This window comes from Psychrobacter sp. GP33 (genome assembly GCF_014119005.1).
Taxonomy (GTDB): Bacteria; Pseudomonadota; Gammaproteobacteria; order Pseudomonadales; family Moraxellaceae; genus Psychrobacter.
Genome location: NZ_JACGYX010000002.1, coordinates 403,699 through 519,041, shown reverse-complemented (window position 1 = coordinate 519,041; position 115,343 = coordinate 403,699). Strand labels below are relative to the sequence as shown.

Sequence of the window (115,343 nt, the reverse complement as noted above, 5' to 3'; positions counted from 1 at the left end):
AGTCAATATTAAGCACCTTTCTTACGACCATGACGCTTACGCTCACTTTCGGTCAAATAACGCTTACGCAAACGGATTGCTTTAGGTGTTACTTCTACCAACTCATCATCTTGAATAAATTCAAGTGCTTGCTCAAGAGTAAACTTGATAGCTGGTGTTAGTGTCAACGCTTCATCCGTACCACTGGCACGAACGTTAGTCAATTGCTTAGCAGTCGTTGGATTCACAGCCATATCATCGTTACGAGAGTTTAGACCAACGATCATACCTTCGTAAACTTCAAGCTGTGGCTCTGCAAACATTTTGCCGCGCTTTTGCAAGTTAAATAAGGCAAAACCTAGGCAAACACCTTTAGCCATAGAAACTAATACGCCGTTAGAGCGACCACCCACTTCACCGATCTTCTGTGGACCGTAATGCGAGAAGCTTGACGTCATAATGCCCGTACCTGAAGTCAACGTTAAGAACTCAGAACGGAAACCGATCAAACCACGTGCAGGTATGGTTGCTTCAATGCGCATACGACCTTTACCATCAAGCTCCATATTGGTCATCTCGCCTTTGCGTAGACCAACTTGCTCCATGATTGGACCCTGATGCGCGTCTTCAATATCAAACACAACATTTTCATATGGCTCTTGAAGTTTACCATCTACTTCTTTCACGATCACTTCTGGACCGGATACACCCATCTCAAAACCTTCGCGGCGCATGTTCTCAATCAATACTGACAGATGCAGCTCACCACGACCTGATACTTTGAATTTATCAGGAGATTCTGTGTCTTCAACACGTAATGCCACGTTGTGAATCAGCTCACGCTCTAAACGTTCACGAATATTACGTGACGTCACAAATTTACCATCACGACCTGCAAATGGTGAATTATTCACTTGGAAGTTCATAGATACAGTAGGTTCATCAACCGTTAGCGCTGGTAATGCTTCTACGTTATTTGGATCACAGATTGTATCTGAGATATTAAGCGCATCAATACCAGTAATACAAACAATATCGCCAGCCTGTGCATCTTCAACATCAATGCGATCAAGACCATGATAGCCCATAATCTTTAAGATACGACCATTACGCGTTTTGCCGTCTTTATCAATGACAGTCACTTGCGTATTAGTAGATACGCGACCACGCTGAATACGACCAATACCGATAACACCTACGAAGCTGTTATAGTCAATGCTTGAAATCTGCATGCGGAACGGAGCATCGGCATCAACTTGTGGCGGTTGTACAACATCAACGATAGTTTTGAAAAGTGGTGTCATGTCATCCGCTAAATTATCAGCTTCTAAACCTGCAATACCATTCAATGCTGATGCATAGACAACTGGAAAATCTAATTGCTCATCAGTAGCACCTAAATTGTCAAACAGATCAAATATTTGATCCATTACCCAATCAGGACGTGAACCAGGACGGTCAATCTTATTAATAACAACAATAGGCTTTAGACCCTGCTCAAACGCTTTTTGAGTCACAAAACGAGTCTGAGGCATTGGACCATCGACACCGTCTACAACTAGAAGTACACAGTCAACCATTGACATCACACGTTCAACTTCGCCACCAAAGTCGGCGTGACCTGGAGTGTCTACGATATTAATACGATATTCAACGCCATCAGTTTCATCTGTCCATCTGATAGCCGTATTTTTAGCCAAGATGGTAATACCACGTTCTTGCTCAATATCACCTGAATCCATTGCGCGCTCGGCAATGTTTGCACGGTCACCAAAAGTACCAGATTGATGTAATAGCTTATCAACCAAAGTCGTTTTACCGTGGTCAACGTGGGCAATAATTGCAATATTACGCAAATGTTTAATATCGTTCGCCATATAGAATGCTCGTTTTGTCTTAAAAAAATGTAGTAGCAGTAGGCGCCGCTGGATAAGCTTTCATCATCAATCAGTCAGATAACCTATTTTACTGTTAAACGTCTGCACGATAGGTGCACTAGAATAAATCAATAAGTAGGAACAACAATCTATACCGATACATCCATCGTACCGTTAGCCATGCTAGTACACACTCTGTCAATTTACAAAGTGTGTGGGCGGATAGTATAGCATTATTACGCCTTAAGTTTATGTAATTCATTATTTATCTCTTCACATAACAAAAAAAAGCTACCCATAAGGTAGCTTTTTTTGTAAGTTTATAAACTATTTACTTTAGAAAAAATTACTATTTATTCAACAACCATGTCTTTGGTTTGTTCAACAGTCATAGTTTTGTCACCAGTGATGATGGCATAAACACGACGGTTCATTGCACGACCTTCTTCAGTGTTGTTGTCAGCGATTGGGCGGTCATAACCGTAACCAACTGTTGATAAACGGTTTGGCTCAATGCCAAATTCATTAGTCAACATAGACTTAACAGCAATAGCACGGGCTTCAGACAGACGTTGGTTATAACGTGCTGATGGACCAGTTTTAGAAGCATGACCTTCAACGCTAGCGATAGAGTTAGGATACTCGCGCATCTTCTCTGCTACTTTAGCAATTTCAGGTTTATATTGGTTTTTGATAGCTGATTTATCGTTATCAAAGAATACACGTAGCTCCATTTTTAGCTCATCAGTAATATCTACTTGTAATGGGCAACCACGTTCATCAACGACCACATTCATTGGAGTGCCTGGGCACGCATCGATGCTATCAGGTACGCCATCACCATCAGAATCAGCGTCGTCAACTACAACAATCGGCGTACCGATAACTGGAGATTGTGGCTCTGCTGAAGGTGGAACAGCAACTACTGGTGCTAAATGGCCGCCAAGTACGACTTCTAGACCAGCTAGAGCCATACCTTCCCACCAGTTTTGATCAAAGTTATGAATCGCACGAGCTTCACCACGTAGGCTTAGCGCATCATTAATGCGGTACATGGTACCTAGACCTAAGTTACCAATAGTATCTTTAGTTTCTGATACTTCATTGCCGGCTGCATTCTCGATTTTGATCTTAGACTGACCAGCACCTACCAATACATAAGGCTTAAGCTTATTATCAGTATAACCAGTAAATTGCTCAGTACCGATTAAGAAGTTACCAGAAATCATGCGTTGTTCAGCATCGTTATCATCTGAGCCAGTGCTACTTACAGCATCAGTGTTTGATACACCATACTCTACTTGGAACTGAGTAGAAGGAGTAAGCTCGATACCAAGGGCTGCACCTGTATATAAACCATTTTCTTTATAGAAGCTTTCACCACTACCATCAGAATTTTTTAATAAGTCAAGTTGATCATCATCAGCGCCTTCGCTGTAATGATAACCTAGTAATAAAGGGCTAATAGTAACGCCAGCATTAGCAGCTAGTGGAGCCGCTGTTACGGCAAATAAAGCTAAAGCAATTTTATTCAATTTCATGGACTTCCTCCAAAGGATTATATAAGTGATGCGTTAAGCAAGACCACTTCCTAAATAATATAACGATATACATTTTTTTGTACACATTGTGGTATAACACAATCAATTAGGGAGTAGCTTATCGACTATCAATTTAGTTTACAACTTTTTTCGTCACTCAGCTACACATTATTACACGATAATGTGATAACTAAAACACAATGCACAGTTCAGTTTACTAAAAAATAACATAGCTTACATTGGATATCTTTAACGCTTTTGAACAGCAGATTAAACATAAGTTATTTTTCATTTTCTGCAATCAGTTTAATACAATTACCTACTTTTCTCTATTCAGAAAACTGGTTATTCACTAATTGTAACATTTTATGACAGTGAATTCATATATAAATTACATTATATTAGTGAACAATATTCTACCAATAAGATATTATACTGTTGTATTAGCTTTTAGTAACCCCCATACGGAAAAATCATAGTGTTGGTTAACACTTCTGTAATACCGAAACAAAGTTTCTAAACTCTTTAAGTTGACCTCACTTACCTGCTATTAATACATTTAATTAATGTTACTTTCAATATAAAAAGCTATCAGATGAAATATATAAATTATAAGAATATACTCCCTTCTTTACTACTTAATTGTACTAAAAGCTATTATGAAAATAAGAATATATAGAAGTTATGGGTTCACCTTAGTTGAGCTGATTGTCACAGTTGCCATTATGGCTATCATTCTGACTATTGCTTATCCCCATATTATGACGCTGTTAGCAAATATGGAGGCAAAGCGCATCAGATATGAAATAGTCAACACGCTGAAATTAGCGAAATCAGAAAGTTATATTCAACGCCAGAATGTAGTGGTATGTTTGTCAGATGATAATAGGCGTTGTGAGAAAGACAGTAACAACGCTCTATTATTATTTTTTGATAAAGATAATAATCAACAGTTCGATAGCGCCGTTGATGTATTAATAGAAGAGCAACGATTAAAGCCAAAATATGGATCGCTGCATTTACGAGCAGGACAGCGACATTACGTAAGATTTGCTGGGGATAGTGGCAATCCGCGCGGATTTTTTGGACATATTAAATATTGTCCACGCTCAATATATAATCAATCAATGTATCAAATATCTTTTAATCAAGCAGGTATTATTAAATATAAACCTGATAGCAAAAGCCAGCCTACGAAATGCTCATCTTAAATATTCATATCAATATTCTATTGATACATTGCCACTTTCATCATCTTAACGGCTTCTACTAGACCTACAAACACTGCATCTGCAATCAATGCATGACCGATATTAAGCTCATAGATACCTTTAATTTGGGCGATAGCATTCACATTGTCACGTGTCAAACCATGTCCTGCATTAATAAGAAGGTTACTATCGGCTTGTTGGGCAATACTAACGGCGTTTTGAATCCGCTGTAGCTCTGCCTGTTGTTTATCCATATCATCCGCTAAACCCATTTCTGCATAAGCACCGGTATGCAATTCAATCGCATCTGCGTGACAGGCAACAGCGGCATTAATTTGAGTTTTATCTGGGTCAATAAATAATGACACCTTAATACCAGCATCATGCAGTTTGTTAATATAATCAGTCAACCAAGCTACCTGTCCTGCAACATCTAAACCACCTTCAGTAGTCAGCTCAGCGCGCTTTTCCGGTACTAAGCAGACCCAAAATGGCTTTACTTCACAGGCGATTGTCAACATCTCTGTTGTGGCTGCCATCTCTAAATTTAAACGTGTGGTTAATTGCGCTGCAATTTCATAGACATCGGCATCTTGGATATGGCGACGGTCTTCACGTAAGTGAATGGTAATGCCATCAGCACCGGCTTGTTCACAAAGTAGTGCAGCTGCTAAAGGGCTTGGATAGTCAACGCCGCGCGCTTGACGCAATGTCGCTACGTGATCAATATTCACCCCTAGTAATGGCTTTTGAGACAAAGGTAAGTCTTGTACTAAAGTCGTCATATAAAAGTCCTTTTAACGATAACACTCAATGAAATGATAGCTTACTAAGCTACCTATTAGGCTTATAAATAAGCTGACCTTTAAACATACAGTGGTCGACATAATAATACTATTCATAACGATGCTATTAATAACGTCACTATCGATAACGTTGCTGTTGTTGCCAAAGTAGCCGACTTTGTAGCGGTTGATAATCAAGTAAATGATCCAGCAATAGACGATACAAGCGCGACCAAGCAGAAAGTGTTATATCCGTAATACCTAAATCTGACATAGCTATTAATTCACTACCTTCAAATAAGATCTGTACAGTATCTGATAGTTGACTATCGGTTTGAGAAACTAACACTAAGCCAACGTCTGGTAAAAATCGATAGATATTATTGGGATCAATAGTCGTTAAACTACTATCATGTGTCAAAGAAACCGAAAACCCTAACTGGTCAAACAATTGCTGCTCGAACTGACGTAAGCACAGGCGCAATTGCTGTGACGTCAACGGCTGCTTTAATATAATTATACTATCTTGATAATATTGCCAAAGGACTGGCATTGGATCTTCGATAGACAATAACTTCCATAATATCTCATTAAGATATAAGGCAGCATATTGTTGCTGACCCGCAATCTGCGCGTAGCTTATGGTTTTTTCGCTTGAATTGTCATATGCCAATGGTGCTAAGTTAAGTTGACTGAAAGTTTTTAACTCTTTCTTACCGGTGGCGAATAATTGTAATGGTTCAAATAACGGTGCGCCTTTTTTACCGACCCCGTGAATTACCCCGTGCTCTTTGGAGAAAAGAGAATAGAGCGCACGCTTTTCTTGATAGGGACGTTGATGTAATAAATAACCGATTAACGCTTCATTACGCATTATGAATGACCTCAGCATTTATTACATTAGCAACTATTATCCCGGCACCTACTATCTCTGCATTTACATAACGGCTTATTAATATCCCAAGCTGGTCAATGCACGCTCATCGTCAGACCAACCACGCTTCACTTTTACCCATAATGTCAGCATTATTTTTTTATCAAACAAGAGTTCCATATCTTTACGTGCATCCATACCCACTTGTTTGATGCGCTGCCCTTTATCACCAATGACAATGGCTTTTTGTCCGCTACGCTCAACATAGATTGTCGCATCAATAAAAGTACAAGCTTTACGAGGACGACCCGTTTTTGGATCAGTATGAGCAGGTTCGTCTTTAAAACCATCAATTTGTACAGTCAAATCATACGGTACTTCATCACCAGAACTACGCATGATTTTTTCACGAATAATTTCACTGGCTAAGAAACGCTCTGAACGATCGGTAATTTGCTCTGTATCATAAATAGGTGCTGCAACGGGTAAATGCGAGGCAATCACTTCTTGTAGACGATTAAGATTCTGATTTTTTAGAGCAGAAACAGGGACGATATCAGCAAAGTCAAAGCTGTCACTAAACGTCTCAATCAACGGTAATAGCGTGCCTTTATCTTTTAATGTATCGGCTTTATTAATCACTAAAACTACGGTTAGATTGGTATCACCAAGCTTTTGTAGTACCAGTAAATCATCATCACGCCATTGGTCAGAATCAACCACGAACAAAACTAAATCAACATCAACCAATGCAGATACTGCCGCTTTGTTCATGCGCTCATTGATAGCGCGCACTTCATTGCGATGAATACCTGGGGTATCTACGAATACCGCCTGCATCTCATTATTAGATAAAATACCATGGATACGGTGACGGGTCGTTTGCGGCTTACGTGACGTAATGGAGAGTTTTTGACCCAGCAAATGGTTCATCAATGTCGATTTACCAACATTTGGACGACCAACAATCGCTACATAACCAGTTTTAAAACCATCATTAAAATGCGTGGGAGCCGTTTGGGCAAAGAAATCTTCAATAGCATCATCATGGTTTAATTCAACAAGACTATCATCTTGCTGAGTTTTTAGTGTGTTATCAATATCTTTTATAAGACTTGCGTCAGTATTTTCGGTCATATGATTCGTATTATCTTCATGGTTAGATGGCAAGTCAGTGTGATTGCTCATAGGTCGTTCCTGTGATGTTCGGTCTTAATATCAACACTCTTAAATAAACTGCTGCTTAATAGAGTGATGCTTTAATAAAGTTGTACTTTAAAAAATTTTAGTATCAGCGTCACTAATTACTACAAGAAATCTTGTTGGATAGTTAAATGCTAATAACCTTACCCTAGCCTTTTTTTAGCGCATTTGGAAGCTTATGGAGCTGATTAATCATTAATTCTGCCGCTTTTTGCTCAGCGATACGGCGGCTTTCACCCGACTCAGTAATAGATGGACAATGATTAATATTAACATCACAGCGTACCACAAATATCTGATAAGGCGCATTACCACGCGTTTCTACCAATTCATAATGAGGTAAATCAAACTGTTTGGATTGCAACCATTCTTGCAGGCGACTTTTAGCGTCTTTTAATACTTTCTGTTCATTAACATTGTTAATCAAATCACCATACCATGCCAATAGGCAATCACGTGTCATCTCCATATCTTTGCAGTCAAGATAAATCGCGCCCAATAATGATTCAACGGCATCAGCTAATATCGACGCACGATTTCGTCCTCCACCTTTACGCTCGCCAATACCTAAAATCAGATGATTGGACAAATCGAGTTGCTGAGCGATGATGACCAGCGTCTCTTGGCGTACTAAAGTCGCGCGCATACGCGTTAAGCGTCCTTCATTTTGACTAGGATAACGATGATATAACGCTTCGCCAATAATCATACCCAGCAGCGCATCCCCTAAAAACTCCAAACGCTCATAGTTTTTTTTACTATCGAACGAGCGATGGGTTAAAGCTAGCTTCGGCAAACTAATATCATTAAACTGATAGCCCAGCCTACGCGATAGAACCGCTAAGCGCTGAATAAAATCAGCCGATATGGGCGTTATGTCCCAAGATTCACTATGTTTGTTACCTTTAGAGACGGGTACAGCTTGTGGTAAAGTTGGTTTCATGCGCGGTGGTTGGCTATCCTATTAATGGTGCTAACTTATTTAGGGTATGGAGTGGAAAATAAAGGTTTAAAATCATAACCTTATTTTTAAATATTCTATGAATCTGTGTTTATGGTAAATAATATTTATACTAAAAAGTAATAACTATTCTTATCAGAAAAATGTCTATTATTCGACTAAGCCAGCTTTGATATCGCCTTCAAACCGACTGACAATATCAACATTACTAAAAAAATTATTGGTTTTCTCATATTTTTTATGAATTGCCAGCTGACCAGTAGTATTATTAGTAAAAGTAAAAATCTCTTTAGCGCTGGTATCATAATCAGCATTAATAGATAGCTGGCGATCAATACGTTCAACGAACTGAGCGGCGCTCTCTTTACGGCTATTGGCTTCCGTTAACTGCTCTGTCAGCAGTTTACTTAACTGATAGTCACCAATTTGCGCTGGAACAATCGCTACCAGCAGCTTACCTGCCACCACGATGACAATCAGCAATAATACAATACTCGTAACGCTAGCACCACGCTGAGACGACAAACTAGAAAGCTGATGCACTGCAAACACTCCTGAAGCACACTATAAAATATATAAAATTCGCAACTATTAAGCTGCTGAGGTCGCACAATAATAGCTGCCACTCTTTATTTTAGTTGCATTATCAGTCGATAGTACCATTACGCGCAAAGCTCGGCAGCTTTAAACCTGGTGGTTTGTGCATCCAGATATAGACCGCTTTACCTGCTAGATTATCATCAGGAACAAAGCCCCAAAACCGTCCGTCAGCGCTGCGATCACGGTTGTCACCCATCACAAAATACTGACCTTCAGGTACTTTAATAGACCACTGCGTTCCGTCAGAGCTGACCACTTCTGGCGACTCTTGCTGCAAGAACGGCGCATATTGTGCGCTATTCATGCCGGGAAGATAACGAACCAGATGCTGATGCTTGCCTTGTGTTTCTTGGAAATACTGTGCATGGTCTTCTTCTTGCTGACTCATTTGTACCGCGTCAGTTGCACTGAGTACTTGTCCTGGGGCAACTTGACCTGCACCATAGAGCTGTGAAGTCAATTCTGCACTATCATCAAAATTAACCGCTTGAGTGGCAACGGGCACATCATTAATCGCAAGCTGACCTTGATTATAACTGACCATGTCGCCCGGCAGCCCAATCACACGCTTGATATAATAAATACTTGGATTTTCAGGATAGCGAAAAACAGCAACATCGCCATGCTCAGGCGCGCCAGTATCGAGCACTTTATTATAAGCTAATGGTAAACGCACACCATAAGCGTATTTATTAACGGCAATGAAGTCGCCTGTATATAAAGTGGGTACCATAGACGATGATGGAATATTGAATGGCTCAATTAAAAAAGAGCGTACAATAAGGACCACCGCTAACACTGGAAAAAAGTCATAAGCCCAGCGTATTAACAAGCTCTCTTTACCGCGACCACGTGTTTTGCGTTGCTTGAACGTTAGCTTATCTAATAGCCAAATAATACCCAAACCAATGGTTAATGGTACTAAAATTAAATTAAAATCAAAATCCATACTCAATTGCCTATTAACGAGCGACTTATCTGGCTATCTACACTATCAAAACTGTCGGTTGTCAGTCATTTAATAATGACCTAATCTACCTGCAATACAGCTAAGAAGGCTTCTTGTGGAATCTCCACATTACCGACTTGCTTCATACGTTTTTTACCGGCTTTCTGCTTCGAGAGTAGCTTTTTCTTACGCGAAACGTCACCACCATAACATTTGGCTAAGACGTCTTTACGCATCGCTTTAACAGTACTACGCCCAATGATTTGGCTGCCAATTGCTGCCTGAATCGCCACGTCAAACATCTGACGTGGAATCAATTCTTTCATTTTACTCACCAGCGCATTACCACGATAGCGTGACTGGGTTTCATGCACAATCATTGCAAGCGCATCGACTTTATCGCCATTAATTAATACATCCACTTTAACCAATTTATCGATTTGATAACGCTCAAAATTGTAATCAAGTGACGCAAATCCACGTGATACCGATTTTAGACGATCAAAGAAATCCATGACCACCTCGCCCATTGGAATGTCAAATATGAGCTGCACTTGACGACCCATAAAGCGCATATCAACTTGCACACCACGGCGCTCAATACAAAGCGTCATGACATTACCCAAGTAATCTTGCGGTACTAAAATCTGACAACGGGCAATCGGCTCACGGAATTCTTCAATATTATTCGGTTCTGGCAATCTTGATGGATTATCAACGTAGATAATACTGCCATCTTTTTTTACAATCTCATAGATAACTGATGGCGCTGTGGTAATCAAATCCAAGTCATATTCACGCTCTAGGCGCTCTTGGATAATCTCCATATGTAGCATACCGAGGAAGCCACAACGGAAACCAAAACCTAGTGCATCTGAGGTATCAGGCTCAAAGAACAACGAAGCATCGTTAATTTGCAGTTTTTGCAACGCCTCACGGAATTTTTCAAAATCCGTAGACTCCACAGGGAACATACCGGCATAGACCTGCGGGGTAATCTGTTTAAACCCAGGAATACGCTCAACATCAGGCGTACTGGCATGAGTAATCGTATCACCAACTGGCGCACCGGCAATATCTTTAATACCAGCAATAATAAAGCCCACTTCACCCGCTTCTAAGATACCCGTATCTAGCGGCTTCGGCGTAAAGACACCAATTGATCCGACTAGATGGGCATCTTTGGTAGATTTAATATAGAGTTTATCGCCTTTTTTAATCGTTCCTTGGCGCACTCGTACTAATGACACCACACCTAGGTAGTTATCAAACCATGAGTCAATAATCAACGCTTGTAGCGGCGCGTCACGATCACCTGTTGGCGCAGGGATAAATTCAACCAACGCCTCAAGTAACTTATCAACGCCCAGACCAGATTTTGCCGACACACGTGGTGCATCAACGGCATCAATACCAATGATGTCTTCAATCTCTTGAATAACACGTTCAGGTTCAACTTGTGGCAAGTCAATTTTATTTAACACCGCCATGACCTCAAGCCCTTGATCAACTGCGGTATAACAGTTGGCAACCGACTGTGCTTCAACGCCTTGCGCCGCATCAACCACCAACAGCGCACCTTCGCAAGCAGCTAGTGAGCGTGAGACTTCATAAGAGAAATCCACGTGACCGGGGGTATCAATAAAGTTCAACTGATAGCGCTCGCCATTTGGATGGTCATAATAAAGCGTTACCGACTGAGCTTTAATAGTGATACCGCGCTCACGCTCAATATCCATGGAATCAAGGACTTGTGCCTGCATCTCGCGATCTTGCAGCGCGCCACACATTTGAATAAAACGATCAGCAAGGGTCGACTTGCCATGATCAATGTGGGCAATAATAGAAAAGTTACGAATATTGGCTAATGCAGTCACAAAGCGCCTACTAAATAAGAGGAATGGGATAGTTATGTTTTAAAAACAGGGTTCAAAAAGCAGTCATCTATAATGCCAAGCGTAACATAGCGATAATACTCGCCATAACGCATAGATATTTGTATGTATTCTAGCAGTTTTCAGCTATAAAGTAAGGCGATTTTGTCAGCAGTCATCTGACCGCTTATTTGTCCATGTCATAGCTAAAAGGTAATGCCGAATAAAAAGCCCTTGTTAACGTCAATAATAATTTAGTCGACCATAATTTAACGAGCAAAAAAAAACCAATCACAAAGGATTGGTTTTTTTAAAATATGGTGGCGATGAAGAGACTTGAACTCTTGACCTCACGATTATGAGTCATGCGCTCTAACCAGCTGAGCTACATCGCCATTTAAGGCTCGGTATTATGCCGATACAGATGACTCTCGTCAACCCCTAACTGGCACTTTTTGCAAAAAGAATTGAATTAATATTAAAATAAATGCAATTCTTAAGCTACCAAGCCTGTAAAACGTAAAACACTAAAAAATGTTGGTAAACCGATAAGCCGGGTTCTGTCGTGGACAATCATTCCTCTAGGCGCACAATCGCTCGTACGCTCAAGCAACCTACCCGCATCGAACGCGGGCCGCGCCATGCCGATGCCTATTTGGTCTTGCTACGCGTGGAGTTTACCATGCCGTGAACTGTTGCCAGCCACGCGGTGCGCTCTTACCGCACCCTTTCACCCTTACCGATAACATCTTGCGATGCCAAAGGCGGTCTACTCTCTGCTGCACTGGTCGTCAAGTTACCCTGCCCAGCCGTTAGCTGGCACGCTGCCCTATGTAGCCCGGACTTTCCTCCCCTGCTCATCTGTTGCCAGTGTGCAGCGGCGATTGCCTAGTCTACCAAGCGCGCTAGTATAGCAAAATAAATCCTGCTTTCGGAAAGTTTTTTAGCTTATTTTTAACGGTGATTTATATAAAGTTTTGAGGGAGGATAAAATCTACATTTCTACAGCCATCATCTCCTTGCACCGGTAAGGATAACCAATGCGTATTCGGATAATACTCAGTCAAGTAGTTTTGCAAAAAATTAATCGTACTAGTGGCTATCTGTTCATCCGTCTGAGCAGCATTGTCGTGAATATGATTGTAAATAACACTATGAACCTCTAAACCACGAGAAGTTATCGCTTCTAAGCTGAGCAAGGTATGATTGATACTGCCTAAACGACCGGAAGTTACTAAAACAATCGGATATCCTCGAGCTGCAATATAATCTAAGGCTAATAATTGCTCAGTGATAGGCACTAATAAGCCACCGGCACCTTCTAATAAAACCACCTCATACTTGGCTTGCAAACACTGGGTGGCGCTGGTAATGACATCAGGATTGAGAATATCATTGGCAAGTCTTGCAGACAAATGCGGTGAGGCAGGTTTCTCATAGCGATACGGACAAGTCGTGTTATCAATATCACACGGTTGTAGCGGAATACCCATCAGCTGACGATGAACAATAATATCGTCAGCAATACTTATTTCTCCACTATCCGGATTTATCGCCACACCCGTTTGCACCAGCTTTTGGGTAATGACCTTAACGCCTTCCTGAATCAGCGCTTTGGCAATCATACCCGTCGCATAGGTTTTGCCGATGTCGGTATCGATACCTGATATAAAAAGAACGCTCATGACTATTCTTACTACCCTATTGCTATCAAAGAAACTTGGGTTAAATAAGCACTAACTACTTTTAATAGCGCTTGGCACAAAGTTATAAGCTCGTCATCAGTAATGATATAAGGCGGCATGATATAGACCAACTTACCAAATGGTCGTACCCAAATACCATTCTCAATAAGTAAGGATTGAAAGACTGGCATATTAACCGCTTCATTTAACTCAACAACGGCAACTGCACCCAAACAACGAACTTCCTTAACACCCTCTAGATTCGCTGCTGGGGCAAGTTGTTGTTCCATTACGAATTGCGTATTTGCGGTACGCGCTTCAATATCATAAGATAATATTAGGTCAATCGACGCACAAGCTACCGCACAAGCCAGCGGATTACCCATAAAAGTCGGACCATGCATCAATGCTGGATAATCACTTTGGCTAATGGTATCTGCAACCTTACGCGTACATAAGGTCGCAGCAAAAGTCATATAGCCGCCAGTCAATGCCTTACCAATGGTCATAATATCAGGGCTAATATTGGCATGATCACACGCAAATAACTTACCACTACGACCAAAGCCTGTAGCGATTTCATCAGCAATCAGCACTACGTCATGCTCATCACATAATTGGCGCAACAGTTGTAAATATTGAGGACTATAAAAGCGCATCCCGCCTGCACCTTGAATAATCGGCTCAATAATAAAGCCTGCTAATTTATCGCTGTTATTAACGAAAAAAGCTGTTAATTCATTACGTTCCTGTTGGGTAGTATCACGTTCAAACCCCATTGGCGGTGCCGGAACAAAATGCTGCATGGGCAACTGATTGCCATATAAGCTGTGCATGCCAGCGACGGGATCACAAACACTCATCGCATGCCACGTATCGCCATAATAACCGGAATGGGTCGAGGCAAACTGCTGCTTGGTTGGGCGATGGGCAGCGATTTGATATTGCAATGCCATTTTTAGGGCGACTTCTACCGCGATGCTGCCACTATCCGCATAAAATATAGCATCAAGTCCAACAGGCACGATTGAGAGCAGTTTTTTTCCCAGGTCTATAGCGGGCTGATGGGTCAATCCACCAAACATAACATGTGCCATTTTGCCCAATTGGGTGGTAATCGCAGCGTTTAACACAGGATGATTATAACCATGCACGCTCGCCCACCATGACGACATACCATCAATCAGGCGCTTGCCATCTTGAGTGACAATATAAATACCATCAGCATGGTCAATCACGATATTAGGATAACTTGGCGGTAGACTGGCATAGGGATGCCAAAGGTGTTGCTGGTCAAAATTGCTTGCAGATAGTGCTGATGTCATTACTGTTGACCTATTATTGACCGGTAATGCGTTTGTATTTTGACAATAAGTCACTTTGGGTTTCGACATGATTAGGGTCATGTGGAATACAGTCAATTGGGCAAATCACCACGCATTGAGGTTCGTCAAAGTGTCCAACGCATTCGGTACAAAGGTCAGGATTAATCTCGTAAATATCTTCACCTTCAAAGATCGCGTCGTTGGGGCACGCAGGCTCGCACACATCACAGTTGATGCATTCATCGGTAATGAGTAATGCCATAAGATGCTCTCTATCTTAGAATAAATGATGAAAAATAACGGTAATGCCCATTATAGTCAGTGCCAGTTATAGTAAGCGCCAATTATTACGCTAACTTTTGCGTAAAGGCAGTGGCAACACAAGGCGGCACAAACTTAGTCACATCACCACCAAGTTTGGCAATTTCACGAATCATGGTTGATGAAATAAAAGAATAATTTTGCGAGGGTGTCAAAAATACCGCTTCAAAATTCTCATCCAGCTCGCGGTTCATATTGGCGAGCTGAAACTCATATTCAAAGTCTGACATGGCGCGCAGACCACGCAACACCGCCGTAGCGTTTTTTTCACGCATAAAATCTACCAGTAATCCTTCAAAACCAATCACCGATACTTGCGGCAAATCAGCAAACACCGTCTCAACCAAAGCCACACGCTCTTCAAAATTAAACAATGGTTTTTTATGATGACCGGATGCCACCGCAATCACCACTTCGTCAAACAATTTGGTCGCACGTGTGACTAAATCGACATGACCGTTGGTAATCGGGTCAAAGGTGCCCGGATATAAAATCTTGGTATGTAGTTTTGAAGAAGTAGCAGCAATGCTCATAGCGATAATCTGATCGGTAATAGTGCTGTTCATCTTAGCAAATTTTGCTCAAATTTAACACTCATCTGCTACATTTGTTATCATAGCCCATCTACATTTTCGCCACATGCTTTGGTACAATAGGCAGTTCGACTCATCCACAATAAAACCTAGCGCTATAAAATCTAGACAGTTAGGATGAGGAATTATAGACAAGGACACGCTGATAATATTAGTAGTTGTCCTCAGAAGTCCTTACGAGGAAACCATGTCAAAAAAATCAAAAAAGCCAGACAATCAGATTTGCGCCAATAAAAAAGCACGACACGAGTATTTTATTGAAGAAACCTTTGAGGCAGGAGTGGTATTACAAGGTTGGGAAGTCAAAGCCATTCGTTCTGGTAAAATGACCATTACGGAAGCCTATGTCATCTTCCGTAATAATGAAGCTTTTCTATTTGGCTCTCATATTCAACCGCTACTAAGCAGCTCAACCCACGTCGATCCTGATAGTATTCGTACTCGAAAGCTATTGCTTAATCGCCGCGAGATTGAAAAATTATTTGGTGCGGTGAATCAAAAGGGTTATTCCTGCGTACCGCTATCTTGTTACTGGAAAAATTCGCTGGTGAAATGCCAAATTGGCTTAGCACTCGGTAAAAAGCAACACGACAAACGCAAAACCTTAAAAGACCGTGATTGGGAACGTGACAAACAACGCGGCTTTAAAAATGCAGACTAAATTTATTGGTTTAATGCTATTGTCTTAAATTAATTATTTTTAGCATAATAAAAAGGACGATTTAGCTATTTTGGCTGAATCGTCCTTTTTTATGGCTTTTTTATTACCTTTACAATTACTAATCTAATTATACAGTTTTATCTATAGTAACAATTTGAGCTTTGCGATTCAGACGCAATTGCTTCACGCCATGCGCAATTAAGAACGCAATGCCTAACCAAATCAAGCCATAGCTATAGATCATCGCGGACTCAAACGGATTACCCAATAACGTCACTGCTAAGATAAACAGCAAAGCTGGTTCTAAATAACTCAGCATACCGTATACATTGACTGGTAGCATTTGACTGGCATCAATATTGGTTTTCATCGCCAGTACACTCAGAATACCAAGACCTGCCAGCATTAGGATAAAGAACCCAGAACCTGCAACCAGCACCAAACTACTCGGTGCAATAAAGAATAGATAGGCGAGCGCAAACGGTATAAACAAAGTTAAATCAACCAACATGCCCGTTATCGAATCAATGCCCTGTAGCCTACGGATAATATAATACAACGGATACGTGCCGCATACCCACAGCGTCGCCCACGACACACTTTGCGTGCGGAAAATCTCACTGCCCACACCCAACGCTGCAAATCCCACCGCCAACCACTGCAAACGGCTTAATTTTTCGCCAAACAGTACGCAACCAAACACCACCATCATCAGTGGAAATAGGAAATAACCCATCGCGGTTTGTACGCCTTGGTTATTGACTGGTGCCCACATAAATAACCATAATTGGCTTAAAAATATCGGCGTTGGCAGTAGCAGCCATGCCCACTGCTTTACTGTATTCAGTGCGCGTAACTTATTAAGATGCACATTCAACCGACCACTAATAAGTAGATAGCCGACTAGCGATACCCACATAGCAATCATGCGCCAGATAAACACTTGCGTACCTGACAATGGCGCAAGAAAACTGCTATAGGCATAAAGAACGCCAAACAGCACATTCGATAAGACGGCGTAAGCTACCCCTAACATTAGGATGCGCTGCTGCACGCTGCCAGTTGTCCAAATGGAAGGTAAGAACCTCCGTGACAAGGTAGACGCGAGCGTATTAGAAGAAGTAGTCAACATGCTAGGCACCATAAGTTAAGGTAAAGGTCAAAAATATAGCAATGAAGTGAAGCAGATAACCTCTATTATAGAAGATAGTAATAAGAAAATTTTTCTATATTACTTAAAATATGATTTTATTTCTCTTAATAAGTACTTTAAACTATATTATTTATTGTCCATTTGGTAATAATGCAAAAAACACACATTTTAGGCTATAATATTAGTTCTATTTAAGCCGTAATAGCTAATATTAGCAATAATAGTTAACCTATAACGCTACCTCCATCACGAGCCATATAATCATGACGCATTTATTAGATGACACCGATAAAGCCATTTTAAATGTGCTCCAAGATGATGCAACGCTACCACTAAAGACAGTGGCAGAATATGTTCATGTTTCAACAGCTACTGCTCAGCGTCGCATTCAAGCGCTGATAGATAGTGGGGTCATTACCAAGCAAGTGGCGATTGTGGATCCGAACAAGGTCGGCTATGGTCTGACAGCAGTGGTCATGATAGAGATGGAGCGCTCGAATAACTCGATGCAGCATCGGTTTGAGCGCTTAATGAATGCACAACCACAAGTCATGAGCTGCTATGAAGTATCCGGTGATGTGGATTTTATGCTAATGGTCAGTGCAAAAAATATGAGCGACTATCATCAATTCACTCGTAGCACGCTCACTTATGAAAATAACGTACGTAATTTTCGTAGTCAGTTTGTGATGAACTTTACCAAGAGTGGAACAAAGATTTTTTTGGATTAAGGTACTAAGGTACTAAGGTATTAAGGTACTAAGGTACTAAGGTACTAAGGTATTAAGGTATTAAGGTATTAAGGTATTTTTGAAGGTGCAGAAAGATACAGAATGTAAGGTATAGCAAAAATTAAAGATAAAAAACCATATACGAATAAAATAGACAAAAATGTACCAACGTGGATACCGCTTTTACTCAGGTTCATCAAATATTCAAAGGTTATCAAAGCCATGCCTGCTATAGGAAACAAGATAGCGATTAACAGATATTTGATAGTAAACGACCTGCTTCGATAGTAGCCTTTTTTTTGAAAATAGAGAATAGCTATTATATGAATGAGTAGGACTAAAGGCATAAAAAATACTAATAAGAGCATAGCAAGCATTTTATTTACTCCAGTTGTGTTTTGAGTATTCGCTAATATCTACACTTTAAAACACATAAATATATCTATTTAGTTTGATAGTTATACTTTTGAATAAACCCACTTGCAGTAGATAAGCACTATCGTAATATTAAAGCAGTTTACCTCGCACTATCAATAACTTATCACTAATCGTTTATCGCATAGTGAGGGTTATTCATGTTAAGATGAGCGCCTTTAAATATCTAGCTTATCTTAATAGCCAAAGGTTGTCCCATGTCTGCCGATACCATCGCCCGCACCGCTTTTAAACAGGGCACTACGCCCCTTTACGATTATGACAAACATTGGGCAAGCTGCTACGAGCCTGCGCCATATTTACCGATGAGCCGTGCTGAGATGGACGCGCTGGGTTGGGATGCGTGTGATGTGATTATCATATCCGGTGACGCTTATGTCGATCATCCTAGCTTTGGGATGGCAATTATTGGGCGTTTGTTAGAGTCACAAGGCTTTCGCGTCGGTATCATTGCGCAGCCCGATTGGAAAAGTAAAGACGCGTTTATGGAACTGGGTAAACCCGTTTATGCCTATGGTGTGACCGCTGGCAATATGGACAGCATGATTAATCGCTATACCGCTGACCGCAAGATTCGTAGTGATGATGCGTACTCACCAGGTAATGTCGCGGACAAACGTCCTGACCGCGCGGCAATCGTGTATAGCCAGCGCTGCCGTGAAGCGTATCCTGATGTGCCGATTATTTTAGGCGGTATTGAAGGCAGTCTGCGCCGTATCGCCCATTATGACTACTGGTCAGATAAAGTGCGCCGTAGTATTTTGCTGGATGCCCGTGCTGATGTTTTATTATATGGTAATGCTGAGCGTGCGATTGTTGATGTGGTACATGGTCTATCGAAAGGCTATACCCTTGAGCAAATGAGTAAATTGCGCGGTACCTGTTACTTATTAACCCCAACACGTCGTCATTGGCAAGCAGATATGACCGAAGTGGCGAGTAATGACGTTGATACTGTCGGTCGCGTTGACCCGATTATCAATCCGTATGTGATGACGGAAGATGTTGATGCTTGCTCAATTGAACAAGATAAAACCACAATATCACCACTACAAAGCTCAATGTCTTCTCAGTATCCAGGCTTTGTATCTGAGCCGGTAACCAATAAAATATTGAATGCTGAGCAAGTGGACGAAGACACCCAAGTGGTGCAGATGCGCGGTTTTGACAGAACAGAGAATGATAAGCCTAGAACTGCCCTCAAATATAAATTGAAAATGCCACCACGCGAAAAGACGGTCATCCGTCTGCCAGATTATGAGCATGTCAAATCTGATCCGGTATTATACGCGCATGCCAGCCGTATCCTGCATCTTGAGACCAATCCGGGCAACGCGCGCGCATTGGTTCAACGTCATAGTAGCGGTGCGGGCAACTCGCACACTTCGATTGACGTTTGGCTCAATCCACCACCGATTCCGCTATCAACGGAAGAGATGGATTATGTCTTTGACTTGCCATATGCGCGCCTGCCACATCCAAGTTATGGCGATGCGCGTATTCCTGCTTATGACATGATTAAATTTTCGGTCAATATCATGCGCGGCTGTTTTGGTGGCTGTACTTTTTGCTCCATTACTGAGCATGAAGGGCGCATTATCCAAAACCGTTCTGAAGAATCTATCTTACGTGAAGTAGAAGCCATTCGTGATACTGCACCGAGCTTTACTGGCGTGATATCCGATCTTGGTGGACCAACAGCGAATATGTATCGTCTGAGCTGTAAAGACAGCACCATTGAGAAGAACTGCCGTAAGCCGTCTTGCGTCTATCCTGACGTCTGTGAAAACCTCATTACTGATCATAGCAATTTAACCAAGCTATATCGTAAAGCGCGTGATATTAAAGGCGTGAAGAAAATCCTTATAGCTTCAGGTCTACGCTATGATTTGGCGATTAAAGACCCTGAATATGTTAAAGAATTGGTGACGCATCATGTCGGAGGCTATCTTAAAATTGCCCCTGAGCATTCAGAAGAAAACGTGTTGTCCAAAATGATGAAGCCGGGCATGGGCAATTATGACAAATTTAAAGCCATGTTTGAGCAGTATAGCCAAGAGGCAGGCAAAGAGCAGTATCTGATTCCTTACTTTATCGCCGCGCATCCGGGCACTAAAGATGAAGACATGATGAACCTTGCGATTTGGCTAAAAAGCCATGGCTACCGCGCTGACCAAGTACAAGCGTTTTATCCAAGTCCGATGGCAACTGCTACTACCATGTATCACACTCATAAAGATCCGCTACATAAAATCAGCCGTCTTGAAGGTGATATGGATATCGTCAAGTCAGGCAAACAACGTAAATTGCACAAAGCATTCTTGCGCTACCATGACCCAAAAAACTGGGTATTACTGCGTAAAGCGTTGCAAGATATGGGACGTAGTGACTTGATTGGTAAAAATCGTGGTTGCCTGATACCGCCCTTTAATGCCAGCTTAGAAGGGCGCGAAGCCGCACAAGACAGCTATCAATCGGCACGTAAAAAGAACAGCCGCCTTGGTAATGACTCCGTGAAGCGTAATAATAACAGTGTGAGTGCTACGAAAAACTCAACGGGGAAAAACACTGTCGGCACACACAGTAAAAAGGTCAGTAAAGGTAATTTCCAAACCCAGCATACTGGTCTACCGCCACGCAAAACCAAGTAATCTCAGCCTTTAAGCTAATCTCTATTCATTAGCACCAATGAGTTAAAAATCAACTCATTGATAAGCGCACAATAGACGTTAAGCTGTTGTGCGCTTTTTATTGCCTACTTATTAGCAGTGATAAACATTTACATTAGTCATTAACTAAGTAACGAGGCTGACAGTTAGTGCACAGGTAAGGAACAATTTCTAACATTGTCGAGGATTGGTTTTCGATATTATGAACGTCATGCGCTTAGCGTATTTATAAGACGATATTTAGCTTATTTTTTATACTTTTGGAGAAGATTATGACTAACATGTTAAAACTTGCTACTGCCCTACCAGCCCTTGCTTTACTTAGTGCCTGTGCTACTACTGCTCCAACCCCATCTACTCCAGCTGAAAGCGTGACCGATGCTGCATACGATCGTATGATGCCAGAGCGTTATACTTGTACTGACGATTCACAAATCATGGCAAAACAGTCTATCAATAAGCAACAAGTGATGGTTAATGCGACTGTGCCTAAAATCAAATGGACACAACAGCCAGTATTATTAAATGGTGGTGTTGAAGGTGATACTGCAAGTTATGTGAATGATGCCAATCCAGACGTGTCTTATGCATGGCACATGAAAGGCGATAAAGGTATCCTTGCTATGAAATGGAAAGACGGTACGGCTTATCAAGTAAACTGTGAAAAGCGCTAATTGATTGCTGTTCTAATTGACTACAGTTATAGATGCGCTATTTAAAAATAATAAGAAAAAATAGCCAACTATAATAGTCATCAACGCCGACGCAATATTGCTAGAAAAAACAGTCATCAAACGATGGCTGTTTTTTTATGCTGATAAGAATAATATACAGCCGTTAGCGTTGCGCTGGTGAATGGGCACAAAAACTGTCAAAATACATTACAGTAGACTGGCGTATCAGCACGTCAATTGTATAAATTAAAAAATAACCGTTATGATGACGAAAAGTCAGGAGATGTATCGATGGCAAAGCGCCTAATCAATATGCTAATTATAAGCGCGGCGGGCGTGTGGATGCTAAGTGGATGCAATAACGCAGACAATGCCAATAGCACTGCTCAACAGGATAGCGCTCAAGCAGAAACTCAGCCAGCAGCCAGTGCAACAGACAGCGCGCCGACAGCAATAGATTGGACGCGTATTGATAGCAGCGAAAAAGCGGCTAACCGAGATAACTATCAATATCCCTTTGCCCTCGATAGTCAAAATGTCCGCGACTATGCGGGATACTTCAAGGTCGATAATGCCACCGCCCAGCACAATCTGACCATAAGCATGGCAAGTAATGAGGCATTATCAAAGGTGCTTGATCAGCTTAGTACCAGTTATGTCTCACATGGGCTGACGGATACTAAAGATATGACGCTCATTATCCATACCACGCCCGATATCGCTGCTAGCAGCTATGATTATGTACTGGCAGGTGACTTCGCTAAAGGTCTGATATTACCTATCGTGATTCAGCCGGATGGTAAGGAAAGTGATGTGAAGGGGCATGGAGAGGTACAGAAGTAGAGGATTTAGAATAGTTAATAATAATTTTATAGCTCAAGTTTCGATTCTATTTATCCAGAATGTACGTTCGGTGAGTTTAAAGAAACCTTCAATCATACTTGTGATATTTTCCAGTAACACATCAAGTTTTTTATCAATATCTTGAGACGATAAACCTTCACTTAAAACTTGTATTGCTTCTTCGCGAGTAAATTTACTAGGTAATCTTTTAAGTTGTTTCTTATCAAGTAAGTAGTGAACATATAAGTTTCTAAGTGAAGACTGTTTTATTAACCATTTTGCTTCGACTTTACCGAGAGTTTCTTTGAAAAACATTCTTTCATTATCAGATGGTGTTCCTTTCATAACTATACTTTGAATCTTATTTAAGCTTTTTAAAGCATGATAAGTATTAAGAAACTTTACTCGTATTAGAGTATCGCTATGCTGTGGTAAAAACTCAGATGTTATTGTCTTCGTATAATTCAACCGTACTAAAATCAATATCAATGCTGATGCAAATTTCTTATTATCGTTTTCAAACTTACTTCGGTTGAATAAGTTCTTACTTTTGATATCTAACATTTGATAGTCTTCTTTTCTGCAAATATACTTTTTCTCAATACATGTTTCATCTACCTTAAAAATTCCAATTATAGTTTGTAAATAATCACCAACAGTTTCTCCAAAACTGAACAAACTCTCCTTTTCTAATATCACTTCTGATCCTAAGTCAAAAATAGTAGAATGAGTCGTTGTTATAAAATGTCCTTTATATTTAGTTAAGCCAAGGTCGGGCTGAATCAATTTCTTTAATTTATATAACTGACCCTTATGATGACTCTGAAATCTATCAATTTGATTAATATTTATGCTGTCTAAATCTAACAAACCATCATTAATATCTTTAACATACTCAAGCAATTTGGCTCGGTGGCGCATATTTCTCAAATGCTCAATATTTTGAGTTTCAAAAGACCGCTTAAAATCTGGATTTATTTTAATTAAAGTATCATAGCTTTCAATCACAAACATTGTCAATTCAGACATCAGCCCATTTATAATCATACCCTTTTCTGGTAGTTCAATTATTTGAACTACCATATCTCTAAAATATATTGCATCTAGTAATAATGCTTTTAAAGCTTGAGACCCATTATCTGAGTAATTACTATTTATTTTAATAACCCATCCCCCCAACCAACGCCAAAAACTCTTCCTCACCCACCACTTTTACGCCAAGTTTTTCTGCCTTCGCCATTTTTGATCCAGCCTTTTCGCCTGCCAATAGCGCAGTGGTCTTTGCGGAGATGCTTCCTGAGACTTTTGCGCCCAATGCTTGCAGTTTGGCTTTGGCTTCATCACGCGCCATGCTATGCAATGCGCCTGTGATAACCCACGTTTGCCCATCGAGCGGTAATCCTTCTGACACTAATTGCTCGACTTTGTTCCAATGGACGCCTGCCTCGCGTAGCGCGGTGATGACTTCGATATTGTGCGGTGCACGGAAGAATTTATAAGCAAGCTCAGCGGTGATAGCGCCAACATCAGGCGTGAGTAGTAATTTTTCGATACTGGCAGACATTAAGGCATCAAGTTCGCCAAATTGCTGCGCGAGGTTTTGTGCCGTTGTTTCACCAACGCCGCGAATACCGAGCGCGTAGATAAAACGTGATAACGTGGTATGTTTGCTAACTTCTATTGCATTTAGGATGTTTTGCACGGACTTCTCGCCCAATTTTTCAAGGGTAATCAACTCTTCTTGATGCTTGTGTAACTGATAAATATCGGCAACCGTTTTGATTAATCCATGTTCAAAAAAGCCAATCAGCCAACTTGCACCCAAGCCATCAATATCCATCGCCCGACGCGAGACGAAGTGAATCAGTGCTTCTTGCTGCTGGGCAGGGCAAAACAGTCCACCGGTGCAGCGCGCCAACGCTTCATTATCCGGCAATATCACAGGCGAGTCACACACCGGACAAGTGGACGGCAGCTGCACAGGTTCAGAATCAGCTGGGCGCTGATCAATCCAAACGCGCGTAACTTTCGGAATGACGTCGCCTGCACGGTGGACGCTGACCATATCACCGGCGCGCACATCGAGACGCTGAATCTCACCAAAATTATGCAAGGTGACATTGCTAACAGTAACGCCACCGACTTTCACGGGTTCTAATTTACCCACAGGAGTAATGGCTCCGGTGCGCCCTACTTGCCAATCAATCGCTTGCAGCCGCGTCATGACGGTTTCGGCAGGGAATTTATAGGCGGTTGCCCAGCGCGGCTCACGTGATAAAAAGCCAAGTTGTTGCTGGAGCGCCAAGCTATTAACTTTAATAACTGTACCATCAATCTCAAACGGTAATTTTGCACGCTTATCAATGACCGACTCATAATACGCTTGCGCTTCGCGTGGATTTTGTATCACTCTGACGGCGCTGACGCTAAAACCAATGTCACCAAGCCAAGCCAATGCTGCGGATTGAGTAGCAATAGTATCTGGCAAGCCTTGGTTTACTGAATAGCCATAAAACGCTAGTGGACGACTGGCAGCGATAGTAGGGTCAAGCTGACGCAAACTACCAGCCGCCGCATTGCGCGGATTGGCAAAGACTTTATCGCCATTTTCTTCCGCCAAACGATTCAGGCGCTCAAAACCTGCCTTGGGCATGACCACTTCACCGCGTACTTCTAATAATGGAATATCAGTAGCTGCCGCAATCCATAACGGTAAATTACGAATGGTCTTGGCATTTTGAGTGATATCCTCGCCGGTTTGCCCATCACCGCGCGTTACTGCTTGCACAAACGTACCATATTCATATTTAAGCGACACTGCCAAGCCATCTAGCTTGAGCTCCATTTCATACTCTGGACTTTGCTGCGCGACACTTAAGCGATCATTAACGCGGCGCATAAAATCACGTAAATCGTCGTATTCAAACACATTGCCCAGCGATAGCATGGGCGTGTCATGAGTAACTTGGGTAAACGCAGATAATGGCATATCGCCGACTTGATTTATCGGGCTATCTGGCTGCACTAAATCTGGATATGCTTTTTCAAACTCAAGTAACGACAGGCGTAATTGATCATATTCAGTATCTTCTAAAACAGGATTGTCGAGGACATAATAAGCATTGTTATGAGTTTTTAGAGCGGCAATAAGCGCACGCATTTGGGCGATAATGGATTCGTCAGTTGTCGCAATGACAGACGTTTCATTATTTTGAGAAGTGGTTGGTTGCGTGTTGGTGTGCGCAAAAGTAGGCGGTACGATAGGAGTGGTCATGGTCGGCATCTGTGCTATTCAAGATGCCGATATGATACCAATTTTCTACGGAAGGAGCACGGATAGCTGGCACAAATCACCCAATCATTATGATTAAGTTAAGGCAGTTAATGTCATTATCGATGCTTTTTTATAAGTTAATTTATGCGGGGATGATTAATCTTTATTTTAATATTAACTGTTTAACACGTTCAGCATTTACGCTTGATAATCGCGTACGTAATTGCGTAGTTGCTGCTTATATTCAGGCGTAATTGGTTCGTTGTTTTCATCAAGCATCATCGCGTCTAAGTCATTTGCCATCATATAAGCAATACTCATCATGCTATCAAAGCTCACGAGCGCGCGTGGATGCGGCAGCGATAAAAACAGCACCACACCATTATAAGTATTGGTCGCCACGCTATGTGGGTCAAAGGGTGCAATACCATTATCCGTAATACCCATCATGCTAAACCACAAGATGCCGGTACCTTCTTTTTGCTCATAACGGTGGAACATATTCATCGCGCCAAAACGCAAACCGTATTTATCCACCAAACCCAATAAATCCTGCCCACGAATGATAGCTGGCGGACGGTCACGATATTGATGCGGCAAAATGGTTATATTGATATTGTCTTGCGCATGAATCAGCGGACTATTTTGTGCCTCATCAACCGGCTCTAACAGATGCTGATCGAGTATTGGGCTATTATCAGTAAAGGCTGGCTCAACGGCAGTATCAATAACCGGCATTAAATTGTCAGTAGCAGACATTAAGCTTGAAAAGGCATCGCCTTCTTGATTGCCATTCATTTGATTATGTTCATCGCTGTACAGAGTTTTGGATAATTGCCCAAATTCTGCATCATCTTGCTGATTCTGTTCTGCTTGCCAGCGCGCAAAGTCTGCACTGGTTTTTTCGTTATGCTCTTGATAATCTGAACCCTGACCACGCGCAGGTACGTCTTCAATCACGGCATGCAAATAATCGCGATTGGGCGTGATAGTGGTTTCGCCAGCAACCGTATCATCAAAGTCAGGTTGATCGACAATATTACGCTCGTGGCGTGGAATAATAGGGATACCGTTTTTGTCATAATTAATCACTGGCGTATCCGCGCTCTGGCGACGCTTGAGACTGCGCATGACCATAAACAGCCCTGCAAACAATATAAATGCAGCAATGACAATCAATATAAACTGAATCACAGTCATGAGAGAGTTATCCTAATATATGACAAAAAGGGAAATAAACGGAGAAATAAGGCGGTTAATAATTGGCAATAGTCTAGCATGGCTGACCTTTATCGTCATCACATTGTGACGCTTTCGTAAATGCTTATAAGTAGCCATGTAAAATATCTCATTCAAGCGATACTAAAGACAGATTCAAAACGTATTTAAGCCATCCTGCTAACTCTCAATATAACGTACGGCATCTTCTAACGATACGCTCACTAATGCTGAAATACCCGCGCTTGGCATGGTGATACCTTTGAGCTCATCGGCAATTTGCATGGCAAGCTTATTATGACTGATAAAAATAAACTGTAAGTCATCCGCCAATTCATGAATCAAGCTGGTAAAGCGCGCAACATTGGCATCATCAAGCGGTGCATCAACTTCATCAAGCACACAAAAAGGCGCAGGATGCTGCTTAAATATCGCAAAAATTAAACTGAGCGCGGTTAATGTTTTTTCACCACCGGACAATACCGCTAAGCGACTATTACGCTTGCCTTTGGGCTGTGCCATTAAAGTGAGACCAGCGCGCCACTGCTCTGACTTTGGCGTATTGCTTGGCATATCATCTGTATTGAGCGTTAAGCTGGCTTGACCGCCACCGAATACTTTGGCGAATAAATCACCAAGGTCGATATTGACGGCATCCAATGTCTGCATAAATAAAGTTTTGGTAGTCTCATCAATTGAGGTAATCGCCGCTTTCAAGGTATCCATACTGGCGGCGATATCTGCGGTCTGTTGGGCAAGCGGCTCTAGGCGCTCATTAAGCTCGTCGAGTTCAGCAACAGCAGCTAAATTAACCGCACCAATTTTAGACAATTGCTGCTGAAGTGTACTCTGCTGGGCGCTCAATTCAGCCATTTTATCGGGACGAACTCGGCGCGCATGACTGATAAAGTCGGCTAGTAAATTTATAATATTAATAGCTGGCGCTTGGGTTTTATGATATTGCGCGACTATTTTATGATAATGCGCCACGGCCGTCTCTGCGTGTTGAATCATATCTTCTAAGCGCGCTGTACTCAGTGCCAATGCCGTTGCATGGTCTGCCAGCTGGCTTTGCTGCGCTTGTAGCTGAGTTTGCCAACTATCTAACGTGGTCTGCTGTTCATTATGTTCTTGCTTAGACTGCGTTAATACGGTTTCGCGCTCAGACACCATCAACTGCTGCTGGTCACGCTGTACTTGCGCCACTTGCAAATCCGTTTGTAGCTTGGGTAATTGCTGCTGGTGCTCGCTCATACGAGTTTCCAACATCTGCATTTTTTGCCCATATGTCTCATATAACTCGGTGACCCGTACAAGGCTGCTGTGACTATGCGCCAGCTGTATCTCGCTTTGCTGAATATTCAGCTGTAGTGACTGCCATGCATTATCGTCCGCTTGCCGAGCCCGGTTGCGCTCATTGCGCGCTTGTTGTAGCTGCTGGCAATGCTGTTGCGCTTGGGTTAATTGTAGACTAAGCTTTTCTTTATCGGCGTCAATTTGCAGCTGCTCACTCTTTAACACTTCAGACTCTTGCTTTAGTTCCTGCTCTTCTTGCTCAAGTACGCTTTTATCTACATATAAGCGTTCGCTATCGGCTTGCAAGCGTTCCTGCATTGCTTGCTCGCGACTCAACTGCTGCTGAATTTGATAACTGTCGCGGGTTAATTCAGTAATTTGTGCCCGCAGCTCCTCAAGATTAACCATAAGCGCATCATAATCGCGCTGAGTATGCTTCATGGTTTGCTGCTGACGCTCTAGTTCTGCATCACCTTCATCGAGCAACGCTTCTAATTCTTCTAGACGTGTACGCTGAGTCAGACGCTGGGACAAAAACTGACTGCTGCCTTGATGGTCTTTAATGCCGGCAAGCTTAGTTATATTAATAGTTCCGCTGCTACTGATTATCCAGCCATCGATGGTTAATATTAACGCTGACGATGGCAATGCTTTTAGGATAGTTGATAGTACTTTAACGCGATCATCACCATTATTAGTATTAGAACAGTCTTTTGGTAGATATAAGTAGCACTGTTGCCAAAATGCAAGCGCTGGTTTAACAATCAGCGCTGATAAGGGTACGATTTGCTCGGCTAAATCATCTGGAAGCTCGTTTCGAAGAGCTGTTGTAAAGGTGTTTTTTTGAGCCGCACCTATTGCTGCAGGTAACCATAAACTGTGATGAATGTCATTTTTCGCCTGACCTGCTTGCTGCTGATAAGTGAGCAACTCTGTGATATACGCGCTGAGTGGCGCGCACGTATTATCCATATTTTGGGCATCACCTCTTGCTATCAGCACATGACTGTCCAGCCATAGCGCCAGTACTTTATCTAAAATAGCGGCATACGTTTGACCGCGCTTACTTAACTCAATGTGCTCACGTAAAGTAGTTACTGATAGCGGTTGTTCATTGCTTGTTATATTATAGCTAACGGTTGATTCGGTATTTGTATTCTCTAATTTTTTATTAGTTTTCGGATGCAATATTTGATGTAAAGTTTCATACTCACCCGATAACAGTGCTTGTCGTTTTTCATGTTCGGCAAGTTCGCGTTGCTGATGAGCTAAGCTTTTCTGCAAATCCAATGCCTGCGGCTGCAAATCTTCTATACGTTCTGATACACCATCCTGTTGGCGAGTGATTTGTTGCAGCTGCTGGCTTAACGCTGTGATTTTGATATTTGATAGCTGCTGTACGACTGGCTCATGATTTATGCTAGATTCATTTACTGCAGTATCAGTACCCGATATAGACGCTTGCAGCTGCGCCCATAATGCTTGCCAACTGTCATGACGACGTGTCCATTTTTCTTGCTGAATGGTTAAACGTTGCTGAGCTTGGCGACTTAATGCCTGCTGCTGCTCAAGAGCACGTGACTTTTCTTGCAATTTAATAAGCTGATGTTGCGCTTCATTCCATGCACGCTGCTCTGACTGCTCATTTTTTTGATAATTAGCGCGTTTAGCAGTTAATGCTGCCAGCTGCGGGCGGCTGTTTTCAAGCAATTGTTGTTGTTCAATTTGCGCGGTTTTTAGCGTAGCAATTTCAGTATCTGCTTGATTGTGCTGCTGCTTCGCTTGACTGTATTGCTGCTCAAGTGTCGCAAGTTGCGTCTTTACGTCGTTAAGCTGATACTCGGCTTGTTGATAATGCAATTGCTGCTCATAATACGTACTTTGGGCATCGTCTTTGAGCCATTGTTCTTGATTAATATGGACGGTGAGCTTGTCTTGTTTGGCTTTTAGCTGTTGATAATCCGCTTGCAACATAATGACTTCGCTAGCGCTGCGTTCATAGGCAAGCTTTTGCTGCTGCTGGGTATGTTTGGCTTGGTATAACTGTTGAATAGCAAGCTGCTGCTGGATGTCCGCTAAGCTTTCGCTTAATTCATGATAGCGCTGGGCACTGGCTGCTTGCTTGGATAAGGTCTTTTGTTGACGCTCCATCTCGCTTTGCATATCGTGTAGTCGCGCCAGATTATCTCTCGTTTTTTCTAGCTTTTTTTGTGTCTCCTCACGCCGCGCTTGGTAGCGCGATACGCCTGCCGCTTCTTCGATAAACTCACGTAGCTGCAATGGGTTTGAGTCGACAATGCGCCCAATCATCCCCTGCTCAATCACCGCGTAACTGCGCGCGCCAAGCCCCGTACCCAAAAATATATCTACCACATCACGGCGGCGGCAGCGCGTCCCATTGATAAAATAATCTGAGCGCCCCTCCAAGTTGACTTGGCGACGCACGGACAGCTCTTGATAGAGATTGAGCGCATGACGAATTCCGGTCTGCTCATCTTGGGTATGCTCAAAGGTCAGCTCGACACTGGCAACACTTTTCGCCGCTTTATCCTGCGTACCCGCAAAGATGACATCGCTCATCGCCCCGCCACGCAGCTGCTTTGCCGAGGTCTCACCCAGCACCCAGCGAATGGCATCAATCACGTTGGATTTGCCACAGCCGTTAGGTCCGACAATGGCGGTAATACCACGGGGAAAAGTAAAGGTAGTCGCATTAGCAAAGGACTTAAAGCCTGCCAATTTTAGAGATTTTAAGCGCATGAACGGTCAGCAAATCGACAAAAAATGAGCGGCTATTTTACCTGAAATTGTGAGGGGTTTTTGGGGTTTATAAGAGTGGGTTTTGATGGATTAAGTATAATCTGATATGTGTTTTTTAATCCTATCGTAAAGCTTGTCAAATTCTTTCTCAAATCTTATCTTTAATAATTCCCGATTGTCTATACTGTTAGAGCTATCGTTAAGACTATGAGCAAAAAGGTACTGGCGTGATACCGCCAAAAACTCTTCGCAACAAGTATTTAATTCAGGAAAATATAAAACAGTAATCACCTCAATTTTTGCACCTTTTTCTGTAAACTCATCAGTATTTATCTCATCTTCATTTACTTCTTGAGATAGTTGTACATTCAAAATATGTAGGATAGAGGTAAACTCAATTAGATGAAACGCTAATTCTTCATACTTTTGTCTTAAAAAAATTTGCTTTTCGTATCTATGTTCAGATTCTTGTTTCACCAGATTGTGAGTATGGTCAGAGTTTTGCTTTAAAATATCCTGTTTATATCTTTGAACATTTGAGAAGTAACTAGTTGCAAATGAAATTAAACCTCCTATAAGAGCACTCAAAACACCAATTGCTACCACACCCATTCGTTACTTCCTCAAATAATAGTTTCTAAGATAATATATCTATTTACAACACCCCAATCCCATTTAACAATAACTGACCACCGACAAATAATAATAAGACCCCAAAGGCACGCTTTAACGTTGCTGCAGGCAATTGATGCGCAAGCTTGGCACCGACTTTTGCCATCATAAAGCTGACCACGGAGATACATAAGAATCCAGAAATATGCACAAAACCTATTGTCCCAGATGGCAAATTCTCAACGTTTTTACCAAACCAAGCAAATCCAAGCGCGCCAGCAATGGCAATCGGTAAGCCACATGCAGCAGACGTACCGACTGACTGCTTCATCGGTAACCCTGCCCAATTAAGAAACGGCACAGTCAAGCTACCACCGCCAATCCCAAAGATAGCAGATGCCAAACCAATCCCCGTTCCTGCACCCATCTGCACGCCCTTTGACGGCATTGGCTTACCCAGCTGTTCTTTATTGGACATAAACAACATATTAATGGCGACCAATAGCGCTCCAACCCCGATAATTGCTTGTAGCGATTTGCCATCAATCATTTCTGCGACGCCAGCCCCAACCAAACTACCAATGACCAAACCAAGCGCCATATTACGCCAGATATCCCAGCGTACACCGCCACGTTTGTTGTGCGCGGTCATCGAGCTTATAGATGTGATGATAATGGTGGCAAGCGATGTACCAATTGCCAAATGGGTGACCACATCAGGCGGGAAATGATAGGCAGTAAAAATCCATACCAGCGCGGGTACAATAATCAACCCTCCGCCCACACCAAATAGACCAGCGCACACACCTGCAACCGCCCCTGCAATCACAAACCACACATATAACATCATCGAGCCTACCTTTTATTGAGCTTATTTTTGTTTTGTTTATCTTCTAATATGCGTACCTTTTACCGCACCTGACTTTTATTGCGCCGAGTTCTATATCATAATGAGCGCCACGGATATTAATGCTTATTTGCCAGACGCTTATTTGTCATCAGCCTTTAACACATGCGCTTTTATCCGTCGCCCTGATTTTAAGCTCACAATCGCTGTAGTATAACAAAGATTGTCCCTGCCACATGACTCACATCGACTAAACTTATGCCGCTATCCGATTCGCTCTCAGCCCCGCTTTCCGACTCAATTTCAAGCCTCAACCATCGCCACGTTATTAGCAGTCCATCGACCAATAGTGAGCTGATTAATGCCATACAAGACGGCTCACTTTGTGCCAATAAGCTGCACCTGTTAACGGCTGAAACTCAAACGGCAGGGCGCGGGCAACGAGGGCGCTCATGGCAGTCACCGCTCGGCAATGTCTACCTGTCGTTATATCATCCGGTACAAGTGCCTGTTAGCGGCTTATTGTCGCTGATTATTGGTGTTGAGTTGGCAAAAATACCGATTATTCAATACTTAAATACCCAATTGCAAGCGCAAGGATTAACGTCTATCGGGGTGAAATGGGCAAATGACTTGGGCTTTTATAAGCAAGATAGTGAAAAAGATAGTGAAAAAGAAATCCAGCCACAGAATGACCATGCTCAAACAGATGAGGAAGCGATTATTTATTTTAATAAGCTGGCTGGCATTTTGATTGAACCCGTTTGGCGCGCTGGTAAATTAGTGGGCGTGGTGATGGGCGTTGGTTTAAATGTACAAGCCACACCTACGTTGACCACGCAAACTTGCGAGGGCATGAGCTATCAAGCGCTCAGCTTACAAGATATTTTTGAGTTACTGAATATTCAAACCAGTCTAGCTGTAAGCTTGAGCTTGCCTACTTTGCAAGAGTTATACGAGCAAATGAGTAAGGCATTAATAGCAGCCATGACTAGCTTTACGCAAATATCAGCCGAACAAGCCAGCACTCAAACGCCTTATAGAAATGAGTTTTTACGCCAATTTGCCACCATGGATGCCCTTGCAGGATTGCGATTGCGCGTCACACAAAACCACCAAGGTGAGCTACAAATCATTGAGGGGCACGCCTGCGGGATTGATACACAGGGATGTTTGCAATTACGTCAAGATAACGGTAAGCTTGCCGCGCTTTTTACTGGACGTATTGATGTTCTTAATAATGCTTAAACGGTAACACTGGTTACTCATGTAAGGATAGTTATGCTTTGGCTTGATCTTGGCAACACCCGTCTTAAATACTGGCTGACTGATGATATTGGTCAGATTATCTCTCATGATGCCACGCAGCATCTACAAGCACCTACCGAACTACTAATGGGTTTGACCGATCGCTTTGAGCGTTACGCGCCTGACTTTATCGGTATCTCCTCGGTACTAGGCGATACTTTGAATGTCAAGGTGTCAGAGACGTTAAGTCGGCTTAATATTCCATTTGAGTTTGTCCATGTAGATGCCACTCACCCTTTGATGAATAGCCATTACGATGCCAATCAATTGGGCTGTGACCGCTGGCTACAAATGCTGGGTACAGTTGATAAAAAAAAGCGCCAATGTGTGATTGGTTGTGGCACAGCAGTAACTATTGATTTGATTGACCATGCAACCCATTTAGGGGGCTATATTTTCCCCAATATATATTTGCAACGCGAGTCATTATTTTCTGGCACCAAGCAAATTACCATATCAAACGGCACGTTTGATAGCATTACTCAAGGCACGACCACACAAGATGCGGTACATCGCGGCATCCTGCTGTCTATCGTGGGCGCGGTCAATGAAATCAGCAACCGCCATCCTAATTTTGAGCTGATTATGACTGGCGGCGATGCCAATATGATTGCTCAACACATCAATCGTCCGGTACATATCCGTAACGACTTATTGTTAAATGGTCTGGCGCGCTATTTTGAACAGAATAATAAGGCGTTATAAGCCACTCATCACCAGCTATTTAAAGTCGTTAAAAATAAAAAAGCAGTAAGTATTACACTTACTGCTTTTTTGTCGTCTATAAAATGTGAGTTATCATCAGTACTAATAATTCATATTGGTAAAAATTAAACTATTAAACTGTTGCTGGTGCTTTAATAGTCACCGTAGCACTTACTGCTTCCTGCTCATCTAACAATTCCATGACCAGCTCATCAGCACTGTCTGTTTTGACTTGCCAATTGCCCTCAGCACGCGGCACGCCCGTTGCCATGACAGAAATGGCTTTGTTTTTTAGACGAATCATGGGCGGCTTATGCTCATAGCCCTCATGATCAATCCCTAAAACATCATCAGCGATTGTCGCTGCCTGTGCCCGTAATGGCGCGACATAACGACAAGCCACCCCATTAATAGACATACAATCGCCAATCGCATAAATATGTGCCGTTTTCGTACGCAGCGTTGGCGCATCAACGACAATTCCGGTTCGGCTATCAAACTCAATCCCAGCAGCGGCAGGAAGTTTGCCATCAACAGTCAGTCCAGTACTGGCAATCACATGATCTACGGTAATGGTAGTGATTTCAGTCACTTCATTCTCAGCACTATTATTACTATCATCGTTCACTGGCTTTAATGGCGCATAACTGACTTGCAAGCTGCTATCGTCATTACGAGTGACGTCTGATACGAGGCAGCCACCCAAAAAGCGGATTCCTTGTGACTCAATCGCTTTAGCAATACGCGCAGTGGCTTGCGCTGGTAACATTTGTGACAATGGCGCGTTATTTAAGTCAATCAGCGTCACCTCATGACCGGCTTTTAGCAAATCTTCGGCGATTTCTGTACCAACCATGCCAGCACCAATAATAGCTACGCGCTGCGCACCCGTTGCCAATTGAGCTTGTAGCTGAGCAAAGCGCTCGATATGGTTAACATGCCATACCAGCTCTTGCGGCAAGCTTTTAGGAAAAATAGGATGCGCTCCGAGCGCCAATACTAACTTATCATAGCGAACGGTAGCGTAATTCGTGTTGGCTGGATCTGAGCGCAGAGCAGAGATTAGCTGCAATTGTTGAGTGGCAGCATCAATATCCGTCACACTGGTATATGCCAGTAAAGTGACCCCTGCTGCTGCTGCTGCGTCCTCACCTGTTGCCCGTACTAAATCTGCTGCTTGTTTATTTTGACTGATTGCCATGGTCAGCATGGGCTTGTGGTAACGATCACCGCTATCAGCTGTGATAAGGGTAATCGGGATATCTTTATCTTTAGCACGAATCGCATCAATGACATGCCAGCCAGCAAGACCTGCACCGATAATCGCAATACCAGACACTGTAGACGATGCCGCTAGATTTTCTATACTCATAAAAGCTCCAGAATAATTGTTATAACCATAAATATAAAGGTATACCGTGAATTTTTTATAGACGGCTATTCTTTAAATAGCGTGAGTCATTGTTTTAAGGATAAATCATCATAGTGCTAAAGAGTATAGCAGTAAATAGATAAGCGCTCATCCGACAACAAAAAGCGCCCGAAAGATAGGCGCTTTTTACAGTCATAAAGGGCAATAATGAATACATTACTGATTTAAAATTTTTGATAAAAACTTCTGTGCCCGTTCACTACGCGCCCCTTCAAAGAATTCATTTTTACTACAGTTTTCAACGATATAACCTTCATCCATAAAGATAACCCGGTTAGCAACTTGGCTGGCAAAGCCCATTTCATGAGTCACACACATCATGGTCATGCCATCGCGGGTCAGCTCTACCATCACATCGAGCACTTCTTGAATCATCTCAGGGTCAAGCGCGGAAGTCGGTTCATCGAATAACATGGCCACCGGATCCATCGCCAACGCCCGTGCAATTGCCACACGCTGCTGCTGTCCGCCGGATAGTTCAGCCGGATACTTCTTCGCCTGTACCGTCAATCCTACTCGATCAAGATACGCCATTGCCTTTTTCTTAGCGTCATCTTCCTTGCGACCCAATACTTTGATTTGTGCGACAGTCAAATTATCCATAATGGTCAGATGTGGAAACAGTTCAAAATGCTGAAACACCATCCCAACTTGGCTACGCAATTTTGGCAAATTAGTCTTTGGCGCACCGACAGAAATCCCACTGACCAGTATTTCACCTTTTTGGAACGGCTCAAGCCCGTTCACGGTTTTAATTAACGTTGATTTACCACTGCCCGATGGACCACAAACTACGACCACATCGCCTTTATGTACGTGCGCGGTACAGTCGGTCAGCACTTGGAAATCGCCATACCACTTACTTACACCAGTCATCTTAATGACAATCTCATCACTAGCATGACCGTTATCCGTGACCAGCCCGCCAAACTCATTAATATACGTATCAGGATTATTCATCGCTGGCTCCTAGCCGTTACTTTTTTGGATAACTTTTATTAATCATTGGCATTACCCAGTCGTACGATATAGCTTAAACACTTTTAGTCAAAAGGTACGTCAGACTTTATTAAAATCTCAGACGTTTTTGGATTTGTTGCACCCCAATAGACGCGCTAAGACTAATAATAAAATAGACCGCGCCCGCGCCTAAAATATAAGGGGTTAATAATCCCATCAACTCACCGCGAACATAGGCGGCACGGAAAAAATCGGTCAAACCGATAGCAAAAACCAAAGTCGTATCTTGGAATAGAATAATACATTGTTGCAAAATCAGCGGTAGCATTTTACGAAAGGCTTGCGGCAAAATAATCAAACGCATGGTTTGCCCATACGTCATCCCTACAGCTTTAGCTGCATTGACCTGACCACTTCCAATAGACTGAATACCAGCGCGCACCACCTCAGAAAAATAGGCTGCCTCAAACATCATAAACGCGACCACACAAGAGGTAAACGCGGTATCAAGTTGCAGATATTTACCTGCTATCCAAAAATATAGCATTGGTACGGCAAAGTAAAACCATAGCAGCACCAATAATAGCGGTACTGAACGAAAGTAATTAACGTAGAGTTTGGCTGGAATTTCAAGCGCTTTGATACCCGATAGGCGCATTAATGCCAGCACCGTACCCAGTCCAATACCACCGATAATGGCTAAAAAAAGCACCTTTAATGTGGTGAGCATGCCGCCCATCAAACCTGGATAAGCCGTGGCAAGTTCAGTCATCATATTCATTTTTGACCTCCTGCGATAAGCCCAGGTACACGCAGTTTGCGCTCAATAAAGCCCATAATGGCAATTAACGATAAGTTAAATACCAAATAAATAACGGTCGCATAAGTATAAATCTCAAGGCTATTTTGGGTATATTCACTAATGGTTTTGGTTTGGCTAATCAATTCCATGACCCCAACGAGCGAGGCAACCGACGCATTTTTAAAACAGTTGGTCAGCTCCGAGCTAAGCGGCGGTAAGATAACGCGAAAAGCTTGGGGCAGCAGGACTTCTTTATAAGCTTGCGGCACTGTCAACCCGAGGGCATAAGCGGCATTGATTTGACCTCTTGGCAAAGAGTCAATACCAGTACGAACCTGTTCGACAATACGTGCAGCAGTGAATAACCCCAGACCAATACTGGCTGAGAGCATGGCGGACGTATTCGGTGACAAGCCTTTATACCACCATTCTTGTAGTGCAGGCGTGAGCCAACCAGGGGCAATATAAAACCAAAAGAACAGCTGCACCAGTAACGGTATATTACGAAAAAATGTCACGTAAGCGGTGCCAATACCACGAGCCGTTTTATTGGGTAATGTGCGCATGATACCGAATACCGTACCAACGACCATAGCAATCGCCCACGCGACACTACCAATTAATAACAGCCAGCCAAGACCGGTAATCATCCAGTGAATATACAGCTCACTGCCAATGCCAGTCCGCTCAAAGAGCACACCCCAGTTCCAGCTATAGTTCATAATTGTCTCTCCGAGTCGCGATTAATAGGCGCATACGTCAGGCAATGTACATGATTAAACATATATACCTGACGCATGAACGAACTATATTCAGGGACAAAAAGTCGTTACTGAGCAGTCGCTTCTTTAGGCTGGTCGCTATCATGTGGATTGGCAATAAGCGCTTTTAAGTTGTCCGACATCTCAAAGTTTAAATTGACATTTTTTGGTGGAATCGGATTTAAGAACCATTTGTCATAGATGCTGTTAATTTCACCTGATTTATAAACATTGGCTAATGCTTCATCGACCACTGCTTTAAATTCAGGGTCGTCTTTACGCATCATACAGCCATAAATCTCAAACGATTGCGGTTTACCCACGATAACCCAATCATTGGGGTTTTTCGCTTTGGCTTTTTCGCCTGCTAGCAACACATCATCCATCATAAAGGCATCCGCACGACCACTTTCAAGCATGAGGAAAGCCTCACCGTGGTCTTTTGCGGAGATAATACTCGCACCCAGTTTCTTCTCATCATTATATTGACGGATATAACGCTCTGATGTCGTGCCTGCAGTAGTGACTACTGCTTTTCCTTTTAAGTCTTCAAAGTCTTTAATACCAGAGTTGGCTTTGGTCAACAGGCGCGTGCCAATCTCAAAGAATCCATTAGAGAAAGCAACTTGTTTTTGGCGTTCTTCGTTATTGGTGGTTGATCCACATTCAAAGTCTATCGTACCGTTTTGTACCAATGGAATTCGCGTTTGCGAAGTAATTAGGTTGTAACGGACTTTTAGATCTGGCATGTTTAGCTTATCTTTTACTGCTTCTACAACTTTCATTTCTAAATCATGCGCATAACCCATTGGCTGATTTGGGTCGGCAGCAATGTATGAAAACGGAATAGAGGAGTCACGATAGCCAACCACGATAGTGCCGGAGTCCTTAATTTTCTGTAAGGTATCGGCAGCATTGGTGCTCGAATCGTTAGCAGTACTATCTGCTGAGCCATCTGTAGAGGTAGATTGATTGCTATTGTTACAACCCGTCAAAGTTAATGCCATAAAAGCGACTAATGTTAAGGGTTTTGATAGTGCATAAGCCATGAGATATATCCTTTTATCACATTGTGACCAATTTGGCAGAGATACTAAAAAGCTATTAAAACCGCATGGTTATCAGCAACATAACCGCTATGCATCCCTGATGTTACTCTAGTTTATAGTAATGAAACTTAATGTTACTTTATATCAACATTCCCAACGTTAGTAAAGTTCTTTAGTGTATAGAGCGATACGCTGGGCAAAAAGCGCGCTGTCTTGACAAATTTAGCTCATCTATAAATATTCAATGTTATCTAAAGGGTTGTTATTAACTATTAACGGTCGTAATACGCTTAAAAAATAGCCGTTAACGGTTAAGTATGGCTAGTGAATATTGATAAATGAGGAATAATCCCCATAAAGTTAGCAACTTCTTAACCATACACCTGACTTATGACCCAAGATTCGCAAGCCCTAAATCCTGAGCACCCTCAGTCTGATACCACTCCTATCGATAACGTCGTACTCGATAACGTCGTACTCGATAACGATGTGCGCCAACGCTTTTTTATTCAAGAGTCACCCGTGCGCGGTGATGTGGTGCGTTTATCACGCAGTTATGCGAGCACCATTGCCCAAAAGCCTTATCCTGAAGCTATCAAACGCTTATTGGGTGAGATGCTGACGGCGGCAAGTTTATTGATTGGTACGGTCAAAATCGATGGTCACTTATCCATTCAATTGCAGTCGTCTGATAAAGACAGCTTGCTGAATTGGGCAATGGCAGAATGTGACCAAGATGGTGTCATCCGCGCCCTTGCCAGCTGGAAAGCAGATAACGATGAGCAAGTACAGGCGTGGGAAAATATGACCAGCGCCAATGATGCTTTTGCTGAGCTGGGCGCATTTGGGCAAGGGGTATTATTTATTAATATTCAGCCTAAAGGTGGCGAGCCGTATCAAGGTATTGTTGAGCGCAGCCATGACAATTTAGCCGACTGCTTAGCTCATTATCAAAAACAATCAGCCCAGATTCCAACGCTAATTAACTTGGCATCGGACGGTTTGCAAGCAGGTGGTATTTTAGTGCAGTTATTGCCGCGTCGTGATGACGAAGAGCAAGAGCACGTCGATAATGATTTATGGCCGCGCTTGTCCGTATTGACCCGTACCATTAAGCCTGAAGAGTTGACCACATTACCAACCACTGAATTGTTATATCGTTTGTACAATGAAGAAGATGTGGTCTTGCCAGAGCCTGTAGCATTAACCTTTGGCTGTACCTGCTCAAAAGAGAAATGCGAGACAGCGATATTACAAATCGGGCAAGATGAGATGCTGGATATTTGTGACGAGCAAGGCGGTCAGTTTGAAATGGATTGCGGATTTTGCGGCGCGATTTATCGATTTGATAAAGAGGATATCGCTGAGATATTTACTGAATAACTTTTGTTTAGCTATTTAGCCGTTTAGTTAAGTTTAATGAATTATCAAAAACCCTTGAGCGTAATGTTTAAGGGTTTTTTTAAATTATAAAAAGGTGATAAAGACTGCTCTAATATCTTGATTTACAACGTTGCTACTGCTACTTTATTTGACATATAAAACCTTCAAATCATCCGACAGATTTTAAATTACCACGCCAAGCTCATCAGGATAAGACTGTATGCAAACATTAGGTATATTATCGCTGCGCCCATTCTGTAATAGCCATGCAATGACTTGCTTATGCACCCTGTCGTTATACAGTAAATCGTAATGACTCACTCCATAAAAAATTGCCTTATGCCCTTCTGGCACAAATAACACATGCTCGTCAGTATGCTCACCTAACGCTGAGTCTATCGTGACCAATCCATCACCTAACAAGCTTGCAGCCATAAAATCGTAATGAGCCTCAGCTAATGTGCCTGCAACTAAGTAGGTATGAACATGCAGTGGCAGTTCAGCAGGATGGCGAAATTCATGGGGAAGAATACTGCGACCTTCTAAATACTGCCAATCTTCATCACGAATACTGCCATGACGCAGGTCGATGATACCTGCACTACGCAAATCCCCAAGTTTGGCTAACGACCCCGCAAAAGGTAGCTTTGCAATCCTATCTTGTACAAAATTACCAATACGCTCAAGGCTCGCGCCATGATGCGGTGAACCAAGGGTAATGAGATTTCCCACGCGTTTTACCCAGTTAAAGCCTTGTTGCTTGCCATAAAATAGCGCACTACGCGCGACCAACCCACCCATACTATGGCCAATCAAATCAATCTGTGTAATGTTTGGATTATTATCTGCTAAGTTCTGGATAACTTTAGAGAGGTTGCGTCCATTACTTGAGATGTGGCGCCCTGTATTGTAATCAAGATATAAAACGGTAAGTGTCGGCTGACTTTGGATGATACGTTCACCTAAACCGTCATTTTCGAAAGGATGCCAGCTTAAATGACTCATGCAAAGACCATGACATAGAATGACAATACGCCCTGCTACTTCACCTTGTTGCAAATATCCGTATCTATCATAGAATACCATCGGAATAGCGAGCGGATTATGATGCGTAACCAGATGATGACCCATGACCCCATTCAGTACATTGACCAATCGTTTTAGCTTTTCAGGGAGCGGTTGAATATTTTTCTTATTCAATATACTGTCGTACAATCTGACTCCTGATGCGACATTATCACCTATCAGCCGCGAGGCATGTCGTACCGTACCATAGATACGCCCGACAAGACCGCGCTGCCACTTACTTTGATTGCGGTCATTAAATCGCCCTAATGGACGCAAAACGATCTCACGGTGGATAGCTTCTGCAATATCGGTGACTTCTACCACACCCATCGTCACCAGCTGCGCCAACCCTTCAAAAAAATCAACCAAATTGACAGGTTCACGATTGATATCATCATCGCTGTTATCCAGGCTTAACGTTGCTTGCTTATCCATGTAAATGTAATCAAGATTAGCCAACTGCTCATATACATTATCCTGAAAACCCTTGCTAGATTCACTGCTAGGTTGATTCTCAGAATCATCGTGAGGATGAGCAAAGAGATCATGGATAGTATCGATTGGCTTAGTATTGGGCATAATTTTGATAGTTTCAACGATAAGGATGGCCTCATATACTAGCCTGTTAATGAGAAAAACAGAAGAGAATGATGACATTAAGCTTATTCAAACGCAAAACCCCAAGTGATGATTTGGGGTTTTTTTCGGTAAAAATGGCATTGATACTTGATAAAGTTATAATCTAGATATCGATACAATACTGCATCTGTTTAGTTAAAGCTGATTAATGACATCCCTTTATCTTGTACGCTTAACTGGCACTTGCAGGCGCAAATGATTCTGCTAAAATCACATCGCCATCTTCTTTAGTAATCATCACTGTGGCTGAACGCGGTATTTTGCCACCTGCAACGGCGCCCCATTGATTGCCCGGATGTTGAATGTTAATAAACAGCGTCTTAAAATCCGGGGTCAAGGTAATACCAGTTACCTCACAGCCTTCTGGTCCAACAAAAAAACGTTTGATATTGTCATTATTGGCCGGCATGCCAACGCGGGTTTGTTGCCCTGCGGTCGTGATGGTTAGCGCGCCATCACTCACCTTACCGGGCAGTGCAGCAAGCAACATACAGCTGCTGGTGTCGGTATATGCGCCATCATCGGTTTGAATCCACAGTACCCCACGCGGGTCAAAATATAAGCCGTCTGGGGATGAAAAATCATTATTGTTCGTGAGTTTTGAGAGATTTTCAGCGGCTAAATCATGGGGCGCAGCAAACAAATAAATATCCCATTCAAAGCTCGTTGCTGCATGGTCGCCGTCCGTTTCTGCCCAGCGTATAATGTGACCATTGTCATTACCACGGGCTTTACCGGGCGTCTCATAACTGCGTGGATTGGTTGCCGATACTGGCTGGTCATCACTGACACCACGATATTTATTATTGGTTAAGGTCACATAAACCTCACCCGTAATTGGGCTGACTGATACCCATTCTGGACGATCCATTTTGGTGGCGCCGAGCACATCTGCCGCTGCGCGTGCAAATATTAATACTTCGTCTTGTCCATTAAAAGGCAATTTACTATTAGAGCTATTCAGTCCATTTTGACCATGGATAAGTGGCTGCCAACGACCGCTGCCATCGTCATTAAACACCGCAACGTATAAGGTGCCGTCATCCATATATTTGCTACCGGCTTTTAGACCGCCACCAATATCATTATTTGACCACGTGGCTTTGGAGACAAATTTATAAATATATTCGCCCCTCGCGTCATCACCCATATAAAAGACAATTGGCTTGCCTTGCTCAACCGGCGCATAGGCGCAGTTTTCATGAGCAAAACGACCCAATGCGGTGCGCTTTTGCGGGACAGACTGCGGGTCAAAAGGATCAATCTCCGTGATATAGCCAAAGGTATTAAAGCCATTGCGATAGTCATCCGCTGCCGTGACACCAACTGCGGTCATGTCCCAACGGGAAAATTCATCCATTATTTTGGCGTCTTTGGCTTCGGGCGTATGCCATAAATACCCAAAACCTGGGAAATCCTTTTTTGCGCCATAACGCTCTCGACCATAATTATGCCCTGGCGTCAGTTGGCTGGCATCTTGACCACGCGCAAAGACACCTAAGAAGTTCTCTTCAGTGGTCAAATACGTGCCCCAAGGTGACAGACCTGCACCGCAGTTATTATTAATGCCGCGTGTTTGCAAGCCAGTCGGGTCAAATTTGGTTTTGACCAAATCAGAGCCTGCTACTGGACCCGTCAATTGCGCCACCGTACTGCTGGTAATACGGCGATGATACTTTGAATTGGGTACGATCTCATAACCGCTGCCATTAGTTCGGCGCTTCATTTCAACTACGGCAACCCCATGACAATTGACCTCACGGCGTACATCACTGGCAAGCCTACGATTCTTAAAGATAGGCGCAGCATTGTTATCTTTGATTAAATGGTAACCAAATGGACTTAGCTCAGCGCTATTCACATATTCATGGTTCATGACTAGTAGCCCATTATCCGAAGCTTTTGGGTCATAAGCGGCACCGTTTTTGCCAAAGAACCACATGCCATCATGGTTATCGCCCATACGCCATTCAAACGACTCAGCCGATTGCTCGCGATTGTCCTTCCAATCATCAATGCCAGAAATAAGAGGCATACCAAGCGGCAATATTATCTCTGCCTTATAGCCTGCTGCCACGCTCATCTCCGCCGCTTTAGAATGGGCAACTGCTTTAAACTTTAAGCTTTCAGGGCGGTTTAATGTACCCGAGGCAGGAATAGCCGCAGTATTATCATTTTTAATAATGGGACGTCCATTAGGCTTACTGTCCTCGCTATTACAGCCTACCAACGGTAAAGTGCCGAAAAATGCAGCGGCGGTCAATCCAGTACCCCCTTTTAACAAACTGCGACGGTTTAAGCGGCGACTAATAATGGTTTGAAAATCAATATTATTACTAGGATTCGAGTCTTCAATTTCTTCGTGAGCAAGATTTTGTTTATGATGTGATAAAGTCATGTTCAGTCACCTTGGCAGTTGGGCGCGAGGGGCAGGCAAATTCAGCAATTAAGCGTAGCGCCGTATAACGGAGATACATTACGCTGTATCCTACTGAGCATTGATGACGGTTTGATGACTTTTTAATAACATAACGGTTTTTGGTTAAAAGCACTCCATTTAAAAACCATCCATTAAGAACAAAAAAAATCCCAAGTCAGCGCTTGGGATTTTTTTAAAAGTGTTTTTTTGACTTATTATGCGACGCGCATTTGCCACTCATGTGTATCCAATACCAAACGCAACTCATCATCCGCTTGCAAGACACCAACACCGCTTGGCGTACCGGTCATAATTACATCGCCTGCTTGTAAACTAAAAGCATGACTAATCTCAGCAAGCAATTTATACACCGGAAACAGCATCAACGCGCTATCGCCATCTTGCTTAAGCACATCATTAATATAGAGCTGATAACGCACTTGCGTAAAATCACCAAAGGCTTGCGGGTCAACCCAATCTGCAAGCACACACGCACCGTCAAAACTCTTGGCACGCTCCCACGGCTGACCTTTGTCCTTCAGCTTGGTTTGCAAATCGCGTAAGGTTAAATCCAGCCCCAAAGTGACGCCACCAATAGCAATTTTTGCCTGTTCAATAGTTGCGTTACTTAAGTCAGCAGATAACTGAATGCAAAGCTCTGCCTCATAATGGGTTTCACCAAAAACAGTAGGATTTGGACGAACCAAGGTATTTTGAGCAGCAACAACACAAGAAGAAGGCTTCATAAATAGTAGCGGTGACGTCGGTACTTCATTACCCAATTCACGCGCATGAGCGGCATAGTTACGCCCCACACAAACGACTTTGCCAATCGTCCGATGCGCCGTGTGACTGATATCTTTATCCACTACATTTTCATCACTAATATTGACGCTATCTACAATCAAGTCGGCAATCGGAGTGTGTGAAGATTGGCTCATAACAGGCTCTCATTAGAACGATTAATTGGACGACTATTTATAATTTTCTATTACTCTTAATAAGCTACTTAAACTTGGCTTCATCTACAAAACGATATTTTGCGGCGATTTCTTTTTTCTCATTGCCTTCATCAGCGGTAAATAGTAGTTTGGCAACCCCATTTACTTTTACTGAATCAATGCCTTCGATATTTTTCAAATCTGATAATTCAGGTAAATTAACAGGAATAGGCGCGTCGTTAGGGTTGCCACTCCATGTCCAAATTTTTGAGAAGTCTTTGCCTTTATCATCAGGAATTTCATTGGCAATCACAAACTTATTCAAAATAGTACTAAAGTGTAAAGAGCGAATACCACCGCCGCCTAGATTAAGGAAAATAGGCTTGCCAAATACAGGCGCTGCATTTTTCTCAAACACTTCTGCTGGGTTTTCAATCGGCACGATAATAGCAGACTCGCCTGCCATCGGGGCGCGCAAACCTAGCAGCAAATCATCGGTTTTATGAGCATAGGTTAAGCCCTCGATATTCAAGGTATCAAAGTCAGGCTCTTGACCCGTTTTTGCTTTAATGGCTTTTACCAATGTTTTTGACTGCGACAATTCATCACGTAACGTTCTCACACTGTTGATGTCTTGTACTGCATCGCCTACAACCCGAAAACGTATCAGCTGCTCACGATTATGGCGACGTTTGCCATTTTTTAGTGAAGAATGAGAGGTGGTCATATAGATAAAACCATTATGATCTGCCGTTAATCCTTCTAAGTCATCAAGCTTATGCTCAAATCCTTGACTCAGCTTTAGGTTATCGTCTGCATTTTCAATCAGACTGCCATTGTCTGAAATCTTTAAAATATTTAACGCACGATGCTCTTCATCTTCAACGATGAGTACGCGACCATCTGGAAGCTGCAAGGTTGCTGATGGCTCGTAAATATCGTTAAATTTGCCCATGCCATCTTTTGTCAAAGCTGGCGATGAGGCAGCATTAACCGAACTGCTGGGATAAAAGAATAAAAATAGACTGACCACAATAGCAGTCAATAGGGATGCAAGTATTGCTAAGCGAAGAACTGAAGGGGACGTTGCTTTGGACTGTGCTTGGCTCATATAGCGTCTCATGGTAAAAATGATGTATAGGACTTATTATAAAACGCCCTAAGGATACTCAGGAAATAAATTATAAGCGTTAAAGTAACTCAATAGTCTGTTTAATGATTCTTTCTGTCTCAAATATTGCTATCGGCTTACTCATAACACGATTTGGGTACTAAAAGAATAATAATTCGCAGGATAAAAAGGCAATTTAATATTAAACGCCTTTCTATTTATACTTATTTTGCAGTTTAGTTAATCGGTAAATTTCTTGTAATCAAGCATGACGTAACGGGCATGAACGGCTTTTTTCGCATCGCCTTCATCTGCCATAAACACCATCTTAATAGTACCGTTGATAGTAATAGAATCAACTGCTTCAATGTTTTGCAAAGGCGCTAACTCTGGGGTGTCTATTTTTACCGGCTTATCTTTAGGATTGCCTGACCACGTCCATATCTGTGCTTGCTTGTTGCCAGCGGTATCGTTGATTTCATTGGCAATGACGAACATACTTAAGACTGGATCAAAATACAGCGAGCGAATACCGCCACCATTTAAATCAAGGAAAATGGGCTGACCGAAGACTGGCGGCGCGTTACTAGTAAACATCGCTTCTGAGTTGACAATCGGTACGATAATAGACGACTTGCCTGCCATTGGTGTACGTAGTCCGAGCAGGATGGAGCGCGTGCTATTGTCATAGGCCAAGCCTTCAATATCCAGCTCATCAAAGTTGACGCTGGCATTCATACGGGCTTTAAATGCGGCATCAAGTATGGGCGATTTAACCATCTCATCACGTAAGGTGGTGACCGCTGCTACGTCGCCTGCGATATTACCATTGACACGGAATCTGAGTAGCTGCTCACGTGTTGGATCTCGTTTGCCACTGGTATCCGATGAATGTGACGTCACTGCGTAGACAAAGCCTTTATCATCAGCCGTTAAACCTTCAACGTCATTAAGCTTGCGTCCAAAGCTGCGTGTTAGCTGCAAGCTTGCGACCGGATTTTCACTTAAGCTGCCATCAGGCGCAACCGTCATAATATTCATCGCCCGCTGTTCTTCATCTTCAGCCACCAACACGCGACCATCAGGCAGTTGCTGTACTGCAGATGGCTCATAAACTGCATTTAGTGTACCCAAACCTGAAGCATCAAGCTGCGGTACAACCTCGGTGCCTGCTGCCGGATAAAAGAACAGTAATGCTTTTAAGAAAATAGACGCTAATACCGAGAACAGCATACCCCAGCGAAATATAGAGTAAGATATATTCAGCATCTTGCCGTTACGCGCGGCAATTTGTCCAAGCCAATACAGCTGATCACTCATTGAATGATACGTCTCATCGCGATCACGCATCAAAATCTGCATACGCTCCCAGTATTCTTCGCGCGTCAATTGCATACGATCTTTATTAATCAGCAGATTGACTTCACCATCTGAGGAGCGATTAGCGCGCGCTAAGTACTCACGAAAATCACGAAAATGCGCTTCACGTTTGATTAAGGCTTTAAACCATTTAGAAAATCCAGTGAAATAATGGGCTTTTTCAGGGGAAGCAGCAAGAATGGCAAAAAAGATAGAGGCGGCAGCAGTAAACATAAACATGCCTGCTGGCACCAAGAATGCGGCTGATGAGACAAAGATAAATGCCCCAGAAATCATCAGGGCAGAGATGATAATGCCGTTTAGCGAAATCATGATGTTGGCTTTCGTCGCAGCCAGCGCGATTAAATCAAGCTCGGTACGTAAAGCATTGCGAAACATGGTTTCGACTGCTTTTGATGTTCCTAGTGGTGCTTTAGCGTCTGCTTCAACGGTGATAGCTTTACTTGGTTTTTCAAAGCTGATATCCGTACTCGGTTCCGGCTGAGCTTTCTTTTTTTTCTTCTTTTTCTTTTTCTCACTTGAATCTTTGGTTAAGTGTTCACTTAAAGTCTCATTCAGATTGTCATCTAAAGTTTCAGTTAAACTCTTATCCAGTTTATCATCTAAACTTTCATTAATATTATCGTTAGATGCGGTATCTAAATTTTTATCTAGATAATCTTGAAGATTTTTGTTTGAAATTTCACTCAACTTTCACCCACTTTTTCAATAAAACAACGTTGGAAATAACTGACAATGACGCAGTGACAAATAAGGAAAATAAATAGCACCTGGACGTCAAAAAAGGAACGTATTGAGACCAATACGCAAAAACATCTCGCTAGAGCATTACCCTAGCAAATTATATGGTTAACATATTCTATACAATTATGGTCAAATCCGCCATTATAAAAAACTCATTAACAGTATCAATGAATAGCGGATAAGAAATATCAGAAAAGAAATAACGGCTAAAGAGTAGCAATCTAAAGGGCGTTTGGCGTACGTACCTCAGGTGGAACATAGGTCATATAGCGGTTCATACGTTTTTCAAACAGTCTAAAACTGAACAAAATCACCCATGATAATAAAAGATAGACGATACCTGCTGCAAAGAACAATTCCATCAAGGTATAAGTACGGGCACTAATAGTACGAGCAACGCCAGTAATATCCATTAAGGCAATCGTCGATGCCAAGGCGCTACCTTTGAGCATAAAAATCACTTCATTGCTGTACGCCGGAATCACGATACCAAAGGCGCGCGGTAAGGTAATACGTGTGAGCTTCTGCCACTTTGACATACCAATTGCGTCTGCCGCTTCAAGCTCGCCCACAGGAATGGTCTGAATCGCACCGCGAATAATCTCTGCTAAATAAGCACTGGTATTTAAAGTAAAGGCAATAATGGCGCACCAATATGCTTGACTCAGCACCGGCTCCCATAAGAAAGAATTACGAACAAACTCAAACTGCCCCAGACCATAATAAATCAGGAAAATTTGTACTAAGAGCGGCGTACCCCGAAAAAAGAAAATATAAGAGAAGGGTAAGAGCTGTACCGCCCAGCTTTTAGACAAACGCAGCTGCGCTAAAATAAGTCCAAAAAATAACCCGACAATACCGGATATCACCACTAATTGTACGGTTAATACCGCACCGCCCAAAAGGTCTGGGATATGATCAAAAATAACCTGCCAATTCCAATCCATAAGACGCTTCCCTTACCCTTTAACTGATTGATGGGTTAGTTTTTTGGCATACCGTGCTGCTGGATTGGCGCGCCATTCAAGCCACATCATAAAACCTGTGATTAACATGGTCAGCCCTAAATAAATAATCGCTGCCGCCATATAAAAGGTAAAAGGCTGCTGGGTCGACTGCGCTGCACGCGAGGATTGATACATAATATCTTTAAGACCAACGACTGAAACCAAGGCAGTATCTTTTAACAGTACTAAAAACAAATTTCCCAAACCCGGTAGCGCAATCTGCCATACTTGCGGCAAAGTAATGCGCCAAAAGGTCTGCAAAGGACGCATACCAATCGCTTGTGCAGCTTCATTTTGACCAATGGGAATCTCTTGAATCGCCATCCGCAATATTTCGGTCGCATATGCACCAAAGGCAATCGATAGCGCCATGACCCCGCCCCAAAAGGCACTAATCTCAATATAATCGTTATAGCCGAATTTTTTGAGAATGGTCATGAGCAGCATAGAGCCGCCATAGTAAATAAAGAGCACCAATAATAGCTCAGGAATACCGCGCATCGTTGCCGTATAAACGGTCGCAATCTTACGCAGTAGCCAGACGTTAGACAACTTTGCTGTGGCACCAAGTAGACCTAAAATCATACCGATAGCAACACTGGTCGCGGCAAGTTTTATGGTGACGGTTGCGCCGCTTAGTAATAGCGCGCCAAATCCTTGTAAATCAAACACAATTGTCCACTCAGTCTCTTTATAATCGTCAGTTAACGAAATAATGATAAAAAAATCGCATCGCTAATAGACTCTATAATGGTTTGCAATAGGCACAAGCACACAAGGCTATTCTCACAAATGAGATCTATATCATGGGATAACCGATTGACTCGGCAAAAATGACTGGTGATTTTATCATATTCATGGGGCAGCATGTTACTGCTTGCAGGCAAAACGAGGGGTGAAATAGGCTGTTATGGGCTAAAAAGTGCTATAAAAATCATAAATTTAACGGTACTGGGCAGTCAATTATTACAGATGACTCATTTTTATCAAATAAATCAGCCTTTTACTGCATGGTATTAGAAAAGATGCCTACAAGTGATGTAGTACCTTTTACCCATACTTAACAGAAAATTTAGGATTAACTAGCAGACTTATGCTGATATTTTTTAATGGTAAATGTTAAAAAATTTTACAGATTTTAATTATTTTCACTAGTGGTAAGTGACTTATTCAGAGTCATGCTGCTAACCATCATTGATTACAAGAACAAATGATGGATGGCTAGTAACAAGGATGACTCAAATAAGATTTTAAATATAGCGGTGACTATATTTATAACTACTGTATCCATAACCACTGTGTTAACGGCTATTTTGCAACGCTATCGACTGGTGCAGCTTGCACACTGGCAGACGGACTTGATTCTACAGGTACGGCAAAGTATTTTTGATTAATTTTATCGTACGTGCCGTTGGCTTTGATATTGGCTAAAGAATCGTTAATCTTAGCCTGTAGCGCGTCACCGGGGCGTACAGCAATGGCAAAATTGTCATTGATATCAATCTCAGCCCCTTTAAGAATAAAACCGTCGCCTGCAGGTGAATTGAGCCATTGAATGGCTGGTAGTTTGTCAGATACCATCGCATCAACGCGCTCTGAACCTAAGTCCAAAAAGGCATTGCTCAGGGTATCATACAGTTTCATATCGGCTTTTGGATACGCTTTTTCAAACCACTGTGAAGAGATGGTGGCGCGCTGAGCGGCGATAGAATTAGCATTAATATGACTGTCTTGAGCAGGGTCAAATTTGCTGTCTGCTTTGGCTAAAAATACCAACGTATTGCTAAAATACGGATCAGTAAAGGCAACTTGCTGCGAGCGCTCAGGCGTGACCGACATCGCGGCTATGATCGCATCATACTTGCCTGCTTTTAGCCCGGGAATAATACCATCCCAGTCTTGCGCAGTAATCTCACAAGTGACTTTCATATCGGCACACAGCGCGTTTGCAATCTCTACATCAAAACCGCCTAAGCTCCCATCAGCATTGGTATAGTTAAAAGGAGCATACGCCCCTTCTGTCCCAATACGCAGTACTTCGCCCGTTGCTGACGTATTATCAGCGATATCTGTAGCTTTTTTATCAGCACCATCTTGCGACTGATTACAGCCTGATAGCGTTAACGTACAGACAGCAATACTTGCTAGAATTGGACTTAAAAATTTACTCATATTCATCCTTGACTGTCTATTACGTTAAAAACTATTAGGCGTGCATGATAACTAATTACTATCGCAGGCTATGATTACCATTGACTGCTATGCGCTACCTTTATTTTGCTACCTCAGCATTTGTACCTTCTTGCGCGACTGCTTCGGCTGCTGCACCATTCACAACTGCTTTTTGAGCAGCAGCGGTAGAGCTGGTGCCAAAATAGCTGCCAGAGATTTGATCATAGGTGCCATTAGCGCGGATTTCAGCAAGGGCTTTATTAAATTTAGCCACTAATGGATCGCCTTTACGGAAGCCAATACCCATAGCATCTTTATCAGTGGTGATTTCTTGCCCTTTGACTTCATAATCTTTGCCAGCAGGGGTTTTTAACCAATCAATACCGGTGACTTTATCCGACATCATGGCGCGTACGCGACCTGAAGTTAAGTCTAAATAGGCATTGTCTTGGGTATCATAAAGTTTGATGTCTGCTTCAGCATGTTCATCTTGTAGATATTGTGAGGCAACCGTGGCACGTTGTGAGGCAACCGGCTGACCTTTTAAAGCGTCAATATTGACATCATCACCTTTTTTACCAATCAAAATAATACTGGTATAAAAGTAAGGGTCTGAGAATTCAATTACTTCTTGGCGCTCAGGAGTAATTGAGATACCTGCCATAATCGCATCAAATTTTTGCGCATTTAAGCCTGGAATGAGACCGTCCCAGTCTTGCGAAATAATATCGCAATCTGCTTTCATTTGCGCGCACATGGCTTCAATCAGCTCAATCTCATAGCCGATAAGTTTGCCATCGGCATCGGTATAGCTAAAGGGCTTGTAGCTTGATTCGGTAGCGATTTTTATCGTAGATTGCTTACCATCAGTGGCATCGACTGCGCCATCTTCGGCTGGTGTGGTGCTATTGCTACAGCCCGCCAGCATGAGCATTGCAGCGCTAAGCGGGGCCAGCCACAAGGCTTTATGAGTGATTGACATTGACATGGTTGTTTTTCCTTTATGAGTAAATTTACAGGTAGATGACTTGCAAATTATTGACCCCTAATATATCTAACCCAAAGATGATGTACAAAAAAGGCAGTTGGTTAATAGCCTATTGACCCACTAAACTATTGACCGAAATTTTGCTGCTCAAGTAACGCCAGCTTACCGTTGCTACGAATGGCACTCATTGCTTTATTAAAGTCTTTTTGCAGCGGATCACCTTTACGAACAGCAATGGCAATATTGTCGTTATTGTCAATCTCATCGCCGACGATACCAAAGCCTGCTGGGTTGTCTTTTAACCACGATTTTGCAGAGACTTTTTCTGCTAAGACGGCATCACTACGACCTGATTTCAGGTCTAAATAGGCATTGTCATAGTTATCATACAGCTGCACGGTATTGCCGTCTTTACCTTCATAATTATCTTGTAAGTACGCGCCTGGCGTGGTTGACCGTTGACCACCAAGGGTAAGATTTTTAATAGTTTTTGGGTCAAAGCTGCCTTTGGTATCGGTCAGCCATACCATGGTATTGGCAAAATACGGCTCAGTGAAATCTACTTTTTCTTGACGCTCAGGGGTGATAGACATACCGGCAATCACCGCATCGTATTTTTGTGCCAACAGTCCGGGAATAATGCCATCCCACTCTTGGGCGACAATTTCACATTTGACTTTCATCTCTTCGCATAACGCATTGGCAACATCGATATCATAGCCAGCAAGACTGCCATCCGCATTGGTATAGTTAAACGGAGGGTACGCGCCTTCGGTGGCGATACGTAAGGTTTTGCTCGCAGCACCATTATTGGCAGCATCAGCATTGGCATCAGAAGCATCTTGGGATGGGCTACAGGCACTAAGCGCGAGGGCGGCAGTGAGGGTCATCGATGACCACAATAGGTTAGAAGTCGACATCGTACATTCCTTAGTTTCTGATATTGGTTTCTGATAGGTATTGCTGATTTTTCAGCCTCTGACATCCATGCCAGCCAACGAAAACAATAACCATTTTGACAGGTGATAAACTCGTCGATAATACCTGACTCAAAAATCAAAAACAAACGTTTTAGGCATTGACTGTCATTATGCGGTAATAAAGGGTCTTATGAAAGACCCCTTATTGCTTCAACAGTTATGACAATGACTATTATGATAGTTAGATTAATAATCAAATGAGCAGCGACGTGAATAACAGATTAACCATAAGTAAAAATACTGCAAACGATACTACGAACGATGGGACGCCATAAAGTCTCTAACGCGTTCAGATTTTGGATTATCAAAGACTTGTTCTGGCGTGCCTATCTCTTCAATCACCCCTTGATGTAAAAACACCACTTGGCTAGATACTTCACGGGCAAAGCGCATCTCATGGGTGACAATCAACATGGTACGCCCCTCTTCTGCCAGCTCACGCATAACCGCCAGCACTTCATTAACCAGTTCAGGATCTAGAGCAGACGTCGGCTCATCAAACAATAACACGCGTGGGTTCATCGCAAGGGCACGGGCAATAGCAACTCGCTGACGTTGACCACCCGACAAATTCGCCGGATACGCGTCTTTTTTATCCAGTAAACCGACTTTGGCAAGCAATTTTTCTGCATCGCTAATGGCTTGGTCTTTTTTAATCTTTAAAACTTGCGTTGGTCCTTCGATAATGTTTTGCAAAATCGTTTTGTGCGGCCATAAGTTAAAATTTTGAAACACAAAACCCACGCGCGCGCGCAAGTTTTCTAACTGCTTGTTATCTACCGCCTGTAGCTCACCGGATTTATTGAGCTTTAATTTCAGCGCCTCATTACCGATAGTGATGCCGCCTTGGGTGGGCTTTTCTAACAGATTAATACAGCGTAGTAAGGTAGATTTCCCAGAGCCAGATGACCCCAAAATGGAGATAACATCGCCATCATAAGCGGTTAATGAGACGCCTTTGAGTACAGCTAATGAGCCATAACTTTTATGCAGGTCTTGTATGTCTAGCGCGATAGGACGCGTCGAATCTTTAGCAATATCAGGCATGGTTTAGCAGACTTCCAATAGTGTTGAATAAATAGTTATCAGCGAATAATGATGAGTAAACAATAATGAAAATAGGCACCATAAAAAACAGCCCAGACTGCCATTGCAACTCTGAGCTTATTTTATCATTTTAATGGATGCTATGCTGTTTTATACGATTGAGCTCATAAATTACCTTACTCGTTCATATTAAGGTGCATTTTAGAATATTTGGGTTAGTAAGTCGAGACGTGCTCTTCTGATTCGCTACCGTCCATTACTTCAGAGTCATCAGCAGTAGCTACAGCAACATCATCGTTTGGCATATCTGTAGTCGCGATTCCCTCATTGGCGCTTGCTACTGCGACCTCGTCATGAGCCGTCGCTGATCCTTGTTGCTCCACTGAAGCTTGAGCATCGACAGCTGATTCGCCTTCTGTCACTGATGCGTCTTTTTTACCACAGGCACTCATGGTTAATACCGCTGCTGCTAAGGTAACAAATATCAATTTTTTATGAATCGTCAGTGCCGTCTTTTTATCCGTTATCGTCTGTGACATCATAGCTTTCTCTCATGCTTGGTTAAAGTTGCTAAAAATTTTAAACGCTATGCAATACTAAAATTGCTTACTGTTTAAGTATACGAATATAAAAATGCAGCCACCTTAGTAGTTACACCATGATTCTGTTGAGAACGCGTAACTGTATAATAGAAGAGAATTGGCGATATTCGGCATAAAATAAGACGGTTTTTAGCGCATTATAAAAGTACGCTCAAAGAGACTATCTTGCCAATACAATAATCATTGATACAGAACTCTATTCACAAATTCATCTTTACTATCGATCTAATCTGCTCTATGTTAAATAGCATGACGCTATAGAGGCATCAAAACTTCCATTTTTATCAATCACTGCCGATATGTGGCATATTCTTCGCCTACTGATGCGCATTTGCTTTATTTAGTAAACCGCTTGATACTTTTTATTAAAATCTAGTTTTCATTAAAATTCAGTAACAAGAATTTCAGATAACATTTTGTTATCTATTTATATATAAGGAAATTAATTGATGAGTCAATCGACTACTTCAGATATCAAAACCTATATGCAAACCGTTGGTCAACAAGCGCGCGCCTCCTCGCGAGCCCTTGCTGCTGCCAATACCGGACTTAAAAATACTGCTTTACTGGCAATTTATGATGAGCTAGCCAGTGCCAAGACAGCAATTCTATCGGCAAATAAAATCGATATGGATAATGGCACGAAAAATAATCTTGATGCGGCACTACTTGACCGTTTAGAGCTCAATGATGCTCGTTTTGACGGCATGCTGCAAGGTTTAAAAGACGTATCCACCTTGCCCGATCCTATTGGTGAAGTGACGGATATGACCTATCAGCCGTCTGGCATTCATTTGGGAAAAATGCGCGTGCCATTAGGCGTCGTTGGGATGATTTATGAGTCACGTCCGAATGTGACGTTAGAGGCAGCATCACTCGCTTTAAAATCAGGCAATGCTATTATTTTGCGCGGTGGCTCTGAAGCGTTTGAATCGAATCAAGCGATTGCAAAATGTATTCATCAAGGTCTCAAAAATGCAGGACTACCTGAGCATAGCGTGCAAGTGTTACAAACTACGGATCGAGCAGCGGTTGGTGAGCTGATTACCATGACTGAATATGTCGATGTGATTGTGCCACGTGGTGGTAAAGGCTTGATTGAACGTATTAGTCGCGATGCCAAAGTACCAGTGATTAAGCATTTAGATGGTAATTGTCATACTTTTATTGACAGTGATGCTGAGGCAAAAATTGCGATTGACGTTAGCGTGAATGCCAAAACGCATCGCTATGGCACTTGTAATACTATGGAAACGTTATTGGTTGATGAAGCCATTGCTGAGACGTTATTACCGCAAATTGCCGAAGCTATCGTGCAAGCGGATGATGCCATGCAGCTGCGTCTTGACGATAAGTCGCAAGCCATTTTAAATAATAATACCAAACTTAGCGGTCATTTATCAGCCGCTACCGATGACGATTGGGATACCGAATATTTAGCGCCGATTTTAGCGATTAAAATTGTCAGCGGTTTGGATGAAGCCATTGAACATATCAATACTCATGGCAGCCATCATACCGATGTGATTATCACTGACAATTATAGCAAGTCGCAGCGCTTTATCCGTGAAGTGGATTCTGCTAGCGTCATGATTAATGCCTCTAGCCGTTTTGCTGATGGTTTTGAGTATGGACTTGGCGCTGAAATTGGTATTTCAACCGATAAAATCCATGCGCGTGGTCCAGTTGGACTGCAAGGTTTGACCTCACAAAAGTGGATTGTTTATGGTCATGGCGAAACTAGAGCGTAATTACCATTCAAAATTGTGTTAATTTGATATAAAATGTATCTTTTATATAAAACGTCAGCGTCACTGCTGGCGTTTTTTTATTTTTTACTTAAACACATAACTTTTCATGCGCTCACTTTTAATTCTGAAACTAGCATGCGAATGAGGTTTACTCGACAACAAAGCGCATCACTACTATTGTTTTAGTTGTTATCTTTACAGTATCTTGCTGGAAAGCTACTTTTTGTATACATAAAATAGAGTTTATGTCTGCCTAACTGATAGTAATATAACTCATTGATAGCTTTAGTTAGCCCATCCTATATATGAAAATTTTAATGTTTTTAAAGACTTAATTGAAGTAGCAATTGATATTTTTGGTAAGTTGCTTGGGCGAATAGTAATGATGAATGCTGGCAAATTTGCTATTTCGGCGACTTATGTTTCAAACCTAAAATCAAGATAATACCAGCCTTATCCCGAATTCAGGTTAATTTATATTTATAAAAGGATGCACTTATGGAAGTTACTTTAAACGGCTATTACACGCTGATATTTGCAACCTTAGTGTTGTTACTTGGGCGTTTTTTGGTCAAGAACATCAAGTTCTTAGAGGACTTTAATATTCCAGAGCCTGTCGCGGGCGGTCTGGTCGCTGCCGCCATGGTGTATGCGCTTAACTTGGTATGGGGTTATACTTTTAACTTCAATCAAGGTCTACAAACAGCGACTATGCTGATGTTTTTTGCCTCAATTGGTCTGAGTGCCGATTTTGGACGCCTTAAAGCTGGTGGCTCACCGTTATTAATTTTTACCATTGTCGTCTCCGTTTTTATTATTTTGCAGGATGTGGTTGGGGTGGCAATGGCAAGCGTGCTTGGGCTTGATCCACTGCTCGGTTTGGTCACAGGCTCTATCGCTTTAACCGGTGGGCATGGTACTGCAGGGGCATGGGGCGTTGTGTTAGAAGAGCAGTACGGTGTGGTTGGTGCAACCACACTTGGTATTGCCGTTGCTACTTATGGTTTGGTGGCAGGTGGCCTGGTTGGTGGTCCTGTTGCGCGCAGATTGATCAATAAAATGGGCATTAAGCCGGCTCCCATAAACCCAAATCAAAGCGACGTTGAAAAGCTTGCTGGTAAGCAGTCGTTATATAGCACCAAGCATGACGAAGACAGTGATGATAGACATGAAGAGATGTTTGAAAAGCCGGATAATATTCGTCTGATTACCGCCTCTTCTACTATTGAAAGTTTGGCTTTATTTGCAGGGGCTTTAGCGTTTGCTGACTTGATGACTATCATTGCGGAAGGTACGGCATTTGAATTGCCTACGTTCGTTTGGGCATTGGCAGGCGGTGTGATTATTCGTAATGCACTGACTATGGTCTTTAACTTTGATATGTTTGACCGCGCTATTGATGTGATTGGTAATGCGTCGTTAAGCCTATTTTTAGCCATGGCACTATTATCATTGAAACTGTGGGAATTGACAGATTTGGCAGGTCCAGTCTTGATTATCTTGCTCGTTCAAACTGCCGTCATGATTGCTTATGCTTACTTTGTCACTTACAAAATCATGGGCAAAGATTATGATGCTGCCGTTTTAGCAGCGGGTCATTGTGGTTTTGGAATGGGTGCAACGCCAACGGCAATTGCCAATATGCAGGCGGTCACCGATCGCTATTTGCCATCACCTAAGGCATTTTTGATTGTACCTATGGTTGGTGCATTCTTTGTCGATATCGTTAACGCTACGGTATTGCAGATATTTACCAAGTTGCCGTTTTAAGCTATTAATATATTTAGATTAAAATAAATAAGGCTGATCTACGATAATGTAGCTCAGCCTTTTTATTTGTTATTAAACCTCTCTATAAAGATTTGAGTGAATTAACCTAGATCATTAACTAGTATTGAGAGAGTGATATTAGTAAAAAAAACTTATCAAGTTATCAAAGGAAGAAGAGCAATTATGAAATTTGTCGATAGCAAGTTATTTGGGAGAATTCACTCACCAGAGTCTATTGAAGAATTATTAACTTTAGTAAAACAACATACTCCTGAGAGACGCAACGTTTATTTCTGGAGAGGTCAAAGCAATATTCAATGGGCTATTCACAGTTCTGCATATAGAAGGTTAAAGAGAACTATGAGTGAAGTAACTGAGTGGCAAATGCAGCATTACGAGAAGCATTTGCTTGAACACGCTACTCATCAAGGTTATAGATACGATAACAGTAGAAATCTTACAGATTTAGAGTTGTTAGCAAAACTTCAACATCATGGTGCTGCTACGAGACTGATTGATTTTTCTAGAAGTATCATGGTTGGTCTTTGGTTTGCTTGCTCATCTGAACCAGAACAGGCTGGGCTATTATTTGGATTTCATTCTCATTTTGTAGGAGGAGGCGAAAATAGAGGTGGAGTGACAGACTATGTTGAAGTATTCAAGGAAATAGAAAATGGTAATAACCCTATTGTATGGCATCCGCCAGTAGTTTCCAAACGCATTGCCTCTCAAAATGCTCAGTTTCTCTATAGTCAAGTTGTCGAAAATAGTATTGGTAGTTTGGCTCTTAGTGATAGTCTCGACCCGTACATCTCTATAAATATAAGTCCTTCCTTTAAGAAATTGGCTTTAAAGGAACTATCAGAAACTTTCGATATACATCATTTAACTTTATTTCCTGATATTGACGGTTTTGGTTATGCTAGCAGCTTTAGGTTTGACGAGTATCAAAATGAACGCTGGTAACAATTATAATTTAAATAGCGCATGCTAAGGTTCTTACGCCAAGAATTTAACATAGAGAACAATCACTTTACCGCAGGTTTTGCTAAAAACAGAAGACCTGCCAACAAAAAACCGCCTAGCACATGCTAAGCGGTTTTTTTATGGCTTAAATACTAAATAGATTAATCATCTTTTTAGTTTTTAGAGATTACTGATTTTTAGCATATACCGGTTTTTTGGCACAAAGCGCTTTGACTTTTTCGCGCGTATTAGCAATCACTTGCTCATCACCACGGCTGTCTAGCACATCACAAATCCAGCCCGCCAACTCTGTTACGTCTGCTTCATCGAAGCCACGAGTGGTTACGGCTGGTGTACCGATACGAATACCAGAAGTGACGAATGGTGATTTTGGATCGTTAGGAACTGCGTTTTTATTAACCGTAATATAAGCATCACCCAACCACTTATCAGCTTCTTTACCGGTCATTTCTTGCTTAACCAAGCTGATAAGCATTAAATGGTTTTCAGTACCACCAGAGATGATTTCATAGCCACGGTCGATGATTACTTTCGCCATTGCTTGGGCGTTTTTCACCACTTGCTGCTGATAGGTTTTAAAGTTGTCTTCTAATGCTTCTTTGAATGATACCGCTTTGGCAGCGATAACGTGCATTAATGGACCACCTTGGTTGCCTGGGAATACGGCAGAATTTAATTTTTTCGCCAGTTTTTCATCACGAGCGAGAATCATACCTGAACGTGGACCACGTAAGGTTTTATGCGTGGTGGTAGTGACTACGTCAGCAAAAGGTACTGGGCTCGGATAAACACCAGCAGCAACCAGACCAGCGACGTGTGCCATATCAACTAAAAGATACGCACCAACTTCGTCCGCGATATCGCGGAAACGCTGCCAATCGACCACTTGTGAATAAGCTGAGAAACCAGCAATAATCATTTTAGGTTTATGTTCACGAGCGAGTGCGTCAACTTGGTCATAATCAATCAGACCAGAGCCTTCAATTAAGCCGTACTGCACCGCATTGTAGTTGATGCCTGAAAAGTTAATGTGTGCGCCGTGGGTCAAGTGACCGCCCGCATCAAGGCTCATGCCAAGGATAGTATCGTTGGCTTTTAACAGCGCTAGGAATACTGCTGAGTTGGCTTGGCTACCTGAATGTGGCTGTACGTTCACATATTCTGCACCAAACAATTCTTTTGCACGATCAATCGCTAATTGCTCAACCACGTCTACGTGCTCACAACCGCCATAATAACGCTTGCCAGGATAACCTTCGGCATATTTATTGGTTAGATCAGTACCTTGTGCTTCCATCACTGCTTGTGAACAGTAGTTTTCTGAAGCAATTAGCTCAACATGATTTTCTTGGCGAACACTTTCAGCGGCTAACGCGTCAGCAAGTACGGGGTCAAATTCCTTAATCGAGATATCTTTAAACATAGTTATACCCTATATGATTTCTTTTATAAAAAGGAAGCTACTAGAAGATAGAAGCCTGCAATCAGCTTATCATGCTTAGCAATAGTATTGCTGTGCTCATGTATACCTTATGCACAACTCGTATCGCTGTAAACCAGTGTAGCATGAAACTTTATATGACAAGCGCGAAAAAAGTTCATCCTAGCGTGATTAAACGACATGTGTCTATTGTATTCATAGTGCTATAAATATAAGTGTCTAACAGACTATAATCTATAAATATAAAGCATGATTCATCACCATAAATTTATCAGTTCTATAGATAAAAAATTTGAGTAGAAAGAAAAAAGCTGTCCAATTGGTCAGCTTTTTTAGCTTAATGATGATGTTCTCAATCTACATTGAGAAATTTAATTTTTTAGTATTTGTTGGCAAAATTGCGGTAAAAAAGTCTCGCTTATCAGCAAGGTGCGCCCGTACCAGTCGTAACACGTCTGGCGACACCAGCCCTCACCCGTAGGATAGATAGAGCGTTGATTCGGTAATGTTCGACGACGCTTGAATAAAACATAACCGATAGGTGTTCCCTTAAGCTGTTGCAACCGTCGCGCCTGCCCTTGCAAACTTGTTAAAGGGAAAATGCTTTGCGCGGTTACCCATGGCAGCTCATCATTGCCATATAATTGTGCTTCGCGCACCCACGCCATGAGCGGACGATTTAAAGAGTGTCCTTGTAACCCAAGCTGCTGCTTTTGAGTTAATGTCAAAACCCGATAGCCTTCAAAACTGCGTACCACCCGTAAAGGCTGACCAGATTTTGCTTCTAACATTGCAGTCAATGAACCATTGGTATCGAGCCATGGCAGTAATGCTGACGGTGGCGAAATTTTTGCTGACGTGTTAAAGCGATTAGGGCGCATAGTTAATGACTAATTATTAAGTTAAATAAGTAAAACACTAAATATCAGAATTAAAGACTGCTATCAAAATCAGGCATATTGTCAGCGTTAAACGGTAAAGCAGCGTGCGCTTGCTGACGATAGTCCGCCATACGTATACGATCTTGAGCACAAAAGTCAGTAATCGCGGGCACAAAACGCGGATCATAAATACGATGTAATGAATGAGTCGTCGTCGGGATAAAACCGCGAATCAGTTTATGTTCACCTTGGGTGCCAGGATCAAAATGAGTAAGACCTTGCTCAATGGCAAACTCAATACCTTGGTAATAGCACAGCTCAAAATGCAGACTGTCATACTCACCCAGTGCGCCCCAATAGCGCCCATATAACGTACGTTTGCGCGTATTTTTTGTATCACATGTATCATGAGCAACATCGTATAAGAACAAGCTGCTGGCGATAATCTCGCCCTCGCTGTCATAAGCTTGCGCCAGCATAATATGCTCTGGCATCGTCTGTGCCAATGCTGTAAAAAAATCGGCAGTTAAATAAGGTTGCTGCCCACGGACGGCATAAGTCATCACATAACAATGATAAAAGGCTTTCCAATCGTCATCGCTGATATCATCACCGCATTTACGTACACAATAAATACCTTGTGCCGTCACTTTGCGGCGTTCAGCGCGGATATTTTTTCGCTTTTTAGCAGTCAGTGTCATTAAGAAGTCATCAAAACTGGCAAAGGGCTGTGCATTATTGATGAGGTCTTTATTTTGCCATAGGAACTGACAGCCTTGACGCTCAAGGATAGGTATAGCAGTAGATAAAGCGACGCTCGTTAACTTTGAATACAGCGTTTCTATGACACTATCTATTTCAATATCTGTTGATGCCGCAAGCGTTGCAAGCTCAGGCGTCACAAACAGTCCATGCCAGCTCGACGCACCTACTTGCTGCGCAAGGTCGTCCACTCCTGCCATCGCCATGTTTATAATCTCAGTGCTCAGACTTTCGCCTTGTGCCAACCACAAACGCTCACCCGTAATCGGTGTATAAGGCACACTGGTCACCAAGCGCGGATAATAATCAATGCCATAACGTCCATAGGCTTCTGCCCATGCATGATCAAAAACATACTCGCCGCGATGGTGACCTTTTACAAATACGGGCATCACTGCTACTGGTTCAGTTATATCTGTAGTTGGTAAATTTTCATCGGTTAAACTTGCTGCATGAGTGATATCTGTATCGCGATATACCAATATAAAAATAGGCAACCAACCCGCATCCTCACCAATCGCGCCAGTATCAATCAGCGCCTGCCAAAAGGCAAACGACATAAATGGCGTATCAGGTGTCTGCCACTGGGTTTGCTGCTGCCAGCTCATATCGCCCACGAGCGCGTACTGTAAACTCATAATGCTCACTAATTATTTTTAGATAAATCTAGCGTAGCAAATTTTTACGCTTATGCTGTCACAATTTGCAAAAATACTGTAGATATTTAAGCTAAAAATAGGCAAATTGGAGTTAATGATATCGCTGTCATATTTAGGAGACCTATATGTCTACTTTACTGACTACGCCATTTAAGACCACTATTAAATCAATAGTCGCAGCAACTTTGATGAGCAGTTGCTTGTTAATCGTAAGCGCCTGTGACTCTCAAAAGATTACCAGTGAATCAACGGTAGGCAGCAATAATATCGCACAGACCACTCCTGAAATCATTGTGCGTAACAGTATGCAAGCTGAGACTCCTAACGCATCCTTTAATACACAGACGCTTAGTCCTTCAGGTTATAAAGGTCTGCACTTTGGACAAGCCATCACGCCCGATGTTATTAGCCGTTTAGGATTGATTAAAGGCGAGCATGGCTATGATGAATGCTACTATCTCGAAGACCCTACTAAAGCCAGCGTAAATAGAGACGGCACTGACTTTGAGCCAATATACTATCAAATAATAGATGGTAAACTGGCGCTTATTGGTTTTAATGCCTCTGATATCGAGTTTTATACCGGTATCCGTAGCGGCGATAAAGTCGATAAAATTATCAGTACTCATCCGAATAACTTACGTTATAGCATGGATAAATACGATGAAACAGGTGACTACTACCATTTCATTTCTGACGTTCCAAGCCAAGCAAATACTTTACCTTTACAGATTAAATACACGATGAAGGGTGGTAAAAAAATTGCAAATGCCAGTAGTATGACTCAGCCCGTAGATAAATGGTCAGCCGAGCAACGAGCCCAACTACAAGGACAGGTTGAAACCATTGAGCTAGGAACACCAGAAGCCAACATGTTGGAGGAAGGGTGTTCATAACACTTTTGACCAAGTTCAGTAGCAGTGCTTGCACAGAAAAGATGAAATTTATGCGGATGACTGGTAGAATAAGGCTACTAATCATTTACTATAATTCAGATAGATGGGATATGAGCCAAAACAGCATCCTAAGTTTATGATACGAGAATGATATCGTATCTGAATTATAGTGAGTTCGCTAAAATATGCCCTCGATAATTCGCTTTCAGACAAGTCAGATATCTAGCTACCTTGCCTTTTTAACTTAGCTAACTTAATTAGCTTGATGACAGTTAACGAAAGACCATTCAGCGAAAGCAGCGAAGCAAACTCAAAACTCTTTAAGAGTCTGTATTTTTCAAGAGCCTACATATAATGTATTTGTTCTCAATATATAACCCATGATTGCGTGGGGGTGTATAGAACTATTGCATTATATTTAAGCGTTATTATTCACAACAACCCAAAGGAATGCCCTACTACAATGACAAAAATTATTTATACAAAAACCGATGAAGCCCCTGCGCTTGCTACCTTATCTTTTTTGCCTATCGTTGAGGCATTTACAAAAACCGCAGGAATTGAAATTGAAACCGCTGATATCTCTTTAGCGGGTCGTATTATTGCGTTATTTTCAGAGTTTTTACCAGAAGAACAACGTATTCCTAGCGCCTTTGTAGCGTTAAGTGAATTGGTAAAACAACCTGGCGCCAATATTATTAAACTGCCAAACATTAGTGCCTCTATCCCGCAGCTAAAAGCGGCAATCAAAGAGTTACAAGATAAAGGCTATGATTTACCTGATTATCCAGACCATCCAGAAACCGATAAAGAAATAGACGCGCGCGAGCGTTATGACAAAATCAAAGGCAGTGCAATGAACCCTGTCTTGCGTGAAGGTAACTCTGACCGCCGTGCACCAAAAGCGGTAAAAGCGTTCGCCAGAAACCATCCGCATTCAATGGGCGCATGGAGTGCTGACTCTAAGTCACACGTAGCCACCATGCAACATGGCGACTTCGCGGATACTGAAAAATCAGTAACGTTAGATAAAGCAACAGATTACCGTATCGTCCATACCGCAACTGATGGCACAGTGACTGAATTAAAAGCACCTGCACCATTGCTAGCTGGTGAATTGATTGATGCAGCTATCTTGAGTCATGAGGCATTAGTAGAGTTTTTAGAAGAGCAAGTAGAAGACGCTAAAGCAGAAGATGTGTTGTTCTCATTGCATCTAAAAGCCACCATGATGAAAGTGTCTGACCCCATTATCTTTGGTGAAGCGGTCAAAATCTTCTTTAAAGAATTGTTCGCAAAACATGGCGATACCTTTAAAGATCTTGACGTGAACGTCAATAATGGTTTCAGTAACTTATTGGCTAAAATCCAAGAATTGCCTGAAGAAAAACGTGCCGAAATCGAAGCCGACATTCAGACCATCTACAAGAACAATCCTGACCTTGCCATGGTTGACTCAAGCAAAGGCATCACCAACTTACACGTACCAAGTGACGTGATTGTTGACGCTTCTATGCCTGCTATGATTCGCAGCTCAGGTAAAATGTGGGGCGCGGACAATGAGTTGCATGACACCAAAGCCGTTATCCCTGATAGCAGCTATGCGTGTATCTATGATGAAACCATCAAATTCCATAAAGAGTTTGGCGCGTTTGACCCAACGACTATGGGCTCAGTACCTAACGTTGGCTTGATGGCACAAAAAGCTGAAGAATACGGCTCGCATGACAAAACTTTCCACATCGAAGCTGACGGTAAAGTTCAAGTATTGGACAGCAATGACAACGTCTTAACCGAGCACGAAGTGAAAGCGCAAGATATCTGGCGCATGAATCAGGTTAAAGATGCACCAATCCAAGATTGGGTAAAATTAGCCGTCACTCGCGCCCGTGCCAGCAACATCCCAACCATTTTCTGGTTGAACCACAAACGTCCACACCATGCTGAATTGATCAAAAAAGTTGAAAAATACCTTAAAGATTATGACACCACTGGTTTAGACATTCGCATCATGCCAGTACGTGAAGCGACTCGTTTCACTCTAGAGCGTCTAAAAAAAGGTAAAGATACCATCTCTGTGACTGGTAACGTATTGCGCGATTACCTAACGGATTTGTTCCCAATCTTAGAATTGGGCACCAGTGCTAAAATGCTATCTATCGTTCCTCTAATGAACGGTGGCGGTTTGTTTGAAACAGGCGCAGGCGGTTCAGCTCCTAAGCATGTACAGCAGTTGGTTGAAGAAAACCATTTACGTTGGGATTCACTCGGTGAGTTCTTAGCGTTGGCGGTATCTTTAGAGCATCTAGCCACGCATGAAGACAATGCTAAAGCACAAATTTTAGCCGATACACTAGATAAAGCGACTGAAAAACTGTTGTTAAACAACAAATCACCATCACGTAAAACTGGTGAATTGGACAACCGTGGCAGTCATTTCTATCTGGCTATGTACTGGGCTCAAGAGCTTGCGGCACAGACTGAAGACACTGAGCTACAAGCACAGTTTGCGCCACTTGCTGAAAAACTTGCCAGCAACGAAGACGCTATTGTTAAAGAATTAAATGACGTTCAAGGTCAGCCTGCTAATATCGATGGCTACTACTTCTTTGATGAAGCTTTAGCAACTAAAGTCATGCGTCCAAGTCAGTTATTGAATGACACGATTGACTCTTTATAATTGAAGTAACGTTGTCACCTAAATAGCTTTATATTTTAAAGCTGTTTAAGTTTATATAACTTAAGCTTATAAAACAAAGCACCCCAACTGTCTTAGATGGTTGGGGTGCTTTTTATTGCAACTATCTATTATTAGAGTGAATAATTATTAACCGTGCCTAGTATTTAAAACATGATATCAACTTAAACAATACTGCTGGTATGGAAAAGATGAAATTTATGCGGATGACTGGTAGAATAAGGCGTTTGATACGCTTAATATCATTCAGATATACGTACATATACAGATACATACGACAAAAGCGACAAAAGATTAGCGTTAAGTTATTTGATGTAACCGCACAGTTTATTATTGCATAAGGGTGTTGAGAACTATTTATTTAGATTCCAGCCTTATTATTAACGATAACTAAAGGAATGTCATACCATCATGTCAAAAATTATTTATACCAAAACTGACGAAGCACCAGCGCTAGCAACCCTATCATTCTTGCCTATTGTTAAAGCATTTACCCAAACCGCAGGCGTTGCTGTTGAAACCAGTGATATTTCTGTTGCCGCGCGCGTGTTGGCTGAATTCCCTGACTACTTAACTGAAGAACAACGTGTTCCTGATAATCTCGCTGAGCTTGGCAAACTGACTCAAGATCCTAGCACTAATATTATTAAACTGCCTAACGTGAGTGCCTCAATTCCTCAGCTAAAAGCCTGTATTAAAGAATTACAAGGTAAAGGCTTTGCGATTCCTGACTTTCCAGATGACCCAAAAACGGATGAAGAAAAATTAATTCGTCAGCGCTATGGTAAAAGTTTAGGCAGTTCCGTGAATCCGGTACTGCGTGAAGGTAACTCAGACCGCCGCGCACCGAAAGCGGTTAAGAACTTTGCCCGTCAACACCCACATTCTATGGGTGAATGGAAGCAATGGTCACAAACGCACGTATCGCACATGCACAGTGGCGATTTTTATGCCGGTGAGCAGTCACTCACGTTAGACAAAGCGCGTACCGTACGTATGGAACGCTTAGAAGACGATGGCACTATCAAGGTGTTAAAGCCCGAGATTGCATTGCTCGATAAAGAAATCATCGACCTGATGTTTATGAGTAAACAGGCGCTGTGTGAATTTTATGAGCGTGAAATGGAAGACTGCCGAGAAGCGGGCATTTTATTTTCCTTACACGTAAAAGCCACCATGATGAAGGTGTCGCACCCAATCGTATTTGGACATGCGGTTAAAATTTACTACAAAGAAGCATTCGAGAAGCATGGTGCATTATTTGACGAGTTAGGCGTTAACGTCAATAACGGCATGGCAAGTTTGTATGAAAAAATTGCTGAGCTACCTGCCAGTAAGCGTGAAGAAATTGAACGTGACTTGCATGCGTGTCAAGAGCATCGTCCACGTCTGGCGATGGTTGATTCTGCAAAAGGTATAACCAATTTCCATTCACCAAGTGACGTAATTGTCGATGCATCTATGCCCGCCATGATTCGTGCAGGTGGTAAAATGTGGGGTGCAGATGGCAAAATGTATGACTGTAAAGCGGTCATGCCTGAGTCTACCTTTGCGCGTATCTACCAAGAAATGATTAATTTCTGCAAATGGCATGGCAATTTTGACCCAACCACGATGGGCACTGTCCCTAACGTGGGCTTAATGGCGCAACAAGCCGAAGAATATGGCTCACACGATAAAACCTTTGAAGCCAGTGATGCAGGTATCGCCCGTATTGTTGACGTTGAGACAAATGAGGTATTGCTTGAGCAGCGTGTTGAAAAAGGCGATATTTGGCGGATGTGTCAAGTCAAAGATGAGCCAATTCAAGACTGGGTGAAACTTGCCGTACGCCGTGCACGCGAGTCTGATACACCTGTCGTATTTTGGTTAGACTCTTACCGTCCGCACGAAAACGAGCTGATCAAAAAGGTAAGAACTTACTTAAAAGACTATAATACCGACGGTCTACATATTGAAATCATGTCACAAGTTCGCGCGATGCGTTATACCTTAGAGCGCGTCGCTCGCGGTCTGGATACCATCTCTGTGACCGGTAATATTCTAAGAGACTATCTCACCGACTTGTTCCCAATCCTAGAATTAGGCACGAGTGCAAAAATGCTATCAGTCGTACCACTTATGAAAGGTGGTGGATTGTTTGAAACTGGCGCTGGCGGTTCAGCACCCAAGCACGTGCAACAGTTATTAGAAGAAAATCATTTGCGTTGGGATTCACTGGGTGAGTTTTTAGCCTTGACGGTATCTTTGGAACATTTGGCAACCAATGACCACAATGCCAAAGCGCAAATCTTGGCGGATACACTGGATAAAGCGACCGAAAAGTTATTATTAAATAACAAAGGTCCATCACGTAAAACGGGCGAATTAGACAACCGTGGCAGTCATTTCTATCTTGCCATGTACTGGGCACAAGAGCTTGCGGCACAAAATAAAGATGCTGAGCTACAAGCACAGTTTGCGCCACTTGCTGAAAAACTAACCAGCAATGAAGACGCGATTGTTAAAGAATTGAATGACGTTCAAGGTCATCCTGTCGATATCAAAGGCTACTACCTTGCTGATGAAAAACTGGCTGAGCAAGCGATGCGTCCAAGTAAGTTATTCAATGAGGCGTTAGCGTCATTGTAGCATCGCAGTAATTGCGCTTAATTAACGTCATATCTTTAAGCGCATATTTTTAAAATTAGATAGAAAAACACCTCAACAGTTTAACACTATTGGGGTGTTTTTTTGTCTTGGAAACGATCATAATTTTGCGTAGATAACCGTTATAATGGTCACCATTTGCTATTCTGCCAATGTTTGATAGTTTCAGTTCATTGCAGTTCATTTATGTTTTAGGAATACCTATTGTATGTCGACCTCTAGCCTGATTCTTTTTAACAAGCCTTATGGAGTACAAAGCCAATTTCGCGATGATGGTGGCAATGCGCACACCACTCTTGCGCCTTACTTTACTGATAAGACTTTGCGCGTTGCAGGACGATTGGACGCCACCTCTGAGGGGTTATTAATTTTAACCAGTGATGGACGAGTGAATAAAGCAATCACCCAACCGCCGCGCTCTACTGATTTTAAAAACAGTAACAAGCAAGGCAAAACGTATTTGGTGCAAGTGGAAGGCACCATCAGTACTGAGCAATTGGCACAACTCACACGCGGCGTGATGCTAAAAGACGGCAAGACCTTACCGGCAATCGCAAAAATCGTTGATGAAGTCGATTTACCCATTGCTTTATGGCAACGCGACCCTCCCATTCGTGAACGCAAAAGTATTCCCACGTCTTGGTTAATGCTGACCATTTATGAAGGAAAAAACCGCCAAGTGCGGCGTATGACCGCTCATGTGGGGCTGCCTTGTTTGCGTCTGATTCGCTGGTCGGTGGCAGGATTTGAGCTTGGAGAATTGGGCGTTGGTGAGTTTGTGCGCGTTCATTTGAATAGCGAGGATTGCCGCCGATTGGGTCTTATCCATTAATTAAAGCAGTTACAAGCTTTTAAGGTTAGCGCCTCGAATGGGTAAGGTTTATCTGTTAATATTGAATTTACTATGCCCTATCTCCTATGCATTTTTTCTTATTATTAGCACTTATAATTAGCGCTCGTTATTATTACTTGCCATGCATAATTTCTCATTCATAACCATATTGAGTGGTTTTTGCTCATTTCCACGCCTGTTTCAATTGAGGACATCTCATGACTGTTTCACATTCATCGTATCGTTGTGCCTATTTAGTCACCAGTATCGCCGCAGTGCTTGCTCTTAGTGCTTGTCAGCCGAAATCAGAAGACACTGAAGCCACACTGACAGAAGAGGTTGCGCCAGAAGCTGAAGCCACACTTGCTGATGCAGACGAAGCAACAGACGCGCATGCTGGACATGATATGTCCGACATGCTAAAAGATTACACCAAGTCGATGACCGATATGCACGCTGAGATGATGGTGGGTATAGGTTATAACGATCCGGATACTGCATTTGCCAAAAGTATGCTTGGGCATCACCGCGGTGCGGTCGATATGGCAAAAATCGAGCTAAAATATGGTACTGATGTTGCTATGCGTGAGCTTGCCCAACAGGTTATCGACTCGCAGCAGCTTGAAATTGATACTATGAAAAAATGGCTTGCTAACCATCCTGATATAGCAAAACCAAAACCTGAAACGCAAGAAATGCAAATGACATATGCCAATGGTATGGATGCCATGCATGGCGAGATGATGGCAGGCATCGCTGACCCTGTGCCGGATATGGCATTTGCTCGTGGTATGCTCGCCCATCATATTGGTGCAGTTGATATGGCAAAGGTTCAGCTTAAGTATGGTAAAGACAAAGAGATGCGCCAGCTTGCCCAGCAAATCATTGACGCCCAGGAGCCTGAAATTAAAATAATGCAAGAATGGATTGCGATGTATGGCAAAAATGATGAATTGCTTGAAGATGAGCAAGAGCTAAAAGAAGAACAGCAAGCCGAGCAGCATGGTAAGAATCACGCTGAAAAAGTTAAAGGGTAAATACTTTTCAAGCCTTATCCCTACATTCTCACCCTTTTAAACCTTAACAAAAAGCCCTTGCGAAACTACTGTTTTAGCAAGGGCTTTTAGTATGTTTTTATCCATTTATACCGCTATATATTTAATTCTGATACTTAATTACTGATACTGAGTCATAAAATCTAGCCATACACTCCATGCTGGTACGCTCGACTGCTTTTGAACCTTATTTTCTGCAATCTTGGTTTCTGAGATTTTATCAGACTTTGCTAAACGTAAATTTACCGTATGCGGATAAGATAGGCTTTGGCTAAATTGTTCCTCATCAGCATAAGAAGGCGGCATAACGGAGACACACATTAGCTCATCACGGCGAAACAAATGACAGTCAATAGCACGCTGAGCACTTCTCACCGTTGCTAATTGCTTAGTATCCGCTTTGATACCATCAAGGGCAACAATCACATCATTTGCTGATATTCCTGCTTTGGCAGTGATGCTATCACGCTGAACCCGATTGACCAGCAGCCCCGCTGGCGTGTCACTACAGCGCATACCCCACGGCACTTGTTTGTGAACATTGTCCTTACTATCGGCATGCATCACAATGCCATTGTTGGACAATAAGGTTTCTAGTGGCAGCTCATCAACTCCATTGACGTAGCGGCGCTCAAATACTTCCCATTCCGCTATCGGCATAAACTGTCCAATCACTGCGCCCATATCAGCACTACTGATACCAATACGACAGTTGTCATTAACTTTGGCTTGCTCATAAAATGCCTTGACCACATCGAATAAGCGATATCGACCAGCACTTTTTTCCAATAAGGTTAAGTCCAGACAGAGCGCCACTAATGCGCCTTTATTATAATAACTGATGCCTGCGTTGCCAGTATTTTCATCATTACGGTACAACTTAATCCACGCATCAAAACTCGATTCAGCAACGCTTTGATGGGCGCGTCCATGGGTTTGATAATAACGGCTGATTTGGTCAGCAAGTAGGGTCAAATAACTGGCTTTATCAATCACCTTTGAGGCTTGCAACATAAAATCATCAATATAAGAAGTAAAACCTTCAAAGACCCAAAGCAGCGGAGTAAAAGCTTCTCGTCGCAAATCAACCGTGAGCATCACATCCGGGCGCACGGTTTTAACCCACCACGCATGAAAATACTCGTGACTACAGAGCCCTAAAAAACGTTGATAACTGGCGCTTGCCAGCTCCGGCTCATCTATACTGGGTAAATCGCGGCGCGGAGTAATCAGGCTGGTCGAATTGATATGCTCCAAACCGCCATAATCATTGCCGCTGGCATAAGTCATAAACGTATAATCACTAAAGGGCGCATCGCCCAGCCAATTAAGATACGTCTGGCAAATCTTAGTCACATCCTGCTGCAAACGCCCCAAGTTGGCGCTATGCTTGCCTGAGAGAAAAAAGCGATGGCTAAGCGTTTGATGCTCACTGTCTCGAATAATAAAATCAAATCGGTCTTGCGCTGCAATCTCAAACGGATGATCAATTAACTGCTCATAACTGTCCGCTTGTAGACAATAGCCATATTGTTCATCGCCATATTCATTGACACTGTGCAAATGAGTTGCGTCAAGTCCGCACGCCAGCATGACATCACTTTCATTTTTATCCGCTAAGAATGCGGCGGGTACAAGCAAGCTCACTTGTATCGACGACTGCTCTTGCCCTGCAACTGCCAATGCCAGCGAGGTAAAATTGCCATACAAACGCTGCTGATCAGCATAAGCAGTGCGCACCGATAAATCATAGCAATACACTTCATAATGTACCGTTATCGCCTGCCCTGCTTTTACCTCTGGTAATTGCCACGTATGCTTATCAATTTTTTGGGCACGGTAAGCGTTACTATCTTTATTATTGCTATCATTACTCTTATCGGTGATTTGATAATGTACCGCGGTAATATGGCGGGCAAATTCACGCATCAAATAGCTGCCCGGAATCCATGCCGGCAACCACAATTGCGGTGCGTCATTACCGGCAGTAAAGGTGAGCGTAATATCTACCAAATGCTCATGATAGCGTTCAAAATTCACGCAATAATGAATAGCAGTTGGTAAGATGGCATCGGTCGTCAGTACTTGAGTCATAGTATTGTCTTATAGTTAGCGGTCTTGTGATTAATGGTATTGTCGTTATAGTCATAATCTTAAGGTTATAATCATGGTAAGAGTCCACACGTTAAAACGCAACTGTCAAATAGTTACTTACGCTCCCTACTTTTTAACATTTTTTTAACATCATCGAGTCTTATTTAATAAAAAGAACTCAATAATTTGAAAATTTAGTGAATAATTTAAACTTTTTAGTACTTTTGCCTTGAAAGTTATTCAGACCATCGCAATTAAAGATGCTAACTGCTAAAGTTACCCTAATAAACTGATGATAATTGACTAATGACGTGGCTATTTGGCTGGCTAATTGGCTTTTTTAGGTTTATTGCAACCGTATTTAAATTTTTAAATCAAAATATTTAGGATAATTTATGACTACTATCGCAAAAGATACTGCCGTCAAATTTAACTACACCCTTAAAGACGACGAAGGTAATATCCTAGACCAGTCTCCAGAAGGTCAGCCATTAGCGTATTTGCATGGACATAGCAACATCATTCCAGGTCTTGAGCAGCAGCTAGAAGGCAAATCAGCTGGCGAAACTGTGAATGCGGTCGTTGAGCCAGCTGATGGTTACGGCGAATACCAAGCACAAGCAGTACAGCATGTACCACGCTCTAACTTCCAAGGCGTTGATGATATTCAACCGGGTATGCAGTTCCAATCAGAAGCTGGCGGTCAAGTAATGCTAGTTACTGTAACTGACGTAACTGATGACGAAGTGATTGTTGATGCAAATCATCCATTGGCAGGCAAACGCTTGACGTTTGATGTAGAAATTCAAGAAGTTCGTGCCGCTACTGAAGACGAGCTGAACCATGGTCATGTCCATGGTGCAGGTGGCGTTGAGCACTAATCTAACCAGTCAATCTCGATGGTTAGATTACTTTAAGCAGTGAAGTCGTTATGGTTATTTTTTTAGATAGTTGTTATTTTAAATAATTACTCCCTTAACTGCTTAAACCAAAAAGCCAGTAACTCCGTATTATTATATACGCGGTTACTGGCTTTTTTTATTGGCTATGACTATTGAAGAATAGTGAAGAATTAAATAATACGAACGTAAAAAAACCGTATAACGGCAAGCGCTATACGGTTTTTTTACGTCTACATCCTTGTTCGTTACAGCCAATCTAATCCCGAGATTGACGATCACTAAGCGAGCATCCAGCCCTATCATCCATGACTAGCAGTTCATCCCTGAAACAATCTATAAGCTATTAATAACTTCCAATCCCTAGTTATTATCAATAGTATCGTTAAATTGTGCAGTGGGTGTATCATCGCAGATTCCACCATCTCTGATAAGAGGTGGTAGCGTCATTGCTTGTAAGCATATGCTTACGCAATCAATCATCAGCTCTCTGTTAGCATGATTATTTAGCGGTCGGTATCGATGTCTTTTGTGTTGGAATGGCACTGGCTTTTGCGTCAGCATTTAATACTTGTGCCTCAGCACTAAGCATCAGATAAGCGGCTTCATTAATATAAACTTCATCTTCTGGCAACTGTGGGCGCTCCAAGGCCTTCATTTGACTACGCTCTTCAAACTTAGCATCCATTGACGCTTGATACGTATTCCAGTTTGTATAAGGGCTCTCGCCACTGGCTTTCAAGCGTAGGTTTTCAGCTTCTAATGAGCGTTGTTCGACCAGCTTCATCTTGGCACGGCGATTATTAATATCTAAGGCAATCGGTTTTTTACCGTCTTCCATATCGCGAATTTTATTAAGAGCGGACAAATACACAAACTGTGGATTTTGCTGCTGGCGAATTTTCGATTGTTGATTTAAAGTGGCAAGCGTGTTGGCAGTAAATTTGCCTTCAGGCTTATAAGGTGAGGTGCTGATAGTATCCCAAGGCAGCGCTTTTTTCTGCGCACGTTCGCCAAAAGTAGCATCATCATAAATATTCACCAGCTCAACATCAGGAACAACGCCTTTATTTTGCGTACTGCCGCCGGTAATACGGTAGAACTTGCGCTGGGTCAATGTTGCTGAGCCCAATGCTAAATTGTCCAGCTGAATTTGTGCTGAGCCTTTACCCGTTGTGGTGTTACCAACGACTAGACCGCGACCGTAATCTTGAATTGCCGCTGCGAAAATCTCACTGGCAGACGCCGAAGCTAAGTTAGTTAGTACCACCAACTTGCCATCGTATAATTGCTGACCGCCATCATCATCACGGAACACTTGGACGTTACCACGATTATCACGAATTTGTACTAACGGTCCGCTCTTAACAAAAAGCCCGAGCATTTTTGCCACTTCATCAAGCGAGCCACCAGGATTGTTACGTAGATCCACCACCAGACCATCGATGTTTTGTTTGTTTAATTCTTTGAGCGCATTTTCGGTGTCAATACTGACGCTGCGATAGTCCTCGCCATTACGGCGAGCGCGATAGTTTAGATAAAAGCTTGGAATTTCAAGCACGCCAATACGTTTGGGCGTGGCATCAATGTTGGGGCGCTGAATCTCAACCACACGTTGGGTGACACCAGATTCTTCTTGTTGAATGATGTCACGTATTACCGTCACCGTACGGGCGCTGGCTTCAGGTGAATTTGGCTGACGCACTTTAAGAGTGACTGGGGTGCCACGCTTACCTCGAATCAGACTAACAATCTCACGCGTTGACCAACCGACGACATCGGTCATGGTCTTACCGTCTTTAGCGATACCGATGATAAGATCATTTGGCTTAATTTGTCCGCCTTTAGCAGCAGGACCGCCTTCTACTAAGGTGGCAATACGCGTATAGTCAGGATTTTTACGATCCGGTCGGATAGAAACACCGATACCTTCTAACTGTAAGCTTGACTGAATTTGTAACTCATTTGCCTGAATGGGCGCATAGTAATTGCTATGCGGATCATAAGTCAGCATGGCGATATTAAGGATGGTTTCCATCACTTCATCGTCGCTCAGGCGCTGCATTTGTTCGTGCTGACGAGATAGACGATTAAGCAATATCTCACTGGGTGAACGTTTGTCATCACGCACCAAATCTTGTCCACGCGTGATGTCCGGATTGGCTAAAAACACTTGTTCTTTTGCCTTTTCATCTTCTTGACCTAAGGTGATACTAATCAGCTGAAACTTTAACTGGCGCGTCCAATAGTCTTGCTGGGCTTTTTTGGTTTTAAAGTGTCCCAATTTTTCGCGGTCAAGAATAATGGTCTCTTTACCCGTTAAGCTTAATTTAGTATTCAGCAGTTTTTCGGTTAAGGCAAAATACTCATTTGAGCGTTTACGGTAGCGCTCAAATATCTCAATACCTGCGGATAAATCACCGCGTTTTAGGCGGTTGGCAAACTCATCGGCATATTTCTTTTTAAACTCATCGACATCAGATTGCAAAAACAAGGTGTGATTAGGGTCAAGGCTATCGATATACATCGTTAAGATTTCGCTGCCCATTTTATTATCGAGCGGCTGATTAAGATAGTGACTGCGATCGAGCAGCGCTGCAACTTGCCGGGTGGTCAGCTGTTGTTCAGGAGTCTGAACAATACTTCCAGTTTCCGTGTTCGCCACTGCTGTGCCGTAGCTTTGGGTCAAAATAATACCGGCAACGCCCACTGACGCGACACTGAGTAACCACTGTGCAGGTTGTTTTTTCATCATATACACCTAATTGTCTCAAAAATTTTATGACGGTAAATCAAATGAATCTTACCGCAAATAAGTATGCTTAGCGTTGAATTATTACTTAGAATAACTGGCGAGCATTTCTTATTAAAAAGTACTCAATATTATCACGATCGTGTGTCTTGCACTGTCTTAAACTGTATAAACATCTTACGCATAACCTCGATGACTAATCGTTTTTCACTCATACTTATTTTATTTCTAATTACTTTATACTCTATTTATAGCTGAGGCAAAGGTTGAAATCTTGCTCTTATGCTTAACTCTTATAACCTGTCATTATGGTTATTTACTATAACTTTTTATTATAGTTTGCTAAGTGATACGCGAGCATGATTAACTGGCATAATAAATACTGACGGTAAAATACGCCTGATTAACTGCTACTTTGCAATAGTAGTATTAAAGCCATAAATTTTATAGCGTATCTATAACAAATCGTTCTTACCACTCTATTTTCTATAAGTCATCACCACAATACAACCCTCTGGAGAGCATGCAATGTATGGCGTCTTAATGATAGATATCGATAGCACCGCATTAACTGCTGAAGATATCAGCTTAATCAAACAAGCTCAAGTGGGCGGTGTCATCCTGTTTGCGCGTAATGTGGCGCATGCCGCGCAAGTTCGCGAGCTGTGTGACAATATTCGCTATCATAATGCCGATATTCTCATTGGCGTTGATCAAGAAGGCGGGCGCGTTGCTCGGCTGCGTGATGGTTTTACGCCGCTTCCAGCAATGGGTAAGTTGGGTCAACTGTTTGATAAAAGTCCTAGTCAGGCATTAACCTGCGCTTATGATTGCGGCTATTTACTGGCAGCAGAAGTGTTGGCGGTGGGTATCGATGTCAGTTTTGCCCCTGTCCTCGATATTGATGGAATCAGTCAGGTGATTGGCGACCGCAGCTTTCATGCTGACCCACAAGTGATTGTCGCGTTAGCCTCGCAGCTGATGCGCGGTATGAGGGCAGCGGGTATGGCAACAACTGGCAAGCACTTCCCTGGTCATGGCTCTATTGCGCCAGATTCCCATGTGGCGGAAGCTATTGATAATCGATCGTTACCAGAAATTATGGCGCACGATGTACAGCCATTTATTCAGACGCTGCCATTGTTAGACGCGCTAATGCCCGCGCACGTTATTTTCTCACAAGTTGATGATAAACCAGCCGGATTCTCCAAAATTTGGCTGCAAGATATTGTTAGACATCAGTTAAAATTTGATGGGGTCTTGTTCTCCGATGATTTATGCATGGCTGGCGCGTGTGCGGTAGGTGATATCAGTGCCCGTGTCCACGCTGCCATTAAGGCAGGTTGCGATATTGCCCTGGTTTGTAATGACAGAGTTGCCGCTCACGAAGCGGCTGAAGCGGCGCGAGATTTACCTTACCCAAATCAGCGCCGTATTAAAACTATGTGTGGTCAGATTCCTATATGGCAAGGAGATTTGGAATCAACATGCCAGCAGTTCGCTCATTGGCAATGCGCCAAAGACAATATTTTGCAGACTTTTTTTGGTGCGCAAACGCTGACAGAATCAGCAGATAATGCTTGTCACTTAGCAGATCCAACAGACTACAAGCTTAATGAAATTTAAGTCTAACAATTTTTTAGTCTAATAACATGTCGTGCTAATGAACTTTGTAAGTAACTCGACTTTATAAAACCAATAGCCATAAAAAAACCGCACCCTATAAAGAGTGCGGTTTTTTATTTAATATTATTGCTAAACGGTTCTTAAAATTTATGGTTTATTGAGCCTTAGCTTTTGGATCAAGTACCGTACCACGGCTTGGATCATCACTGTCTGGCAATATGTCATCATTATTGCTGTCTAATGGATTCAAGTCTGGATCTATTGTTACCGCAGGCGTATTAATAGCTGTAGCCGCGCCATTAGTAGCAACGACTGCATCATTTTGAGCCGATTCATCATAAACGGTGAACTCAATGCGGCGGTTACGGAAGCGACCTTGCTCGGTTGAGTTATCCGCGATAGGATCGGTTTCACCCATGCCTTTGGTCATAAGCTTCGCAGAATCAGCCCCTTGTGACACCATGTAATCTTTCATCGCTTGGGCGCGCTCTTGTGAGAGCTTCATGTTATAAGCAGCATCCGCAGTTTTATCCGTATGACCGATAATCATCAGCTTCATATCAGGCACTTGTTTCATCAAGGCGACAGCACGATCCAGCAGGCGCTTGTTTTCATCAGGAATAACGGCTTCATCAACGGCAAAGTTGACCACTTGCAAGCTTAACGCACGCGCAACATCACGTGGGCTTGGTTGCTCACCAAGGTTATTCATTGCAGTTTCAGCGGCGGTCATACTATTATCGATTTCGCTTTGCTCATTCAATGGACCTTCAGCAATCACAGTCATTGCAGGTACAGCAGCTTGCAAATCACTAACCAGCTTAGTTAATGCAGTTGCATCCGGTGCATTAACAATGATTTCTTCACCTTTAATCATCATGCTGGCATTAGGTACACTTTTGATAATCGGCAAGATAGTTGCCAACTGAGCAGCTGCTGGCATGTCCATGGCAAAGTTATCATCCACATCTGCCTTACACTTATTGGCATCGGCACCGAATGCTGTATCTACTGCATTCATTACTGTGGTTCTGAGCGTTTCATCTCCCACATTCAGGCGGCAAGCATATAAAGTATTTTCCATATCGCCCGTGGTGATACGCAACGACGCAGGTTCAACAGTAGTTGCAACGGCGGTTTGCTTTTCGCCATCCGTTTGCTGCTCTGTCACCATTGGCGTTCCTACAGGCTCAGGATTATTTTGACAGCCGCGCAGTAGCGCCCATGCTAATGCTCCTAAGATAATCAAACCAATAATCGGTAACAGGGCTTTCATAAAGCCACCGCTTTTTTCTTCGGTATGTTGAAGCGGTGCCATACTGACCGTATCAGAAATACGCGTACCGGCGGGCGCAGCTGCAATCATACCAGCTGGTACCACAGCCGCTGCCCATGCAGGAATATGGCTGTCAAAAGTGCTGCGATTGTCATTTAAAAACTGCGGTACAGGTGTCGTCCCTGCCAAGCTTTTAATCTCATGATAAGCTAAGGGTGCTGCCATCGCGACCAAACCACGGGCTGCTGTAGCATCCACATTATGCGCTGTGGCAAGTTCGCGCGAGATACTGTCACGCTGACTACCTTCTGTCCATACTCGATCATAAAAACCTTGATCATCGCGCGCAATAGTATCATTGCCAAAGCGATCGTAAGTGGCTTTATCCGCTAATCGTGCCGCAAAAATGGCATAAAACTGTTCAAGTAAGTTCTGCTTGGCTGGAGTATGGTCGTCTCCTAATACTGCCGGGCTGACCGTACGTGTTAAATGATTGATGATATCCATAATGTATTTCCTCCAATTATAATTGTTTAATTTTCATTTTTTGCATTGTCTTATTTACAGTATCTTGCTTTTTTAAATCTATTTTTGAAGAATAATTATCTAACACGCAAAGTTAAATAGCGCGATGTTCTTATTATAGAATTGTGTAGGGAGTTCTCACAATCAACTCGCTGTTGTGTAAATGATACGAGAGGTAATGTTTCAGTTGCAACGCGTAACTACAATTGGTATTGGCTACGATACATAACAAAAACGCTCCATACAAATGCATATTTATATGAAACGTTTTTTGTTGTTAATACTAAATATAGAGCCTACTGCCTAATTCCCAGGTTTTCCAATAGTAGCGCGATCTACAAAGATAGGTTTCTCTAAATCTAACGTATCAGGAGTCATTGGCGATGAAGATTGCGGTGTTGGATTGTTTTGTGGGGGTGGAGGCGGTGCAACGCTATCAGTATTATTAGACACCGGCGGTTGGCTTTGCTGATTGCTAATCATATTGTTCGTTGTGGTGATGGGTGCGCTGCCGTTATTTGGGATTGCCCCATTTATTCCATTATTCGATACACCATTATTATAAGCACTATTATTATAGGTTTCATCATAGGTGTTAGCAGGCGGCTGGGCGTTGGCATTAGTGGAAACGATAGTAGGAGCGGTAGAGGTAATATTAAGCGTTGGCAACAAGGTACGTACACCTACTAGTAGCTGCTGAAGCTGACCACTATCTGGCGATTCTAGATTCATGCTGTCATTTTGCAGTTGTAAGCGTGCAAATGGTGTGGTTCGCATTAAAGTTAAGACATCAGGTAAGGTTTCAATATTGATATTGGTTAAACTGGTGGCGACCCCTGTCTGAACGCTAACCTGACAGATAGCCGCTTGCTCACCAAAACTGGTATTTAACGCTTTCTTTAATACTGTCTCTAAGCCAGTATCGCCAACTGTCGCCGAACAAGAATATAAATTACCACCGGAATCGACACTTACAAGCAATTGCGCGGGAGCCAACGGCTGGGCAGGCGGAGCAATCTCAGGGGTCGCATCATTAACCGGTGCGCTGACCACGGTTTCTACCGGCACTTCTTCCTTATCAGATTTAAAGACGAAGAGCCATAACAGTAATATAGCACTGATTGCCGCTGCCAGTAACAGCAGACGAGTCATCAAGTCATTACGCTGATTGCGAGCTCGTATTTCTGCGCGACTGGCATTGGAATGACTGTCAGGATCGCGGTAAGCAGCAGGATTGGCATGAATCGCATCCATGCCATCAATCAAATGCGCGGTTGCTGTCTCGCCAGTATTTGTCTCAATAATGACAGGCACGGAATCTGCAACCAATAACTGTTCTGTATGAGCAGCCGCTTTTGGTAATTGACTGTTATTATAAATCAGCGCATCGGGTGCCAGTGCTGTTTCTTCATTAACCACAGCAACCACAGGTGCAATCACTGCTGCTGCCCATGCTGGTAAATATTGCCTGACGGTGGGCTGCTGCAATTGTAAAAATTCTGGTAAAAAATATCCATTAGCGACCAGTTTCAGCTCTTGATAGGCTAATTGGGCAGCATTAATCAGCAATGCTTCAACCGTTATTTGTGGAATATGATGGGTCGTTGCCAACTCTTGAATCAATAAATGTCGCTGACTGTCTTGCTGCCACAGCTGCTCAAATAAGGTGCTGCGCATGCTAGAGGGTTTTAACAGGCTTTCCTCATTATATCTTTGCTCGTTGTATTGTAGCTGCTGATATACTTCAGGTACTGCCAAACGGCTTACCATGAGCGCATAAAAATGTTCTAACAAGCTGATTTGTGCCACGTTGCCGCTTACGCCCAATACTGCTGGGGTCACTATCTGGTCGAGTTGCGTAATGATATTCATAAATATGATAGTTACCGAAGTTGATGTCTGTTATTAAATTGTGATTATTAGGTGTTGTTATCAAGCATTTGCTAAACGTAGTCACTGAACCTGAAAACCTTATTCATGAGCAATTGATGTTATAGGTGAGCTAGTTATTATGGAACTGTTATAAAAGCATTATAAAACAAACCCTTTATAAACCCTGCATAAATAACACGGCTAAGAATAGCGAAAGCCACTGGCATAAGTTAAGCAGTCATTGGTCTTAATTTGTATGGGTATGTAACTTCTGTTGACCTATGATTGTGATTTTACGGTAAATTATCTAAGATAACGGAACATTGCCAGACTTATTTTTTCTATCTGCTTTCTCCATTACTTATTATGCTCATTTTCAGGCTGATTTATTGGCTACCTCTCAGCTACTGCCAGTAGGCTTTTGATATCGTTAGGTATCAGTCTTGGCCTAAGGATCGTGCTTTGCTCAACCATACGACGCTTATTATTATCATCACCGTTATTATCAGCTTATTGGCGTGGCAAAATAAAAAGCTCTTTAATAGGCTGATTTTCTATCCGCCAGCGGTGACGGCAGGGCAATGGGATCGCTTTGTGACCCATGGATTTATTCATGCCGACAGTATGCATTTATTATTTAATATGTTCACGTTGTACTTTTTTGGACGTGCTATCGAAGGCTTATACCGTCAATTTTTATTTGGTTATGGCTTTGTTATATTTTATATTATCGCTATTATTGTTGCGATAATTCCCAGCTATATTAAGAATAAAAAAAATGCCAGTTATCTCAGTCTTGGCGCGTCGGGCGGTGTATCAGCTGTGCTATTTGCGTTTATTTTACTCGCGCCATGGGAGATGTTGTATCTGTTCGCTATTATTCCCATTCCGGCAATAGTATTTGCGGTAGCCTATGTGGCATATAGTATCTACGCAGATAGACGAGGCGGCTCGAACATCAATCATATGGCGCATCTTTGGGGTGCCGCGTTTGGAATAATTGCAACCATTGTGTTGCAACCATCGGTGCTGCCACATTTTATCAATGCGTTATTATCGCCCAGCTTTTAGAGAAAATCTTTTAGCGCAAAACTGCGTTTACCTTTTTTCAATTTGATAACCGTTTATGGTTTTTTGACTCTATTTTACGATTGATACTATTTTATGATTATAGACATTATCGGTGATGTTCATGGTTACGCAGATAAGCTGACTGGTTTGCTTGAGCAATTGGGCTATGTACATAATGGTGAGTACTATGTGCCGCCAGAGGGGCATCGGGCGCTTTTTATTGGCGATTTGATTGACCGCGGTACGCAGCAGTTGGCAACCCTTGAGACGGTTTTTGCAATGCTAGATGCAGATGTTGCCGATGCGGTGATGGGCAATCATGAATATAATGCGCTGGCTTTTGCAACTCTTGACCCTTATAACGATAACGCCAATGATGACAATGCCAAGCGTTATCTGCGCTCACACAATGAGGTACACACGCGCCAACATAAGGAGTTTTTAGCCGAAGTACCGTTTGGTTCAGACTTGCATGATTATTGGTTGCAACGTTTTTATGAAATTCCGCTATGGCTTGAAACTGACTATGGTTGTTTTGTCCATGCCTGTTGGGATGTCGATAGCATGGCGGTGCTCAAACCCTTGCTCACGGCTGATAACTGCCTGACACCTGACGCGCTTATTAAGACGTCGCAAAAAGGGTCTGTATATTATGAGGCGCTTGAGCGTGTACTAAAAGGGGTGGAAACCGCCCTTCCTGAAGGTTTGGTTATGGTGGATAAAGATGGCGCAGAACGCACCCAAGTTCGCGTCCGCTGGTGGCTTGATGAGCTAAATACCCGCCCCATTCACGAAATTGCTCGCGCCTCTGCTTCAGGATTAGCGCAAATCCCAGTCGATGCGATGGCTGAAAATATCGATTTTGCGATTAAAACGCATAAACCAGTGTTTGTTGGGCATTACTGGCTGACGGGAAATCCTGAACCACTTAGTATACAAGTGATTTGCACCGATTATTCCGCAGCGGTTGATAGTGGTTATTTAACATGTTATCAACTTGATACCACGCAGCCATTACCACTTCATGCCGATAACTTTGTACAGTATCGTCATGAATAACACGACTAAAACAGCCATACTTTTCTTATAAACCTTGCCGATAAACATCGCTGTATAATGAATGATTATGCTGACTTTCTCAATAACTATGAAACTTGACTTTACGGCTGGGGCAAAACTTTTGTATGATGGTCTTTTTGAGGGTATCGCATTATGAGCAACGCACCTATCCATGCTACTGAACCACACGGTCCTATCAAGTCTCCTGCTGGTCAACCGTTGGTTGGCATTATTATGGGTTCACAGTCTGATTGGGCAACCATGTCTGAGGCGGCGCAGCTGTTAGCAGACTTTGATATTGCTTTTGAATGTGAAGTGGTATCTGCACATCGCACGCCTGACAGACTATTTGATTATGCCAAAGGCGCAAAAGACAATGGACTACATGTCATTATCGCTGGTGCCGGTGGTGCTGCTCATCTGCCTGGTATGTGTGCCAGCCAAACGCCGCTACCTGTCTTAGGTGTGCCAGTAAAATCCTCTATGCTCAGCGGTTGGGATAGCTTATTGTCTATCGTACAAATGCCAAAAGGCGTGGCGGTTGGCACACTGGCTATCGGTTCAGCGGGTGCTTATAATGCTGCCCTACTCGCCATTCAAATATTAGCACTACATGATAATTTGATTGCCACAAAGCTGCATAATCTTCGCCACGAGCAGACTTCGACGATTCTAGCCAGCCCAACGCCCGGTATTATTAATCACTAATTTAATACTCTATTTTAATAGCTGGTTTTATAAATCGCTTTTACTCAGTATAAGGTGCCTACAGTGCACCTTTTCCTATTTTAATTTAGCATTCTACACTGCCTTTTTTAGTGTCACTTTTAACTGAATAAAAATTCTATTCATTGCCAACCCAAAGAGCCTAACATGACCACAGCCAACGCTTATCCTATTAACCAAACCATTCGCACTATCGGTATTTTAGGCGGTGGTCAGCTCGGCATGATGCTCGCTGAAGCAGCAATGCCATTAGGCTATCAATGTGTATTTTTAGAAGACAATGCCAGTTGTCCTGCCAGTCTCTATGGGCGCGTATTTAGTAGCGCACAGTTAGAAGATTTTATTGCTGCCGCTGATGTGTTTACGTTAGAGTTTGAAAACACACCAACGACAACCGTTGAGCAATTAGCAGCCTTATCAGCGAATGGTAGCAAACAAGGGATGTTCCCGCCACCGATTGCTCTTGAAATTGCCCAAGATCGCTTAAAAGAAAAGCAGATGTTTAATGATTTAGACATCGCAACCGTGCCTTTTATGGCGGTTAATTCTCAAGCTGAATTACAACAGGCGTGCGAGACGTTAGGACTGCCAATTGTGCTTAAAACCAGTCGCGGCGGTTATGATGGTAAAGGTCAATTTGTCATCAAGCAAGACAGTGATATTAACGCGGCATGGAATGAACTGAAAGATGCGGTGAGTGGCAAAGGTAGCCTGACCGCCACCCCTGCACCACTGATTGCGGAAGGTTTTATTAATTTTAGCCGTGAAGTATCTATCATTGCCGCACGCGCGCAAGACGGGCAGGTTCGCTGCTATGATTTGGTGGAAAACCATCATCACAACGGTATTCTTGCCAAAACCCAAGCACCAGCGGTGGGCACCAGTCATTTATTTCAGCAAGCAACCGATGCGATAACCACAGTGATGAACCGTTTAGATTATGTTGGCGTTATGGCATTAGAATTATTTGTCACCAAAGATGAGCGCGGACAAGACTATGTGCTTGCCAATGAGATTGCCCCTCGCGTCCATAACTCAGGGCACTGGAGCATTGAAGGCGCGATTACCAGTCAATTTGAAAACCATATCCGCGCTGTCGTTGGACTGCCATTGGGCGATACCGACAATATTCACCCTTCCATTATGATTAATGTACTGGGGCAATATCCTGATATCAGCGCGGTACTGGCTATCGATGGCATGCATTATCACAGCTATCATAAAGAAGAACGTAATGACCGCAAAATCGCGCATATTACTTTGATGACTAATGACGTTGCAGACTTAGAGCCCGCACTCGCCAAACTGGTCGCTGTCTTACCGAATAAGGTTGGTCTTGATAAAACAAACAGCGCCATCACTGAAAATAGCGTTGAGCTAAATAGTACAAACGCTACTGAAACCCAAGAATCCGTCCTTGACGATAACCTAGATACTAAAACTGATAGCACCAAACAAAATAGCATCGAATTAAATGATACCAAAGCAAGTAACGACCAGAAGGCAAAAAAGTAATGCAAATTTGGGTTGATGCTGATGCCGTACCTCTGATTGCCAAAGACTTAATCATCAAAACGGCTGAACGCACGCAAACGGTGGCGATATTCGTCGCCAATCAGCCCATTAAGCTGCGTAAATCACCGCTATTGGTTATGACCGTGGTGCCGTCAGGGTTTGATAAGGCGGACGATTATATCGTTGACAATATTCAAGCTGGAGATTTGGCAATCACCAGTGATATTCCATTGGCGAATGACATTCTAGATAAAGGCGGCAAAGTCTTGACTACGCGCGGTGTGATTTATGATAAAAACAACATCAAGCAAAAGCTCAATATGCGCGACTTTATGGACACTATGCGTGGTACTGGCGTATTAGAATTGCAGCAAATGAGTGGACAAAAACCTTATAGCGACCGCGACAAAAAAGCATTTGCCGATGGGCTAAATAAATTGGTGCGCGGCTAATTGTCGTCATCATCTTTCTTTGTTTTTAGAAAAAATTAAGCCAAATCGCTAGGAAAAGAGATAACCTCTTGTAGATTTTTTGCGCTCGTTAAAACCATTAACAAACGGTCGATACCAACAGCTATACCACTACAAGGCGGCAGATTATCACAAGCGGCTAGTAGATGCTCATCAATAGGCATTACAGGTAAGCTATGTTGGCGACGTAATACGTTATCTTGCTCAAAGCGCTGCCGTAATGCACCTCCATCTGCGAGTTCATCATAAGCATTGGCAATCTCAATGCCATTAATATACAGCTCAAAGCGTTTCGCCACCAAATTACCCTCCTTATCAAGGGCGGTTTTTGCTAATGCCGCCGTCGCCGGTGGATAATCGGTAATCAATGTCGGCAAGTCATGACCTAAATTTGGCTCAACGGCATGGCTAAACAGCAAATCCAGCCAACTTTGCCGACTGTCTTCTTGATCATTGGCTTTATCACTGTTTGTATCATCAGACGAAAAATCAAAACCCGTTAAACCTTTATCTTCAGCCACTGCCTGTAGCGCGTCAATACTTGCAGTCAGTGGATGAATACCGACAAAATCCATAAACGCATCAACGTAACGATAATGATTTAATATCACTGGATAACCGTATAATACTTCGAGCAGCGCACCCAGCTCATTAGCCAAATCCGCCAAACTATAATGTGGTTGATACCACTCCAACATCGTGAATTCAATATTATGGCGCGTGCCAATTTCATTATCACGAAATACTGGACAAATCTGATAAATGGCCACTTGCCAGCTCGCCAATAGTCGCTTCATAGCAAACTCAGGGGAAGTATGCAGATAATAGGTGACACTTTGGTCTTGATAGGTGACATCAGCAGACACCGATTGCAAAAAGGTATCGGTATTGCCAGCCTGCGATAGCAGCGGTGTATGCACTTCTAATACGTGACGCTCAGCAAAAAACTGACGGATATCATGCAACATTTTGGCACGCTTATGTGCCATGGTCAGCGTCATAATTGGCGCATAGCTGTGATTAGAAGAAAGCGGATTACTGTTTTGGCTCATTATTAGTGACTGTTTCTTATAATAAATTACTGTGGCTTATAAACTGTAAAAACTGATTGTTAAAAACTGGCAGTTATATACTGACGGTTAATTTTAAGCTTGCCACTCACGGCGCAAATGATAATCGCGGCGGAGCTGATCAAAATCTGTGCCACTCACTTGACCATTGCTAACTTTTTTGCGCAATAACTGGTCATCTTGCATGATGTCATAAAATTTAATCAGTCTGTCTGGGTTACTCTTCAGCTCAGACCACTGATACATATTCACTGGTAGCAGCTGATGCATCGATAGCGTTGGGGTCACATTGAACTGCTCACATAAAGCATCATAAATCATCTGCGTACCGCGCAGCTTACCTTCTAAGGTATATCCTGCGATATGCGGTGTGGCTATTGTTAATTTCGATAATAATTGATCAGTAATTTGCGGTTCATGCTCAAAGACATCGAGCACCACTTGCCGTGCGGTTTGGTCGATATTAGCCTCAAGTGCTGCCGCATCAATAACCGGACCACGTGCACTATTAATTAATATCGTATCTGCTGGCATTGCCGCTAATGCTGCGCTATCAATCAAATGCTGGGTTGGATAGGCGCTGCTATTCATACCTTCTGCATGCGTTAACGGCACATGCAAACTGATGGCATGACTTTGGCGAATCACCTCATCAAAACTAGCATTATTAAATTTTGATTCTGGCAATAACGGATCATAGCCCAGCACTTGCCAGCCCAAATCCGCCGCGTATTGCGCCAGTGTACTACCAATATTACCCAGCCCAATAATGCCTAACACGAGTGGTTGGCTCAAAGGCTGCTGCCAATAGTGCGGACGCAAGGTTAAAATAGCGGTCAGCACATATTGCGCAACCGAATGCTTACTGCAACCCGCCGCATTAGCAAAGGTAATATTGCGCTCAGCCAAATAATCTTGATCGACATGATCGGTGCCAATGGTCGCTGAACCCACAAATTTAACACTGTGGTTGTCGGCAAGTAATGCCCCATTAACAGGCGTCACTGAACGTATTAATAACACGTCTGTCTGCACATCAGCGAGCAGCTCTGCCGTAATCTCACGCCCTGCTACGGTAATAATATCGACCGTTTGTGCATATTCAGTACCGAGGGTATCCACGTTAAAAAAATCATTCAGACTGGCAATATTGCTATCGGCGATAATAGTCAGCGCGCGCGCACTTGGCACATCTATACCATTCGTATTGGTAAGTGTATTAGCAGTAAAGGTACTGATATTTATATTAGGCATGGTGTAGTGCCTCCATTATTAGAAGGTTCTTATTGATAAAGTGTCATAAGCATCATAGGTGATAACAAAGGTTGTGCAAGTAATTTTACTTAACAATACACTTATGGTTAAGCATAAGTTTTTAAGCATTATTATGTTGAGCAGATTATTTTGATAATAACTATTTACTGTCTTTTATAGGCTCACTCTCTACATCATCACCCGACATTTGAGCTTGGTTGTCCATTAACAGCACTTCTTTCGGTGCAAACATCTCATTTTTATGTTGCGATATCCACTCGCGCCAGACCGCAAGTCCGATTGCCAATACCACAGGACCGATAAATAAGCCGACAAAACCAAATGCAGTTAGACCGCCTAGCACTCCGATAAAAATAATGATAAATGGAATTTTAGTTGCGCCGCTAATCACAATCGGACGAATCAAGTTATCAACCCAACTGATGACTAGAATGCCCCACAGTGCCAGCCCAATCCCTTCAGCATTATAGCCTTGACTCAGCAGCCAAACCGATACCGCACCCCAAGCAAATGGCGTTCCAAAAGGAATCAGCGCAATCACAAAGGTAACAAGGGTCAGTAAAATAGGACTTGGTGCACCAGCAAAATAATATCCAACACCAGCTAGCACAGCCTGCGCCAATGCCGTCAGCCCAATGCCATACACTACTGCCCGCGTTGTACTACCTACAGAATCAATATAACCATCGATTCGATTACCGATAATATTACGTAACGCTTGGCGAATTTGGCGAATCAAACTGGTGCCATCACGATAAAAGAAAAACAGCGTCATTAGTGCCATACCGAGCTTGGCAAGGCTACTAAATACCACATCCAGCGCAACTTTACCATAGTATAGATGCGACTGAATCCAAGTCTGAAAGGCACTCAAAGTACCAGCAGGATCTTTATTAATTTTCCACAAAATATCTTTGATTTGTTGACCAATAATGGGCAAGTCTTTTAGCGAATCTGGCACATCAACATAGCCAACTTTAACCCGATAAATAAAATTGGTAATCAGGGTCATCGCTTCTTGCTGCAGGATAAATAAGCCAATCACTAACGGCACGCCAATGATTAGCGAGATACTGACGGTCATAATCGCCGCACTAAAACCAGAGCTGAACCTAACTTTTTCATTAAAAAACTTGTAAATCGGAAACGTTACATACGCTAAAATCGCCGCCCACAATGCCGGTACGATAAAAAACTGTACCACCTGAAAACACAGGATAAACAATACGACTAACAACGTAATCGCCAGCAAACGCTGAATAATGAACTCTTTGGTCCAGTTTTCCATCATAGTGTATTAATTAATCAGAGATAGCAGAAACAAAGGCGTCCGTGCTATAAAATTTAAAGGAAAGACAACGCTATATATCGCGCCGTACCGAATAGCTCTACTAAATAAAAGCAACGGATAAAATAAGGGCGCTAAATATAAACATGCCAGCGAACTGATACCAAGACAATGGTCAACCGTTATTATGCAATAACCTACTTCAAATAAATAATACTATGTTGTAATTTTTACTTACAATTTATTTCAGCATCAATTCTCCATGGAGGTGATAACTGATTAACGTTCATTGTGAAGCATGCTTATTGGTTTTTAGATTTCATTAGACTATTAAGCGTAGGAAAACGTTGCAGCGTTCTCGTTGGTAGAAAAATTGATGGTATACTAACGGGATTATTATGCATGTTTAAAGCATGCTTACAGACTATTAGCCTGATTATAGGCATCGTTAAAGCCAGGTTTTGGGCGTTGCGTTGTGGCGCCATATTGTCGCCCCCACACGGCTGGCTTTATTAGCAAGTTGTTGTCTTTATTAGTAGCTGATATGCGTTACCGATATAGATTGCTGATAGGTTTGCTCTAATTTATTAATCATGAACACAATTTAACAATTACCATTTGATAACCTACTTTTAATAACCATTTTTTAATAACCTGCTTAGACGTTACTTACCATGCATAGTCATGGGTCACGCTAAGCCAAACATTATTCTCCCCAATTTGAACGATATATTGATAGGAACAATAACAATGTCAAAAGACAATAATGCCACTAACCTAACCGTAAAACCTGTGGCGAATAACAATGTAGTATCGCCGGATAGCATCACCTTTGCGTTGGCTCAATCCCATTTTTTGGTGGGTGACATCAGTGCTAACGTTGAAAAAATGCGCACCCTTGCCTTAGAAGCACGCGAACAAGGCGCGGATGTGATTGTATTCCCAGAACTTGCGCTACTCGGTTATCCGCCCCAAGATTTACTACTACGCCCAAGCTTATCCGGTCGTATCAAAAGCGCGCTGTCTTCATTGAGTGATATTAATGATATTGTGATGATTATCGGCTATCCGCACGTCGACCACCATGGCACGTTTAACTCTGCTGCCATTTTACATAATGGTCATCAAAAAGGCTTTTATCACAAACAGTATTTGCCAAATTATGGCGTATTTGATGAGCGTCGCTACTTTGATAAAGGTCGTAATCAAGTCTTGTTTGACTATAAAGGTATTACCATTGGTTTGCTGATTTGTGAAGACTTATGGGAAAAAAACCTTATTGCTGAACTCAAGCAAGAAGGCGCTGAGCTGATTGTGTGCTTAAATGCATCACCGTTTGAGGTCAAAAAACAAGAGACACGTAAAACGATGTTGGCAAAACGCAGTCGCGATCATAAGCTGCCAATTATTTATGTCAATGCGGTTGGTGGTCAAGACGATTTGGTGTTTGATGGCGGCTCAATGGCAGTCCAAGCAGACGGTAGCGTCGCACACGAAGCAGCGCGCTTTATGAATCAGCTGATGTTTGCCAGTTTAAACGTCAATACTTTTACTTTTAACACGCAAACCAAAGCGCCATTAACCTTAAGCCGTGAGTCAGAGATTTATCAAGCTCTAGTCGTTGGTTTACGTGATTACGTGAATTACTCAGGATTTACCGGTGTCATTCTCGGGCTATCAGGTGGTATTGATTCTGCCTTAACCTTATGTATTGCAGTCGATGCGCTGGGCGCTGACAAAGTATATGCGGTAATGATGCCGTACGAATACACTTCAAAAATTAGCTTAGAAGACGCGCAAGCACAAGCTCGCCGCCTGAATGTATCTTACACGGTCTGCCCGATTTTTGATGCCGTTGAAGGGATCCGCCATACTTTAGCGCCTTTATTTAACAAGTCGCCTGCGGACACTACCGAAGAGAATATTCAAGCGCGCGCACGCGGTGTGATTTTAATGGCATTATCTAATAAATTTGGACATTTAGTACTAACTACCGGCAATAAGTCTGAGCTGGCAGTGGGCTACTCGACCCTTTATGGCGATATGGCAGGCGGATTTGATGTCTTAAAAGACGTTTATAAAACCCAAGTTTATGATTTAGCCAATTATCGCAACCGCTTAGAGGACACGCCTGTTATCCCTGAACGCGTCATCACCCGTCCGCCTTCGGCTGAGCTACGCGCTGAGCAAACCGACCAAGACAGCTTGCCAGATTACAATGTGCTCGACGGTATACTGACCCTTTATGTCGATGAAGACTTGGGCTATAAAGATATTGTTGACAAGGGCTTTGATGCCGATATGGTCGCCAAAATCATCACTATGGTGGATAATAGCGAATATAAACGTCGCCAAGCACCTATTGGTACTAAAGTTAGCCAAAAAGCCTTTGGTCGTGAACGCCGTTATCCATTGGTGAATAAATGGACACTAAAAGGCTAATCTTACCTTAACGGCTTCATCACCTTATTAACGGTGTTGAAGCCGTGTGAGACATATTGTTTATAATATTCAATCATTAGCTGGGTGCTTGCCCAGCTTTTTTAGGTTTAAAATATGAGATATTTTCTAAGAAACCTTATATTCAATTTATTTTTTAATATACTTTAATGAACCACTACTCTTTACCCCATTTAACTTCCTATTTCCCATTTACTTTCCCAATGTTGACGGTCATTTTGATCAGTTTTTATCCGAGTATGTCATGAGTTTGCTAACTGCCAGTCTGTTTATTTTTATATTAATTGCGCTCAGCGCCCTTGTCTCCAGCTCTGAACTGGCACTGGCGTCCTCCCGTAAAATCAAGCTACAAGTCATGGCAAAAGAGGGAGACGTGCGCGCCTTAGATGTGCTCAATGTGCAAGAGCAACCTGGCAGCTTTATTACTGTGGTACAAGTGGCGCTCAATGCGGTAGCTATTTTAGCCGGTGTCATCGGCGAGTCAGCGGTCAGCCCCTATTTGGAACGCTTGTTTGGCAACGAGACAGTAGGCTCAGTCCTCTCTTTTATTTTAGTGACCAGCGTTTTTGTACTATTTGCGGATTTGATGCCCAAGCGCTTGGCAATGTCTAATGCTGAACCTATTGCGGTCAAAATGGTTCGCCCGATGATGTTTTTAATTTTTATTTTTAAGCCTATTATTTGGGTGTTTGATGGCGCGGCAAACGCTTTCTTTAAGCTGCTTGGCGTATCAACTGTTCGCCAAGACGACATGACCTCAGAGGACATCTACGCCATGATGGATGCCGGCGCAGAGGCAGGCGTTCTGAAAAAACATGAGCACCATCTAATTGAAAATATTTTTGAGATGCAAGAGCGCACCGTGACTTCAGTAATGAATCCGCGCGAGCATATTGTTTATTTTGATACTCAAACCCCCACCGAACACGTGGTTTCGGTAATGATTAAGCAGCCGCATAATAAATTTTTGGTCTGTCATGATGATGACCTAGAACATATTATTGGTTATGTCGAATCGCGCAGCTTTTTGGCGTCAGTACTTGAACAGCAAGAAGTGGGCTTGACTGATAAATCATTATTAAAACCAGCGTTATTTATTCCTGATACTTTATCGCTGTTTGAAGTATTAGAAACCTTTAAATCCACGGGCGCAGATTTTGCCGTGATCGTGAATGAATATGCGTTGGTCGTTGGCGTCATTACCCTAAAAGATGTAATGAGCATCGTGATGGGCGAGCTTGTGACTTTGGAGGAGCAGCCAATTGTGCAACGTACAGATAATTCGTGGCTGATTGATGGGATGACCCCGATCGAAGATGTTATCCGTGCGTTGGGTATGGTCAATCTGCCGCACAGTGAAAACTATGAAACTATCAGTGGCTTTATGATGTTTATGCTACGTAAAATTCCAAAGAAAACCGACAGTATCAAATATGCCGGCTATCATTTTGAAATTTTGGCGACCGATAATCTTAAAATCAATCAGCTGCTGGTCACTAAGTTTGATATTGAGTAATCTGATATTGAACAATAAAAGGGCTAAAGGCTAATGTTTGTGGAAAAGGATTAGGAGCGTATTTCACTAATCTTTTAACGACTCTTCTTGCATTGCCTTTCTGTATACTCCTTCCCTATTTAAACCCTTCTCCTTTAATCCCGCGCACCAAATATCGCCGTACCAACGCGCACCATGGTCGAGCCATGAGCAATGGCATCCGTCATATCGTCACTCATGCCCATGCTTAGTGTATCCCATGCGCTCAGTTCTGGATGCTGCTCCTTAATACTAGCAAAAAGTTGCTGGGTACGCATAAAGGCATCGGTATTTTCCTTCGCCGGAATAATCATTAAACCGCGCAGTTGCAAGCGCTCATAGTTTTTAATAGTGCCAATAAGGGCAGATAACTCATCAGGTTGACAGCCAGATTTGCTGTCCTCTGCATCAATATTAACTTGAATCAGCACATTTAGCGGTGCCATGACTAATGGACGCTGCTCATTTAAACGCTTGGCAATAATGTCACGCTCAACGGTTTGCACCCAATCAAAATACTCAGCAATATCCCGGGTTTTATTACGCTGAATACTGCCAATGTAATGCCACACAATCTCCGCACAATCTTCATCATCTTTTAATAAAGCAATTTTCTCAATCGCTTCTTGCAGATAATTTTCCCCAAAATCACGCTGACCTTGTTTTGCAAGGGCTGCTACCATGGCAGCTGGCTTGGTCTTTGAGACTGCCAGTAGAGTAACTTTTTCAGCATCTGCATGACCTGCTTGCGTACACGCCTGTGCTACTTGCTGACTTACTGTATTCCAGTTAGTGATTAAATGTTCAGTATCCATAAATTACTCATTATTGTTGTAAGTTAAAAAAGGAGTGGAAAAGTAGATTTGCTGATAAAGGTGATAAAAAATACAGGTAGTATGTTTATAAATTTATCCTTACCCTCTATCAAATAATCGACTATTCAAAAAGCAAAATAATAAGTCGATTATAACATTAGCAAAGATACCGTAAATTTATAAGCTTTTTTTACTTTTAATCGTCGGTGTTGATGGTGAAATATAGAAAGTATTGTTATTATATTGTTACAATATTTATCTTTATTGTTTACCAACAGATTTTATTGCATCACCATAAGAAGTTATCTCTTATTTAATCATTTTCTTAGTTTTTACTTACTATCGTGTTTACTATGCATTTTTTCTCTACTATCCGCCTATTCACCGCTAGGAATACTCTACTATGAGCGAAAAAAATAGTTTAAATATTGAAGATTTGCTGCGCTTTACCGTTAAACATAAGGCATCAGATTTGCATATCTCTGCCGGTATGCCTGCTATGATTCGGGTTGATGGCGAGATGACCCGTATTAACATGCCTGCAATGACCCATCAGGTGGTGCACCGACTTATTTACGACATTATGAACGATAAGCAGCGCGCTGACCTCGAAGAATTTCTGGAAACGGATTTCTCTTTCGAGATTCCAGGATTGGCACGCTTCCGGGTAAATGCCTTTAATCAAAATCGTGGTGCTGGTGCGGTCTTTCGTATCATTCCTTCCAAAGTGTTGACTATGGAAGATTTAGGGATGGGCGAAGTTTTCAAGCGCGTATCAGACTTTAAGCGTGGCGTAGTGCTGGTCACTGGTCCTACAGGATCAGGGAAATCAACGACGTTAGCGGCAATGATTGACTATATTAACGAGACTCGAAAAGAGCATATTTTAACCATTGAAGACCCTATTGAATTTGTGCATGAATCTAAAAAAAGCCTAATTAATCAGCGCGAAGTACATCGCGATACTTTGGGTTTTGAGCCAGCGTTACGCTCAGCATTGCGTGAAGATCCAGATGTAATTTTGGTCGGCGAACTACGAGACCTTGAGACTATTCGCTTAGCATTAACTGCTGCTGAAACAGGTCACTTAGTTTTTGGCACCTTGCACACCAGCTCAGCTGCCAAAACCATTGATCGGGTAATTGACGTGTTCCCTGCGGCTGAAAAAGATATGATTCGCGCTATGGTATCAGAATCGTTACAAGCGGTCATCTCACAAACCTTATTAAAACGGCAAACCGGTGGTCGAGTGGCGGCGCATGAAATCATGCTCGGCACACCTGCAATTCGTAACTTGATTCGAGAAAATAAAATTGCCCAAATGTATTCTTCTATTCAAACTGGCGCAGGCGATGGGATGATTACCCTCGATCAAACCCTCAAAAACTTGGTAGCAAAAGGTACGATAAGTAAAGAAGTCGCGCGCCCTTATGCCAAACAACCTGAAGCCTTTATGTAAGATAAATGCATCAATAGTTAGCTATTTTCGACCTGCTTTTGTATTTTTCTGCAAATATTTATCACCTTTATTAACAAATGCGCTATTACCGTGGATATCTTATGGATTTCGATAAACTGCTTCAATTGATGATTCAAAATAACGGTTCTGACTTATTCATTACCGCGGACGTCGCACCTTCGATGAAGATAAATGGCAGCATTCGTCCAGTGGGTAAAACACCACTGACGCCCGAAAATACGCTGGCTTTGGTTCACAGTGTGATGAGCAAAAACCAGCAGAAGGAGTTTGCAGAGACCAATGAGTGCCAATTTGCTATCACAGATGCTGCACAGCAAGCACGCTTTCGCGTTAGCGCATTTATGCAGCGCGATATGGCAGGAATGATTTTACGAAAAATCGAAAATAAAATCCCGACTGTTGAAGAGTTACGCCTACCCTCTTCGCTAAAAGCACTGGCTTTAAAAAAGCGTGGTATTATTTTATTGGTTGGCGCAACCGGTACAGGCAAATCAACTACCCTTGCCGCTATGGTTGGTTACCGCAATCAAAACTCACAAGGTCATATTATCACCATCGAAGATCCTATTGAGTTTGTGCATCAGCATCAAGGTTGTATCATCACTCAGCGTGAAGTCGGTATCGATACCTTAACCTTTGAGGCAGGTTTAAAAAACACCTTGCGCCAAGCACCCGACGTTATCCTAATTGGCGAGATTCGCAATCGTGAAGTTATGAGTTATGCGATTCAATATGCTGAAACCGGACACTTGGTCTTTGCTACTTTGCACGCCAATAATGCCAACCAAGCCATTGATCGTATCATTCACTTTTTTGAATCAGATCGACATAATCAATTATTTATGGATTTATCCCTAAACCTCCAGGCGATTATTGCTCAGCAGCTGATTCCCACACCTGATGGCAAAAGTCGCCGTGCCGCCATTGAGATTTTATTAAACTCGCAGCTTATCAGCGACTATATTCGTAAAGGTGAGGTGCACGAAATTAAAGACGTCATGACCCGCTCTCGCGATAGTGGCATGCAAACCTTTGATCAGGCGCTGTTTGATTTATATGAAAATGGCGAGATTACCTATAATGATGCTATCAATCATGCCGACTCGCCTAATGACTTACGCTTAAAAATTAAGCTGAGCAGTAAAAACAGTCAGCAAAACCTTAATGAAGGCTCGAACCATCTGTCATTGGATATTACTTAGCAAGTCATAATCATTCATAATGTTACGGCATAAAAAAACAGCGCTGATTATAAGCGCTGTTTTTCATTTATAACAATTACTAGTGACAGAGAAAAAGTTACCAGTCACACTTTACTAGCCATGATAGATAATAGAGTCTTACTTCGCACTGTCTCTACAGTCTTGATTATTACAAATACCGTATAGCACTAGCGAATGTCCTGATAGTTTAAAGCCATGTTCTGCAGCAACTTTCAACTGCTCACTCTCGATAATATCATTATGGAACTCAATAATAGAGCCGCACACATCACAGACTAAATGGTCATGATGCTTGGCTTGAGCAATCTCAAATACCGACAAATTATTTTCAAAATTATGACGCTCAACGATGCCCGCTTGTTCAAATTGAGTCAGTACCCGATAAACAGTGGCTAGACCGACGTCTTCTCCTTGTTCAATCAGTGCTTTATACACCTCTTCTGCGCTCATATGATGCAGTTCCGCACTTTCAAGCAACTCTAAAATTTTGATACGTGGCAGAGTGACTTTGAGTCCTGCTTTACGTAAATCTTGATTGGTAATAGAAGCCATAATATATCCTTTGACTATAAAAGTCTTAGCAAATAAAAGTAAATAAGAGTTCATTAATACAAGCGTTAAAGAGGCTATGACGAGCCATTTGCTATAATAATAAGAGGTTCATAGAAATAACGGCATATAATAGCTTATCATTATTTCACCACATTGGGGTAAGTGCATGAATTCGCACCATAAACATAGAATTATAGCCAATAGGATGCGGTAAATAATGTCGTAAGTGGTAGGCAATTGCAAGTAAATGACGTATCATTTATCAGTGATTGCCGGTAAGACTTGCATTCGCTGCACTTAGCCGCGCCTAACCCATTTCTTATGAGTCATCTTACCATGATAAAGCCGTTAATTTTTCGTACCCCAAATACCACTTATAGCCCATTCCGCAAGCTAACCATGAGCGCTATACTTGGTATGGCAGTTGCCATGTCAGGTTGTTCCATGCTGAGTGTCTATAAAATTGACTTACCGCAAGGGACACCGATTACCCAAACTGATGCCCAAAAGCTAAAAGTCGGCATGAATCAGAATCAAGTGCTGTATATCCTTGGTAGTCCTGCCATTAAAGATACGTTAGCACCCAATCGTTGGGACTATATTTACGACTATAAAGCAGGTACAGAAGGACGCCGAAAAGGGATTGCTGATGTAAAAAATGCTAGCCAGCATTTGGTTATTTACTTTGATGCAAACGGCATTGTCACACGCATTGAAGGGATTGAAACCCTGCCTACTGCTTAGTCAATAATAGTTATAAAAGCTGCTGTATTAAAGATAGCCATTTGAGATGACAATTTAAAAAATGGTAATCTTTAAGCTGGCAATAAAAAAGTGACACCACTCAGGATGTCACTTTTTTTACGTCTGTATTACCGTTACAAACTATTGATTGTATTTGATTTTTTGGGTACTTTTATTCTTACGCTGAGACATAGGATCAGCGCTTAAGCTCCGATACACTTCAATACGATCTAGCGGCTGGAGTACATAGCTAAGCGGCTGCTTCTGTGCATAAATGCCCACATGCCAACGCTTGGCGTTCGGTGTCTCTAGCTGCACCACCTGTTCACACCAAATTGCCAACTGTGGAAACTTAATTAGCCACTCTGCCTTCGCCAATGCTTCGTATAAAGTCATACCCGCCACAACTTGCAAGCTTTGATAATGTTGGTGCTCGGCAGTTTCTGCATATGCCAAATGAACCTTTATTAGCTCAGCCACTGCATCACCCAACCTATCAGTGCCAATATCAATGCTAACGGTACTACCAAACGAATGGTAATACGCCATAAGTTGTAAAAGCCTTCATTACCAAAGTTTAATGACTTGCGCAAATGACTGATTTTCATTCGCCAGCCTGCAAAAATGGATAATAACAATACCGCGATGCTACTGATAATTACCAACACCCCAACCAGCCAGGTAGTCGGTATTGCTATCACCAGCACCAAACCTATCACTAAGGTGATTAGCAAACTCAGCAGTAACCCAAACTTATGCGCCAATTGCTGAGCACTGTAATGCAATAAGTAGCTGGCGACAAACAACACCCCAACCCAATATAACAGCTGACCGATAGGTGGCAAGACTACACCACTACTTAATAATGCAATCATCCCAACTACCAGCTGCAATATCCAAATCGGTAATACTAATTTGGTCGCACGATAATTGCTAAGCTCGGTATTCTTTGCCGCGCGCACACTGCTAGCATCATGCTGACTATCATCGACTGCTGTCACGGTTTGTTTGGTCACCAAATGCTGACCAAACCAATATAATCCTGTACCCGCGCCAACGCTGACCAATGCCAGTGCTACTGCACGCGCCCACTCACTTAAACTGATACTTGTCATTGCAAAACTAATCTGAGGAAAGCCACCAACAACGCCCATAATCAGACCTATCACCATCAGCCCTAAGCCTATAGGTAACGGTGCAACCGCAAGCAAGCTGAGCAACACTGTAATAACCATCAGACCTGCTGCCAGTGCAAAGCTTGGAATAGCAGGCGCACTGTCTAAAGCCGTCAGCGCTGACAATATGCCGTCACTGGCACCTGAGATGACTAGTGCTGCAATCACAATAGAGACGAGCGCTGCCAACCAGCCAAAACTGCGCCACAATGGACTGGCATCTGCCTCACGTGTCAATTTCTGCATACCAGCGACAGGCGCTTCAGTACTGCGATAAGCCAGCGCTATCTCGGCATAAATAACCGGTAGTGATACCAACACCATCGCCAATAACCAAAGCAACCAGAAATCAATCTCACCTATAGACGTCGGCGCAAACCAGCGGAATAATAATAATGGCAGTAAAGCTGCCATAAAATAAGAAGCATAGCGGATCATCATAATCTTAATCCAAACGAACAAAAGTGAATAACAGAAAGTCTAAATTAGGAATAATAAAACAGCAGTAATAAAATATAAAGCTATTGTAAACTATCCTATCTTTGCAGGTTTTCTAAGCAAAACCTGCAAAGATAGGATAGTGAATCGACAACAAAGAATACAGCTGTAAAAAAACCCCGAAATCGGGGTTCTTATCATACAAAATACCAGTCAGTCGTAGGTTTTAAAATACAACATACTCAGCATTTAGAAAATGCTCAGCATTGAAAAATAAGACTTAAAATCAGTTCTTAGTGAATTGCGCTCACATAATCTGACAAGATACGAATATCACGATCTGACAGTCTTGATGCAACCGTTTGCATCATGCCGATTTCGCCTTCTTTAGCGCCATCATTGACACGCTTTTGATCTTCACTGGCAATATCATCTTCACGTCCCGCTGCACGGAATAATTTTAGCTGGGTTGCAATATACTCAGCATGCTGACCGCCTAAGCGCGGGAATGCTGCCCACGTATTACCACCACCATCTGGACCATGACAGCCGGCACAGCCAATAACGCCGCGCTTTTTGTCACCACCCAAGAAGATTTTGCTGGCTTGTTGCGCAGTTGCAGGATTGCCATAACCCACACCCCAAGGTTTTTGACTAGAATAATAGCCTGCAACGTTGGCCAAATCTTGCTGAGATAAGTTGGCAACTTGTGATTGCATGATACCGTTTTTACGATAACCTGCTTTAAAGTTTACCAACTGCTTGTATAGATATTTGACGTTTTGACCACCCAAATTTGGTTGCGCAGGAACGATACTTACCCCATCAACACCGTGACAAGCGGCACAAACCGTTTCAGCGATTTGTTTACCTGCATTAACGTCATATTCAGGAACAGTGATAGCAGCTTGTACGCTGAAACTTGCAACACATAAGCTGGCGGCAGCGATTAACTTTTTCATGGATACAGATCCTACTAACTTGACGGAAGCATTATTTAGAATGATTGTAACTTGGAGAAGATATACGAATAGAATAGCCACAACCTAATATAAGCTACCTCGTTACTATATAAGGTAACCCGTGCAGTTGAGAGCTTTATCACAATCTGCCTGAAAGTACTTACTAACATCAGGGTTTATTTGCGATTATTATAGCAAGACTTTATACAATTTGCCTACTTAATCGTAGCATCTAGAAGTTTTTCTATTTACATTATAATCTAGCCGCTACCTTCAAAAGACAGGATGTATAGAAACTCACTAAGATCAACCCTGTTTACTGACTCATATACTCAATCAGCTGACGATAATCCTCATCTTTACAATCGGCACAGAGTCCGCCTGCTGGCATTTGCATCATACCACTTTTTACCGCATTCACTAATGCAGGCATGCCTTTTTTCTTAATACTATCCCATGCCGCCTTATCTCCTTTTTTAGGTGCATTTAAAGCACCGCTATCGTGACATACAGCGCATGAAGCTTTATAAACACTGGGTGCATCGACCGCAGATGACGGACTTATAAGTGCCATACTTAATACTAAAACTATGATGCTGCTAGAAAACATAGGACGCATAAGAGTAAGAGATGGTTTGAAAAAAGACATAAGATATCTCCTATCGGATGTACTATCTATTGGGTATTTTGCTGGGTGTGTATAATAGGCAGTATAGGCAGTTTTGCTAAGTACCGTCCTTTTATAAACTTTATATAAGGTTCTCTTATCTATAATAACTCATCTCAAACCATACCGTCTGTTGACTTATATGGTACCGATAGATTTATATAAGCAATAACATAATGATTATTGCGATAATTTTTGTTAAGTACTCTTTCAGTTTAATGTTATGCTGTCTTTATTTTTTAATTTTCGCATGTTAATGAGTCAGTTATGAGTACCCCGTTTAAAGATGTCGCCGCTGAGCATGCGGCGTTTAACACCAAAGCCCGTCAACGCATTCAGCAAACTGAGTTTATGACTTCAGCGCCCACCTTTCGCCTATGTCCGGCTGACATTGGTTTTGAAGTGGCATTTGCCGGTCGTTCCAATGCCGGTAAGTCGTCAGCAATTAATGCCTTAACCAATCAGCGACAACTGGCGCGGTCATCTAAAACGCCCGGGCGCACGCAGATGATTAACTTTTTTAGTATTGGCGATACCGATAGACGCTTAGTGGATTTGCCCGGTTATGGATATGCTGCCGTACCACTCGAGATGAAAAAAGAGTGGCAAGTGGAACTAGAAGAATACCTAGTATCACGTTCAAGCCTTGCCGGTTTGGTAATGATGACCGATATTCGTCATCCATTAAAGTTTTTTGATGAGCAAATGCTGCATTGGGCACATGCGGGAAATCTTCCGGTGCATATTTTATTAACCAAAGCAGATAAGCTAAAATATGGCGCATCTAAAAACGCACTGCTCAATACCCGTCAAGCGCTCAAAAAATTGGGCTTAAACTGCACCATTCAGCTTTTTTCAGCACTTAGAAAAGAAGGGCTGGATGAGTTGGCAGGGGTCATGGGCAACTGGTATCGCTATAAGCTGGATGATGATAAAAATGGCGAGCCGGTTCTTGATGAGCAATATGACATTAAAAAACATCATGTCATTGATAGCGAGTCAAATGATAGCGAAACTGAAAGCACTGTGACACAAAATAGTGAGTTGATGCATAGTGAACAATCAAGCTTGTCTCAAGAAAGCGTTGAACCAGTTACTAATGAACAAATAGCTGAATCAAAAGATTCTGAATAAGATTTATTAAGTAAACTTGTAATAAAAAAGGCTTTATCGTTAATACGATAAAGCCTTTTTTTACTCTAAAAACAAAACTATAAACACTAACCGCACAGTAAATTGACTAATTCTTGCGGGGTATCTACCTGATAACTCGGTTGCTCGCCAGCAAGCTCATCACCTACCGCTGTGCCATAATTGACCGCAATACTGGTCATGCCCAACTTATTTGCCATTTGAATATCGTAAATACTGTCACCAATAAATACAGCATTGGCAATGGTCTGTTGGGTGTGCGCCAAAATATCACTGAGCATTTGTGGATGCGGCTTTGAGCCGGACTCATCCGCACAGCGTGTAACGTCAAAATAACGCCCGCTGTTTGAGGCAGCCAGTACTCTATCTAAACCGCGACGTTTTTTACCCGTGGCAACTGCCAACTGTTTGCCTGCATTTTGCAAATTTTGTAGCATGGTTTCAATAGGGCTAAAAAAAGGCGTGCGGTGACTGTTGGCAATATAATACTCACTATAGCTTTTTTCGATTGCCAGTTTTTGCACCGAGTTAGCTGCTGGGTACAATATGTCTATACCGGTTAGCAAACTCAATCCAATGATACCTTTAACAGCTTGGTCTGTGGTCTGAAATCCATGCGCTTCGCCAGCGATATGCATGGATTCAACGATTAAGCCAATCGAATCCATCAAGGTGCCATCCCAATCAAAAATAATCAGCGTTTTATCCATTAAGCTAGAGGTTACAGCTGGAGAAAGGTTTGAATCATTAATGCTTGAGTCGTCAATCTTTAAATCGGCAGAAACAAACAAGGTGCTGTATTGATCGCTTTTTTGCTGACTCATCACTCTACCCTTCTATAAACATTGTAAAACGGACAATGATAACGACTCACTATGCAAGATTGGGAGAGTTCAACTATACCGTTGGCAATTCTGTACCTTCTGGTAGTAAAGCGGCGATATCTTCTGGTAGTGGCGCGATAATCGGCTCGTAACCAGGAATATCTAAGCGCCACGCATGCAAGCACAGACGGTGCACGCCTGACTTGTCATGAACATTATATTTATCATCGCCCAAGATAGCATGACCGATATGTGCCAGATGCACACGGATTTGGTGCGTGCGCCCAGTAAGCGGCTTAGCCTCTATCAAGCTTACCGGTTGGTCCGCTATCGTAAAACGGCTGTGTACGATAATATTAGTCTGACTTTCTTTGGCTTGCTCATCTTGCTTGTCAACCTTGACACGGCGCTCACCACTTGCCAGCGTATAACGTAATAATGGCGCATCGATAGACTGCTCATTTAGCACAGGCTGACCTTTAGCCAGACATAAATAATGCTTTTGAATGGTTCTATCGACCAGATGCTGCTGCAACGCTTTTAGTGAAGAGCGCTTTTTAGAAATCATCAACAGACCTGAAGTGTCTTTATCGATACGGTGAATCAGCTCTAGGTATTTTTTACCTGTCACTTCACGCATCGCTTCAATCACACCAAAATCAAGCCCACTACCACCATGTACTGCAATGCCTGAAGGCTTATTTAGTACTAGCAAACCCTCGTCTTCGTAAACCACTCGCTTTAATAAGCTTTTGGCAAACTCAGTACTGATAATTGGTTTTTCGCGGGTTGCTAATACGACTGGCGCAATACGCACCACATCTTCACGATGCAATCTATCATGGGCTTTACAGCGCTTATTATTCACCCGAATCTCATCCGAGCGAATCATTTTATAAATATGCGGTTTTGGTAGACCTTTTAAACGATTCAGTAAAAAGTTGTCTAAACGTTGGTCATGTTGATGGCGGGTCACTTCAAGATAGTTGACCTTAGCAAAGTTGCTAATCTCATCGTCAGCACTTTGTGGGCGGGTTTTGCTATTAAAAATAGCGGGGGCTTCGGGGGCGTTTGCGTCGTCAGTCATTTTTGAGTTTGTCATTTTTAGGTAGGTATTTACAGAAAGATTTGCTATAGTTTAACATGTTGAGCGCCAATTGCGCATCGGTTACGGCAATATTCGTTATTGTCTTAACCTGCTAGCTGCCATCCTGACTACTCGCTAGTTATGAGGTATTTACTGCTCGCTGCGCGGCTCATCTAAATTTTATGACAATATGCTTGATAATATAAGGCATGGCGTTCATTAAATGGTAGTGATACCATCCATGATCAACATGTTTATCTGAGCCTACTTGCTCAGCGGACACTTGATAACCATACACAATTTACTCAATTAGCGCATGATCACGATTTGCTAGACAAATTTTTTGAGCAGGTGCAGTTGAGCAAGTAATGATAGTTTGACGTTAAGATTTTACTGCTGCCCACTTATTGGCGGTCAAACAGAACATACATTGAAAGAATCATATATAACTGCATTGATCATCCAATGCTCGATTCTGTTTGCCAAGTACGCCCCGCTGAATAACCGCACAGCGATATACTAACTGACGCTAACACTGATACTAGTGATATTAAAACGTGATGTTGAAACGAAACATCAAAAGACAATAGATAAACCTTAATTGCCCATTAGCTAAGCATTTGCCTCAAAATAATTAGATGCTTTTTATATAGATTTACGCCCTATATGATAGCCGATCTGCAACTATGACAGATAATTGCTACCGCCTTGCCAGCATTTGCTGCCACTGCATTAGGTATACATCAAAGACTTGTCATAGTTATAACTGATTATAAATAATATCGTAGCAATAATGATTTATAACTGAAGATAGCCTTACACCCTACTTTACTTATTTTCATAGGATTTATTGCTCATCATCTTTATTGTTTATAGTCGTTTGGATTGAGCATTTAGCATGGTACAGGTTCTTATCATAACCGGCAGGGTTTGTTTTTTTATCCGTTTTGAATATTACATATACTTTATCAGTTGCTGATGTACTCATTAGCGCGACTTGCTGCTGCCCTTTTTCTGCTTACTAACTCCGTCATATCCTGATTATGCGTACTCATAGGATAATAATATGAAACGCATTTTAATCAACGCCACTCAAAACGAAGAAATTCGTGTCGCCCTTTGTAAAGGCAATCATCTGTACGATTTTGATTTGGAAAACCGTACACGTGAGCAAAAAAAATCCAATATTTATAAAGGTCATGTCACCCGCGTTGAGCCGTCACTTGAAGCTGTGTTTGTCGAATACGGCTCACAGCGTCAAGGCTTTTTGCCGATTCGTGAAATTTCAGCAGAATATTTAAGTGGTAACCCACGCGACGAAAATATTAAAAAGCTTATCAAAGAAGGCGATGAGCTAATTGTTCAGGTCGAAAAAGAAGAGCGCGGTAATAAAGGCGCAGCATTATCAACCTATGTATCGCTTGCTGGTCGTTATTTAGTACTCATGCCGAACAATCCACGTGGCGGTGGGATTTCACGTCAAATATCAGGCAAATTGCGTGAAGATATGAAGCGCATGCTAAGCAATTTGGATTTACCAAAAGGCATGAGCGTTATCATCCGTACCGCAGGCATTGGCAAAACCCAAGAAGACTTGCAGCACGATTTAAACCATTTGCTCAATATCTGGCAAGCCATTCAAGAACAAAACGAAAAGTATCCGTCACCGCGCTTAGTGCATCAAGAAGCAGGGGTTGTCACCCGTGCGGTACGGGATTATTTGCGTGACGATATCAGTGAGATTTGGATTGATAACGAAAATGCTTATGTTGAAGCAGCTGCTTTTATTGATGCAGTGATGCCTACGCAAGCGGACAAGTTACGTAAATATACTGATTATGAGCCGATGTTTGCTCGCTTTAATATCGAAAAGCAAATCGAAACTGCCTATCAGCGTGAAGTGCGCCTGCCTTCTGGCGGATCAATTGTTATTGACCAAACTGAAGCGTTGGTCTCTATTGATATCAACTCCGCTAAATCTACTAAAGGTTCGGACGTTGCCGAGACCGCTTATCATACCAACTTAGAAGCGGCAGATGAGATTGCCCGTCAGCTACGTTTACGCGATATGGGTGGCTTGATTGTCATTGACTTCATTGACATGAATGACAATAAGCATCAAAAAGAAGTGGAAAAACGTCTGGTTGATGCTACCAAATATGACCGCGCGCGTGTCCAGTTTGGTGATATCTCAAAATTCGGCTTGATGGAGATGAGCCGTCAACGCTTGCGCCCATCGCTAGAAGAGTCTACCGGCTATATTTGCCCACGTTGTCACGGTAATGGCATGATTCGCGACTTGCGCTCATTGTCACTTTCTATAATGCGTGAAATTGAACAAATTGCCCTAAAAGAGCGTCAAGGTGAAGTGCAGGCAGAAGTACCGACGGATATTGCAGCCTTTTTATTAAATGAGAAACGAGATAGCATCGTTTATCTTGAACAAGACAGTGGCACGCGCATAACCATCTTACCGCATGCCCATTTAGAATCACCGAATTTTAAATTGCATTTTAACCGTGATGGTTTTGCCCCTTCAAGTTACGAGCGTATTAGTGATACTCAGCAGCAAGAGCATAGTGGTCTAGGCTACGATGTTGATTGGCAAACCGCTGACAAAGAACGCCCTGAACAGCAGCCAACACGCCAGCCCCGTAAAGCACCGAACCACGGCAATGATGATAGCTCGCAAAATAGCAGTGAACAAAACGGTAATACTGCACAAAACACAGCTAATGCAAATAACCATAATAGAAATAACAACGAGCCGGTAAAATCGACACGCGCCGTACAAAATGCTATTACACAAGATACACCTATCCAAAGTAGCGCTGCTCAAACTAATCATCAAAACGCGCAGCCTGCTCCTGTAGTCGCGCAAGTTGCTGCCGCACAACCGCAAGCAGTAGCCTGGTTATCTAATCTTTTTGCTCAAGCACCACAAGCTCAGATTACAGCCAGTGTTAGCAGCCGTGACGCTGCCCAGGCGATTGAAGCATTGGTTAATACGGGCACTCAAAGCTTAGGTTCATTCGGACAAGTTAATAATGAGGTGTTAAGTACTGCTAAAGGCGCAGCTGTGTTACCTTCTAATCAGGCAACCAATCGCCATGAAGAGCAGGCTACGAGTACTCAAGCTGCCCAAACGCAAAATGGTAATGCCACTGACACTAATGATGCCGATAGCGATACCAGTGCTGAAGATAGAAGAAGACGCAAACAGCGCAAATCAAGAGCCGCAAAGCCGCATCAACGCCGTGAGTCGCGTGATGAAACAGTAGCCAACGATGAGCGTCATACGGATAATAAATCTGCCAATGTCCGTACTGATGATCATACCGACCCTGTTGCTGACACGGCTACTGATAACAGCGCGACAGATGACAAGCACGAAAAACGCAATCAAGACAATGGACGTGGTCGCAATCAGCGCCAAAATAGTGCACGTCAAAATGACGAACGTAGCGAAACCACGGACGCGCAATCACCGGCAGCAACAGAGCAAACGCGAAGCAAACGTAAGCCGCATAGCCAACGTAACTCACGCGGTAAACTTGAGCGCGGCGAAACTCTAACGGCTGATAGCAATACTAAACAGCAATCGTCGCAACATGCCGCAAGTCAAGACAGAGCTACTAACAAAGAGACAAGTGCACGCCACCAAAACCCCAATGAGGTAAGCTTACACGTTAATGTTGCGCCGCCTAAGCACAAAGCCCCAGAAGTGGTTCATCTGTCATTAGATGAAAGCAAGTCTGAAAAAGGTGCGTCGCATTCTGTTGATGAAAAGCCAGCTCAGCGCGATTTATCGGGAGCTGATGCCGTAGTGCCCAGTGCAATTATCGCTACTGCTCAAGCTTCGGTAGCACAAGAAGTAACAGTAGCTACGACAATGGCTGAACCAATAGTAGCTGTGAATCCTACTGTTATTGCAGCTAATACGGCTAAAAATGCCATTGGAAAAAATGTAGAAGCTGTTGAAGAAGCGGTTCAAATGAATGAGCCAGAAATTAGCAAAGACACAGAAATCGAAGCAGTTGAACCAATTACTGATGAGGCTGTGAAGGTACATGTAGTAAGTGAAGGCATTGATGACAGTAAAAATGACACAGCGCAAGACAAGACTGAGAGTAAGCAGCCAGTTGTTGAGCCCACTTTTGCAGCTGAGAAAGCAGATAACGCTGTCGCCAAAGCTGATGTGCAAATAAAACAACAAGTTCAACAACAATCTATAGAACCTGCTCAAGCTGAATTTAGTGGCGTAAAAGCCGACTTTAAAGAAGAAGTCATTGAAGGCAAAACTTCTGACGAGCGTTCTGTGAAAGATGATGCGGTAAATAAATCGCCAGCGCTACTTGAGCTGACCCATGCAGCATTGTTTGGTAAACGTTATGTGACTGCCAGTAAGTTTGGTCAAGCCAGCAATGACCCACGTGTAGTGCGTCAGCAGGTACAGTCGCAAGTCACGTTAACTGCGCCAACCGCTCAAGTTGAAGCAGAGCAAACGGTGGCGGCGCCTACCATTCGTGGCACGGTGGGCGACTTTATTCAGTCAATGCTCCCTGATGCTCAAACCCGCCTGCTTAATGACGGGGTGATTCGGAGCTTTATCGAAGCGGTTAGCATGCATAATCAGCAGGTGCAGCGTACTGCAGTGGAAATTAATCCAAATAGTGGTCATGCTCAATCGAGTCGTTCGGATGTAATCTTTGACTTTAGCAATTACGGCTATCAGCCACTTGCAGCGGATTACCTAACCCGCTTTACAGCGATGACTCAAGCGGTCAGTCAGTTTGCCGCCGCGCAAGGTAAAACAGAAGTCGAACCACGTCCTATCACCCAACGTGCCAGCAACGATCCACGTGGGCAGCATCCTGACTATCAGGTACAAGCAGTCACTTTGCCTGTAGAACCAGCAGTGCCGACAGCGCAGACAGACAGCGCGCTTACAGAAAGCGAGCTTAATGTGTCTGATGTTGAAGCAGCCGCGCTAGTCAATCAAGAGCAAGCTAATAACGTCAGTGTGCAAAGCGAGAAACTACTCCAATCGGAGCAGAAACTAGAGCCTGAGCAAGGGCCTGCCGATACGCAACCGTCTGAAGTAGAAACAGAGGAGACTCCTGCCATGCCTGAGGCGGTTATGGAATCTATAAAAGACGACAACCAAGCAAACAAGTCAAAAACTACCATTGCCAGTTATAAAAATATGATTGAGAATGTGGCAGAGCAATTGTTACCGCAAATGGGTATGTTTAACTTAACCACGCCCAAGGTGCCTAAAGCGCGCAGTCGTAAACCAAAAACTGAGCAAAAAAAGCCAGCGCAGACGGATAAAGTAGAGCAAGAAAATACAGATGCTAATAATACAGACAATAGTAACGACTAATCTGTTATCTAATGCTCTGTTGTTAAATAAAAAAGCCCCAAAGTTATCATTAACTTTGGGGCTTTTTCATGGTTCAAAGATTTGGGTTTAAAAGCACATCTATAAATTTTTTAAATGGTGCTCTTTAGATATCTCATTAATCTCTTATTTCACTATCAATGGGTAGCAGACGAATCAGTGTCTTTATGACGCATTTTACCAACTATAGTGACTACGGCAAACACGGCCACACCAACCAATAGACCAACAAACCCATTTAGCAACATTGTGGTTAAACTCTCAAATATACCCGTTAAATGGGCTAAGTCTTCAACGCCATGGTGTAAGAACCCAATACCGTGGACTAAAATACCACCACCGACCAAGAACATCGCAAGCGTACCAGCAATCGATAGGAACTTCATTAATTTGGGGGCAAATGACAATAAGAAGCTGCCAATCTTTTGCTTTACATTGCTAGACTGCTTCAACAGATGCAAGCCTAAATCATCCATTTTGACGATGCCGGCAACCAAACCATAAACACCCACCGTGATCACGACGGCAATAATAGCAAGGACTAAGCTTTTCTCTAAAAGCGTGGCACCAGCAGCAGAACCCAAAGCAATGACGATAATCTCTGCCGAGAGCACAAAGTCAGTACGCACTGCGCCTTTAATTTTTTCCTTTTCAAACGCCACCAAATCGATGGTTTCATCCGCATTAGCACGCAGTCGCTCGTTTTGTTCTTCATCATGCGGTAGTAAGTGTGGCCAAAATTTATGAATGACTTTTTCAGCACCTTCATAAGCCAAATAAAGCCCTCCACACATCAGCAGAAAAGTCACAAGCGGTGGATAGATGGCGCTAATCAATAGCGCTGCGGGCACTAAAATCAACTTATTAATGAAAGAGCCTTTTGCTACTGCCCAGACCACGGGTAGCTCGCGATCGGCTTTGACTCCGGTTACTTGCTCAGCATTTAATGCAAGGTCGTCGCCTAATACCCCAGCAGTTTTTTTGGCGGCAACTTTAGTCATTAATGATACATCATCCAATATCAAACTGATGTCGTCCAATAATGTTAATAAACTCGCCCCTGCCATATGTGCTCCTTAGCGTCAATTCGCTGCTATAAATGAAATGAATGGTTAAATAGATGTTCTATTATCAAGATATTATTGCACGCATATTAGCAGTAGATCACGTAGTCAACCAGATAGATAAAACAGCATAAATGTATCTAAATTTCGATTGTTACACCTTTATTTAGCGATTGCTTACCTAAAGTGTACTTAAACCCAGATGAGAGGCGTTTCGGCTGTTATTTATAAAAATATGTTAAGATAAGGCTTGCTCTTTGCCTCTATTTTTATGTACACAAGATTAGGCGCACCTGCCTATAGGAACGGTTTTATGTCCTTGTTCAGATTTTCTAAAGCTTGTGATTCAACAACTGTTGTTTCACCTAACTTACCAAACCGACTCTCTCGCGGTCTTTTAAGTGCCGCATTGGTCGTTATTGCGGCTGGCTGCACCAATAATGCAGCGGACGCAACCGGCAATGCCAGTGTGGTAAAAAGCAGTCAAGCTACAGCTAGTAAAACGGTTGCTAACAGCGATACTGCGGTGGTCAAAGCGCTACAAGAAAACCTAAAAGCCTCTGGTATTGAAGAGCGTATTACGTCGGCTGAAGCGACGGCGATGGATGGTATTTACTGGGTGACGGCTGAAGGCTTGCCGCCATTTTTTACAGATAAATCTGGCAAACATATTATTCAAGGACAAATCATTGCCGTTGGTAATGGAGAACCCGTTGATATCGGTAGCGCATTAGTCGCCCGTACCGCGCAGCAGGCGCTAAAAGCGGTCGATAAAAAGGATATGATTATTTATCCAGCCAAAGGGGTCACCAAATCAGTCGTTTACTCCTTTACCGATGCTGATTGCCCTTATTGCACCAAATTGCACGATGAAATAGACGAGATTAATGCATTAGGTATTGAAGTGCGTTATCTAGCATGGCCACGTAGCGAACAAAGTGTGCCAAAAATGGAAGCCATTTGGTGCAGTAAAGATCGCATTGCCGCGATGAATAAAGGTAAATCAGGTGAAAATGTCACTGCTGCCAGCTGTAACAGTCCGGTACAAGAGCAGATGGCACTTGGTGCGCGTCTAGGCGTACGCGGAACACCTGCTATTTTTACCGAATCAGGTGAACAAGTGGGCGGTTACTTGCCAGCCGCGCAATTGGCGCAAGCGGTTGGTATACAATAAGTTAGTATAAAATAAACAGGATAATAGTGTGCTGCTATGCGTACCAGCACTGAGTTATTTGTACTAGCAATGAATAGTCGTAAACTGTGAGTGGTCAACAGTACCACTCTCATTTAATAAAAAGCATAAGCAGCTCTGTAATAAGGTAGACGCTGCCCGCGCTTGACGGTATGATAAGATAATGCAGGACAGCAGAATCTAGTGCAGCAGATAAGGATATCAACCCTTCTATTCATTATT

At 42.5% G+C, this 115,343-nt stretch carries 88 protein-coding genes, 1 tRNA gene and 1 other RNA gene; 32 read left to right on the top strand and 58 right to left on the bottom strand.

What is annotated here, in order from left to right; genetic code table 11:
• Positions 1–8 precede the first annotated feature (8 nt).
• The gene (typA, locus tag H2245_RS04655; RefSeq protein ID WP_182406189.1) at positions 9–1,856 is read right to left on the bottom strand and encodes a translational GTPase TypA; all 1,848 of its coding nucleotides are present in this window, start codon (positions 1,854–1,856) and stop codon (positions 9–11) included.
• A 353-nt stretch (positions 1,857–2,209) separates the two neighbouring features.
• Positions 2,210–3,397 carry an OmpA family protein gene (locus H2245_RS04650; protein ID WP_182406188.1) on the bottom strand — a complete coding sequence of 396 codons (1,188 nt, stop codon included), beginning with the start codon at positions 3,395–3,397 and terminating at the stop codon, positions 2,210–2,212.
• Positions 3,398–4,056: 659 nt separating this feature from the next.
• Here H2245_RS04650 and H2245_RS04645 point away from each other — a divergent pair.
• Positions 4,057–4,608, top strand: a complete 552-nt coding sequence (locus H2245_RS04645; protein ID WP_182406187.1) for a GspH/FimT family pseudopilin — start codon at positions 4,057–4,059, stop codon at positions 4,606–4,608.
• A 17-nt stretch (positions 4,609–4,625) separates the two neighbouring features.
• On the opposite strand, the gene H2245_RS04640 is transcribed toward H2245_RS04645, so the two are convergent.
• The 13 genes from H2245_RS04640 to coaD all read right to left on the bottom strand — a co-directional run bounded on the left by H2245_RS04640 (position 4,626) and on the right by coaD (position 15,718).
• Positions 4,626–5,393 (bottom strand): pyridoxine 5'-phosphate synthase, encoded by a 768-nt coding sequence (locus tag H2245_RS04640; protein WP_182406186.1) that lies wholly within the window; start codon positions 5,391–5,393, stop codon positions 4,626–4,628.
• Between the two features lie 139 nt (positions 5,394–5,532).
• Entirely contained in the window at positions 5,533–6,267 is a 735-nt protein-coding gene (locus H2245_RS04635) for a DNA repair protein RecO (RefSeq protein WP_182406185.1), read from the bottom strand.
• Positions 6,268–6,345: 78 nt separating this feature from the next.
• Complete coding sequence (gene era / locus H2245_RS04630; protein ID WP_220464372.1) at positions 6,346–7,455, bottom strand: GTPase Era; 1,110 nt, start codon at positions 7,453–7,455, stop codon at positions 6,346–6,348.
• 163 nt (positions 7,456–7,618) lie between these two features.
• The gene (rnc, locus tag H2245_RS04625; protein ID WP_182406184.1) at positions 7,619–8,413 is read right to left on the bottom strand and encodes a ribonuclease III; all 795 of its coding nucleotides are present in this window, start codon (positions 8,411–8,413) and stop codon (positions 7,619–7,621) included.
• 168 nt (positions 8,414–8,581) lie between these two features.
• Entirely contained in the window at positions 8,582–8,974 is a 393-nt protein-coding gene (locus H2245_RS04620) for a DUF4845 domain-containing protein (RefSeq protein ID WP_182406183.1), read from the bottom strand.
• A 103-nt stretch (positions 8,975–9,077) separates the two neighbouring features.
• Complete coding sequence (lepB, locus tag H2245_RS04615; protein WP_182406182.1) at positions 9,078–9,980, bottom strand: signal peptidase I; 903 nt, start codon at positions 9,978–9,980, stop codon at positions 9,078–9,080.
• 80 nt (positions 9,981–10,060) lie between these two features.
• Positions 10,061–11,857, bottom strand: coding sequence for a translation elongation factor 4 (gene lepA / locus H2245_RS04610; RefSeq protein WP_182406181.1), 1,797 nt, complete (start codon positions 11,855–11,857; stop codon positions 10,061–10,063).
• A 315-nt stretch (positions 11,858–12,172) separates the two neighbouring features.
• Positions 12,173–12,249, bottom strand: a tRNA-Met gene (locus H2245_RS04605).
• A 138-nt stretch (positions 12,250–12,387) separates the two neighbouring features.
• An RNA gene (gene rnpB, locus H2245_RS04600) (RNase P RNA component class A) lies at positions 12,388–12,754 on the bottom strand.
• Between the two features lie 65 nt (positions 12,755–12,819).
• Positions 12,820–13,539: a dethiobiotin synthase gene (gene bioD, locus H2245_RS04595; RefSeq protein WP_182406180.1), complete on the bottom strand. Its 720-nt coding sequence runs from the start codon at positions 13,537–13,539 to the stop codon at positions 12,820–12,822.
• Positions 13,540–13,550: 11 nt separating this feature from the next.
• Positions 13,551–14,864, bottom strand: coding sequence for an adenosylmethionine--8-amino-7-oxononanoate transaminase (gene bioA / locus H2245_RS04590; RefSeq protein ID WP_182406179.1), 1,314 nt, complete (start codon positions 14,862–14,864; stop codon positions 13,551–13,553).
• A gap of 13 nt (positions 14,865–14,877) precedes the next feature.
• Complete coding sequence (locus tag H2245_RS04585) at positions 14,878–15,126, bottom strand: YfhL family 4Fe-4S dicluster ferredoxin (protein ID WP_182406178.1); 249 nt, start codon at positions 15,124–15,126, stop codon at positions 14,878–14,880.
• Between the two features lie 85 nt (positions 15,127–15,211).
• The gene (coaD, locus tag H2245_RS04580) at positions 15,212–15,718 is read right to left on the bottom strand and encodes a pantetheine-phosphate adenylyltransferase (protein ID WP_182406261.1); all 507 of its coding nucleotides are present in this window, start codon (positions 15,716–15,718) and stop codon (positions 15,212–15,214) included.
• 247 nt (positions 15,719–15,965) lie between these two features.
• On the opposite strand from coaD, the gene smpB reads away from it, so the two are divergent.
• Positions 15,966–16,439: an SsrA-binding protein SmpB gene (smpB, locus tag H2245_RS04575; RefSeq protein ID WP_062534993.1), complete on the top strand. Its 474-nt coding sequence runs from the start codon at positions 15,966–15,968 to the stop codon at positions 16,437–16,439.
• A 127-nt stretch (positions 16,440–16,566) separates the two neighbouring features.
• Here the strand turns inward: smpB and rarD are convergent, their stop codons facing one another.
• Positions 16,567–17,571 (bottom strand): EamA family transporter RarD, encoded by a 1,005-nt coding sequence (rarD, locus tag H2245_RS04570; RefSeq protein WP_259365075.1) that lies wholly within the window; start codon positions 17,569–17,571, stop codon positions 16,567–16,569.
• A gap of 284 nt (positions 17,572–17,855) precedes the next feature.
• Here rarD and H2245_RS04565 point away from each other — a divergent pair, with 284 nt between their 5' ends.
• The 4 genes from H2245_RS04565 (at position 17,856) to H2245_RS04550 (ending at position 22,944) form a co-directional block, all read left to right on the top strand.
• Complete coding sequence (locus H2245_RS04565) at positions 17,856–18,323, top strand: Lrp/AsnC family transcriptional regulator (RefSeq protein ID WP_182406176.1); 468 nt, start codon at positions 17,856–17,858, stop codon at positions 18,321–18,323.
• 632 nt (positions 18,324–18,955) lie between these two features.
• Complete coding sequence (locus H2245_RS04560) at positions 18,956–21,409, top strand: YgiQ family radical SAM protein (RefSeq protein ID WP_182406175.1); 2,454 nt, start codon at positions 18,956–18,958, stop codon at positions 21,407–21,409.
• Positions 21,410–21,699: 290 nt separating this feature from the next.
• Positions 21,700–22,101 (top strand): hypothetical protein, encoded by a 402-nt coding sequence (locus H2245_RS04555; RefSeq protein WP_182406174.1) that lies wholly within the window; start codon positions 21,700–21,702, stop codon positions 22,099–22,101.
• 291 nt (positions 22,102–22,392) lie between these two features.
• Positions 22,393–22,944, top strand: coding sequence for a hypothetical protein (locus H2245_RS04550; RefSeq protein ID WP_182406173.1), 552 nt, complete (start codon positions 22,393–22,395; stop codon positions 22,942–22,944).
• 33 nt (positions 22,945–22,977) lie between these two features.
• On the opposite strand, the gene H2245_RS04545 is transcribed toward H2245_RS04550, so the two are convergent.
• The 6 genes from H2245_RS04545 to H2245_RS04520 form a co-directional block, all read right to left on the bottom strand.
• Positions 22,978–24,147 (bottom strand): hypothetical protein, encoded by a 1,170-nt coding sequence (locus H2245_RS04545; RefSeq protein WP_182406172.1) that lies wholly within the window; start codon positions 24,145–24,147, stop codon positions 22,978–22,980.
• Positions 24,104–26,218, bottom strand: coding sequence for an NAD-dependent DNA ligase LigA (ligA, locus tag H2245_RS04540; RefSeq protein ID WP_182406171.1), 2,115 nt, complete (start codon positions 26,216–26,218; stop codon positions 24,104–24,106). Before ligA ends, H2245_RS04545 begins: the two co-directional genes overlap by 44 nt.
• A 198-nt stretch (positions 26,219–26,416) precedes the next feature.
• Positions 26,417–27,418: a cell division protein ZipA C-terminal FtsZ-binding domain-containing protein gene (locus H2245_RS04535; protein ID WP_182406170.1), complete on the bottom strand. Its 1,002-nt coding sequence runs from the start codon at positions 27,416–27,418 to the stop codon at positions 26,417–26,419.
• 198 nt (positions 27,419–27,616) lie between these two features.
• Positions 27,617–31,492, bottom strand: coding sequence for an AAA family ATPase (locus H2245_RS04530; RefSeq protein ID WP_182406169.1), 3,876 nt, complete (start codon positions 31,490–31,492; stop codon positions 27,617–27,619).
• Between the two features lie 90 nt (positions 31,493–31,582).
• Positions 31,583–32,104: a hypothetical protein gene (locus H2245_RS04525; RefSeq protein WP_182406168.1), complete on the bottom strand. Its 522-nt coding sequence runs from the start codon at positions 32,102–32,104 to the stop codon at positions 31,583–31,585.
• 43 nt (positions 32,105–32,147) lie between these two features.
• Positions 32,148–32,951: a sulfite exporter TauE/SafE family protein gene (locus tag H2245_RS04520; RefSeq protein WP_182406260.1), complete on the bottom strand. Its 804-nt coding sequence runs from the start codon at positions 32,949–32,951 to the stop codon at positions 32,148–32,150.
• A 258-nt stretch (positions 32,952–33,209) separates the two neighbouring features.
• On the opposite strand from H2245_RS04520, the gene H2245_RS04515 reads away from it, so the two are divergent.
• Together H2245_RS04515 and H2245_RS04510 are read left to right on the top strand one after the other, a co-directional pair.
• Complete coding sequence (locus H2245_RS04515; protein WP_182406167.1) at positions 33,210–34,199, top strand: biotin--[acetyl-CoA-carboxylase] ligase; 990 nt, start codon at positions 33,210–33,212, stop codon at positions 34,197–34,199.
• A 33-nt stretch (positions 34,200–34,232) separates the two neighbouring features.
• On the top strand, positions 34,233–34,964 hold the full coding sequence (locus H2245_RS04510) for a pantothenate kinase (RefSeq protein ID WP_182406166.1): 732 nt from the start codon (positions 34,233–34,235) through the stop codon (positions 34,962–34,964).
• 133 nt (positions 34,965–35,097) lie between these two features.
• On the opposite strand, the gene H2245_RS04505 is transcribed toward H2245_RS04510, so the two are convergent.
• The 5 genes from H2245_RS04505 to H2245_RS04485 form a co-directional block, all read right to left on the bottom strand.
• Entirely contained in the window at positions 35,098–36,336 is a 1,239-nt protein-coding gene (locus tag H2245_RS04505) for an FAD-dependent oxidoreductase (RefSeq protein WP_182406165.1), read from the bottom strand.
• Between the two features lie 216 nt (positions 36,337–36,552).
• Positions 36,553–37,272, bottom strand: a complete 720-nt coding sequence (locus H2245_RS04500; protein ID WP_182406259.1) for an amino acid ABC transporter ATP-binding protein — start codon at positions 37,270–37,272, stop codon at positions 36,553–36,555.
• A gap of 193 nt (positions 37,273–37,465) precedes the next feature.
• Positions 37,466–38,137, bottom strand: coding sequence for an ABC transporter permease subunit (locus tag H2245_RS04495; protein ID WP_182406164.1), 672 nt, complete (start codon positions 38,135–38,137; stop codon positions 37,466–37,468).
• Entirely contained in the window at positions 38,134–38,880 is a 747-nt protein-coding gene (locus tag H2245_RS04490) for an amino acid ABC transporter permease (RefSeq protein ID WP_182406163.1), read from the bottom strand. The genes H2245_RS04495 and H2245_RS04490 overlap by 4 nt, the downstream gene beginning before the upstream one ends.
• Before the next feature lie 107 nt (positions 38,881–38,987).
• Positions 38,988–39,968, bottom strand: coding sequence for a glutamate/aspartate ABC transporter substrate-binding protein (locus H2245_RS04485; RefSeq protein ID WP_182406162.1), 981 nt, complete (start codon positions 39,966–39,968; stop codon positions 38,988–38,990).
• A 390-nt stretch (positions 39,969–40,358) separates the two neighbouring features.
• Between H2245_RS04485 and H2245_RS04480 the strand changes: the two genes are divergently transcribed.
• Positions 40,359–41,351 (top strand): Hsp33 family molecular chaperone HslO, encoded by a 993-nt coding sequence (locus H2245_RS04480; protein ID WP_182406161.1) that lies wholly within the window; start codon positions 40,359–40,361, stop codon positions 41,349–41,351.
• A gap of 183 nt (positions 41,352–41,534) precedes the next feature.
• Here the strand turns inward: H2245_RS04480 and H2245_RS04475 are convergent, their stop codons facing one another.
• The 12 genes from H2245_RS04475 to H2245_RS04420 all read right to left on the bottom strand — a co-directional run bounded on the left by H2245_RS04475 (position 41,535) and on the right by H2245_RS04420 (position 56,389).
• On the bottom strand, positions 41,535–42,998 hold the full coding sequence (locus H2245_RS04475; RefSeq protein ID WP_182406160.1) for an alpha/beta fold hydrolase: 1,464 nt from the start codon (positions 42,996–42,998) through the stop codon (positions 41,535–41,537).
• Between the two features lie 232 nt (positions 42,999–43,230).
• Entirely contained in the window at positions 43,231–45,456 is a 2,226-nt protein-coding gene (locus tag H2245_RS04470) for a PhoX family phosphatase (RefSeq protein ID WP_182406159.1), read from the bottom strand.
• Positions 45,457–45,692: 236 nt separating this feature from the next.
• Positions 45,693–46,418, bottom strand: coding sequence for a fumarylacetoacetate hydrolase family protein (locus tag H2245_RS04465; protein WP_182406158.1), 726 nt, complete (start codon positions 46,416–46,418; stop codon positions 45,693–45,695).
• Between the two features lie 64 nt (positions 46,419–46,482).
• A complete protein-coding gene (locus H2245_RS04460) occupies positions 46,483–47,529 on the bottom strand; it encodes a hypothetical protein (protein WP_182406157.1) in 1,047 nt (348 codons plus the stop codon).
• A gap of 240 nt (positions 47,530–47,769) precedes the next feature.
• On the bottom strand, positions 47,770–49,599 hold the full coding sequence (locus H2245_RS04455) for a DUF3616 domain-containing protein (RefSeq protein WP_182406156.1): 1,830 nt from the start codon (positions 49,597–49,599) through the stop codon (positions 47,770–47,772).
• Positions 49,600–49,874: 275 nt separating this feature from the next.
• Positions 49,875–50,600: an ABC transporter permease gene (locus H2245_RS04450; protein ID WP_182406155.1), complete on the bottom strand. Its 726-nt coding sequence runs from the start codon at positions 50,598–50,600 to the stop codon at positions 49,875–49,877.
• Between the two features lie 12 nt (positions 50,601–50,612).
• The gene (locus H2245_RS04445) at positions 50,613–51,332 is read right to left on the bottom strand and encodes an ABC transporter permease (protein ID WP_182406154.1); all 720 of its coding nucleotides are present in this window, start codon (positions 51,330–51,332) and stop codon (positions 50,613–50,615) included.
• Positions 51,333–51,968: 636 nt separating this feature from the next.
• On the bottom strand, positions 51,969–52,838 hold the full coding sequence (locus tag H2245_RS04440; RefSeq protein WP_404944655.1) for an ABC transporter substrate-binding protein: 870 nt from the start codon (positions 52,836–52,838) through the stop codon (positions 51,969–51,971).
• Between the two features lie 94 nt (positions 52,839–52,932).
• Entirely contained in the window at positions 52,933–53,820 is an 888-nt protein-coding gene (locus H2245_RS04435) for a transporter substrate-binding domain-containing protein (protein ID WP_182406152.1), read from the bottom strand.
• A gap of 125 nt (positions 53,821–53,945) precedes the next feature.
• A complete protein-coding gene (locus H2245_RS04430) occupies positions 53,946–54,740 on the bottom strand; it encodes a transporter substrate-binding domain-containing protein (RefSeq protein WP_182406151.1) in 795 nt (264 codons plus the stop codon).
• Positions 54,741–55,052: 312 nt separating this feature from the next.
• On the bottom strand, positions 55,053–55,847 hold the full coding sequence (locus H2245_RS04425; RefSeq protein ID WP_182406150.1) for an ABC transporter ATP-binding protein: 795 nt from the start codon (positions 55,845–55,847) through the stop codon (positions 55,053–55,055).
• 215 nt (positions 55,848–56,062) lie between these two features.
• Positions 56,063–56,389 carry a hypothetical protein gene (locus tag H2245_RS04420; protein WP_259365074.1) on the bottom strand — a complete coding sequence of 109 codons (327 nt, stop codon included), beginning with the start codon at positions 56,387–56,389 and terminating at the stop codon, positions 56,063–56,065.
• Between the two features lie 509 nt (positions 56,390–56,898).
• On the opposite strand from H2245_RS04420, the gene H2245_RS04415 reads away from it, so the two are divergent.
• The 3 genes from H2245_RS04415 to H2245_RS04405 all read left to right on the top strand — a co-directional run bounded on the left by H2245_RS04415 (position 56,899) and on the right by H2245_RS04405 (position 60,936).
• Positions 56,899–58,200 carry a glutamate-5-semialdehyde dehydrogenase gene (locus H2245_RS04415; RefSeq protein WP_182406149.1) on the top strand — a complete coding sequence of 434 codons (1,302 nt, stop codon included), beginning with the start codon at positions 56,899–56,901 and terminating at the stop codon, positions 58,198–58,200.
• Between the two features lie 498 nt (positions 58,201–58,698).
• Positions 58,699–59,970, top strand: coding sequence for a sodium/glutamate symporter (locus H2245_RS04410; RefSeq protein WP_182406148.1), 1,272 nt, complete (start codon positions 58,699–58,701; stop codon positions 59,968–59,970).
• Between the two features lie 183 nt (positions 59,971–60,153).
• Positions 60,154–60,936: an FRG domain-containing protein gene (locus H2245_RS04405; RefSeq protein WP_182406147.1), complete on the top strand. Its 783-nt coding sequence runs from the start codon at positions 60,154–60,156 to the stop codon at positions 60,934–60,936.
• Between the two features lie 187 nt (positions 60,937–61,123).
• On the opposite strand, the gene glyA is transcribed toward H2245_RS04405, so the two are convergent.
• From glyA to H2245_RS04390, 3 genes are all read right to left on the bottom strand, one after another.
• Complete coding sequence (gene glyA, locus H2245_RS04400) at positions 61,124–62,380, bottom strand: serine hydroxymethyltransferase (protein WP_182406146.1); 1,257 nt, start codon at positions 62,378–62,380, stop codon at positions 61,124–61,126.
• 389 nt (positions 62,381–62,769) lie between these two features.
• Positions 62,770–63,279 (bottom strand): chorismate lyase, encoded by a 510-nt coding sequence (locus tag H2245_RS04395; RefSeq protein ID WP_182406145.1) that lies wholly within the window; start codon positions 63,277–63,279, stop codon positions 62,770–62,772.
• Positions 63,280–63,329: 50 nt separating this feature from the next.
• Positions 63,330–64,679 (bottom strand): GNAT family N-acetyltransferase, encoded by a 1,350-nt coding sequence (locus H2245_RS04390; protein ID WP_182406144.1) that lies wholly within the window; start codon positions 64,677–64,679, stop codon positions 63,330–63,332.
• A 146-nt stretch (positions 64,680–64,825) separates the two neighbouring features.
• Here H2245_RS04390 and H2245_RS04385 point away from each other — a divergent pair, with 146 nt between their 5' ends.
• The 5 genes from H2245_RS04385 (at position 64,826) to H2245_RS04365 (ending at position 72,812) form a co-directional block, all read left to right on the top strand.
• Positions 64,826–65,596, top strand: a complete 771-nt coding sequence (locus tag H2245_RS04385) for a hypothetical protein (protein ID WP_182406143.1) — start codon at positions 64,826–64,828, stop codon at positions 65,594–65,596.
• A 463-nt stretch (positions 65,597–66,059) separates the two neighbouring features.
• Positions 66,060–68,276: an NADP-dependent isocitrate dehydrogenase gene (locus H2245_RS04380; protein WP_182406142.1), complete on the top strand. Its 2,217-nt coding sequence runs from the start codon at positions 66,060–66,062 to the stop codon at positions 68,274–68,276.
• 429 nt (positions 68,277–68,705) lie between these two features.
• Positions 68,706–70,925, top strand: coding sequence for an NADP-dependent isocitrate dehydrogenase (locus H2245_RS04375; protein WP_182406141.1), 2,220 nt, complete (start codon positions 68,706–68,708; stop codon positions 70,923–70,925).
• A 226-nt stretch (positions 70,926–71,151) separates the two neighbouring features.
• Positions 71,152–71,775 carry a pseudouridine synthase gene (locus H2245_RS04370; RefSeq protein ID WP_182406140.1) on the top strand — a complete coding sequence of 208 codons (624 nt, stop codon included), beginning with the start codon at positions 71,152–71,154 and terminating at the stop codon, positions 71,773–71,775.
• A 218-nt stretch (positions 71,776–71,993) separates the two neighbouring features.
• On the top strand, positions 71,994–72,812 hold the full coding sequence (locus tag H2245_RS04365) for a DUF305 domain-containing protein (protein WP_182406139.1): 819 nt from the start codon (positions 71,994–71,996) through the stop codon (positions 72,810–72,812).
• A 138-nt stretch (positions 72,813–72,950) separates the two neighbouring features.
• Here the strand turns inward: H2245_RS04365 and H2245_RS04360 are convergent, their stop codons facing one another.
• On the bottom strand, positions 72,951–74,924 hold the full coding sequence (locus H2245_RS04360) for a M61 family metallopeptidase (protein WP_182406138.1): 1,974 nt from the start codon (positions 74,922–74,924) through the stop codon (positions 72,951–72,953).
• 395 nt (positions 74,925–75,319) lie between these two features.
• On the opposite strand from H2245_RS04360, the gene H2245_RS04355 reads away from it, so the two are divergent.
• The gene (locus H2245_RS04355) at positions 75,320–75,805 is read left to right on the top strand and encodes a peptidylprolyl isomerase (RefSeq protein ID WP_182406137.1); all 486 of its coding nucleotides are present in this window, start codon (positions 75,320–75,322) and stop codon (positions 75,803–75,805) included.
• Positions 75,806–76,325: 520 nt separating this feature from the next.
• Here the strand turns inward: H2245_RS04355 and H2245_RS04350 are convergent.
• Positions 76,326–78,575, bottom strand: coding sequence for a carboxy terminal-processing peptidase (locus H2245_RS04350; RefSeq protein ID WP_182406136.1), 2,250 nt, complete (start codon positions 78,573–78,575; stop codon positions 76,326–76,328).
• A 528-nt stretch (positions 78,576–79,103) separates the two neighbouring features.
• Between H2245_RS04350 and nagZ the strand changes: the two genes are divergently transcribed.
• Positions 79,104–80,201, top strand: a complete 1,098-nt coding sequence (gene nagZ / locus H2245_RS04345) for a beta-N-acetylhexosaminidase (protein WP_182406135.1) — start codon at positions 79,104–79,106, stop codon at positions 80,199–80,201.
• A 154-nt stretch (positions 80,202–80,355) separates the two neighbouring features.
• Here the strand turns inward: nagZ and H2245_RS04340 are convergent, their stop codons facing one another.
• Both H2245_RS04340 and H2245_RS04335 read right to left on the bottom strand, forming a co-directional pair.
• Positions 80,356–81,984 carry an OmpA family protein gene (locus tag H2245_RS04340; RefSeq protein WP_182406134.1) on the bottom strand — a complete coding sequence of 543 codons (1,629 nt, stop codon included), beginning with the start codon at positions 81,982–81,984 and terminating at the stop codon, positions 80,356–80,358.
• Positions 81,985–82,305: 321 nt separating this feature from the next.
• A complete protein-coding gene (locus tag H2245_RS04335) occupies positions 82,306–83,874 on the bottom strand; it encodes a hypothetical protein (RefSeq protein ID WP_182406133.1) in 1,569 nt (522 codons plus the stop codon).
• Between the two features lie 462 nt (positions 83,875–84,336).
• Between H2245_RS04335 and H2245_RS04330 the strand changes: the two genes are divergently transcribed.
• The 5 genes from H2245_RS04330 (at position 84,337) to H2245_RS04310 (ending at position 88,697) form a co-directional block, all read left to right on the top strand.
• The gene (locus H2245_RS04330) at positions 84,337–84,945 is read left to right on the top strand and encodes a rhomboid family intramembrane serine protease (RefSeq protein ID WP_182406132.1); all 609 of its coding nucleotides are present in this window, start codon (positions 84,337–84,339) and stop codon (positions 84,943–84,945) included.
• A 93-nt stretch (positions 84,946–85,038) separates the two neighbouring features.
• A complete protein-coding gene (locus H2245_RS04325) occupies positions 85,039–86,004 on the top strand; it encodes a metallophosphoesterase (RefSeq protein WP_182406131.1) in 966 nt (321 codons plus the stop codon).
• A gap of 153 nt (positions 86,005–86,157) precedes the next feature.
• Entirely contained in the window at positions 86,158–86,712 is a 555-nt protein-coding gene (purE, locus tag H2245_RS04320) for a 5-(carboxyamino)imidazole ribonucleotide mutase (RefSeq protein WP_182406130.1), read from the top strand.
• Positions 86,713–86,877: 165 nt separating this feature from the next.
• On the top strand, positions 86,878–88,245 hold the full coding sequence (locus H2245_RS04315; RefSeq protein ID WP_182406129.1) for a 5-(carboxyamino)imidazole ribonucleotide synthase: 1,368 nt from the start codon (positions 86,878–86,880) through the stop codon (positions 88,243–88,245).
• Positions 88,245–88,697 carry a YaiI/YqxD family protein gene (locus H2245_RS04310; protein ID WP_182406128.1) on the top strand — a complete coding sequence of 151 codons (453 nt, stop codon included), beginning with the start codon at positions 88,245–88,247 and terminating at the stop codon, positions 88,695–88,697. The genes H2245_RS04315 and H2245_RS04310 overlap by 1 nt, the downstream gene beginning before the upstream one ends.
• Before the next feature lie 35 nt (positions 88,698–88,732).
• Here H2245_RS04310 and epmA read toward each other — a convergent pair whose 3' ends face one another.
• The 3 genes from epmA to H2245_RS04295 all read right to left on the bottom strand — a co-directional run bounded on the left by epmA (position 88,733) and on the right by H2245_RS04295 (position 92,351).
• Complete coding sequence (epmA, locus tag H2245_RS04305) at positions 88,733–89,767, bottom strand: EF-P lysine aminoacylase EpmA (RefSeq protein WP_182406127.1); 1,035 nt, start codon at positions 89,765–89,767, stop codon at positions 88,733–88,735.
• A gap of 93 nt (positions 89,768–89,860) precedes the next feature.
• Entirely contained in the window at positions 89,861–91,039 is a 1,179-nt protein-coding gene (locus H2245_RS04300; RefSeq protein ID WP_182406126.1) for a 4-phosphoerythronate dehydrogenase, read from the bottom strand.
• Between the two features lie 160 nt (positions 91,040–91,199).
• On the bottom strand, positions 91,200–92,351 hold the full coding sequence (locus H2245_RS04295; RefSeq protein WP_182406125.1) for an AI-2E family transporter: 1,152 nt from the start codon (positions 92,349–92,351) through the stop codon (positions 91,200–91,202).
• Positions 92,352–93,098: 747 nt separating this feature from the next.
• Between H2245_RS04295 and H2245_RS04290 the strand changes: the two genes are divergently transcribed.
• Positions 93,099–94,790 (top strand): NAD+ synthase, encoded by a 1,692-nt coding sequence (locus tag H2245_RS04290; RefSeq protein ID WP_182406124.1) that lies wholly within the window; start codon positions 93,099–93,101, stop codon positions 94,788–94,790.
• 262 nt (positions 94,791–95,052) lie between these two features.
• Complete coding sequence (locus tag H2245_RS04285) at positions 95,053–96,324, top strand: hemolysin family protein (protein WP_182406123.1); 1,272 nt, start codon at positions 95,053–95,055, stop codon at positions 96,322–96,324.
• 134 nt (positions 96,325–96,458) lie between these two features.
• Here H2245_RS04285 and H2245_RS04280 read toward each other — a convergent pair whose 3' ends face one another.
• Complete coding sequence (locus H2245_RS04280) at positions 96,459–97,157, bottom strand: YggS family pyridoxal phosphate-dependent enzyme (protein ID WP_182406122.1); 699 nt, start codon at positions 97,155–97,157, stop codon at positions 96,459–96,461.
• 403 nt (positions 97,158–97,560) lie between these two features.
• Between H2245_RS04280 and H2245_RS04275 the strand changes: the two genes are divergently transcribed.
• Complete coding sequence (locus H2245_RS04275; protein ID WP_182406121.1) at positions 97,561–98,616, top strand: type IV pilus twitching motility protein PilT; 1,056 nt, start codon at positions 97,561–97,563, stop codon at positions 98,614–98,616.
• 101 nt (positions 98,617–98,717) lie between these two features.
• Positions 98,718–99,839, top strand: coding sequence for a PilT/PilU family type 4a pilus ATPase (locus tag H2245_RS04270; RefSeq protein WP_182406120.1), 1,122 nt, complete (start codon positions 98,718–98,720; stop codon positions 99,837–99,839).
• A gap of 138 nt (positions 99,840–99,977) precedes the next feature.
• Here H2245_RS04270 and fur read toward each other — a convergent pair whose 3' ends face one another.
• The gene (gene fur / locus H2245_RS04265) at positions 99,978–100,412 is read right to left on the bottom strand and encodes a ferric iron uptake transcriptional regulator (RefSeq protein ID WP_182406119.1); all 435 of its coding nucleotides are present in this window, start codon (positions 100,410–100,412) and stop codon (positions 99,978–99,980) included.
• A gap of 321 nt (positions 100,413–100,733) precedes the next feature.
• Between fur and H2245_RS04260 the strand changes: the two genes are divergently transcribed.
• Positions 100,734–101,156 carry an outer membrane protein assembly factor BamE gene (locus H2245_RS04260; protein ID WP_182406118.1) on the top strand — a complete coding sequence of 141 codons (423 nt, stop codon included), beginning with the start codon at positions 100,734–100,736 and terminating at the stop codon, positions 101,154–101,156.
• Between the two features lie 141 nt (positions 101,157–101,297).
• On the opposite strand, the gene H2245_RS04255 is transcribed toward H2245_RS04260, so the two are convergent.
• From H2245_RS04255 to H2245_RS04240, 4 genes are all read right to left on the bottom strand, one after another.
• Positions 101,298–101,636, bottom strand: a complete 339-nt coding sequence (locus H2245_RS04255; protein WP_310734116.1) for an RnfH family protein — start codon at positions 101,634–101,636, stop codon at positions 101,298–101,300.
• On the bottom strand, positions 101,624–102,772 hold the full coding sequence (locus tag H2245_RS04250; protein WP_182406116.1) for a hypothetical protein: 1,149 nt from the start codon (positions 102,770–102,772) through the stop codon (positions 101,624–101,626). The genes H2245_RS04255 and H2245_RS04250 overlap by 13 nt, the downstream gene beginning before the upstream one ends.
• 290 nt (positions 102,773–103,062) lie before the next feature.
• A complete protein-coding gene (locus H2245_RS04245; RefSeq protein ID WP_182406115.1) occupies positions 103,063–103,731 on the bottom strand; it encodes a cytochrome c in 669 nt (222 codons plus the stop codon).
• Between the two features lie 316 nt (positions 103,732–104,047).
• Complete coding sequence (locus tag H2245_RS04240; RefSeq protein WP_259365073.1) at positions 104,048–104,380, bottom strand: cytochrome c5 family protein; 333 nt, start codon at positions 104,378–104,380, stop codon at positions 104,048–104,050.
• A 285-nt stretch (positions 104,381–104,665) separates the two neighbouring features.
• Here H2245_RS04240 and yihA point away from each other — a divergent pair, with 285 nt between their 5' ends.
• Positions 104,666–105,532, top strand: a complete 867-nt coding sequence (yihA, locus tag H2245_RS04235) for a ribosome biogenesis GTP-binding protein YihA/YsxC (RefSeq protein WP_259365072.1) — start codon at positions 104,666–104,668, stop codon at positions 105,530–105,532.
• A gap of 86 nt (positions 105,533–105,618) precedes the next feature.
• On the opposite strand, the gene H2245_RS04230 is transcribed toward yihA, so the two are convergent.
• Together H2245_RS04230 and H2245_RS04225 are read right to left on the bottom strand one after the other, a co-directional pair.
• The gene (locus tag H2245_RS04230; RefSeq protein ID WP_182406256.1) at positions 105,619–106,260 is read right to left on the bottom strand and encodes an HAD-IA family hydrolase; all 642 of its coding nucleotides are present in this window, start codon (positions 106,258–106,260) and stop codon (positions 105,619–105,621) included.
• A gap of 187 nt (positions 106,261–106,447) precedes the next feature.
• On the bottom strand, positions 106,448–107,461 hold the full coding sequence (locus tag H2245_RS04225; RefSeq protein WP_182406114.1) for an RluA family pseudouridine synthase: 1,014 nt from the start codon (positions 107,459–107,461) through the stop codon (positions 106,448–106,450).
• A gap of 1,066 nt (positions 107,462–108,527) precedes the next feature.
• Here H2245_RS04225 and H2245_RS04220 point away from each other — a divergent pair.
• Complete coding sequence (locus H2245_RS04220) at positions 108,528–112,847, top strand: Rne/Rng family ribonuclease (RefSeq protein WP_182406113.1); 4,320 nt, start codon at positions 108,528–108,530, stop codon at positions 112,845–112,847.
• A 155-nt stretch (positions 112,848–113,002) separates the two neighbouring features.
• On the opposite strand, the gene H2245_RS04215 is transcribed toward H2245_RS04220, so the two are convergent.
• Positions 113,003–113,932 (bottom strand): DUF808 domain-containing protein, encoded by a 930-nt coding sequence (locus H2245_RS04215; protein ID WP_182406112.1) that lies wholly within the window; start codon positions 113,930–113,932, stop codon positions 113,003–113,005.
• 310 nt (positions 113,933–114,242) lie between these two features.
• Here H2245_RS04215 and H2245_RS04210 point away from each other — a divergent pair, with 310 nt between their 5' ends.
• A complete protein-coding gene (locus H2245_RS04210; RefSeq protein WP_182406111.1) occupies positions 114,243–115,103 on the top strand; it encodes a DsbC family protein in 861 nt (286 codons plus the stop codon).
• Positions 115,104–115,343 lie beyond the last annotated feature (240 nt).

Excerpts from the sequence above, each read along its gene's own strand:
- typA (WP_182406189.1), bottom strand. The coding sequence starts at position 1,856 with ATGGCGAACGATATTAAACATTTGCGTAATATTGCAATTATTGCCCAC.
- H2245_RS04650 (WP_182406188.1), bottom strand. The coding sequence starts at position 3,397 with ATGAAATTGAATAAAATTGCTTTAGCTTTATTTGCCGTAACAGCGGCT.
- H2245_RS04645 (WP_182406187.1), top strand. The coding sequence starts at position 4,057 with ATGAAAATAAGAATATATAGAAGTTATGGGTTCACCTTAGTTGAGCTG.
- H2245_RS04640 (WP_182406186.1), bottom strand. The coding sequence starts at position 5,393 with ATGACGACTTTAGTACAAGACTTACCTTTGTCTCAAAAGCCATTACTA.
- H2245_RS04635 (WP_182406185.1), bottom strand. The coding sequence starts at position 6,267 with ATGCGTAATGAAGCGTTAATCGGTTATTTATTACATCAACGTCCCTAT.
- era (WP_220464372.1), bottom strand. The coding sequence starts at position 7,455 with ATGAGCAATCACACTGACTTGCCATCTAACCATGAAGATAATACGAAT.
- rnc (WP_182406184.1), bottom strand. The coding sequence starts at position 8,413 with ATGAAACCAACTTTACCACAAGCTGTACCCGTCTCTAAAGGTAACAAA.
- lepB (WP_182406182.1), bottom strand. The coding sequence starts at position 9,980 with ATGGATTTTGATTTTAATTTAATTTTAGTACCATTAACCATTGGTTTG.
- bioD (WP_182406180.1), bottom strand. The coding sequence starts at position 13,539 with ATGAGCGTTCTTTTTATATCAGGTATCGATACCGACATCGGCAAAACC.
- bioA (WP_182406179.1), bottom strand. The coding sequence starts at position 14,864 with ATGACATCAGCACTATCTGCAAGCAATTTTGACCAGCAACACCTTTGG.
- H2245_RS04585 (WP_182406178.1), bottom strand. The coding sequence starts at position 15,126 with ATGGCATTACTCATTACCGATGAATGCATCAACTGTGATGTGTGCGAG.
- coaD (WP_182406261.1), bottom strand. The coding sequence starts at position 15,718 with ATGAGCATTGCTGCTACTTCTTCAAAACTACATACCAAGATTTTATAT.
- smpB (WP_062534993.1), top strand. The coding sequence starts at position 15,966 with ATGTCAAAAAAATCAAAAAAGCCAGACAATCAGATTTGCGCCAATAAA.
- rarD (WP_259365075.1), bottom strand. The coding sequence starts at position 17,571 with ATGTTGACTACTTCTTCTAATACGCTCGCGTCTACCTTGTCACGGAGG.
- H2245_RS04565 (WP_182406176.1), top strand. The coding sequence starts at position 17,856 with ATGACGCATTTATTAGATGACACCGATAAAGCCATTTTAAATGTGCTC.
- H2245_RS04560 (WP_182406175.1), top strand. The coding sequence starts at position 18,956 with ATGTCTGCCGATACCATCGCCCGCACCGCTTTTAAACAGGGCACTACG.
- H2245_RS04555 (WP_182406174.1), top strand. The coding sequence starts at position 21,700 with ATGACTAACATGTTAAAACTTGCTACTGCCCTACCAGCCCTTGCTTTA.
- H2245_RS04550 (WP_182406173.1), top strand. The coding sequence starts at position 22,393 with ATGGCAAAGCGCCTAATCAATATGCTAATTATAAGCGCGGCGGGCGTG.
- ligA (WP_182406171.1), bottom strand. The coding sequence starts at position 26,218 with ATGACCACTCCTATCGTACCGCCTACTTTTGCGCACACCAACACGCAA.
- H2245_RS04535 (WP_182406170.1), bottom strand. The coding sequence starts at position 27,418 with ATGACTGTGATTCAGTTTATATTGATTGTCATTGCTGCATTTATATTG.
- H2245_RS04530 (WP_182406169.1), bottom strand. The coding sequence starts at position 31,492 with ATGCGCTTAAAATCTCTAAAATTGGCAGGCTTTAAGTCCTTTGCTAAT.
- H2245_RS04525 (WP_182406168.1), bottom strand. The coding sequence starts at position 32,104 with ATGGGTGTGGTAGCAATTGGTGTTTTGAGTGCTCTTATAGGAGGTTTA.
- H2245_RS04520 (WP_182406260.1), bottom strand. The coding sequence starts at position 32,951 with ATGTTATATGTGTGGTTTGTGATTGCAGGGGCGGTTGCAGGTGTGTGC.
- H2245_RS04515 (WP_182406167.1), top strand. The coding sequence starts at position 33,210 with ATGCCGCTATCCGATTCGCTCTCAGCCCCGCTTTCCGACTCAATTTCA.
- H2245_RS04510 (WP_182406166.1), top strand. The coding sequence starts at position 34,233 with ATGCTTTGGCTTGATCTTGGCAACACCCGTCTTAAATACTGGCTGACT.
- H2245_RS04505 (WP_182406165.1), bottom strand. The coding sequence starts at position 36,336 with ATGAGTATAGAAAATCTAGCGGCATCGTCTACAGTGTCTGGTATTGCG.
- H2245_RS04500 (WP_182406259.1), bottom strand. The coding sequence starts at position 37,272 with ATGACTGGTGTAAGTAAGTGGTATGGCGATTTCCAAGTGCTGACCGAC.
- H2245_RS04495 (WP_182406164.1), bottom strand. The coding sequence starts at position 38,137 with ATGAATATGATGACTGAACTTGCCACGGCTTATCCAGGTTTGATGGGC.
- H2245_RS04490 (WP_182406163.1), bottom strand. The coding sequence starts at position 38,880 with ATGAACTATAGCTGGAACTGGGGTGTGCTCTTTGAGCGGACTGGCATT.
- H2245_RS04485 (WP_182406162.1), bottom strand. The coding sequence starts at position 39,968 with ATGGCTTATGCACTATCAAAACCCTTAACATTAGTCGCTTTTATGGCA.
- H2245_RS04480 (WP_182406161.1), top strand. The coding sequence starts at position 40,359 with ATGACCCAAGATTCGCAAGCCCTAAATCCTGAGCACCCTCAGTCTGAT.
- H2245_RS04475 (WP_182406160.1), bottom strand. The coding sequence starts at position 42,998 with ATGCCCAATACTAAGCCAATCGATACTATCCATGATCTCTTTGCTCAT.
- H2245_RS04470 (WP_182406159.1), bottom strand. The coding sequence starts at position 45,456 with ATGACTTTATCACATCATAAACAAAATCTTGCTCACGAAGAAATTGAA.
- H2245_RS04465 (WP_182406158.1), bottom strand. The coding sequence starts at position 46,418 with ATGAGCCAATCTTCACACACTCCGATTGCCGACTTGATTGTAGATAGC.
- H2245_RS04460 (WP_182406157.1), bottom strand. The coding sequence starts at position 47,529 with ATGAGCCAAGCACAGTCCAAAGCAACGTCCCCTTCAGTTCTTCGCTTA.
- H2245_RS04450 (WP_182406155.1), bottom strand. The coding sequence starts at position 50,600 with ATGGATTGGAATTGGCAGGTTATTTTTGATCATATCCCAGACCTTTTG.
- H2245_RS04440 (WP_404944655.1), bottom strand. The coding sequence starts at position 52,838 with ATGAATATGAGTAAATTTTTAAGTCCAATTCTAGCAAGTATTGCTGTC.
- H2245_RS04435 (WP_182406152.1), bottom strand. The coding sequence starts at position 53,820 with ATGTCAATGTCAATCACTCATAAAGCCTTGTGGCTGGCCCCGCTTAGC.
- H2245_RS04430 (WP_182406151.1), bottom strand. The coding sequence starts at position 54,740 with ATGTCGACTTCTAACCTATTGTGGTCATCGATGACCCTCACTGCCGCC.
- H2245_RS04425 (WP_182406150.1), bottom strand. The coding sequence starts at position 55,847 with ATGCCTGATATTGCTAAAGATTCGACGCGTCCTATCGCGCTAGACATA.
- H2245_RS04420 (WP_259365074.1), bottom strand. The coding sequence starts at position 56,389 with ATGATGTCACAGACGATAACGGATAAAAAGACGGCACTGACGATTCAT.
- H2245_RS04415 (WP_182406149.1), top strand. The coding sequence starts at position 56,899 with ATGAGTCAATCGACTACTTCAGATATCAAAACCTATATGCAAACCGTT.
- H2245_RS04410 (WP_182406148.1), top strand. The coding sequence starts at position 58,699 with ATGGAAGTTACTTTAAACGGCTATTACACGCTGATATTTGCAACCTTA.
- H2245_RS04405 (WP_182406147.1), top strand. The coding sequence starts at position 60,154 with ATGAAATTTGTCGATAGCAAGTTATTTGGGAGAATTCACTCACCAGAG.
- glyA (WP_182406146.1), bottom strand. The coding sequence starts at position 62,380 with ATGTTTAAAGATATCTCGATTAAGGAATTTGACCCCGTACTTGCTGAC.
- H2245_RS04395 (WP_182406145.1), bottom strand. The coding sequence starts at position 63,279 with ATGCGCCCTAATCGCTTTAACACGTCAGCAAAAATTTCGCCACCGTCA.
- H2245_RS04390 (WP_182406144.1), bottom strand. The coding sequence starts at position 64,679 with ATGAGTTTACAGTACGCGCTCGTGGGCGATATGAGCTGGCAGCAGCAA.
- H2245_RS04385 (WP_182406143.1), top strand. The coding sequence starts at position 64,826 with ATGTCTACTTTACTGACTACGCCATTTAAGACCACTATTAAATCAATA.
- H2245_RS04380 (WP_182406142.1), top strand. The coding sequence starts at position 66,060 with ATGACAAAAATTATTTATACAAAAACCGATGAAGCCCCTGCGCTTGCT.
- H2245_RS04375 (WP_182406141.1), top strand. The coding sequence starts at position 68,706 with ATGTCAAAAATTATTTATACCAAAACTGACGAAGCACCAGCGCTAGCA.
- H2245_RS04370 (WP_182406140.1), top strand. The coding sequence starts at position 71,152 with ATGTCGACCTCTAGCCTGATTCTTTTTAACAAGCCTTATGGAGTACAA.
- H2245_RS04365 (WP_182406139.1), top strand. The coding sequence starts at position 71,994 with ATGACTGTTTCACATTCATCGTATCGTTGTGCCTATTTAGTCACCAGT.
- H2245_RS04360 (WP_182406138.1), bottom strand. The coding sequence starts at position 74,924 with ATGACTCAAGTACTGACGACCGATGCCATCTTACCAACTGCTATTCAT.
- H2245_RS04355 (WP_182406137.1), top strand. The coding sequence starts at position 75,320 with ATGACTACTATCGCAAAAGATACTGCCGTCAAATTTAACTACACCCTT.
- H2245_RS04350 (WP_182406136.1), bottom strand. The coding sequence starts at position 78,575 with ATGAAAAAACAACCTGCACAGTGGTTACTCAGTGTCGCGTCAGTGGGC.
- nagZ (WP_182406135.1), top strand. The coding sequence starts at position 79,104 with ATGTATGGCGTCTTAATGATAGATATCGATAGCACCGCATTAACTGCT.
- H2245_RS04340 (WP_182406134.1), bottom strand. The coding sequence starts at position 81,984 with ATGGATATCATCAATCATTTAACACGTACGGTCAGCCCGGCAGTATTA.
- H2245_RS04335 (WP_182406133.1), bottom strand. The coding sequence starts at position 83,874 with ATGAATATCATTACGCAACTCGACCAGATAGTGACCCCAGCAGTATTG.
- H2245_RS04325 (WP_182406131.1), top strand. The coding sequence starts at position 85,039 with ATGATTATAGACATTATCGGTGATGTTCATGGTTACGCAGATAAGCTG.
- purE (WP_182406130.1), top strand. The coding sequence starts at position 86,158 with ATGAGCAACGCACCTATCCATGCTACTGAACCACACGGTCCTATCAAG.
- H2245_RS04315 (WP_182406129.1), top strand. The coding sequence starts at position 86,878 with ATGACCACAGCCAACGCTTATCCTATTAACCAAACCATTCGCACTATC.
- H2245_RS04310 (WP_182406128.1), top strand. The coding sequence starts at position 88,245 with ATGCAAATTTGGGTTGATGCTGATGCCGTACCTCTGATTGCCAAAGAC.
- epmA (WP_182406127.1), bottom strand. The coding sequence starts at position 89,767 with ATGAGCCAAAACAGTAATCCGCTTTCTTCTAATCACAGCTATGCGCCA.
- H2245_RS04300 (WP_182406126.1), bottom strand. The coding sequence starts at position 91,039 with ATGCCTAATATAAATATCAGTACCTTTACTGCTAATACACTTACCAAT.
- H2245_RS04295 (WP_182406125.1), bottom strand. The coding sequence starts at position 92,351 with ATGATGGAAAACTGGACCAAAGAGTTCATTATTCAGCGTTTGCTGGCG.
- H2245_RS04290 (WP_182406124.1), top strand. The coding sequence starts at position 93,099 with ATGTCAAAAGACAATAATGCCACTAACCTAACCGTAAAACCTGTGGCG.
- H2245_RS04285 (WP_182406123.1), top strand. The coding sequence starts at position 95,053 with ATGAGTTTGCTAACTGCCAGTCTGTTTATTTTTATATTAATTGCGCTC.
- H2245_RS04280 (WP_182406122.1), bottom strand. The coding sequence starts at position 97,157 with ATGGATACTGAACATTTAATCACTAACTGGAATACAGTAAGTCAGCAA.
- H2245_RS04275 (WP_182406121.1), top strand. The coding sequence starts at position 97,561 with ATGAGCGAAAAAAATAGTTTAAATATTGAAGATTTGCTGCGCTTTACC.
- H2245_RS04270 (WP_182406120.1), top strand. The coding sequence starts at position 98,718 with ATGGATTTCGATAAACTGCTTCAATTGATGATTCAAAATAACGGTTCT.
- fur (WP_182406119.1), bottom strand. The coding sequence starts at position 100,412 with ATGGCTTCTATTACCAATCAAGATTTACGTAAAGCAGGACTCAAAGTC.
- H2245_RS04260 (WP_182406118.1), top strand. The coding sequence starts at position 100,734 with ATGAGTCATCTTACCATGATAAAGCCGTTAATTTTTCGTACCCCAAAT.
- H2245_RS04250 (WP_182406116.1), bottom strand. The coding sequence starts at position 102,772 with ATGATGATCCGCTATGCTTCTTATTTTATGGCAGCTTTACTGCCATTA.
- H2245_RS04245 (WP_182406115.1), bottom strand. The coding sequence starts at position 103,731 with ATGAAAAAGTTAATCGCTGCCGCCAGCTTATGTGTTGCAAGTTTCAGC.
- H2245_RS04240 (WP_259365073.1), bottom strand. The coding sequence starts at position 104,380 with ATGTCTTTTTTCAAACCATCTCTTACTCTTATGCGTCCTATGTTTTCT.
- yihA (WP_259365072.1), top strand. The coding sequence starts at position 104,666 with ATGAGTACCCCGTTTAAAGATGTCGCCGCTGAGCATGCGGCGTTTAAC.
- H2245_RS04230 (WP_182406256.1), bottom strand. The coding sequence starts at position 106,260 with ATGGATAAAACGCTGATTATTTTTGATTGGGATGGCACCTTGATGGAT.
- H2245_RS04225 (WP_182406114.1), bottom strand. The coding sequence starts at position 107,461 with ATGACTGACGACGCAAACGCCCCCGAAGCCCCCGCTATTTTTAATAGC.
- H2245_RS04220 (WP_182406113.1), top strand. The coding sequence starts at position 108,528 with ATGAAACGCATTTTAATCAACGCCACTCAAAACGAAGAAATTCGTGTC.
- H2245_RS04215 (WP_182406112.1), bottom strand. The coding sequence starts at position 113,932 with ATGGCAGGGGCGAGTTTATTAACATTATTGGACGACATCAGTTTGATA.
- H2245_RS04210 (WP_182406111.1), top strand. The coding sequence starts at position 114,243 with ATGTCCTTGTTCAGATTTTCTAAAGCTTGTGATTCAACAACTGTTGTT.